This window comes from Actinokineospora sp. NBRC 105648 (assembly GCF_030269645.1).
GTDB lineage: Bacteria > Actinomycetota > Actinomycetes > Mycobacteriales > Pseudonocardiaceae > Actinokineospora.
In genome coordinates this window covers 1-112,464 of record NZ_BSTR01000026.1, presented here as the reverse complement: position 1 = coordinate 112,464, position 112,464 = coordinate 1, and the positions used below count along the sequence as shown (strand labels likewise).

At 72.3% G+C, this 112,464-nt stretch carries 74 protein-coding genes and 3 pseudogenes; 33 read left to right on the top strand and 44 right to left on the bottom strand.

Translation table 11 applies throughout. The annotated features are described in order from the left end of the window. Window positions 1-329: 329 nt before the first annotated feature. From QSK30_RS22175 to QSK30_RS22155, 5 genes are all read right to left on the bottom strand, one after another. Window positions 330-1,244: a LysR family transcriptional regulator gene (locus tag QSK30_RS22175; protein ID WP_285505451.1), complete on the bottom strand. Its 915-nt coding sequence runs from the start codon at window positions 1,242-1,244 to the stop codon at window positions 330-332. A gap of 76 nt (window positions 1,245-1,320) precedes the next feature. Continuing rightward, window positions 1,321-1,686 (bottom strand): RidA family protein, encoded by a 366-nt coding sequence (locus tag QSK30_RS22170; RefSeq protein ID WP_285505450.1) that lies wholly within the window; start codon window positions 1,684-1,686, stop codon window positions 1,321-1,323. After that, window positions 1,683-2,423 (bottom strand): SDR family NAD(P)-dependent oxidoreductase, encoded by a 741-nt coding sequence (locus QSK30_RS22165; protein WP_285505449.1) that lies wholly within the window; start codon window positions 2,421-2,423, stop codon window positions 1,683-1,685. The genes QSK30_RS22170 and QSK30_RS22165 overlap by 4 nt, the downstream gene beginning before the upstream one ends. Continuing rightward, window positions 2,420-3,169, bottom strand: a complete 750-nt coding sequence (locus tag QSK30_RS22160) for an SDR family NAD(P)-dependent oxidoreductase (RefSeq protein ID WP_285505447.1) — start codon at window positions 3,167-3,169, stop codon at window positions 2,420-2,422. The genes QSK30_RS22165 and QSK30_RS22160 overlap by 4 nt, the downstream gene beginning before the upstream one ends. Before the next feature lie 35 nt (window positions 3,170-3,204). Further along, window positions 3,205-4,146: a succinylglutamate desuccinylase/aspartoacylase family protein gene (locus tag QSK30_RS22155; RefSeq protein WP_285505446.1), complete on the bottom strand. Its 942-nt coding sequence runs from the start codon at window positions 4,144-4,146 to the stop codon at window positions 3,205-3,207. Window positions 4,147-4,396: 250 nt separating this feature from the next. Here QSK30_RS22155 and QSK30_RS22150 point away from each other — a divergent pair, with 250 nt between their 5' ends. The 9 genes from QSK30_RS22150 to QSK30_RS22110 all read left to right on the top strand — a co-directional run bounded on the left by QSK30_RS22150 (window position 4,397) and on the right by QSK30_RS22110 (window position 14,765). Then, window positions 4,397-6,118, top strand: coding sequence for an ABC transporter family substrate-binding protein (locus QSK30_RS22150; protein WP_285505444.1), 1,722 nt, complete (start codon window positions 4,397-4,399; stop codon window positions 6,116-6,118). Between the two features lie 81 nt (window positions 6,119-6,199). Beyond that, on the top strand, window positions 6,200-7,177 hold the full coding sequence (locus QSK30_RS22145; protein ID WP_285505442.1) for an ABC transporter permease: 978 nt from the start codon (window positions 6,200-6,202) through the stop codon (window positions 7,175-7,177). A 79-nt stretch (window positions 7,178-7,256) separates the two neighbouring features. After that, window positions 7,257-8,111, top strand: coding sequence for an ABC transporter permease (locus QSK30_RS22140; protein ID WP_285505457.1), 855 nt, complete (start codon window positions 7,257-7,259; stop codon window positions 8,109-8,111). Beyond that, on the top strand, window positions 8,108-10,165 hold the full coding sequence (locus QSK30_RS22135) for a dipeptide ABC transporter ATP-binding protein (RefSeq protein WP_285505440.1): 2,058 nt from the start codon (window positions 8,108-8,110) through the stop codon (window positions 10,163-10,165). The genes QSK30_RS22140 and QSK30_RS22135 overlap by 4 nt, the downstream gene beginning before the upstream one ends. Continuing rightward, window positions 10,162-10,905: an SDR family oxidoreductase gene (locus QSK30_RS22130; RefSeq protein WP_285505439.1), complete on the top strand. Its 744-nt coding sequence runs from the start codon at window positions 10,162-10,164 to the stop codon at window positions 10,903-10,905. Before QSK30_RS22135 ends, QSK30_RS22130 begins: the two co-directional genes overlap by 4 nt. Window positions 10,906-10,952: 47 nt before the next feature. Beyond that, a complete protein-coding gene (locus QSK30_RS22125; RefSeq protein WP_285505438.1) occupies window positions 10,953-12,173 on the top strand; it encodes a pyridoxal phosphate-dependent aminotransferase in 1,221 nt (406 codons plus the stop codon). Then, window positions 12,170-13,201, top strand: coding sequence for a D-2-hydroxyacid dehydrogenase (locus QSK30_RS22120; protein WP_285505437.1), 1,032 nt, complete (start codon window positions 12,170-12,172; stop codon window positions 13,199-13,201). Before QSK30_RS22125 ends, QSK30_RS22120 begins: the two co-directional genes overlap by 4 nt. Window positions 13,202-13,626: 425 nt before the next feature. Further along, entirely contained in the window at window positions 13,627-14,358 is a 732-nt protein-coding gene (locus QSK30_RS22115; RefSeq protein WP_285505435.1) for a DddA-like double-stranded DNA deaminase toxin, read from the top strand. Further along, window positions 14,355-14,765, top strand: a complete 411-nt coding sequence (locus QSK30_RS22110) for an Imm1 family immunity protein (protein WP_285505434.1) — start codon at window positions 14,355-14,357, stop codon at window positions 14,763-14,765. Before QSK30_RS22115 ends, QSK30_RS22110 begins: the two co-directional genes overlap by 4 nt. 229 nt (window positions 14,766-14,994) lie before the next feature. Here QSK30_RS22110 and QSK30_RS22105 read toward each other — a convergent pair whose 3' ends face one another. The 12 genes from QSK30_RS22105 to QSK30_RS22050 form a co-directional block, all read right to left on the bottom strand. Beyond that, on the bottom strand, window positions 14,995-15,630 hold the full coding sequence (locus QSK30_RS22105; protein WP_285505432.1) for a GntR family transcriptional regulator: 636 nt from the start codon (window positions 15,628-15,630) through the stop codon (window positions 14,995-14,997). Then, window positions 15,623-16,441: a DUF4438 family protein gene (locus QSK30_RS22100; protein ID WP_285505431.1), complete on the bottom strand. Its 819-nt coding sequence runs from the start codon at window positions 16,439-16,441 to the stop codon at window positions 15,623-15,625. The genes QSK30_RS22105 and QSK30_RS22100 overlap by 8 nt, the downstream gene beginning before the upstream one ends. A 67-nt stretch (window positions 16,442-16,508) precedes the next feature. After that, window positions 16,509-17,312 (bottom strand): DUF4438 family protein, encoded by an 804-nt coding sequence (locus tag QSK30_RS22095; protein ID WP_285505430.1) that lies wholly within the window; start codon window positions 17,310-17,312, stop codon window positions 16,509-16,511. Then, complete coding sequence (locus QSK30_RS22090; RefSeq protein WP_285505429.1) at window positions 17,309-18,664, bottom strand: TldD/PmbA family protein; 1,356 nt, start codon at window positions 18,662-18,664, stop codon at window positions 17,309-17,311. Before QSK30_RS22090 ends, QSK30_RS22095 begins: the two co-directional genes overlap by 4 nt. Next, entirely contained in the window at window positions 18,664-20,136 is a 1,473-nt protein-coding gene (locus tag QSK30_RS22085; RefSeq protein WP_285505428.1) for a TldD/PmbA family protein, read from the bottom strand. The genes QSK30_RS22090 and QSK30_RS22085 overlap by 1 nt, the downstream gene beginning before the upstream one ends. Next, window positions 20,133-21,260: a Gfo/Idh/MocA family protein gene (locus QSK30_RS22080; RefSeq protein WP_285505426.1), complete on the bottom strand. Its 1,128-nt coding sequence runs from the start codon at window positions 21,258-21,260 to the stop codon at window positions 20,133-20,135. The genes QSK30_RS22085 and QSK30_RS22080 overlap by 4 nt, the downstream gene beginning before the upstream one ends. Before the next feature lie 591 nt (window positions 21,261-21,851). Next, a complete protein-coding gene (locus tag QSK30_RS22075; RefSeq protein ID WP_285505424.1) occupies window positions 21,852-22,475 on the bottom strand; it encodes a cysteine hydrolase family protein in 624 nt (207 codons plus the stop codon). 564 nt (window positions 22,476-23,039) lie between these two features. Continuing rightward, on the bottom strand, window positions 23,040-23,435 hold the full coding sequence (locus tag QSK30_RS22070) for a hypothetical protein (RefSeq protein WP_285505423.1): 396 nt from the start codon (window positions 23,433-23,435) through the stop codon (window positions 23,040-23,042). A 58-nt stretch (window positions 23,436-23,493) separates the two neighbouring features. Further along, entirely contained in the window at window positions 23,494-26,892 is a 3,399-nt protein-coding gene (locus QSK30_RS22065) for a TM0106 family RecB-like putative nuclease (protein WP_285505421.1), read from the bottom strand. Window positions 26,893-26,982: 90 nt separating this feature from the next. Then, window positions 26,983-27,759 (bottom strand): sulfite exporter TauE/SafE family protein, encoded by a 777-nt coding sequence (locus QSK30_RS22060; RefSeq protein ID WP_285505419.1) that lies wholly within the window; start codon window positions 27,757-27,759, stop codon window positions 26,983-26,985. Beyond that, window positions 27,756-29,132, bottom strand: a complete 1,377-nt coding sequence (locus QSK30_RS22055; RefSeq protein ID WP_285505417.1) for an MBL fold metallo-hydrolase — start codon at window positions 29,130-29,132, stop codon at window positions 27,756-27,758. Before QSK30_RS22055 ends, QSK30_RS22060 begins: the two co-directional genes overlap by 4 nt. Before the next feature lie 6 nt (window positions 29,133-29,138). After that, the gene (locus tag QSK30_RS22050) at window positions 29,139-30,335 is read right to left on the bottom strand and encodes an NAD(P)/FAD-dependent oxidoreductase (protein WP_285505416.1); all 1,197 of its coding nucleotides are present in this window, start codon (window positions 30,333-30,335) and stop codon (window positions 29,139-29,141) included. Window positions 30,336-30,432: 97 nt separating this feature from the next. Between QSK30_RS22050 and QSK30_RS22045 the strand changes: the two genes are divergently transcribed. The 8 genes from QSK30_RS22045 to QSK30_RS22000 all read left to right on the top strand — a co-directional run bounded on the left by QSK30_RS22045 (window position 30,433) and on the right by QSK30_RS22000 (window position 37,825). After that, on the top strand, window positions 30,433-31,125 hold the full coding sequence (locus tag QSK30_RS22045; RefSeq protein ID WP_285505414.1) for a GntR family transcriptional regulator: 693 nt from the start codon (window positions 30,433-30,435) through the stop codon (window positions 31,123-31,125). Window positions 31,126-31,163: 38 nt separating this feature from the next. Next, window positions 31,164-32,771, top strand: coding sequence for an IclR family transcriptional regulator domain-containing protein (locus QSK30_RS36960; RefSeq protein ID WP_352231605.1), 1,608 nt, complete (start codon window positions 31,164-31,166; stop codon window positions 32,769-32,771). Between the two features lie 80 nt (window positions 32,772-32,851). Beyond that, window positions 32,852-33,613, top strand: a complete 762-nt coding sequence (locus QSK30_RS22030) for a CoA transferase subunit A (RefSeq protein ID WP_285505413.1) — start codon at window positions 32,852-32,854, stop codon at window positions 33,611-33,613. Continuing rightward, a complete protein-coding gene (locus QSK30_RS22025; protein WP_285505412.1) occupies window positions 33,613-34,257 on the top strand; it encodes a 3-oxoacid CoA-transferase subunit B in 645 nt (214 codons plus the stop codon). Before QSK30_RS22030 ends, QSK30_RS22025 begins: the two co-directional genes overlap by 1 nt. Then, entirely contained in the window at window positions 34,254-34,991 is a 738-nt protein-coding gene (gene pcaH, locus QSK30_RS22020; RefSeq protein WP_285505411.1) for a protocatechuate 3,4-dioxygenase subunit beta, read from the top strand. Before QSK30_RS22025 ends, pcaH begins: the two co-directional genes overlap by 4 nt. Next, window positions 34,988-35,563, top strand: coding sequence for a protocatechuate 3,4-dioxygenase subunit alpha (gene pcaG, locus QSK30_RS22015; protein WP_285505410.1), 576 nt, complete (start codon window positions 34,988-34,990; stop codon window positions 35,561-35,563). The genes pcaH and pcaG overlap by 4 nt, the downstream gene beginning before the upstream one ends. Next, the gene (gene pcaDC / locus QSK30_RS22010; RefSeq protein WP_502871863.1) at window positions 35,451-36,677 is read left to right on the top strand and encodes a bifunctional 3-oxoadipate enol-lactonase/4-carboxymuconolactone decarboxylase PcaDC; all 1,227 of its coding nucleotides are present in this window, start codon (window positions 35,451-35,453) and stop codon (window positions 36,675-36,677) included. The genes pcaG and pcaDC overlap by 113 nt, the downstream gene beginning before the upstream one ends. 5 nt (window positions 36,678-36,682) lie before the next feature. Next, on the top strand, window positions 36,683-37,825 hold the full coding sequence (locus QSK30_RS22000; protein ID WP_285505409.1) for a 4-hydroxybenzoate 3-monooxygenase: 1,143 nt from the start codon (window positions 36,683-36,685) through the stop codon (window positions 37,823-37,825). A gap of 769 nt (window positions 37,826-38,594) precedes the next feature. Here the strand turns inward: QSK30_RS22000 and QSK30_RS21995 are convergent. The 3 genes from QSK30_RS21995 to QSK30_RS21985 are packed head-to-tail and all read right to left on the bottom strand — an operon-like array spanning window position 38,595 to window position 40,571. Continuing rightward, the gene (locus QSK30_RS21995; protein WP_285505453.1) at window positions 38,595-38,804 is read right to left on the bottom strand and encodes a helix-turn-helix transcriptional regulator; all 210 of its coding nucleotides are present in this window, start codon (window positions 38,802-38,804) and stop codon (window positions 38,595-38,597) included. Window positions 38,805-38,826: 22 nt separating this feature from the next. Next, complete coding sequence (locus QSK30_RS21990; protein WP_285505408.1) at window positions 38,827-39,681, bottom strand: ABC transporter permease; 855 nt, start codon at window positions 39,679-39,681, stop codon at window positions 38,827-38,829. Continuing rightward, window positions 39,681-40,571, bottom strand: coding sequence for an ABC transporter ATP-binding protein (locus tag QSK30_RS21985; protein WP_285505452.1), 891 nt, complete (start codon window positions 40,569-40,571; stop codon window positions 39,681-39,683). Before QSK30_RS21985 ends, QSK30_RS21990 begins: the two co-directional genes overlap by 1 nt. Window positions 40,572-40,740: 169 nt before the next feature. Between QSK30_RS21985 and QSK30_RS21980 the strand changes: the two genes are divergently transcribed. Together QSK30_RS21980 and QSK30_RS21975 are read left to right on the top strand one after the other, a co-directional pair. Next, a complete protein-coding gene (locus tag QSK30_RS21980) occupies window positions 40,741-42,402 on the top strand; it encodes a SulP family inorganic anion transporter (RefSeq protein ID WP_285505406.1) in 1,662 nt (553 codons plus the stop codon). A 145-nt stretch (window positions 42,403-42,547) separates the two neighbouring features. Next, entirely contained in the window at window positions 42,548-43,768 is a 1,221-nt protein-coding gene (locus QSK30_RS21975) for a vanadium-dependent haloperoxidase (RefSeq protein WP_285505405.1), read from the top strand. A 52-nt stretch (window positions 43,769-43,820) separates the two neighbouring features. Here the strand turns inward: QSK30_RS21975 and QSK30_RS37175 are convergent, their stop codons facing one another. From QSK30_RS37175 to QSK30_RS21965, 3 genes and pseudogenes are all read right to left on the bottom strand, one after another. Next, window positions 43,821-44,078 (bottom strand): hypothetical protein, encoded by a 258-nt coding sequence (locus QSK30_RS37175; RefSeq protein WP_502871864.1) that lies wholly within the window; start codon window positions 44,076-44,078, stop codon window positions 43,821-43,823. Then, a pseudogene (locus QSK30_RS37170) lies at window positions 44,070-44,271 on the bottom strand (IS5 family transposase); the annotation flags it as partial. The pseudogene QSK30_RS37170 and the gene QSK30_RS37175, both read right to left, overlap by 9 nt. A gap of 128 nt (window positions 44,272-44,399) precedes the next feature. Further along, complete coding sequence (locus QSK30_RS21965) at window positions 44,400-45,011, bottom strand: hypothetical protein (protein ID WP_285505403.1); 612 nt, start codon at window positions 45,009-45,011, stop codon at window positions 44,400-44,402. 300 nt (window positions 45,012-45,311) lie between these two features. On the opposite strand from QSK30_RS21965, the gene QSK30_RS21960 reads away from it, so the two are divergent. From QSK30_RS21960 to QSK30_RS21935, 6 genes are all read left to right on the top strand, one after another. Next, window positions 45,312-46,496 (top strand): S8 family peptidase, encoded by a 1,185-nt coding sequence (locus QSK30_RS21960; RefSeq protein ID WP_285505402.1) that lies wholly within the window; start codon window positions 45,312-45,314, stop codon window positions 46,494-46,496. A 394-nt stretch (window positions 46,497-46,890) separates the two neighbouring features. Further along, window positions 46,891-47,361, top strand: coding sequence for a hypothetical protein (locus QSK30_RS21955; RefSeq protein ID WP_285505400.1), 471 nt, complete (start codon window positions 46,891-46,893; stop codon window positions 47,359-47,361). 50 nt (window positions 47,362-47,411) lie between these two features. After that, complete coding sequence (locus QSK30_RS21950) at window positions 47,412-47,915, top strand: ImmA/IrrE family metallo-endopeptidase (RefSeq protein ID WP_285505399.1); 504 nt, start codon at window positions 47,412-47,414, stop codon at window positions 47,913-47,915. 1 nt (window position 47,916) lies between these two features. Beyond that, on the top strand, window positions 47,917-49,056 hold the full coding sequence (locus QSK30_RS21945; RefSeq protein ID WP_285505397.1) for an MAB_1171c family putative transporter: 1,140 nt from the start codon (window positions 47,917-47,919) through the stop codon (window positions 49,054-49,056). Next, entirely contained in the window at window positions 49,053-49,817 is a 765-nt protein-coding gene (locus QSK30_RS21940; RefSeq protein WP_285505395.1) for a class I SAM-dependent methyltransferase, read from the top strand. Before QSK30_RS21945 ends, QSK30_RS21940 begins: the two co-directional genes overlap by 4 nt. 42 nt (window positions 49,818-49,859) lie before the next feature. Further along, a complete protein-coding gene (locus QSK30_RS21935) occupies window positions 49,860-50,807 on the top strand; it encodes an SDR family NAD(P)-dependent oxidoreductase (RefSeq protein WP_285505393.1) in 948 nt (315 codons plus the stop codon). A 302-nt stretch (window positions 50,808-51,109) separates the two neighbouring features. Here QSK30_RS21935 and QSK30_RS21930 read toward each other — a convergent pair whose 3' ends face one another. Both QSK30_RS21930 and QSK30_RS21925 read right to left on the bottom strand, forming a co-directional pair. After that, window positions 51,110-51,700, bottom strand: a complete 591-nt coding sequence (locus QSK30_RS21930; RefSeq protein WP_285505391.1) for a hypothetical protein — start codon at window positions 51,698-51,700, stop codon at window positions 51,110-51,112. Between the two features lie 66 nt (window positions 51,701-51,766). Continuing rightward, window positions 51,767-52,675: an Lrp/AsnC family transcriptional regulator gene (locus QSK30_RS21925; protein WP_285505389.1), complete on the bottom strand. Its 909-nt coding sequence runs from the start codon at window positions 52,673-52,675 to the stop codon at window positions 51,767-51,769. A 72-nt stretch (window positions 52,676-52,747) separates the two neighbouring features. On the opposite strand from QSK30_RS21925, the gene QSK30_RS21920 reads away from it, so the two are divergent. Continuing rightward, entirely contained in the window at window positions 52,748-53,467 is a 720-nt protein-coding gene (locus QSK30_RS21920; protein WP_285505387.1) for an inositol monophosphatase family protein, read from the top strand. On the opposite strand, the gene QSK30_RS21915 is transcribed toward QSK30_RS21920, so the two are convergent. Next, window positions 53,457-54,089 (bottom strand): class I SAM-dependent methyltransferase, encoded by a 633-nt coding sequence (locus QSK30_RS21915; protein ID WP_285505385.1) that lies wholly within the window; start codon window positions 54,087-54,089, stop codon window positions 53,457-53,459. The genes QSK30_RS21920 and QSK30_RS21915 overlap by 11 nt on opposite strands. A gap of 1,174 nt (window positions 54,090-55,263) precedes the next feature. On the opposite strand from QSK30_RS21915, the gene QSK30_RS21910 reads away from it, so the two are divergent. Further along, window positions 55,264-56,022, top strand: a complete 759-nt coding sequence (locus QSK30_RS21910; protein ID WP_285505383.1) for an AfsR/SARP family transcriptional regulator — start codon at window positions 55,264-55,266, stop codon at window positions 56,020-56,022. A gap of 62 nt (window positions 56,023-56,084) precedes the next feature. On the opposite strand, the gene QSK30_RS21905 is transcribed toward QSK30_RS21910, so the two are convergent. Then, a complete protein-coding gene (locus tag QSK30_RS21905; protein WP_285505381.1) occupies window positions 56,085-57,575 on the bottom strand; it encodes an MFS transporter in 1,491 nt (496 codons plus the stop codon). 124 nt (window positions 57,576-57,699) lie between these two features. Here QSK30_RS21905 and QSK30_RS21900 point away from each other — a divergent pair, with 124 nt between their 5' ends. The 4 genes from QSK30_RS21900 to QSK30_RS21885 all read left to right on the top strand — a co-directional run bounded on the left by QSK30_RS21900 (window position 57,700) and on the right by QSK30_RS21885 (window position 62,768). Then, window positions 57,700-58,299: a TetR/AcrR family transcriptional regulator gene (locus QSK30_RS21900; protein ID WP_285505379.1), complete on the top strand. Its 600-nt coding sequence runs from the start codon at window positions 57,700-57,702 to the stop codon at window positions 58,297-58,299. A gap of 184 nt (window positions 58,300-58,483) precedes the next feature. Beyond that, a complete protein-coding gene (locus QSK30_RS21895) occupies window positions 58,484-61,201 on the top strand; it encodes a LuxR C-terminal-related transcriptional regulator (protein ID WP_285505377.1) in 2,718 nt (905 codons plus the stop codon). Window positions 61,202-61,269: 68 nt separating this feature from the next. Further along, window positions 61,270-61,773, top strand: coding sequence for an allene oxide cyclase barrel-like domain-containing protein (locus tag QSK30_RS21890; protein ID WP_285505375.1), 504 nt, complete (start codon window positions 61,270-61,272; stop codon window positions 61,771-61,773). After that, entirely contained in the window at window positions 61,770-62,768 is a 999-nt protein-coding gene (locus tag QSK30_RS21885; RefSeq protein WP_285505373.1) for an aldo/keto reductase, read from the top strand. Before QSK30_RS21890 ends, QSK30_RS21885 begins: the two co-directional genes overlap by 4 nt. Before the next feature lie 704 nt (window positions 62,769-63,472). On the opposite strand, the gene QSK30_RS21880 is transcribed toward QSK30_RS21885, so the two are convergent. The 16 genes and pseudogenes from QSK30_RS21880 to QSK30_RS21805 all read right to left on the bottom strand — a co-directional run bounded on the left by QSK30_RS21880 (window position 63,473) and on the right by QSK30_RS21805 (window position 107,974). Continuing rightward, the gene (locus QSK30_RS21880; RefSeq protein WP_285505371.1) at window positions 63,473-63,670 is read right to left on the bottom strand and encodes a ferredoxin; all 198 of its coding nucleotides are present in this window, start codon (window positions 63,668-63,670) and stop codon (window positions 63,473-63,475) included. Further along, window positions 63,667-64,854 (bottom strand): cytochrome P450, encoded by a 1,188-nt coding sequence (locus tag QSK30_RS21875; RefSeq protein WP_285505369.1) that lies wholly within the window; start codon window positions 64,852-64,854, stop codon window positions 63,667-63,669. Before QSK30_RS21875 ends, QSK30_RS21880 begins: the two co-directional genes overlap by 4 nt. 113 nt (window positions 64,855-64,967) lie before the next feature. Further along, window positions 64,968-66,560: a dipeptide ABC transporter ATP-binding protein gene (locus tag QSK30_RS21870; protein ID WP_285505367.1), complete on the bottom strand. Its 1,593-nt coding sequence runs from the start codon at window positions 66,558-66,560 to the stop codon at window positions 64,968-64,970. Then, the gene (locus tag QSK30_RS21865; protein ID WP_285505366.1) at window positions 66,557-67,417 is read right to left on the bottom strand and encodes an ABC transporter permease; all 861 of its coding nucleotides are present in this window, start codon (window positions 67,415-67,417) and stop codon (window positions 66,557-66,559) included. Before QSK30_RS21865 ends, QSK30_RS21870 begins: the two co-directional genes overlap by 4 nt. Further along, window positions 67,414-68,325 (bottom strand): ABC transporter permease, encoded by a 912-nt coding sequence (locus QSK30_RS21860; RefSeq protein WP_285505364.1) that lies wholly within the window; start codon window positions 68,323-68,325, stop codon window positions 67,414-67,416. Before QSK30_RS21860 ends, QSK30_RS21865 begins: the two co-directional genes overlap by 4 nt. Before the next feature lie 77 nt (window positions 68,326-68,402). After that, the gene (locus QSK30_RS21855; protein ID WP_285505362.1) at window positions 68,403-70,055 is read right to left on the bottom strand and encodes an ABC transporter substrate-binding protein; all 1,653 of its coding nucleotides are present in this window, start codon (window positions 70,053-70,055) and stop codon (window positions 68,403-68,405) included. A gap of 154 nt (window positions 70,056-70,209) precedes the next feature. Next, the gene (locus QSK30_RS21850; RefSeq protein WP_285505360.1) at window positions 70,210-71,205 is read right to left on the bottom strand and encodes an LLM class flavin-dependent oxidoreductase; all 996 of its coding nucleotides are present in this window, start codon (window positions 71,203-71,205) and stop codon (window positions 70,210-70,212) included. A gap of 79 nt (window positions 71,206-71,284) precedes the next feature. Then, window positions 71,285-73,192: an HAD-IIIC family phosphatase gene (locus QSK30_RS21845; RefSeq protein ID WP_285505358.1), complete on the bottom strand. Its 1,908-nt coding sequence runs from the start codon at window positions 73,190-73,192 to the stop codon at window positions 71,285-71,287. A gap of 82 nt (window positions 73,193-73,274) precedes the next feature. Continuing rightward, window positions 73,275-76,250, bottom strand: a pseudogene (locus QSK30_RS21840) (type I polyketide synthase); the annotation flags it as partial. A 39-nt stretch (window positions 76,251-76,289) separates the two neighbouring features. Further along, a pseudogene (locus tag QSK30_RS21835) lies at window positions 76,290-86,144 on the bottom strand (type I polyketide synthase); the annotation flags it as partial. A 53-nt stretch (window positions 86,145-86,197) separates the two neighbouring features. Next, complete coding sequence (locus QSK30_RS21830; RefSeq protein WP_285505353.1) at window positions 86,198-103,612, bottom strand: type I polyketide synthase; 17,415 nt, start codon at window positions 103,610-103,612, stop codon at window positions 86,198-86,200. Window positions 103,613-103,700: 88 nt separating this feature from the next. Further along, complete coding sequence (locus QSK30_RS21825; RefSeq protein WP_285505352.1) at window positions 103,701-104,771, bottom strand: alpha/beta fold hydrolase; 1,071 nt, start codon at window positions 104,769-104,771, stop codon at window positions 103,701-103,703. Next, the gene (locus QSK30_RS21820; RefSeq protein WP_285505350.1) at window positions 104,768-105,511 is read right to left on the bottom strand and encodes a 2-oxo acid dehydrogenase subunit E2; all 744 of its coding nucleotides are present in this window, start codon (window positions 105,509-105,511) and stop codon (window positions 104,768-104,770) included. Before QSK30_RS21820 ends, QSK30_RS21825 begins: the two co-directional genes overlap by 4 nt. Continuing rightward, window positions 105,508-105,729 (bottom strand): acyl carrier protein, encoded by a 222-nt coding sequence (locus QSK30_RS21815; RefSeq protein ID WP_285505348.1) that lies wholly within the window; start codon window positions 105,727-105,729, stop codon window positions 105,508-105,510. Before QSK30_RS21815 ends, QSK30_RS21820 begins: the two co-directional genes overlap by 4 nt. A 20-nt stretch (window positions 105,730-105,749) precedes the next feature. Then, a complete protein-coding gene (locus tag QSK30_RS21810) occupies window positions 105,750-106,781 on the bottom strand; it encodes a 3-oxoacyl-ACP synthase III family protein (RefSeq protein ID WP_285505344.1) in 1,032 nt (343 codons plus the stop codon). A 53-nt stretch (window positions 106,782-106,834) separates the two neighbouring features. Next, complete coding sequence (locus QSK30_RS21805) at window positions 106,835-107,974, bottom strand: acyltransferase family protein (protein ID WP_285505343.1); 1,140 nt, start codon at window positions 107,972-107,974, stop codon at window positions 106,835-106,837. A 1,170-nt stretch (window positions 107,975-109,144) separates the two neighbouring features. On the opposite strand from QSK30_RS21805, the gene QSK30_RS21800 reads away from it, so the two are divergent. Further along, window positions 109,145-109,894, top strand: a complete 750-nt coding sequence (locus QSK30_RS21800) for a dienelactone hydrolase family protein (RefSeq protein ID WP_285505342.1) — start codon at window positions 109,145-109,147, stop codon at window positions 109,892-109,894. 10 nt (window positions 109,895-109,904) lie between these two features. Here the strand turns inward: QSK30_RS21800 and QSK30_RS21795 are convergent, their stop codons facing one another. Then, on the bottom strand, window positions 109,905-110,849 hold the full coding sequence (locus QSK30_RS21795) for a hypothetical protein (RefSeq protein WP_285505341.1): 945 nt from the start codon (window positions 110,847-110,849) through the stop codon (window positions 109,905-109,907). A 258-nt stretch (window positions 110,850-111,107) separates the two neighbouring features. Between QSK30_RS21795 and QSK30_RS21790 the strand changes: the two genes are divergently transcribed. Next, window positions 111,108-111,929, top strand: a complete 822-nt coding sequence (locus QSK30_RS21790) for an MHYT domain-containing protein (protein ID WP_285505340.1) — start codon at window positions 111,108-111,110, stop codon at window positions 111,927-111,929. Window positions 111,930-112,464 lie beyond the last annotated feature (535 nt).

The following is a 112,464-nucleotide window of genomic DNA, read 5'->3' as shown; positions in this document are numbered from 1 at the left end:
CTTCGTGCGGGGCCCCTAGAGCACCGCGGTGGAGAGAAAAGGGCAGGGTAAGGGCATCCCCACCCACGGCAAGTTTAGCGGCACTCTCCCCCCACACGAAGCGAGTCCACTAGATCGAGCATCCGTAGCGGGACTTGCGTTCCAGCGGAGTCGGCCTCACCGCTGCGGTTAGCTGGGGGACGGGATTCTCTTGGGTGCTGGTGGGGCGGGATCTTGTTGCGTTCCAGCGGGGTCGGCCTATCCGCTGCGGTTGGGTGGGGGCGCGATTCTGTTGCACGCCAGCAGGGTCAGGATTCTTGCTGCGGCTAGTGCCTTCCGTTGTGCCCTGGCTAGCGTTCCTGTTCCAACCGGGCACACGTCGCCTCGAGCACACCGAGCGCAGCAGTCAGGGCCGGGCGGCGGCCGGTCGGGGTGCGCCAAACACCGTAGATTCGGCGCAGTGGTGGGGCCTTGACGGTGAGCGCGCGGACGGAGGCGGGCAGTGTGCCCCGGCCCATCCTCGGTACCAGGGCCAGGCCGAGGCCTGCGCCGACCATCTCTATCTGGCTGGCGTACTCGCTGACGATGTGGGTGAACCGGTCCGGTCTCGGTGAGCGGCGGTAGGTGTTGAGCAGGAAGTCGTGTGCGACTGAGCCGGGCTCGTAGAGCCAGGACTCGTCGCAGAGTTCGTCGAGCTCCACCGAGGCGCGGTCGGCCAGTGGGTGGGTGTGGTGGGCGAGGACGTCGGAGAAGTCGTTGCCCAGGTGTCTGGCCTGCAGGCCGTCGGGCAGGGCCAGTGGGATCGCCAGCCAGTCGTGGGCCACGCCCAGGTCCACGGTGCCGCGGGCGACCAGCTCGACCGCGCGGTGTGAGTCGGCCTCGATCAGTCTGGGCTCCAGGGCGGGCCAGGCCAGGCACAGCTCGCGCATGGCTGCCGGGATGACGCCGCGGGCCGCGGTGGGGAACGCGGCGATGCGCAGGGTGCCGGTGACCGTCTCGGTCTGCGCCTGCAGCTCGGCGCTCATGCTCTCCAGCTCGATCACGATCCGGCTGGCGGACTCGGCCAGGATGCGCCCGGCCACGGTCAGCGTGGTGCGCCCACCCTGCTGCTCTACCAGGGGCTGGTGCACGTCGCGGCCGAGCCGGGCGATCTGCTGGGAGATGGCCGAGGGGGTGTAGCCGAGCGCGCTGGCGGCGGCCGTCATCGACCCGTGGGTGGCCAGCGCCTCGATCGCGCGCAGCCCCGCCAGGCTCACCGTCAGCACGCCCGCATCACCTCGTCTCGCCCCGCCCGGTCCAGCCATGGTGGCACATCCGGCACCGGACATAGTGGACCGACGATCACCCCGGCAGGTACAGCACCGCGTCCACCTCGACCTTGACCGACCGCAGCCCGGCGACCACGGTGGTGCGCGCGGGCCGGGTCGGGCCGAAGTGCCGGGCGTACTCGGCGTCGAAGGCGGCGAAGTCCTCGGTGCGGGTCAGGTACGCGGTCACCTTGACCACGTCGGCCAGGCCACCGCCCGCGGCCTCGGCGACCGCGGCCAGGTTGCGCAGCACCAGGTCGGTCTCGGTGGTGATGTCGCCCGGGGTGTACGAGCCGTCCGGCGCGCGCGGGACCTGGCCCGCGACGTAGACGAACCCGCCCGCCCGGACGGCTTGCGCGTAGTGGCCCGCGGGCGCCGGGGCGCGGTCGGTGGAGATCATCCCCGGGCCGCCCGGATGGCCTCGGAGACCTGGTAGGCGTTGAACCGCTGGCCGGTCGCGAAGTCGGCGTCGATGCCGGCCAGGAACGCGAACGCCGGGGCGAGCCGGTCCGGCGGGACGATGCCGACCCGCATCTCCTCGGTGTAGTGCGAGTCCGACATGGGCGTGTCGATGGGCCGCCCGGTCGACATGGTGTTGACCGCGATGCCGTGCTCCTTGCCCTCGAGCGCGAGCACCTTCATCAGCCCTTCCTGGGCGTGCTTGCCCGGGGTGTAGGCGGTCTCCTTGACGAACCCGAACAGCGCCGAGCCCGAGGACATGAACACGACGCTGCCGCCCTTGGCCTCGACCATGCCCGCCCAGACGGTCTTGGTGAGCACGTACGCGGCCTGCAGGATGATGTCGACCTCGCGCCGCCAGTTGTCGAAGGTGACCTCCAGCATGGACACCTCGCGCAGCACCGCGGCGTTGTGGATCAGCACGCGCGGCGTGCCGTAGTGCGCGAGCGCCTGCTCGGTGGCCGCCCGGGTGGCCTCGGCGTCGGCGAGGTCCACCACGATCGGCAGCACGTCGGCACCGCCGCCGCGCAGCTCCTCGACCAGCTTGTCGAGCTTGTCGGCCTGCACGTCCAGCAGCGCGACGCGCATGCCGCCCGCGACGAGCTCGCGGGCGACCTCCCGGCCCAGCCCCTCGGCGGCGCCGGTCAGGAAGGCGACCTGTCCACGGATGTCGATCATGCGGAGACACCTTCCCTGGCGACTCGGATGGCCTCGGAGACCTGGTAGGCGTTGAACCGCTGCCCGGTGGCGAAGTCGGCGTCGATCCCGGCCAGGAACGCGAACGCCGGGGCGAGCGCGGACGGCGGGACCATGACCGCGCGCATGGCGTCGGTGTAGGTGTAGGCGAGCGGGCCGTCGATCGGCGCGCCGGTGCCGATCGTGTTGACCGCGATGCCGAACTCCTTGCCCTCCAGGGCGAGCACCTTCATCAGGCCCTCCTGGCCGTGCTTGCCCGCCACGTAGGCGGCCTCGTCGGCGAAGCCCAGCGTCGCGGAGCCGGAGGAGACGTAGACGATGCTGCCGTCGCGGGCCTCGACCATCGCGGGCCACACCGCCTTGGAGAGCACGAAGGCGCTCTGCAGGATGCTGTCGCACTCGGCGCGGAAGTCGGCGAAGTCCAGGTCGAGCACGGACACCATGCGGAAGACGGCGGAGTTGTGCACGAGCAGGCGGGGCGCGCCGAAGCGGGCCAGCACCTCCTCGGCGGTGGCGGACAGGGTGGCCGCCGAGGTGAAGTCGGTGACGAAGGCGTGCACCTCGGCGCCGCCCGCGCGCAGCTCCTCGGCCAGCGCGGTCACCTCGTCGGCCTTGTCGTCGAGCACGGCGACGACCATGCCCGCGGCGGCGAGCTCGCGGGTGACCGCGTGGCCGATGTCCTCGGCGTCGCCCGCGACGATCGCGAACCTGCCGGTGGGGTCGATCATGTGGTGGTGCTCCTGTTCGGACTGGGGAGGGTGGCTCAGGCGATCTCGGTGACCAGGGCGACGACCTGCCCGGGTGCCTCGATCCGGGCCAGGGTGGGCCGCAGCAGCGCGAGCGCGGTGCGCGGGAAGGGGGCGCGGAAGGTCTCGACGACCTCGCTGGTGACCGGGTGCAGCAGGTGGCCGATGACGGTGCCCTCGTCGACGACGTCGCCGAGCGCGGACTCGCGCAGCACCGGCTGGTAGATGCCCGGCGCCGAGGTGGCCAGCGGGCGCTTCTCGCCGCCGACCAGGCCGGGCTCGTCGGGCAGGCCGGCGTCGGTGAGCACGCCCGCCTTGCCCAGCGCGCGGCGCAGGCCCCGGGTGACGGTGGCCGCCCGGTCCTCCTCGTGCTCCCCGCGCCCGCCCATCTCGATCCAGACCGCCACCGCCCCCTGCGACCGGGCATGGCCGGTGAGGCTGGTGGTGCGGTCCGGACCGTCCATGATCAGCGGGGTGCCCATCCACTCGGCCACGTGCTCGCCGCCGGGGAACCGGTAGGTGAAGCAGTTGATGTTCCAGCTGCCGCCGCCGTGCACGTCGAGCACGATGTCGGTGCCGTCCACGGCGTGCTCGGCGAGCACCGCCGCCAGCCGCTGGGTGTGCGAGCCGTTCGGGTCGCCGGGGAAGACGCCGTTGAGGTCGAGCAGGTCGAGGTGGGTCTGCCGGGCGTCGGCCTCGGTGGCCAGCGGGTGCGCCACCGGGACCACGCGCAGCGTGCCGACCAGGTCGGCCAGCGGTGTCTCGGCGAGCAGCCGGTTGACCGCGAGCGTGCCCCACGGCCCCTCGTCGCCGTGCACGCTCGCCACCACCAGGCCGACCGGGCCGCCGCTGCCCACGGTGCCGACCCGGACGTCCACGGTGCCGTAGGCGAGCGACGAGGTGACCGGGTGGTCGGTCCAGGAGATCGCCCCGGCCAGGGTCGAGGGGTTGGACTGCATATCTGCTCCTTGCTGCCGAGATATCGGCGAATCGGTGCTTGGGATTCTGCGCGGGTAGCCTCACCGAACACAAGACAGAAGTCGCAAACGCGCGCTGTTAGGTATGCTAAACCCCATCGCCGCTGGTCAGACCCCGGTTAGCAGGTCTTAAAGCGGCTGTGCAGCAACTCTCGCTTGTCTGTCCACCATTCCTGCCTGTTCACTCTGTGGACCGCGGCAAGGGAACCGGACGAGAGATGTGAGAGCGCACATGGATTATCGAAAACATTCCCGGACCCTGGTCGGCGCACTGGCCGTCGTCCTGCTCGCCGCCGGCTGCGGCAGTGGCGCGGCCGGCGGCGGCGGGAACACCACGAACCAGGTCAAGGCCGAGGCGAACACCGCCAACGCGGGTACCGCCAAGCAGGGCGGCACCATCACCTACGTCCTCGAGCGCAACATCCTCGACTGGAACCCGCTGGCGGCCGACATCGGCGTGGCGACCCAGTTGGTGGCCGACGCCTACGACCCGGCGCCGTTCGTCACGCTGCCCGACCTCAAGACGATCGAGCTGAACAAGGACCTGCTGGTCAGTGCCGAGCAGACCAGCACCTCCCCGCAGACCCTCGTCTACAAGATCAACCCCAAGGCCGTCTGGAACGACGGCACGCAGATCACCGCCGCGGACTTCGAGTACGTGTGGAAGGCCTCCGACCCGCGGGTGTGCCCGAAGTGCGAGGTCGCCTCGACGATGGGCTACGACGGCATCAGCTCGCTGGTCGGCTCCGACGACGGCAAGACCGTGACCGTCACGCTGAGCAAGCCCTTCGGTGACTGGAAGTCGCTGTTCGGCCCGATCCTGCCCGCGCACGTGGCCAAGAAGCTCGGCGACGACGGCACCCCCGAGGGCCTGGCGAAGTCGTTCAACGACGGCTTCCGCTACAAGGACTCCTTCCCGGACTGGTCCGGCGGCCCGTTCATGTTCAAGTCCTGGACCACCAACCAGGCCGCGACGCTGGTGCCGAACCCGAAGTGGTACGGCAAGCCAACCACGTTGGACAGCCTGGTCTTCCGGGTCATCACCGACACCACGCAGGAGGTGCCCGCCCTGCAGAACAACGAGGTCCAGATCATCAACCCGGACCCGCAGGTCGACCTGCTGCGCAACGTCCAGGCGCTCAACGGCGTGAAGTACCAGCTGGTCGAGGGCCTGCGCAAGCAGATGATCCTGCCCAACATGAACAACCCGGCGATGCAGGACGTGGCGCTGCGCAAGGCGCTGTTCACCGCGGCCGACGTGCAGCAGACCATCGCCAAGACCGTCGGGCAGTTCTCCGAGGGCGCCAAGCCGCTGCGCAACCGCATCTACGTGCCGCAGCAGCCCGGCTACAAGGACAACCTGGGCACGCTGGGCACCGGTGACATCGCCAAGGCCAAGTCGATCCTGAGCGAGGCGGGCTACAAGGTCGAGGGCGACAAGCTCATCGACCCCAAGGGCACCCCGGTGCCGACGCTGACCATGCGCTACATCCAGAACAACCAGATCCTCAAGACCGTCTGCGAGCTGTTCGCCACCAACGCCAAGCAGCTCGGCGTCACGGTGGACGTGCAGACGACCGACTCGATCGGCGCGACGGTCACCCACCAGGCGGGCAAGGACTTCGACCTGTTCGCGATGGGCTGGATCGGCCAGACCTTCGTCTCGACGCAGTACTCGCAGGCGTTCATGACCAAGGGCGGGCTCAACTTCGGCGGCTACAGCAGCGCCAAGGTCGACGAGCTGCTCACCAAGGCACTCGGCGCGACCGACGAGTCCGATGTGGCCGGTTACCTCAACGGGGTGGACGCGCAGATGACCGAGGACGCCTACATCCTGCCGCTCTACCAGGTGCCCGACCTGCTCGCCTACAAGTCCGACCTGGTCAACGTGCGGGCCAACGGGACCTACTTCGGCCCGCCGTACAACTCCGGCGAGTGGGGCCTCGGCGGATAACACCGACCGCGCGGCGGTGGCGCCCCCTCGCAGGGGGTGGGGCGCCACCGCCGCGCTCGACCTGTGGCTCGAGGAGCACGGATGCTGGCCTACGTACTGCGGCGCCTGCTGCACACCATCCCGATCATCCTGGTCGGGTCGTTCATCACCTTCGTGATGGTGAGCGCCTCCGGTGACCCGCTGGGCGACCTGAAGGCGAAGCAGCCGCCGGTCTCGCCCGCGATCCTGGAGGCGGAGCGGCACCGGCTGCGGCTGGACCTGCCGCTGCTGGAGCAGTACTGGCGGTGGCTGAGCGGGATCTTCCGCGGCGACTGGGGTCCCTCGGTCAACCGGATCGACATCGGGCACGAGATCTGGCCCCGGTTGCTGGTCTCGGTCCGGCTGGTGGTGCTCGCGGTGCTGCTGGCCCTGCTGCTGGCGCTGGTGATCGGCGTGATCAGCGCGGTGAAGCAGTACTCGTTCGTCGACTACCTGTTCACCTTCGTCGGGTTCCTGCTGCTCTCGATGCCCGCGTTCTGGCTGGCGATCCTGCTCAAGCAGCAGGCGATCGACGTCAACGAGGCGGCCGGGACCACGCTGTTCTACACCGTCGGCGACGCCTCGATCCCGCCCCCGGTCGGGTTCTGGCCGAACGTCTCCGACATCGCCGGGCACATCGTGCTGCCGACGATCGTGCTGGCGCTGACCACCTTCGCGCCGTGGAGCCGGTTCGTGCGCTCGTCGATGGTCGAGGTCCAGCAGAGCGACTACGTGCGGCTGGCCCGGGCCAAGGGGCTGCCCCGGCGCAAGGTCCTCATCAGACACGCGCTGCGGACCGCGCTGATCCCGCTGACCACGGTGGTCGCCCTGGACCTGGCCGTGCTGTTCTCCGGCGCGGTGATCACCGAGACGGTGTTCCAGTGGCGCGGGATGGGCTCGTTCCTGCTCTCCGCGGTCCGGGACAAGGACATCTACGCGGTGATGGCCTGGTTGCTGCTCGTGTCGGTGATCGTCGTGCTGTTCAACCTGATCGCGGACCTGCTGTACGCGGTGCTGGATCGGAGGATCCGCCTTGGCTGAGACAACCCACCTGGTGACCGGCGCCGGCGAGCACGGCGACGGCCCGGACCGTGACGACCGCAGCGGCGACCCGGTCTCGGTGAGCCGCGCGCGCCTGGTGGTGCGCCGGTTCCTGCGGCACCGGCTGGCCACCGCGAGCCTGGTCGTGTTCCTGCTGCTGGTGCTGCTCGCCTTCGTCGGCGGCGCGCTGTGGCACTACGGGTACGACACGTTCACCCCGGACAACTCGCAGCCGCCCTCGGCCGCGCACCCGTTCGGCACCGACGCCACCGGCTACGACCTGTTCGCCCAGGTGCTGCGCGGGACCCAGCGCTCGATCGAGATCGCGCTGTTCGTCGCCGCCGCGTCCGGGATCTTCGGCAGCGTCTGGGGCGCCGCCGCCGGGCTCTACGGCGGCCGGGTCGACACGCTGATGATGCGGGTCGCCGACCTGGTGCTGATCTTCCCGGCCATCGCGGTGGCCGCCGTGCTGGCCAACAACGTCGCCACCGGCAGCCAGGGCTGGCTGCTCATCGGCGTCGTGCTCGCGGCCCTGACCTGGCCCTACGTCGCCCGGCTGGTGCGCGGGCTGGTGCTCTCGCTGCGCGAGCGGGAGTTCATCGCCGCCGCCCGCACCTTCGGCGCCGGGTCGTGGCGGATCATCTTCCGGCACATCCTGCCCAACGCGATGGGCACCATCATCGTGGCGGTGACGATCATCGTCGCGGTGGCCATCCTGGCCGAGACGGCGCTGTCGTTCATCGGCTTCGGGGTGCGCGCCCCGGACACCTCGCTGGGGCTGCTGGTCAGCCAGAACCAGACCGCGGTGTCCACCCGGCCCTGGCTGTTCTACTTCCCCGGGCTCTTCATCGTGGTGATCGCGCTGTGCGTCAACTTCATCGGCGACGGCCTGCGCGACGCCTTCGACAACACTCGGTCCCGGAGCCGCACATGAGCCCGACACCGCACCAGACGACCACCACAGCGGAGGTCCTGCGCGTCCGCGACCTCACCGTGGAGTTCCCCGACGAGCGCGGCCGGGTCCAGGCCGTGCGCGGGGTGTCCTGGTCGCTGCGCGAGGGCGAGGTCCTCGGCGTGGTCGGCGAGTCCGGCTGCGGCAAGTCGGCCACCGCGCTCGCGGTCATGGGCCTGCTGCCGCCCGGGGCCCGGATGGGCGGGTCGGTGCGCTACCGCGACCAGGAGCTCGCGGGCCTGGCCGACAAGGGGATGTCGGCGGTGCGCGGCCGGTCGGTCGCGATGGTCTTCCAGGACCCGCTGTCCTCGCTCAACCCGGTGTACTCGGTCGGCTTCCAGGTGGCCGAGGCGGTCCGCGCGCACCACCCCGGGACCAGCAAGGACGACGCGGTCGAGCGGGCCGTCCAGCTGCTGGAGCTGGTGGGGATCCCGAACGCGCGCGACCGGGTGGGCGACTACCCGCACGAGTTCTCCGGCGGCATGCGCCAGCGGGTGGTGATCGCCATCGCGATGGCCAACGACCCGGACGTGATCATCGCCGACGAGCCGACCACCGCGCTGGACGTCACGATCCAGGCCCAGGTGCTCGACGCGCTGCGCACGGCGCGCGCGGCGACCGGGGCGGCGGCGGTGCTGATCACCCACGACCTGGGCGTGGTCGCCGGGCAGGCCGACCGGGTGGTGGTCATGTACGCGGGCAAGGTCGTCGAGACCGGCACCGCCGACGAGGTCTTCTACCGGCCCCGGATGCCGTACACGCTCGGTCTGCTGGGCAGCCTCCCCAGGCTGGACGGGCGGTTCGGCGCCCGGCTCACGCCCATCGCGGGCACTCCCCCGGCGCTCGACCGACCGATCCCCGGCTGCGCGTTCGCTCCCCGGTGCCCGCTGGCCCGTGCGCGGTGCCTGACCGAGGAACCGGAGCTGCGCGAGGTCGACGGGCACCTCACCGCGTGCCACTTCGCCGAGGAGCTGGCCGACAAGCGCCCGGAGGACGTCTTCGTCCCGGTCGTCGCGCCGGTCGCGCTCACGGCGGACCGTCCTGTTCGGACCGAGGGGCCGCTGCTGAGCGCCACCGGGCTGGTGAAGCACTACCCGGTGCGCGGCGGCGGGTTCCTCCGGCGCCAGATCGGGCAGCTGCACGCGGTCTGCGACGTGTCGTTCTCGCTGTCCGCGGGCGAGACGCTGGGGCTGGTCGGCGAGTCCGGCTCGGGCAAGTCCACGATCGCGAAGCTGCTGATGTCGCTGGAGGAGCCGACCGCGGGCCACGTCGAGCTGGACGGGGCGGCGGTGCGCGGCCGCAAGCACGCCCGCGACCTGCAGATCGTGTTCCAGGACCCGATGGGCTCGCTGGACCCGCGGATGACCGCGGCCGACCTGGTGGCCGAGCCGCTGCGGATCAACGGTCTGTCCAAACGGGACGCCCGGGTCCGGGCACTGGAGCTGCTGGCCTCGGTCGGGCTGGGGCGCGGCCGCGCGGAGCGCTACCCGCACGAGTTCTCCGGCGGGCAGCGGCAGCGGATCGGCATCGCCCGGGCGCTGGCGCTGCGGCCCCGGGTGCTGATCCTGGACGAGCCGGTGTCGGCGCTGGACGTCTCGGTGCAGGCCGACGTGATCAACCTGCTGGAGGACCTGCAGGACGCGCTCGGGCTGTCGTACCTGTTCATCGCGCACGACCTGTCGGTGGTGCGGCACATCGCCGACCGGGTCGCGGTGATGTACCTCGGCCGGGTGGTGGAGCTGGGCGAGCGGGACGCGGTGTTCGACCACCCGTCGCACCCCTACACCCAGGCGCTGATCTCCGCGGTGCCGCTGCCGGACCCGCGCAAGGAGCGGTTGCGGGAGCGGATCCTGCTCAGCGGCGACGTGCCGAGCCCGGTGAACCCGCCGTCGGGGTGCCGGTTCCGGACGCGCTGCCCGAAGTTCCTCGGCGCGCTGACCGACACCGAGCGTTCGCTGTGCGTGGACAAGGTGCCCGACCTGGTCGAACGCGGCCAGGGGCACCCGGTGGCCTGCCACTTCGGCGGTCCGCGATGAGCGGCCGGGCCAGTGCCGGCCGGGTGGCCGGGAAGGTCGCCCTGGTGACCGGCGCGGCGCGCGGCGTCGGCCGGGCGTGCGCGCTGCGGCTGGCCGAGGAGGGCGCCGACCTGGTGCTGCTCGACATCGGCGTGGTCAGCCGGGTGGAGACGGTGCCGGAGTCGCTGGCCACCGCGGGCGAACTGGACCGGACGGCCACCGAGGCGCGCGCGCTGGGCCGGGGCGTGGTGTCCCGGCTGGTCGACGTGCGCGACGGCGACGCCCTGGGCGCGGCCGTGCGGGCCGGGGTCGCGGCGCTGGGGTCGTTGGACATCGCGGTGCCCGCGGCCGGGGTGCGCTCGCGCGGCACGGCGTGGGAGATGCCCGAGGCGCAGTGGCGCACGATGATCGACATCAACCTGACCGGGGTGTGGCAGACCGCGAAGGCGGTCGCGCCGGTGATGGTGGCGCAGGGGTCGGGCTCGATCGTGTTCATCGGCTCCGCGCTGGCCCACCGCGCGGTGGCGGGCTACGCGCACATGGCCGCGGCCAAGCACGGCGTGGCCGGGCTGGTGAGCGCGTTCGCCTTGGAACTGCTGGATTTCGGGGTCCGCGCGAACAGCGTCGACCCCGGCCCGCTCGGGCCCCCGGGGCCGTCGGCCGCGGACGTGGCGAACGCGGTGCTGTTCCTGGCCTCGGACGAGTCCCGGCACATCACCGGGACCGCGACCGTGGTCGACCGGGGATCGAGATGGGCGTGACAGACCGGCGCGAGGACCTCGCGCCGCGACCAGAGGGAGCGAATCACATGGCGGGGACCCGCTATTCCGTCGAGGCACGGCGCCTGCTGCGCACCCACCTGCCCGAGCGCTCGGACGCGCTCGGCATGTCGGTGCGCGAGGCGGACCTGAGCCTGCGGCTCGACGGTGCCGGGCACGGGTTGCTGGACACCACGCACTTCGACACCGTGCGGTTCCCCCCGCCCGCCTGGGCCGCGCAGGTGTTCGCGGCCGCGGCGGACGACGGCGAGAGCGCGTACACCGCCTACCGCGGCAGCGCCGAGGTGCTCAAGGTCTGCGCGCGTTCGGTGTCCACCCTGGTCGGTATCGATGTGCACCCGGAGCGCGACATCGCGTTGACCACGGGCACCCAGGGCGGCCTGTTCGCCACGCTGAGCGCGCTGGTCAACGAGGGCGACGTGGTGGCGCTGGCCGACCCGGAGTACCTGTTCGTGGAGCGGATGCTGCGCTTCCTGGGTGCCGAGGTGGTGCGGATCCCGATGGTCGAGGACCCGGCCGGACCTCAGCTGGACCTGGCCGCGCTGGAGGCACTGGCCCGCGGCGGGATCCGGCTGCTGCTGACCTCGAACCCGAACAACCCGACCGGCACCGTCTACACCGAACAGACGATCGCGGGCCTGGGCAGGCTTGCCGTCGCGCACGACTTCCTGGTGGTCGTCGACGAGCTGTACTGCAGGCTGGTCTACGACGAGACCCCGTACTTCCACCTGGCCGCGCAGCCGGGACTGCGCGACCGCACCATCACCCTGCTCGGCGGCTCCAAGACCGAGTCCCTGAGCGGCTACCGGGTGGGCGTCGTGGTCGCCCCACCCGAGGTGATCGACGCGGTCGAGCAGGTCATGGCCATCTCCTGCCTGCGCGCGCCCGCCTACGCCCAGCACGTGCTCACCCGATGGCTCACCGACGACGTCGAGTTCGTCCGCGAGCGCATCGGCGAACTCCGGAACCTCCGGGAGATGACCACCGAACGACTGCGCCAGGTCGACGGGTTGGTCGTGCGGCCGGGGAACGGGACGGCCTACCTGTGGCCGGACGTCTCCGCCCTGGGCCTCAGCGACGTCCAGGTGGCCAAGGCACTGCAGGCCGACGCGGGCGTCGTCGTGAGCCCCGGCTACCAGTTCGGGCCGTCGGGCATCGGTAAGTTCCGCGTCTGCTTCGCCCGCGACGAGACGATCTGGAGCGCCGCCCTCGACCGGATGGTGGCGGCCCTGAACGGAGCGACCTCATGACCGACAAGGTGCGAGTCCTGATCTGCTCACCCCTGGAACGCGAACACGTCGACCGGATCGCGGCGGTGGACCCCAGAGTGGAGGTCCTCTACGAGCCCGCGCTGCTGCCGGTCCCCCGGTACGCGGCCGATCACGTGGGCGAACCGCCCGAGCTGACCCCGGAGCAGGAAGCGCGCTGGTGGGAACTGGCCGCCACCGCCGACATCTGCTTCGACTTCGACCGGCGGGCACCGGACCGGGTGAACTCGAACTTCCCCCGACTGCGGTGGTTGCAGGGGACGAGCGCGGGCCTGGGGCGCTTCACCGACCGGTTCCCCCTGGACCTGTCCCGAGTAACGGTGACCACGGCGGCGGGAGTGCACGCGAAGCCGCTGACCGAGTTCGTGCTGGCGGGGTTGTTGTACTTCGTGAAGGACGTGCCACTGCTGCGGGAGTGGCAGGCGGGACACCAGTGGAAGCGCTACACAGCACCGATGCTGCACGGCAGGCGGGCATTGGTGGTCGGCCTGGGCGCGGTGGGACGGCAGGTGGCCCTGACACTGTCCAGCCTCGGGGTCGAGGTGGTCGGGGCGGTCCGCCCCGGCGGAACCTCGACGGCGCCTGGGGTGTCGTCGGTGGTGGAGTTCAGTGAGGTACTAACCGTGCTACCGACGACGGACGCGGTGGTGCTGGCATGCCCGCTGACCGAGCAGACGGCGAACCTGTTCGGCAAGGCGGAGTTCGACGCCCTGCCCTCATCGGCGGTACTGGTGAACATCGCTCGTGGTGGGGTGGTGGACGAACCGGCGATGATCGATGCGTTGCGGACGGGGGGATTGCGGGGAGCGGCGTTGGACGTCGCGGCAGTGGAACCGTTGCCGCACGACTCGGCCTTATGGGACCTGGAGAACGTGCTGATCTCGCCACACTCGGCGTCTACGGCGGCAACCGAGAACGCACTGATCACCGAGATCTTCTGCGACAACCTCCGCCGGTGGTTGGACAACCAGCCGCTGCGCAACCTCTACAAACCGGAGCTGGGCTACTGACCTGACGAACAACGCACTGACGTGGGGGTGTGGTTGGGGAACTGGCCCAGTTTCCCAACCACAGCCTCGTTCAACCGGCCGGCGGATCCGGCCCACCCCGCACCACCTGCTCGAACGTCGGGGACCAGTCCGCCCGCCCGCACCCGAGGTACCAACTCCTCGAAACCTCAGGTTCACCAGCCCAGCCCCAACCGCACCCGAGGTGCCAACTGCTCGATGCGGTGGATTGGCTTTGTTCGGGGAGAAAAGAGGCGCTAGCCTTGCCTCGGCGATGGGTATCCCTTTCCCACCCGCTCTACCCACGGCGCCTCTTTTCTTAGAGGCCCGAACAAAGCCAATCCACCGCATCGAGCACACCTGCCCGGCCGCTCGCCCGAAGGGGCGACAAGCACGCCACAGGGCCCGGGACTCCCTACGATGGCCGGGTGTCGATCGCCGAGAGCGCGGAAGCGGTCCGCGGCGTCCTCACCCTCGTGGTCAGGACCAAGGCGAGCCTGGCATCCGTGGCAGTGGAACTGAACCTCGTCATCGAGACTGCCGACCACATCCTGGGCGGTTCAGCCACCCACAGCCGCGTCCGGAAGTCACTGGTGGCGACCCTGGAGCGGGCTGAAGCACTGTTCGGAGCATTGGTCGGACTTGAGCAGGCGATCATCGCCGCCTCCGCGCACCACCTGTATCACCCACCCGCCGTGGCGACCCAGATCCCCGACCACACCACTCGTCCGGTCTTGGGTGACGGCGTTGTCGAACGCGTCGACCAACTACGACGCGGACTGCCTCCCGACATACCGCCGTCCGGCCAACGTCCCCCGGGCGAGGCGAACGCCAAGACCCACGGACGATGGATCGACAAAGCGGGCGAGGTACGCGAAGAGATCAGCGGCTGGGATGACAAGTACCGATCAGCCGTGGAATGGTTCACGGATCAGCCCGGAGGTAAAGTCCCATGGACTGCGTCGGACGTGGAAGTCAAGCTCGCGGTACACATGAGGAACACCACCACGCGACAAGTCACGCTGGCGATAAACAACATTCCATGTAAAGGACGATTCGGGTGCGACGCCCTTGTCCCACAGATTTTGCCCGAGGGATACACTCTCACCGTTCACGGCGCCGGAGGATTTCACAAGGTCTACCGAGGGAGAGCGAAGTGACCGCCATCGAGGCGTGGTACCTGGGCAATGGGCCGGACTCGCTTCGATCGGTCGAGGACGTCATCGCGCTCGTCGGCAAGGTCCGTGCGGACTCCCTCGCCTCCGGGGCGCCGCTGCTGATGTCGTGGTACCTCGACGATGACGACGACACTCCCGAGTTCGGTGTAGGGGTCAACGGTGCGGTCGGGATCGTCTCCTACACCGGGCGCCAGTGGCCGGGCCTCTGGGTGAGCCGAGGTGGCGACCAGGCCGACACCGAGGTGATGAGCTACGACTACATGGGGAACGAACGCCCAGTATTCGTGAGCGCTGAGATCCCCTACGCCGATGTGGTGCGCGCTGCTACCGAGTTCTTCCGGAACGGCGGGGACCGGCCTGCGTCGGTGGCGTGGCAGAAGCTCGCCTGACTGCGACCGGTGTCGTGGTGGGCTCGCCGTTCGTTTGCGAACAAAGCCACACCACCCCATCGAGCAGGACTGTTGCCCGGGTGCGGATACGAGGTGCTCGCGCTGAGTGGTCGGAGTTGAAGGCGGCGTGCTGGGGGAAATGGCGAAGCCGCGGGCTGGCCGCCGGGTTGGCTTGGCGGCGAAGGCGAGCAGCACCGGGGCCAGAGCCAGAGCCAGAGCCAGGAGGAAACTACAGCTTGTAGTCGTCGCGGAGGTAGTGGCGGTAGAGCGTCTCGGCTACGGCTTCGGGGTCCTCGGTGCGGAGGGCGTCGAGGAGTTCCTCGTGCATCTTGGGCATCTCCGCCAGGTCCAGGTGCTGTTCCTCCAGCGAGGACCGCATGACCGCGCCCATCTGTCCGTCCAAAGTGGACCACAGGGTGGCCAGCCTCGGCTTGGCCGCCGCCGTGACGATGCGGCCGTGGAACTCGGTGTCCAGGTCGACCACCGTGGCCATGTCGTGGCGGTTGGCCGCTCGGGTCATCCGGTCGATGATGTCGGTCAGCGGCTCTATCAGCTCCGCGGCGCCGCGTGCCAGGACTGCTCGGATGGCGCCTTCCTCCAGCACGTACCGCGCGTAACAAGCGTCTTGGATCTCGTCGTGTGAGAGGCGGGTGACGACGCTGTGCCTGCGTGGGCTGATCTCGACCAGGCCCTCGGTCTGCAATCGGGCCAATGCCGCTCTTACGGTCGCCCGGCTGACGCCCAGTTCTCCCGCTACCGCTGTCTCCACGATGCGGCTGCCCGCGGCCAGGTCGTTGTTCAGGATCCTGGTGCGCAGGATCCGGTGGACGGTGTCCGGCAACGACTGGTGTTCCACCTCAGGCATCCGACAGTCCCAACAGGGCCGCGGTGACGCCCACGTGCGTGTCCGGTTCCACCTCGACCGGCAGCCGGTCGGCCGGGCCGCACAGGATGGGCATCGCGCCGGGGCCGTGGCCCGGGAGCGGGCTGGAGCCGTGCACCACGACCGCCACCGTCACCCACCCCTTCCGCCTGCCCGTTCCGTACCGGACGTCGATGTCGTCGATACATAGTAGATCGCCGATCCGCAGGTCCTCGGCGTGCCACCGGGGCGCGGTGTCCGGGTCGAGCTGGATGTCGAGGTCCCACTGGTGCGCGGGCCTGCCGATGCCGTTGCCGACCAGCTCCGAGGGCACCCGGGCGCGCACCGAGAGCCGGTCGGTCAGCGCCGGGAGCAGGGACGGGTCGACGTTGAGGACGGTCACCTCGGCGGGCGGCGCACCCTGTCCCACCGCGCGGATCAGGACCTGGTCGTCGGGGCGCAGGGTGGCCAGCACGTCCTGGTCGAACAGGGTGATCACCCGGCCCAGTTCGCCGCGTTTGCCGAGCACCCGGCCCTCGGCGCCTGCCGCTGGGCCGGTGCGGACGACGGCCTCGTTGCCGAGGCAGGCGAAGGCGGTGAGCGCGTGCCGGGCAGCCGGGTCGGGGTGGACCAGGGTGGCGCCGGGTGCGGCGTGGTCCGCGTCGTAGGCGAACACGCTGTCGCCGAGGCGGATGCCGAGGACGACGCCGGCGCCGCCGGTGGGCACGTATGCCGCGCCGTCGCGGCCCACCAGGTACGGGTAGGCCGCCATGGTGGGTGTCTCGACGACGCCGGTGAGGTTGGTGGTGATCACGGCAAGGTCCCGTTCGGGTCGTCGACCAGGTCGAAAGCGTCGGCCGGGTCAATGAGGTTGGAGGTGATCACGGCAAGGCCCCGTTCGGGTCGTCGACCAGGTCGAAGGCGTCGGCCGGGCCGGTGAGCAGGGTGCTCGGGCCGGGTCCGTGGCCGAACATCCGGCAGTCCCCGGTGGTGATCGCGCCGATGGCCACGTAGCCCGCGCGGTGGCCGCGGCCGTGGCGGTGGTCCTGGTCCAGCAGCGCGACCAGGTCGCCGATGCGGAGCGGGCCGAGCTCCATCAGGTCGGTGTTGGCGAACTCCGAGACCATCCCGGTGCCCGCGCCGACCGCGGTGGCCGGGACGCGGGCGGCGACCCGGACGCGGAGCCTGCCGTCGGGTCCGGAGCTGATCGGCAGCCCGGCCACCAGGTCCGGGTCGAGGTTCTTCACGGTGACGGCCGGGTGGTCGAGAAACCGCAAACCCTGGCCCCGGGCGTGCACGCTGACCCGATCACCGGGCGCGACCTGGGCCAGGTCGGCCTGCGGCAGGTCCACCAGCACATAGGCGTGCTGCCCGATCACCCGGCCGGTCGCGCCTGCCGCAGGTCCACCGAGGACAGTCACGCGATTGCCCACGCAACTGAGGAACTGTAGGGCGTTGTTCGCCTCGGCGTCGCGGTGGCGGACCGAGAGGCCGGGCTCGAGGTGGTCGGCGAGTTGCCCGGTCGCGGGCGCGCCGACCCCGGCGCCCAGGGTGACCCCGCCCATGCCGGGGAGCAGGAACGCGTGGCCGTCGCCGTCGACCCGGTAGGCGTGGCGGTCGGCCAGTGGTGGCCACACCTCGCCCACCAGGACCTGGGTGAGCAGGCGGTCGGCGTTCGTCCTCACGCGAGGCCGAACCGGAAGCCGTGGCCGCGCACCGCCGGGGCGGTGACCGAGCCGTTCCAGACGTTCATGATCGGCTGGGACTGGAGGCGGTCGCCGACGCCGTCCACCGTGGCCAGGAAGTCGACGATCGACTGGGTGAAGCGGGCACCGGCGACCGGCTGGGCGAGCCGCCCGTCGGTGATCCGGAAGCACGCGTCGCGGCTGACCCCGGTGATCGTGCTCGCCTGCCGGTCGACCAGGCGGGTGTACCAGAAGCGCTCGACGTAGACGCCGTCCGCCACCCCGGCGATCAGCTCCTGCTCGCTCTGGATCCCCGGTGTCATCACGACGTTCGCCGGGACCGGGGCGGGTGCCGCCTCGCGCGCGGTGTGCGCGTGACCGGTCGGGTGCCGGGCCGTGGCCAGGTCGGTCACCGGCTCGCCGACCACGCCCGCGGTGAGGAACGGGACCCGCGTCTTCGGCGTGCCCTCGGCGTCGAACGGGATCGGCAGGCCGAACGGGTGGTGGGCGTCGTCGGCGATGTCGATCATGCCGCTGGCCACCCGGGTGCCCGTCTCGCTCGCGCAGATCCCCACCCCGGCGGCGGCCAGGTCACCCGAGAAGCCCAGCACACCGAGGAAACTGAGCAGTTCGGCGGTGGCCTGCGGGCCGAGCACCACGGTGTACTTCCCGGCCGGGAGCTCGACCCGGCCACGTCCCGCTGACGCTCGCCGGACGGCGGTCTCGATCGCCGCCTCGGTGTGCAGAGCGTCGCTGGAGCGGTGCAGGTCAGTCCACTGTGAACTGCCCGAAGGTGCCGCGGTGGTGACGGTGAGGCTGCCGGTGGCCTCGGTGGCGACCGCGTGCCGCAGGATGCCGGTGCTGGTGGCCACCGCGATCTGGGTGGCGGCGCGGCCGATCATGCCCGCCGCGGAGCCATCGGCCGCTCCGGCCGCCCGCATGGCCTTCCCGGCGAGCGCCACCCGGGCGACCGCGTCGAACGCGGCCGTGTCCGCGTGCCAGTGATCCGGTTCGGTGACGGGCGCGGGCTCCCCGAGCCGCACGGTGCCAGGCGTGCCGGCGATGCGGGCGAGGTCGCGGGCGGTGGCCGTCGCCGCGGTGACGGCGTCGGCGACCCGGTCGAGCCTGCTGGTGGACACCCGGGCGGCGTGGCCGTCGACCACGGCTCGCACGACCACCTGCACCTCGGTGATGTCCTGCGGCTGGTGCACCCGCTCCCCCGCGAACCGGGTGTACTCCCCCGCCCGGGCCAGCAGGGTCGCCTCGACCTGGTCGGCCGAGCCGCCGCGAACGGCCGACCCCACAACCTCCAGGGCGCGATCGGCTGAGAGCGGTGCGCTGAACTCGGTCATCACGCCACCCCGATCCGCAGGTCGCGCACCAGCGCGGGCGCCGCGCCGTGACTCAGGAAACTCCATTGCTTGGGTTCGCCCTTCCCGCAGGGATAGCCGAAGATCCGCGACTCATCCGGGCCCGCGACCGCCTCCACCGAGTTCCAGAACGCCGGCGTGACACCGCCGTAGGAGAAGTTCTTCAGCAGCCGCCCGCGCTTCCCGCCGCGCACCTCGTAGGCGACCTCGGTGCCGAACTGGAAGTTGAGCCGCCGCTCGTCGATGGACCAGGAGCGGTTGTCGTCGATGTAGTAGCCCTCGCCGAGCCGGTCGCACAGCTCGTCGAGCGAGCCGCCGCCCGGTTCCAGGTAGACGTGCGTGGCGAAGCAGGCGGGCAGGTAGGCCCAGCCGTCCGAGCGGGCGGCACCGGTCAAGACCGCGCCGGTGCGGGCGACCGAGTCCAAGTTGGACAGTGCGGCGCGGACCACGCCGCCCTCGACCAGCGGGCTGCGCCGGGCGGGCGTGCCCTCGTCGTCGTAGGCGAAGCTGCCCCGGGTGCCCGCGACCGTCGGGTCGCTGGTGATGTTCACCGCGGGCGAGCCGTAGCGCAGCGAGCCGATGTCCTCGACCCCGATGAACGAGGTGCCCGCGAAGTTGGCCTCGTCGCCGATCATCCGGTCCAGCTCCAGCGCGTGCCCGGCCGACTCGTGGATCTGCAGCGAGAGCTGCTGCGCGCCGATCACCACGTCGGCGACCCCCGAGGGCGCCATCGGCGCGGTCAGCAGCGCCACCGCCTCCTCCCCCACCCGCGCCGCGTTGGTCACCAGGTCGCGGCCGACCACGAACTCCCAGCCCGCCGCCGCGGTGTCGCCGTGGAAGGAGTTCGGGTAGCTGCGCCGCTGCGCGTCGCCGTGCCCGGCGGCGATCACCACCACCAGCAGCCCGGTCTCCACGAAGTGCTGGTGCTGCCGCGATCCGACCGAACACCCGAAGTGCCGGTGCTGGCGCTTGGCGTTCACCCCGACCTGCGCCGAGACGACCTCCGGCGGCAGGCTCGCCGCCGCGAGCGCCTCGGCGAGCAGCGACTGCCGGACGTCCTCGTCGACTGCGAACGGGTCCTGCCCGACCACCGTCTCGTACCGCCCGCTGCGCGCCTCGACCGGTGGCATACGGATCGGCGCCGACGTGCCCACGGAGGCGACCGCGAGAGCGTGTGCCCGGCGGGCCGCGGTCGCCGCGTCCGCGGTCTCACCCAGCGGCCGGGCCGCGAAACCCCACACACCGTCGACCAGCACGCGCACACCGATGCCCAGGTTGTGCTCGAGCCGCTCGTCGATGTCGGCGCCCTGTGCCCGGTAGGCGCGCATCTCCTCGGCCTCGACCAGCCGCACGTCGGCGTACTCGGCGCGCCCGTCGACGGCGTCCAACGCGACCTCGACGATCTCCCTGGCCACCGCGTCGTCGGCCAGCGCTCCCCAGCCGTGCGCGCTCACGCGGCACCGCCCAGCGGGAAGTCGACCCACGCGCGGTTGCGGAAAGAGGTCTCGAAGGCGTTGATCGTCTCCTGCACGAGCGCGCCCTGGGCGAAGTCGCCCTGGTTGGCGGGCGTGCCGTCGAGCAGTTCGGCGACGAAGTCGGCGCACAGGTTGGCGTAGAACAGCGAGTCCCAGTCCTCGCTGGAACTGCCGCCCTCGGGGAAGAACTCCTTCGGGATCTCGCGTTCGACGAACTCCACGGCGTTCTTGGTCGCCGTGCGAATGGTCTGGCAGATGCCGTGCTCGGCCACCAGCCGGATGATCACCGCGCCCTCGGAGCCGTAGAGCCGGGCCTCGATGCCGGGCAGGTTGCCCACCGCCACGTAGGACGACTGGATGGAGGCGAGCAGACCGCCGCCGAACTCGCACAGCCACATGTCGCCGTCGTCGATGTTGAGTCGCTGCGACCGACCGGTGCTCGCCACGACCCGCTCGGGGACGAAGTTGCGCATGGTGCCCACGACCGAGGACAGCTCGGTGCCCGCCCACCAGTGCATGATGTCGATGATCGGCGCGCCATAGCCCTCGATCGAGGACACCGCCAGCACGTCCGGGTCCGCGTTCGGGTCGACCTGGCGCATCGGCGTGCGCGGGTCGATCCACTGGCTGTTCTGCTCGAAGCCGTTGAACAGGTAGGGCTGACCGACGAAGCCCTCGTCGATGAGCCGCTTGGCGAACTGCACGGCGGGCGCGTAGCGGAAGGTGAAACCCAGCTTGGTCTTGAGGCCGTTGGCCTTGGCCAGCTCCGCCAGCGCGCGCGTCTCGCGGTAGTCGCGGTGGACGGGCTTCTCGCACAGCACGTGCTTGCCCGCGTCGAGAGCGGCGGCGGAGATCTCGAAGTGCGCGGTATTCGCGGTGGCCACGTCCACCACGTCGATGGACGGGTCGTCGAGCAGCTCCCGGTAGTCCGTGGTGAGCCGGGTGATGCCGAAGTCCGCTCCCGCCCCCGCCAACGCGTCGGCGTTGGTGTCGACCAGGGCCACCACCTCGGCCCGCGGGTCACGCTGCCACCCGGGGATGTGCGCTCGCCGCGCCCACCGCCCGGCACCGACTACCGCCACCCGCACCTTCTCCTGCGCCATGCCCGCTCCTCTCCTGCCCCGAGGAGGACGACGCTAGGCCGATTGTCGACTGTCGACAATCTGTTGGGATTATGACCCGGGTCACATCGATAGGTTCACTGCCGTCTTCGTTGCCCGGGTCGCGAGGGTGGGCTCGGCCTGGGGGTTTTGCGGCCCTGGGTTGCCCGGCTTACAAGCGTGGGCTCGATCTAGTGAACTCGCTTCGTGTGGGGCCCCTAGAGCACCGCGGTGGGAAAAAAGCGTGGGGTGAAGGGCATCCCCACCACAGGTCAAGTTTAGCGGTGCTCTCCCCCCACACGAAGCGAGTCCACTAGATCGAGCATCCGTAGCGGGGCCGCCGGTACCAGCGGGGTCGGCCTGCCGCTGCGGTACCAGCGGGGTCGGGATCTTGTCGTGCACCAGCGGGGTGGCCTTGCCGCTGCGGTTTAGTGGTTGATGGGTGGCCTGGTGGGTGGGCGCCTGGTGGGTGGAGGCCAGGTGGGTGGAGTTCCGGTGATCTGCTTCGGCCGGAACATCACCCGCTGCTTCTCGTGCACCGGCCGGCTGCCGGACGGTCCCGGCTGGAGGGGTTTCCAGCCGGGACCGCCGGGGCTAGGCGCGGCTCAGGGCGGCGGCCACGTCGGTGGAGGGCAGCGGGAGGGAGAACATCGGGTAGTCGTAGGTGATCGCGTTGTCGTGCTCGGCGGGCGAGGTGGCGGCGAGGCAGTCGGTCAGGGTGATGACCCGGTAGCCGTTCTCGTAGCCGGTGCGCATAGTGGACTCGACGCAGCAGTTGGTGAGGAAGCCGCCGAGGATGATGGTGGTGATGCCCTTGCTGCGCAGGATGAAGTCGAGGTTGGTGCTGGCGAAGGTGTCGAGCCCCCGCTTCCCCTCCACCACGATGTCCCCGTCGCGCGGCGCGAGGTCGTCGACGATGGCCGCCCCCCAGCCGCCCTTGACGAAGGCGTTGCCGTCGACCACGCCCTTGAGGATGCCGTACGGGTGCTTGGAGATCTCGTTGTAGCCCTCGACGAAGGTGATCGGGGCGTGCATGACCGTGGCACCCGCCGCACGGGCGGCGTCGACCAGGGCGACCGTGTTGGCGAGCATGCCGGTCGTGGTCATGACCTCGGAGACGGCCTCGTGCAGGACGCCGCCGGGGGAGGTGAAGTCGTTCTGGTACTCGATGAGCACCACGGCGGTGGTGGTCGGGTCGAGGGTCAGCTCGTCGCTCATGTGGCACCTGTTCGTTCGGCGGAATCGGGCAGGGGCATCACACCGCGTTGACGGGGGTGGTGTCCATCGGAGGCGTGGGTGGCTTCGCTGCCTGCCCCAAAACCGCAGCGGAGAGGCCACCCGGCCGGTACGTGAAGTTCCCGACCCGCTGGAACGTAAGAGAATCCCGACCCGCTGGTACCGGCGGCCCCGCTACGGATGCTCGATCTAGTGGACTCGCTTCGTGTGGGGGGAGAGCACCGCTAAACTTGACCTGTGGTGGGGATGCCCTTCACCCCACGCTTTTTCCCCACCGCGGTGCTCTAGGGGCCCCGCGCGAAGCGAGTTCACTAGATCGAGCCCCGCTTGTAACCCGGGCAACCCAGGGCAGCAAAGCCCACCAGGCCGAGCCCACCCTCGCGACCCGGGCAACGAAGACGGCAACCTCACGACACCCGTCCTAGATCGAGCCCACGCTCGCAACCCGCGCAACGAAGACGGCAACCCAAGACGACCGAGCCCCAGCCAGGCACGTCCCTCGACCAAGTCCCTGCGCTTTCGGTCAGGATCTTGGTGCCGCGATGGTCACCAGTCCCGCCATTCGTCGGTGATCTCGTACCTGGTCAGTCCGCGTCGTTCCGCGAGGGCCGCGACATCGATGCCGTGTTCGGTCAGGACCTCGTCGATGTACAGGCACAGGCGTTCGCGTTCGTCGGTTTCGTAGGCGGATTCGTCGTGGGCCTCGTTGACGCCGTTCAGGGCGAGTACGACGTGCTGGACCGTGGCGAGGACTGCCTCGTCGGTGGGCTGGGTCAGGGCCGCGACCTCGACCTCGAATGCCGCGAGGACGGCGTCGGTGTCGTTCAGGAGTGCCTCGGGGAACAGGTCCGGGAGGATCGCGACGTCGGTTGTGCCCGCTGCCACTTCGGCGGCCTCGGTGGCGATGGTCTCTCGCCAGTGTGTGGTAGGTCTGGTTGCCATGGTGCGGACTTTAACGCCCGCCACCGACAACGGCAGCCGACCATCCACAGGCGATCAGTCAGGCTGGTCGGTCAGGCTGGTCGGTCGGAAACACCGCTGCCTCGCCGAGGAGGCCGATCATGCCGGAGACGAGGCGCATCTGGTCCACGGTGCGGATGTCGGCCTCGACCAAGCGGGGTGAGCAGACCACCACGGCCATGGCCTTGGCCCGGGACAGGGCGACGTTGAGGCGGTTGCGGGAGAGCAGGAACTCCAGGCCGCGCGGTAGGTCGACCGCTGACGACGACGTCATGGTGGCGATCACCACCGGTGCCTCCTGGCCCTGGAACCGGTCCACGGTGCCCACCCGTACCCCCGGGTGGCCCGCGCGTTCAAGCTCACGGCTGACCACGCGTGCCTGGATGTTGTACGGCGCTACCACGAGGATGTCCTCGTCTGTCAGCGGTCGGACCTCTTCGCCATCCGTCCACAGGCGACCGTGCAACGAAGACACCACCGCGCGGACTGCGGCTGCCTCTTCGACTGAGCGTGTTGTGTTGCCGTGGTGGTCTACCGAGGCTACGTAGAGTCCCGAGGCGAAGCCGTCTACCGCGCGGCCGGCGGTCGACGGGTGCGCGTGCAGCTTCCCCGCGTAAGAGAGGCGGGAGACTGGTTCGCACACCGCCGGGTGCATGCGGCGGGTCTGGTCCAGGAAGTAGCCCAGGTGCGCCGGGATCACGTCCGCGTCGCCCACGAGGTGGCCCAGCGCGGATGCCTCGGCCCCTGCCGGATGGGTGCCCTGCACGACCTGCGGCAACTGCTGCGGATCACCCAGCAGCACCAGGTTCTTGGCGCAGGTGGACACCGCGAGCGCGTCGGCCAGCGCGAACTGGCCCGCCTCGTCCACGATCAGGACGTCGAACGGCTCGGCCCGCACGGCCGCGTTGGCGAAGGTCCACGCGGTGCCGCCGACCAGGTGGCCGGTGTCGTGGTCAGCGCGCCAGCGCACCAGGTCGGGGTTGCCCTTGGGCTGGTCCCACGGCGCCTCGGGGTCGGGACGGCCCTTCGGTCGCTTGGCGCACGGCAGGTCCGGCGCGGCGCCCAGGGCCGCTGACAGCACGTTCTCCACTGCCTTATGACTGTTAGACGTAACCGCGACGGTCTTACCGGCGCGCACCAAGTGCGCGATAAGCCTTCCGGCCAGGTACGTCTTACCGGCGCCCGGTGGTCCCTGAACCGCAAGGGTGGACCGGTCAAGCACATCGACAGCATCGATCACGGTGCGCACCAGGTCCTCCCCGGGCGCGGGGAGGGTGCCACGGCGCAGACGGGGCGTGCTTCGACGGAGCAGGTCCACACCGGGGTGCGCGGGGAGGTCCGGGAGGCTGTCGACGACCAGCTGGGCGAGCTCGGCTACCGCCTCGTCCTTGGGTGAGGGGTTGACCGGGTTGCCGGGCAGGACCGCGAGCGGCTTTCCGTCGACTGTGTCCTCCGGTTTGCGGCTCTCCTCCAAGACCAGTCTCTCCGCTGACACCTCGCTCACCTTGGCCTTGGTGTGCCCGGTGCGGTAGCGCAACCGGACGTCCTCGCCGAAGGCGAACGGGTGTGGGCGATCGGGGTCGCAGGCGATCGTGAGCATTCGCTTGGCGTTCTTGACCCGCCCCGCGGGCGCCACCCACTCCCCCGCGTGCACCGACAGCGGTACCGCGCAGGAGTTGTCGACCTCCAGGTCGGCCAACGGCGACTCGAGCTGGCGGAAGAACTCCCACCACGCCGGGTTGGTCTCGCGGCGGTGGTAGCCGACCGAGGCGGCGAGCAGGGCCCGTGCCTGGTCCTCGGGGGTGTAGGCGGCCGGGTCGTCGGGCAGGCCGTCGAGCAGCGGGTCGACCAGCTCCGCCATCCGTGCCGCCCGCTCCGCGCGCCGGTCGGCCGCCTCCTGCTCCGTGGTGGTGCGGATCAGGGTGTCCACTTCGGATTCCTCCGGCGTGGGCAGCGGCTCGATGCCGGCTTTCTCCCGGATCTGGTGCAGGAACTCGAACAGGCGCAGGGTGGAGACGCAGTCGTACTCGTTATAGTCGCCGATGCCGGCGAGTACCTCGGCCGCCTGGTCCAGCTCCTCCAGCTGGGTCAGCGTCAGGTACTCCTCGTAGGCCTCGATGCTCGACACCGCGGTGGTGACGTCGCCGTCGCGCGGCGCGTCCATGTAGAGCGGCTCCAGGTACTTGATGGAGTACGACCGCTGGGAGACCAGGAGTGCCTTGCGCACCACGGCATAGAGGTCGACGAGTGCGCCGCGCCGCAAGAGGTCGTCCACCGCCTCTTCGCGCGTACCGTGCAGCGCGGCGAGCCTCTTGATCGCGGTGACCTCGTACGGCGCGTAGTGGTAGATGTGCGCGTCGGGGTGCGCGGCCAGCCGGGCGACGGCGAAGTCGATGAACTCTTCGAACGCGCGCTTCTCCTGGGCCCGGGTGTGTGCCCAGAACGGGTGGAACTGAGGGCCGTCTTCGTCCACGACCGCACCGAACAGGTACTCGAGCCCGGTGCCACCGAGCGCGTAAGGGTCGCCCTCCATGTCGAAGAAGACGTCACCGGGGCTGGCCAGGGGCAGCGCGGCCAAGGCGTCCGGGTCGACGATCTCGTAGTCGACCTCGCCGGTGGCGTCCTGGCGCACCTGGATGGCCGCCTGCGCGCGCAGCGCGGTGAACGCCCCGGTCGACAGGTCGGCCGGTCGGTCTGTCTGGTCGGCGACCGCCAGCGCGTCGATGGTGGTCAACCCGGCGGTGACGAGCTTGCGCCGTTGGTCGGTGCGGATGCCCGCCACCAACGACAGGTCACGGTCCGCCTCGCGGCCGGACGCGCAGTGCGCGGCGTACCCGCATGACGAGCACGACGGCCGCTGATCAGCCCACAACCGGTCGGGTAGACGCGCGGGGCGCGCACGTAGCCGTGAACGCAACTGCTCTAAGAGGGGGAGGAAGTCGTCTACCCGCAACGTCTTACGCGATCCGTCACCGAGTAGCAGGTGCATGTTCGGGCCCGCGGGCCAGCCCGCGCGGCGGAGCGCGTCGGCGTAAGCGGTCAGTTGCAGGACCGCGCCGGGCCGGGCGTGCCTGGCCAGTTTGGTGTCGTGCACCTCGTAGCGGCCCTGGTCGTCGCGGATGAGGAAGTCCGCGCGGCCGTGGAAGTCGCCGTCGGTGAACACCGCCTGGTAGATGACCGGTGTGCCCGCGCGCAGCGCGTCGACGGTGGCCGCCGCGGCGGTCTCCTGGTCGGGTTCGTCGATCTCGACCAGGGCGTGCTGCTCGTCGCGCAGTCGGGTAAGGGTCGCCACCTCGTGCGCCCGGCCGTGCTTGACGGCGAGCTGGTCGGTGCGCGGGCCCGGTCGTGGCGCACCGGGCAGCCCCGCCGCGAGCGCCTGGTCCAGGATGCTGCGGTGCTCGCAGTCGAGCAGGGCGGCGAGGTCCGACGGGGTATGCATCGCCCGGCAGTCTGACACGCGCGGGCGGTCCCACCGGGCCGGGACACGCCGGTCGGCTCAGGTCGGCACTTGCTCGGACCAGCGCCCGGCTCAGGTCAGCACGTCGAGGACCATCGCCGCCGCGACGCAGAGCAGCAGCCCGGCGAACACCCGGCGCAGGGTCGCCTCGGGCACCTTGGCCGAGAGCCGCTTGCCGTCCCACGCGGCGAGCACGGCGGCGCCGAGGAACGGCCCGGTCGTGGCCCAGTCGAGCACGACCGGCGCGGTCACCAGCCGGGTCGCCAGCGCGGCCACCGAGTTCGCCGCGATGACCAGCAGGCTGGTGCCGATCGCCACCCGCATCCGGATCGAGAGCAGGGTGACCAGGGTCGGCACCACGAGGAAGCCGCCGCCCACGCCGAGCAGCCCGGTCACGGCACCCAGGCCGGCTCCGGCACCGGCCACCCGCGCGCGATCGACTCGCGTACGCGTGGCGACAACGCTCACGGCCGGTTCTTGGCCCTCCGGCTGCCGTTTACGCAGCATCGCCAAACCAGCTAAGACGGCGAGCACGGCGAAGGCGGTAAGGAGGAGCCCACGGGGCAGGTGGCTGGAAAGCACCGCCGCACCAACCGCGAGTGGTAGACCTACCGCAGCAAAGAGAAGGCCCGCAGGCCAGTCGATGTTGCCGGCGAAGGCATGACGGCTGAGCGCGGTCAACGACGACACCGACACGATCACCAGGCTGGTAGTGGCAGCCGCCGCGAGCGGCATCCCCAGTAGGTAGGTCAGAACGGGCACGGTCAACACGCCGCCACCACCGCCGAGGGTGCCCAGGGCAAGACCGACGACGGCGCCGCCCACCAGGGCGAGGACGAGCAGGCTCACGCCGCGTCCGGCCGTGTGACCGGGCGACGGCTCTTCTGCCACGCGGCGAAACCGCCGACCAGGTCAGCCACCTCGGCGAAACCGTGCGCGCGAAGGACAGAGGCGGCGATGGACGACCGGTACCCGCCCGCGCAGTACACGACGGTGGGTCGTGCGGGATCGAGCGTGCCCATGTGCGCGGCGAAAGCGGGCAGCGGTAGCAGTATCGCGCCGGGGATGGCGCCACTCACTCGGACTTCCCCTGGTCCGCGGACATCGACGATCTGCGCGCCCAGCCACACCTCATAGGGCCGCACCCTGCGGGCGGTCTGCTCACCGGTGAACACGCTCGCGTCGACGGCGCCGAGGACACGGTCAAAACCGATGCGTGCCAACCGGTTCCGGGCTTCGACCGCCGTCCCGGGCGCGCTGACGAGAACGATGGCGTTCTCAGCGCGCAGCACCTCACCTGCGAATTCCGCGTACCGGCCGCCCAGCCCGACGTTGATCGCACCGACAAGGTGCCCTGCGGCGAACTCCTCGGGATCGCGCGTGTCGAGCAGCACGGCCCCGTCCGCGCACAGCCGGTCGGCGTCGGCACCGCTCAGGGCGCGCACGGGTGCGTGTTCGTCGAAGATGGGCCTCGACTCGCGGTTGCGCACGGACGCGTAGGCGAAGTACATCGGGGCCAGTGTTTGTCCTTCGCAGACAGCGTTGACGAACTCGTCTTCGCTCATCGGCGCCAACGCGTAGTTCGTGCGCCGCTGCTCGCCGATCGTGCCAGTGGTCTCCGTCGACAGGTTCTTACCGCAGGCAGACCCGGCCCCGTGCGCGGGGAAGACGCGGGTTTCGTCCGGCAGGGTAAGAAGCCGCTCACGTGTCGACCGGTAGAGCGCGCGGGCAAGCTTGTCGGCCGTCCAGCCGTTGGCGCCCAAGAGGTCCGGACGACCCACATCACCGAGGAACAAGGTGTCACCGGTGAGCACGCCATGGGGCACGAGATCGTCGGCATGCTCGCGGACGAGCACGCAGATCGACTCAGGGGTGTGCCCGGGGGTGTGCAGGATCTCCAGGTCGACCGTCCCGAGCGAGATGCGCCTGCGGTCGGCGAGCCGTTCGACCGGGAAGTCGACCTCGGCGGCGGCGCCGTAGCCGATCCGCGCGCCGGTGGCCTCGGCCAGTTCGAGGTGACCGGAGAGGAAGTCGGCGTGCACGTGGGTCTCGATCACCCACTCGACGGTCAGCCCCAACGCGGCGGTGTCGGCGAGGTACACGCCCGTGTCACGGCGTGGATCCACCACCACGGCACGGCCGCTCGCGCGGTCACCGATGAGGTAAGAGGCCTGCGAGAGGCAGTCCAGGTAGTACTGGACGAAGACGAGGTTGTCGGCCATGCCCGCTCACGCCCGTCCGCGCAGCATCAGGTTCCAGTACAGGAACGGCAGCCCATAGCGCTTGAGGTACCACATGTCCCGCCGCTCCCGGATCGTGTTGATCACCGGGATGCTCGGGGTCGGCCGCATCGAGTAGTCGAACTCGGCGAGCAGCATCTTGTTGCGCGCGGTCGTGAGCGGGCAAGAGGCATAGCCGTTGTAAGAGGCTGTGGGTTCCGCACCGGCAAGAGAGGCCAAGAGGTTCTCCACCACTACCGGCGCCTGTTTGCGGATAGCCGCGCCGGTCTTGGAGTTCGGGGATGAGCCGACGTCCCCAAGCGCGAAGACGTTGGGGTAGCGGACGTGGCGCATGGTGTGTTTGTCGATCTGCACGTACCCCGCCGGGTTGTCCGGGTCGGCCAGCGCGCTCTTCTTGACCCAGTCCGGCGCGCTCTGCGGCGGGACGAGGTGCGCCATGTCGTAGGGCAGGACACTAGTCCCGTCCGGACCCCGGACGACCAGCTCGTGGAGGTCGGGGCGCACCTCGGTCACCTCGCTGGTGAAGTGCGTCGTGATGCCGTAGCGCTTGACGACGCCCGCCAGCACCTCGGCGAACTCCGGTACGCCGAACATGCCCGGGGTGGGCAGCACGAGGTGTACATCGATGTCGTCGAGAACGCCCTGCTCGCGCCAGTAGTCCGCCGCCAGGTAGGCGATCTTCTGCGGCGCGCCCGCGCACTTGATCGGACCCGAGGGCATCGCGAACACGGCGGTGCCGGAACGAGTGCCCTTGATCAGGTCCCAGGTCTTGGGCGCGGACTCGTAGGTGTAGTTGCTGGCGACACCGCCGCCATCCATCGCGGCGGCAAGGCCGGGGATCTTGGCCCAGTCGAGCTGGATGCCCGGGCAGACGACGAGGTGGTCGTAACTGACCGCACTACCGTCGTCGAGCACCACCTCTTGCGCGTCCGGGTCGATCTCGACCGCGGAATGCTTCAGCCAGGTGACGCCCTGGGGCATCACCGAGGACTGTGGGCGCGCGCTCTCCCCTTGCGGGGCGCGGCCACCGCCGACCAGGGTCCACAGGGGTTGGTAGTAGTGCGTCTCGGCGGGATCGATCACCGCGACGTCCCGCTCGCCCGCCCGGCGCAGGCGGGCGGCCACCGGGATGCCCGCGCTGCCGCCGCCCACGATCACGATCCGGTGCCGTCGCGTGCTCCCCATCGAAGTCCTTTCGCCCTGAAATGTCCGGACATCGACGGTAAGAGCTGTCCACGGTGGCGGCCAAGCAGCGCGACGCAAAGGTAGGTACCTTTGGCGGGTGATCCCGAAGTGGCGGCGAGTGCAGGACGACCTGGTGCGCAGGCTGCGCGCGGGCGAGTTCGACGTCCGGTTCCCGAGCGAGGTGGACCTGGTCGCCGAGTACGAGGTGAGCAGGAACACCGTGCGTCAGGCGCTGGCCCGGCTGCGCGCGGAGGGCGCGGTCACGGCCGCGCGCGGACGACGACCGGAGGTGCGCGTACCGAGCGCGGTGGAACAACCGCTGGGAACGCTGTACAGCCTGCGCGCCTCCGTGCGGACCGCTGGACTGACCCAGCGCAGCACCGTGCGGAGGCTGGACGTGCGCGCCGACGGCGTGGCCGCGGGCCACCTCGGCCTCGACGGGTCGACCCCGCTGGTCTACCTGGAGCGGCTGCGGCTGGCGGGCGACGAGCCGCTGGCGATCGACCGGGTCTGGATCCCGGCCGAGCACGGCCGCTGCCTGCTGAGCGCGGACATGACCTCCACCGGCGTCTACGAGGTCCTCGGGCAGCACTGCGGACTGCACCTGGACCGCGGCCAGGAGAACATCCGCGCGGTGGCCTTCTCCCCCGCCGAGCGGACCGCGCTGGCGACCGACGTGGGTCTGTCTATCCACCGCCTCAGCCACGCGCAGGGCATCCCGATGGAGTGGCGGCACACGCTGGTGCGCGGCGACCGCTTCACGCTCACCGCCCACTTCGGCGCGCCATGAGCCCGGACGGCGCGCCGGCCCGTGCCATCATTCCGGTCATGCCGGACCCGCCAGCGCCCCCGGAGGCCGTCGCCCCACTGGTGCGCGGCATAGAGGTCCTACGCACACTGACCGACGCGGGCGGGACGCTCAGTCCAGGTGATCTCCAACGGGCCACCGGGCTCGCGCGGTCCACTGTGGACCGCGTGGTCGCGACGCTGTCGGCGATGGGCTACCTGAGGCTGGACCGGCGTGACGCCGTGCTCACCCCGCGCGTAATGGAGTTGGGGAACGCCTACCTGGCCGCGATAGGGCTACCGCGCCTCCTCGGGCCAAGAGTGCATGCCTTGGCGGACGACCTTGACGAGTCGGTGTCGCTCGCCGTCCCGGACGGCGACGGCGTCCGATTCATCCAGCACGCCACCCGCCGCCGAGCGCTCTCGGTGACGTTCGGCGTCGGCGACCTGCTACCCGCCGAACGCACCGCCATCGGCCCACTGACCGCTGTGGACTGGACGGCGGGCGACTGGGAGCGCTGGCGAGCGCGCCGCGCCGCCGATCCCCGCGACGAGGGCTTCCCCGCTGTCTCCGCCCGCGAGCCGAGCGACCTCGACTTCGAGCGGCGAGTCGACCTGGCGCGCGCCAACGGCTGGTCGCTCGACGACCAACTGGTCGAGCCTGGACTCATCGCCGTGGCTGTGCCGATCCCCTCGACGCACGCGATCGCCAGCGTGGTCAGCCACACCAGCAGGCACAGCGAGGACTCCGCGCGCGAGACGCTGCTGCCCCGCCTGCGCGCGGCAGTCGCGGGGATGGCCGATGACCTCCGTGGCGCAGGGCCTGCGGCCGAGAGTGCGCCGGTAGGGCTAGCGGCGTGGACATCGGTGTCCAAGCACGAACTAGGCCGCGACTTCATCGAGTCGTTGGCGCGCGGGCTGACCGTGCTCACCGCGTTCGGCGAGGGCCGCGCGGAACTTCCGTTAAACGCTGTCGCTAGCGCTACCGGCTTGGCACGGGCTACCGCGCGGCGGGCGTTGATCACCTTGGAACACTTGGGCTACATCGAGTCGAGCGAACGCCTCTACCGCCCGACCGCGCGCGTGTTGGCCCTCGGGTTTCCGGCGTTGTCCCGGGCCACCTTGGCGCAGATCGCCCACCCGCACCTGACCGCCCTGTCCGGCCGGGTGCGCGACTCGGCGTCGTTGGCGATCCTGGTGGGTGACGACGTCCAGTACACCGCGCGCGCCGCGACCAGCCGGATCATGAACGTGGAGATCACCATCGGAACCCGGTTCCCGGCGTACGCCACCGCCATGGGTCGGGTCCTGCTCGCCCACCGCGCCGACCGCGCCGAGTGGCTCGACCGGGCTGAGCTCCGCCCGCTCACCCCGCACACGCTCACCGACCGGGCCAGGCTCGCCGAGGCACTCGATCGGGTGCTCGTCGAGGACCACGCGGTGGTGGACGAGGAGCTGGAGCTGGGCCTGCGCTCGATCGCCGTGCCGGTGCGCGACCGGGAGGGGACAGTGGTGGCGGCGGTGAACGTGGCGATGCACAGCGGGCGCGGCCAGGTCGGGGCGGTGCTGCCCGAACTGCGGTCGGCGGCGGCGGAGATCGAGGCGGACCTGCACGTGGCGGGCCGGTTCGGGTCGGTCGCACCGGGCTGAGCGGGTTGACAGGCCCGGACCGGCGTTCAACACTGGACGGGCATGGTGAAGGAAAGTTCACCAGACGAACGGGAGCGTGGATGGGCAAGGTCCAGGCCGGTGCCGCGGCGGCGGTCGCCGACATCCCGGACGGCGCGACCGTGGCCGTGGGCGGGTTCGGCCTCAGCGGCGTGCCGACCGTGCTGATCGACGCCCTGCACGCCACCGGGGTGCGCGGCCTGCACGTGGTGTCGAACAACTGCGGCGCGCTGGAGTCGGGCCTGGCCGTGCTGCTGGCCGCGGGTCGGATCGCCCGGGTGACCGGGTCCTACATCGGGTCCAACGCCGAGTTCGCCCGGCAGTACCTCGCGGGCGAGCTGGAGGTCGAGCTGATCCCGCAGGGCACGCTCGCCGAGCGGCTGCGCGCGGGCGGGTGCGGCATCCCGGCCTTCTACACCCCCGCGGGCGTCGGCACCCAGGTCGCCGAGGGTGGCCTGCCCTGGCGCTACGACGGGACCGGCGGCGTCGCGCTGGCGTCCCCGGCGAAGGAGACCCGGGTGTTCCACGGCGTGGAGTACCTCCTGGAGGAGAGCATCACCACCGACTTCGCCCTGGTCCGCGCGGCCGTCGGCGACCGCGACGGGAACCTGGTCTTCGGCAAGGCGGCGCGGAACTTCAACCCGCTGGCCGCGATGGCGGGCAAGATCGCCATCGCCGAGGTAGAGCGATTGGTCGAGCCGGGCGAGATCGATCCCGACCACGTGCACTTGCCGGGGGTGTTCGTGCAGCGGGTCGTGGAGCTGACGCCGCGGCAGGCGGCGGACAAGAAGATCGAGCGGCGCACCACCCGGCGGGAGCCCTGATGCCCTGGACCCGCGACGAGATCGCCGCCCGCGCGGCCCGCGAGCTGCGCGACGGCGAGCACGTCAACCTCGGCATCGGACTGCCCACGCTCATCCCAGGCTTCTTGCCCGCTGGCGTCAGGGTGGTGCTGCACTCCGAGAACGGCATCTTGGGCACCGGACCGTTCCCCCGCGAAGACGAGGTCGACCCCGACCTGATCAACGCAGGCAAGGAGACCGTGACAGTGCTACCGGGAGCCTCTTACTTCGATTCGTCGTTGTCGTTCGGCATGATCCGCGGTGGCCACATCGACACGGCGGTGCTCGGCGCGATGCAGGTGTCCGGGCGCGGCGACCTGGCCAACTGGGCGGTGCCCGGGGCGATGGTCACCGGGATCGGCGGGGCCATGGACCTGGTGCACGGCGCGCGGCGGGTACTGGTCACCATGGCGCACACCGCCAAGGACGGCCGCCCCAAGATCGTCGCCGAGTGCACGCTGCCGCTCACCGGGAAGTCCTGTGTGGACCGGGTCATCACCGACCTCGGCGTCCTGGACGTCACCCCGGGCGGCCTGCGGCTGGTCGAGCTGGCGCCCGGGGTCGGCGCGGACGAGCTGGTGGCGCGGACCGGTGCGCCGGTCGACGTGGAAGGGGTTCGCGGATGACCACCCAGCACGAGATCGACGCGGCCATCGCCAAGGCGGCCACCGGTGGCGGCGCGCACCACCCCGCGCGCGACTACCCGCCGTACCGCAGCAGCGCGCTGCGCCACCCCAAACAGTCGCTGGTCCCGGTCGTGGACCCCGAGGCCGTGGAGCTGACCGGGCCGGTCTTCGGCGTCACCGACGTGACCGAGCTGGACCGCGACCTCACCCTGGGGCACCACGGCGAGCCGCACGGGCAGCGGATCACCGTCAGCGGGCGGGTGCTCGACCGCGCGGGGCGGCCGGTGCGGGGCCAGCTCGTGGAGATCTGGCAGGCCAACGCCGCCGGGCGCTACGCCCACCACCTCGACCAGCACCCGGCCCCGCTGGACCCGAACTTCACCGGCTTCGGCCGCTGCCGCACCGACGACGACGGGGCGTACGCGTTCACCACGATCCGGCCCGGCGCGTACCCGTGGCGCAACCACGTCAACGCCTGGCGGCCCGCGCACATCCACTTCTCGCTGTTCGGCACCGCGTTCGCGCAGCGAATGGTCACCCAGATGTACTTCCCCGGTGACCCGCTCTTCCCGTACGACCCGGTGCTGCAGTCGGTCACCGACCAGTCCGCGCGCGACCAGCTGGTCGCCGAGTACGTCCACGACCTGTCCACGCCCGAGTGGTCGCTGGGCTACCGCTGGGACGTCGTGCTGGACGGCCCCTCCGCGACCCTGTTCGAGGACGGCGACCGATGACGCTCCCACCCACCCCCGCCCAGACCGTCGGCCCGTTCTACGGCTACGCGCTGCCCTTCTACGGCGGCGACGAGATCGTCCCGGCCACGCACCCCGAGGCGATCACCGTGCACGGGTACGTGTTCGACGGCGCGGGCGCGCCGGTGCCGGACGCACTGGTGGAGACCTGGCAGGCCGACCAGCACGGCTCCCTCGCGGGCGCCCCCGGGTCGCTGCGGCACGACCCGGTGACCAGCACGGTCATCGGGCGCGACGGGGTCCGGTTCACCGGCTTCGGCCGTGTGCCCACCGACGCCGACGGCCACTGGGCGCTGCACACGCTGCCGCCGGGCGCGCACCGGCCGGGAGCCACGCCGTACCTGGCCGTCGCGGTGTTCGCCCGCGGCCTCTTGCATCACTTGCACACCCGGATCTACCTGTCCGAGCACGCCGACGCGCTAGCGGCCGACCTACCGGCTCTTGCCGCGGACCGACGCGCCACGCTGCTGGCCACGCTGGAACGCGACCGGTTGTACCGCTTCGACATCCGCCTGCAGGGCGAGGGGGAGACGGTCTTCTTTGACTTCCAGTGAGCTGCTGCACCACCGGCTCGACGGGCCGCCGTCGGCACCGCCGTTGATCCTGGGGCCGTCGGTCGGGACCTCGACGGCGGTCTGGGAACCACAGGTAGCCGCGCTTGCCCGACAACACAGGGTGCTGCGGTTTGACCTACCGGGACACGGTAAATCGCCTGCGGTACCCGGTGCCGACAGTGTTGAGAGACTGTCGCAGCTTGTCTTGGCGCTAGCGGACCATTACGGCTGGGAGACTTTCCACTACGCGGGCATCTCCATCGGTGGGGCGATCGGCGCTGAACTAGCCGTGCGACACCCCGCGCGGGTGGCGTCGCTGGCCATGGTGTGTTCCTCGGCGCGCTTCGGCGATCCCGAGCAGTGGCGCCAACGAGCCGCTCTCGTGCGGGCGGAAGGTACGCAGCCTCTTGTCGAGTCGACCGCGCGGCGCTGGTTCGCCGACTCGACCACTGCGGACTCGCTTGCCGGTAAGGCGTTGCTCGCCGATCTGGCCGCCGCCGACCGCGACGCCTACGCGGCCTGCTGCGACGCGCTGTCCACCTACGACCTCCGTGCCGAATTGCCACTGATCAAGGCCCGAACCCTGGTCATCGCCGGTAGGGAAGATCCGGCTACGCCGCCGGCACACGCAAGGGAACTCGCCGACAACATCCCTGGCGCCGCTCTTGCCGAGATCCCCGGCGCCGCGCACCTGGCCGGGATAGACCAGCCAGCCGCGGTTACCGCCGCCCTCTTGGCGCACCTTGTCCCCGATCGCCACGACGCGGGTATGACAGTGCGTCGGCAGGTACTCGGCGACGCGCACGTAGACCGGGCAGTCGCGGCGACAACACCGTTCACCTCGGCCTTCCAGGACTTGATCACGCGCTACGCGTGGGGCGAGATCTGGACCCGTCCCGGACTCGACCGGCGCACCCGTAGTTGCATCACCCTGACCGCGCTCATCGCGCACGGCCACCACGACGAGCTCGCGATGCACGTGCGCGCGGCGCTCACCAACGGCCTCACCCCGGACGAGATCGGGGAGGTCATCCTCCAGTCGGCGATCTACTGCGGTGTGCCCGCGGCCAACAGCGCTTTCGCCATCGCCCAGCGCGTCCTGGCCGAGGGGTGACGGCCGTGCACACTCGGGTGGGGATCGTCGGCGCCGGCCCGGCCGGACTGCTGCTCGCCCGGCTGCTGCACCTCGCCGGGATCGACTGCGTCGTGCTGGAAAGCCGCGACCGGGAGTACGTGCAGCAGCGGCAGCGGGCCGGGATCCTCGAGCAGGGCACGGTGGACGTGCTGCGCGAGATCGGCGCGGGTGCCCGGCTCGACCGCGAGGGCATGCCGCACGAGGGGATCGAGCTGCTGTTCGGCGGCCGTGGGCACCGGATCGACCTCACCGACCTCACCGGCGGGCGCCGGGTGTGGATCTACGCGCAGACCGAGGTGGTCAAGGACCTGATCGCGCTGCACCTGGCGGACGGCCCGCCGCTGCTGTTCGAGGCCGAGGTGCACGCGGTCACCGACCTCGACCGACCGGTGATCCACTACACGCACGCGGGGCGCGCGCAGGTCTTGGCGTGCGACTACGTGGTGGGGTGCGACGGCTTCCACGGCGTCGTCCGCCACTCGATACCGGCGGGCGCCGCACGCGTCCACGAACGCGCGTTCCCCTACTCCTGGATGGGCATCCTCGCCGAGGCGCCGCCGCTGCACCACGAGCTGGTGTACGCGCACACCGAACGCGGGTTCGCCTTGGCCAGCATGCGTTCCCCGTCGGTGAGCAGGCTCTACCTGCAAGTCCCCAACGGCACGGAACCGTGGGCCGACGACGAGATCTGGGCCGAGCTGGACCGGCGGCTGGGGACTTCCGAGCACTGGCCGAACCGGGGACCGATCACCGCGAAGTCGGTGCTGCCGATGCGGGCCTCGGTCACCGAGCCGATGCGGTTCGGACAGGTGTTCCTGGCGGGCGACGCCGCGCACATCGTGCCGCCGACGGGGGCCAAGGGGCTGAACCTCGCGGTGGCCGACGTGGTCACGTTGGGTCGGGCGTTCGCGTCGGGGTCGGCCGAGCTGCTCGACGCCTATTCGGACACCTGTCTGCGACGGGTGTGGCGGGCTGAGCACTTCTCGAATCTCATGACGTCGATGCTGCACTTGGCGCCTGGGCAGTCGTCGTTCGAGACGCGGTTGCAGGTGTCGTGGCTGGAGTATGTGGTGGGGTCTCGGGCTGCGGGTGTGTCGTTGGCGGAGAACTACACGGGGCTCGGGTGAGCTGCCGCCTTGGTTCCCTGAATCCCTAAGCCAAGTGTGACTACGGGCGGGAGGTGTCCTTCCCCTTCCACCCACCAAACTGCAGCGGATAGGCCAATTCCGTTGGCACACAACAAGATCCAGCCCCGCTGGTACCGCAGCGGTGAGGCCGACCCCGCTGGTTCCGGCGGCCCCGCTACGGATGCTCGATCTAGTGGACTCGCTTCGTGTGGGGGGAGAGTGCCGCTAAACTTGCCGTGTGGTGGGGATGTCCTTCACCCGCCCTTTTTTCGCCACCGCGGTGCTCTAGGGGCCCCGCACGAAGCGAGTTCACTAGATCGAGCCCCCGTCTTTTCCTCGGGCAGCCCATGTGTATGCGCTGCCCTGGGGCGTACGTGCTGCCTGTGGAGCTTGAGCCGTCCACGGTTCCCCTGAATCCCCTACGCCAATTATCACTACGGCCTGTCTCGGTTTGTCAAGGCGGGAAAGATGCCTTGACAAACCGAGACAGGCCGTGTTTTGGCTGCGTACGGGATGCAGGGGGCGGGGTGGTCAGAGGGGCTGGGTTGGTTGGCCGGTTCGGCTTCGGTGGTGGGGCGGGGTTGGTTGGCCGGTTCGGCTTGGGTGGTGGGGTTCGTGGGCTGGGCTGTTTGGCCGGGTTCAGCTTCAGTGGTGGGGTTCGTGGGGGAAGAGATTGTGTTGAATGTGGACAGTGGTTGGTGGAGGGTGGTTGTGAGGCGTGGGCTTGAGGTGATTGGGCCTGGGCTGGTGCTGGCGGCTGGGGGCGTCTCTACGCAGTGCGTTCGGGGGCGCCCAGGCGGGGAAAGGGAGTGGTGGAGAAGATGACCTCGACGGTCACCTCGAAGTACTCCGCGATCCGCAGGGCCAGGTGGAGGCTGGGACTGTATTCGCCGCGTTCCAGGTAGCCGATGGTTTGGTAGTGGACGCCCAGGGCGTCGGCCAGGTCTCGGCGGGAGATGCCGCGTTCGGCGCGGAGCATGGCGATCCGGTTGTGGATCGTCTCACCCGACACGCTGCATCGCCTTCTCGCGGCGTTCGGCGACGCTGGAGCCGGACTCGCGGCGGGCCATCCGGCGCAGCACGGCCGGGGCCAGGAGCAGGCCGAGGACGGCCCAGGCGCCCAGGACGCCGAAGGTCTCCAGGTGGCGCCAGGACTGGCCCAGTTCGACCACGACCGCGCCGTCGGGCAGCAGGGCCGAGCGCATGCCCAGGCCCAGCCAGTAGATCGGGAAGACCTGGCCGACCCACTGCAGCCAGTCGGGCATGCCGGTGATCGGGTAGAAGATGCCGGAGATCGCGACCAGGCCCACGATCGGCAGGGTGATGAGGCCGAGGCTGCGCGGGCTGGCCACCACGGCACCCAGGATGGCGCCGATCGGGAGGGTGGCCACCAGGCCCAGGACCACCACCGCGAGCAGGATCGCCCAGGAGGCCGGGCTGCCGGCGTCCAGGCCGTCGACGATCAGCGAGCCGGGGAGCAGCACGATGAGCAGGCCCGCGATCAGGCCGCCGGAGACGGTCACGATCTTGCCGATAAGGTAGCCGAGCATCCCGTTCGGGGTGGCCTTGGCGCGCAGCAGGGTGCCGTCCTCGCGTTCCACGGCCAGCAGCTGGCTCATGCCCAGCAGTCCGTTGAACGCGACGTTCATGCCCAGGATGCTGGGCAGCACGACGGTGCCGAGCATCAGGCCGCTGGACCCGAGCTCGGCGTCGCGCATGAAGTACATGGTCACCAGCATCGCGGCGGGCCAGAACAGCTGGCCGAAGAGGTCCTGCCCGTTGGTGAAGGTCTGCCGCAGCTCGATCACGCCCCGGGTCCAGCCCGCGCGGGCTGCCACCATCGTCGGGTTGGCCATCACGCCACCGCCTCCAGCTTGCGCGCGGCGGCCTGGGCCGCCTCGTCCTGGCCGGACTCGGCCTGGCGCACCAGGGTCATGTAGGTGTCCTCCAGCGACGCCCGGCGGACCTCCAGGTCCGCGATGGCCGCGCCGTGCTCGGTGAACAGCTCGTGCACGAAGCGGGTGGACTCGGCGGTCAGGTGCACGAAGTGCTGCCCGGCCACGCTCCAGCGCACCTCGGACTCGCCCGCGATCCGCCGGGACAGCTCGTCGGCCGAGCCGTCGGCGATGATCCGGCCGCCCGCCAGGATGATGATCCGGTCGGCCAGCTTCTCGGCCTCGTCGAGGTCGTGGGTGGTCAGCAGGATCGTGGTGGCGTGGTCGTCGGCGAGCCGGTGCAGCAGGTCGTGGAACTCGCGCCGGGCCTGCGGGTCGAACCCGGCGGTCGGCTCGTCCAGGACGAGCAGCTCGGGCCGCCCGACGATGCCGATGGCCACGTCCAGCCTGCGCCGCTGGCCGCCGGACAGCGTCTTGATCTTCTTGTCCGCGTGCGGGGTGAGCCCGACCAGGCCGACCAGCTCGTCGGCGTCCCACGGCCGCTGGATGCCCTCGGTCGAGTAGCAGCTGTAGTACGAGCCGAGGTGGGCCAGCAGCTCCCGCACGCGCCACTTGCCGTGGTCACGCCAGGACTGCAGCACCACCCCCAGCCGCGCCCGCCACCGCTCGTCGCCGGTGGCCGGGTCGGCGCCGAGCACCTCGACCCGGCCCGCCGAGCGCATCCGGAAGCCCTCCAGGATCTCGATGGTGGTGGTCTTGCCCGCGCCGTTGGGCCCGAGCAGGACCAGCACCTCCCCCTGTCTGGCCTGGAAGTTCACCTCGTGCAGGACGTCGTGGGTGCCGTACCGCATCCGCAGACCGTCGACGTCCACCACGACCGTGTCGTTGCTGACCACCGTCCACCTCCCCCTCAGGTCTCACCACCAGATATAGCATGTGTACTACATCTTGGAGCGGGGGTGCGGCATACCGTGGGCGGTCTGCGGTGGGCTGTCCGAGAACCGCTTACGCTCACGCCCCATGAGCGGTCGATGGGTGCCCACGGGGCTGCGCGGGCCGGTGCGCGCGGACGTGCTCGCCGGTGTCACGGTGGCGGCGTACCTGATCCCGCAGGTCATGGCCTACGCCGAGGTCGCCGGCCTGCCCGCGGTGGCCGGGCTGTGGACGATCGTGGTGGCGCTGCTGGTGTACGCCCTGGTCGGGTCCTCGCCGCAGCTGTCGGTGGGGCCGGAGTCGACCACGGCGCTGATGACCATGATCGTGGTCGCCCCGCTGGCCGCCGGGAACGCGGGCCGCTACGCCGCGCTGGCCGCCGCCCTCGCCCTGCTGGTCGGGCTGCTGTGCCTGCTGGGCCGCCTGGCGCGCCTCGGGTTCCTGGCCGAGCTGCTGTCCAAACCGGTGCTGACCGGCTACCTCGCGGGCGTCGCGCTGATCATGATCGTGAGCCAGCTGGGCAAGGTCACCGGCGTGCGCGTGCGCGGCGACTCCACCCTCGCGGACCTCCGGTCGTTCGTCAGCGGCATCGGCTCGGTCCACGCGCCAACCCTGCTGCTGGCGACGGGCACGCTGGCGTTCCTACTGGTGCTGAGCAGGCTGCTCCCCAAGGCTCCGGTGCCGCTGCTCGCCGTCCTGCTCGCCACGACGGTCACCGCGGTGTTCTCGTTGCGGCAGCACGGGATCGTGGTGGTCGGGGAGATCCCGGCGGGCCTGCCCTCGGTCGGCGTGCCGGACGTGCGACTCGCCGACCTCGTCGACCTGGTGCTGCCCGCGGTCGGAGTGGCGATCGTGGGCTACTCGGACAACATGCTCACGGCCCGCTCGTTCGGCGCCCGCAACGGCTACCGGGTGAACGCGAACCGCGAGCTGCTGGCCCTCGGCGCGGTGAACACCGCGACCGGCCTGACCGGCGGTTTCCCGGTGAGCAGCAGCGGGAGCCGGACCGTGATCGGCGACGCGATGGGCAGCCGGTCGCAGGCGTACTCACTGGTGGCGCTGGCCACGGTACTGGTGGCGCTGCTGTTCGGCAGGCCGGTGCTCGCGGTGTTCCCGACGGCGGCGCTGGGGGCGCTGGTCGTCTACGCGGCACTGCGCTTGGTGGACCTGGCGCAGTTCCGGCGGTTGGCCGGTTTCCGGCGCAGCGAGCTGGTGCTGGCGCTGAGCACGACCGCGGCGGTGGTCGTGCTGGACGTGCTCTACGGCGTGCTGGTCGCGATCGGACTGTCCATCCTGGACTTGCTGCGGCGGGTGGCGCACCCGCACGACGGCGTGCTGGGGACCGTGCCCGGCATCGCCGGGATGCACGATGTCGACGACCACCCCGGCGCGGTCCTGGAACCCGGGCTGCTGGTGTACCGCTACGACGCGCCGCTGTTCTTCGCCAACGCCGAGGACTTCCGCACGCGGGCGTTGCGCGCGGTCGACGAGGCGCCGTGGCCGGTCGAGTGGTTCGTGCTGAACGCCGAGGCCAACACGGAGATCGACATCACCGCGGTGGACGCGTTGGAGGACCTGCGCGCGGAGCTGACCGGACGGGGGATCGTGGTGGCGATGGCGCGGGTGAAGCAGGAACTGCGGGATGTGTTGGTGGCGGCCGGGTTCGCGGAGCGGCTGGGCGCCGAACGGATCTACGCGACGTTGCCCACCGCCGTGGGTGCCTACCGGTCGCGCGCTGAGCAGATCTGATAGCAACAGCGCGAACTGGGCCATCCCCTGCGATACCAGTGCCGCGCGCCGGAGCGCAGCGGCACCCAGTCCGTGGACCCGGTGGACAGGGTGGGCGGTGCCGTGAGTCCCTATCGGTGATCTTTCACCGAGCATCGGAGTTCCCATGCGACATCGGACAGTCAGCCGGATCGCGGCGGTCGTGACCGTCGCCGCGGCGGCCGTGGCCGTGCAGGAGGTTCCCGCGAGCGCGCGTCAGGTCGACGTCGCGCTGGAGTGGTACGACGTCACCGCGCGGACGTTGGCCGCGGCGGGCGCGCCGACCCAGATCACCAACAACCGCACCTGGGCCATCAGCTGGCTCGCGGCGACCCGTGCGGTGCGGCACGCGCCGAGGGGCGCGTTCAGCGACGCGGCGGTGGCCGCGGCCGTGCACGACGCGCTGGTGCGCCTGGTCCCCGCGCAGACCGCCGAACTGGACTCGGCGCTGGCGACCACGTTGGCGCGCGTGCCCGACGGCCAGGCCAAGTCCCGCGGTCTGGCCGAGGGCCGGGCCCGAGCCGAGGCCGCGGTCGCCGAGCGGGCGAACGACGGGCTCGACCCGGCATCGGTCAACGCGCCGTTCCCCACCCCCGCGCCCGCGCCCGGGGTGTGGCAGCCGACCCCGCCCGCCTACTCCCCCGGGATCCAGGCGGGCAACCGGGCGGCGCGGCCGTTCCTGCTGCGCCGGGCCGACCAGTTCCGCCCCGGACCGCCGCCCGCGGTGGGCTCCGCGGTCGCGCTGCGCGATCTGGCCGAGGTCCGCGCGTACGGCTCGGCCACCAGCACCGTGCGCACCCAGTCCCAGACCGACGTGGCTTCCTTCTGGTACCAGGGATCGCAGCCCGCGTACGTGACACCGGTCCGCGCCGCCCTCGCCGAGTCGCGGGCGCCGTTGGCCGAGCGCGTGCGGTTCGTCGCGGTGTTCAACGTGGTCGCGGTGGACACCCAGATAGCCACCTCGGACGCCAAGTACGCCTACGTTGCCTGGCGCCCGGTCACCGCTATCCGCACCGGCGCGGTCGATCCCGACCCGTCGTGGACGCCGCTGCACGTCACCCCCGCGCACCCGGACTACCCCAGCGGTCACGCCACCTACGCGGGCTTCGCCGAGCAGGTGCTGACCGACGCGGCGGGCCCGCGCCCGCGCGCGGCGTTCGCCCTCACCAGCCCGACGGCCCCGGGCCTGACCTTCCAGTACGGTGCGTGGGGCGAGCTCACCCGGGACAACGTCAACGCCCGCGTGTGGTCGGGTATCCACACCCGCACCGCCGACGAGGTGGGCGTGCGCGTCGGCCGCGCGGTGGCCCGGCACGACATCGCCGCGTTCGACCACTTGCTGCGCTGAGCCCGCGGGCGGCGGTGGTCGACGGGCCATCGCCGCCCGCTAGGTCGTGTCTTCAAAGCCGGAGAAGCAGGGTGGCCAGGTCGATCAGTCCTCGGTAGGAGGTGGGGGTCTTGGCGAAGCGGGTGGCGATGGCGCGGAACTGCTTGAGGCGGTTGAAGCAGCGTTCGACGATATCGCGGCGCCGGTGGGCGACACGGTCGAAGGCCGGTGGGCGGCCACCGGCCCGGCCGCGGCGCAGCCGGTTGGCTTGCCGGTCCCGGCGTTCGGGAATCGTCGCCGGGATGTGCCCTCGGCGCAGGTAGGTCAGCACGATCGACAGCGGCCGTCCGTGGCCGTCGCAGGCGAGGTGGATCTTGGTAGTGACTCCGCCACGGGACCGGCCGATGGCATGATCAGATGGCTCGCTCTGCCCGCCGCGGGATTCGCTCGCCCCCTGTGTGGGGCGCCGGGGCACGGCGAGCGCCGGCGGCGTGCCGATGCGCCCGCACGATGCTGGAATCGACCGCGGCGCAGCCGGTTGGCTTGTTGGTCCCGGCGTTCGGGAATAGTCGCCGGGATGTGCCGTAGGCGCAGTTAGGAACAGATGGCGCGGAACACAGCAGATCACCCACACCAGCTTTGAGGACAGGCCCTAGGTCGTGCTCCGCAACAACTCCAGCTCGTCCACGGCCGCCGACAGCACGGCGGCCGTTTCGGCGTCCGCGCGGAAGAAGCCGTCCTCCAGGGCCGCCGCCGTGCGCGGGTCGAGCAGCCAGGCCACCACGCCCGGGTCGCGTTGCCGGGCGGACAGCACCCGCGTGACCACCTCGGCGATCCGCCGCAGCGCCTGGTCCGTGGGATCGGCCCGCAGGTGGTCCAGCAGCGAGGCCGCCTCGAGGCCGAACCGGGCCAGGTCGTCCAGGTCCGACACGGGACCCGATCGCCCACGGGCCAACAGGAAGTCCCGCACCGCGTCGCGTTCCACCGCGGCCCACCGGGTCCACCGCGCGTAGGAGAGCTTGGCCAGCAGTGAGTCCAGGTCCGCCGCCACCGCCAACTCGGGCAGGTAGGCGCGGAAGTCGTCCACGCCACCCCAGGTCGTCATCGCCTTGTGCGCGAAGCGGTCCAGCGCGGCCGGGCTCCCGGCCGCCAACCCCGCGCGGTCTTCCGCGCTGACGCAGCACGGGCAGCCGTCCACTTCGGCGGGCAATGGGCCGGGGAACACCTCCAGCAGTCGCGCGGTGGCCCGGTCGAGTTCACTCACGGGCCCAGTATCGCGCGACTGAAAGGAACATCCACCAATGCCTTGCGTGCGCGGGAATCCTACCCACCAGTGTCCACTCGGAGAAGGGGATTCCGTACCGCGGTCCGGTATTCGGTGTCCCGGGAACCACTTTCCCGCAACGAAACGGACATCTTGCCTGGACAAGGCAGCTGTGCGGAACACCGGGTGGCAATCGGGAAAATCACCCGGGTGTCGACATGATCTTCAGCCCCTAACGTCGATACGCAGGGCGACGGGCATCCAGGCACCGCCCCCGCCCACACCAGAGAAAGGGCACGCATGTCGAAGAACGCGCCGCGCACCGGCCGTACCCTGCTCGGGGCCACCGCAGTCGTCGCCTCGTTGGCCACCGCGCTCGGGCTCGGCACCACCGCCCAGGCCGCCGAGGGCACCGTCCTCGCCGCGACCGGGCAGGCCGTGTCGGGCTCCTACCTGGTGGTGTTCAAGGACGGGGCCGTGCACGCGGCCGCCGCCGAGCACGCCGCCCGGTTCGAGGGGACCGTCACCTACACCTACTCCGCCGCGCTCAACGGGTACGCCGCGAGGCTGACCGAGCGGCAGGCCCGCCGGGTCGCCGCGGACCCGTCGGTCGCCTACGTCCAGCAGGACCAGGTCGTGCGGGTGGAGGGCACCCAGCCGAACCCGCCGTCGTGGGGGCTCGACCGGATCGACCAGCGCAACCTGCCGCTGGACAACTCCTACACCTACCCCAACGAGGGCGCCGGGGTCACCGCGTACGTGATCGACACCGGGGTGCGGATCTCGCACTCGGAGTTCGGCGGCCGGGCGCGCAACGGCTACGACTTCATCGACAACGACAGCGTCGCCCAGGACGGCAACGGCCACGGCACGCACGTCTCGGGCACCATCGGCGGCACCAAGTACGGCGTGGCCAAGAAGGTCAGCATCGTCGCGGTCCGGGTGCTGGACAACAACGGCAGCGGCACGCTGGCCGGTGTGGTCAAGGGCGTCGACTGGGTGACCAACGACGCCCGCGGCAAGAAGGCCGTGGCGAACCTGAGCCTCGGCGGCGGCGCGAACACCTCGGTGGACACCGCGGTGCGCAACTCGATCGCCGCCGGTGTCACCTACGGTGTCGCGGCGGGCAACTCCAACACCGACGCGGGTAGCACCTCCCCCGCCCGGGTGAAGGAGGCCATCACGGTCGGCGCCACCACCAAGACCGACGCGCGGGCCAGCTTCTCCAACTACGGCGCCGTCCTGGACATCTGGGCACCGGGCCAGGACATCACCTCGGCGTGGAAGGACAGCGACACCGCGATCAAGACCATCAGCGGCACGTCGATGGCCACCCCGCACGTGGTCGGCGGCGCGGCGCTGTACCTGTCCAGCGCCTCGGGCACCCCGGCCCAGGTGCGCGACGCGCTGGTGGCCAAGGCGACCAAGAACAAGGTGACCGACCCGAAGGGCAGCGCGAACAACCTGCTCTACGTCGGCAACTGACACCGGTACCGGTAGCGGGCCCGCACGGGCAACCACAGCACGGACAACCGCACAGCCGCACAGCACCGCCCCCCGATCAGGTGATCGGGGGGCGGTGTGCGCACTGGAGAGAAAAGGCGGCGCCCTCGACAGCCTGGGGGTCGCTGGAGGGCGCGCGCCAAGCAGACGATAGCGGGCTTGGACCCGATCCGCACGACGCGGGGGCATGCCGGCTGCTGAGAACCCCCCGGGGCCGCAGCAACCGTCCGCTTGAGCGGATGGGTCTTCCCCGACAATAGGCCACCGGTGCCGAGGTTTGTCAACGGCCCGGTGCGTGATCCACAATGGGTCGCGACGCGAGGCGTCCGCCGCAGTGGACGAGCCACCGCCCGAGCCTGAGGTGAGGAACACCGCGATGGACCCGGAGCAGCGCAAGCACGAGGTCGCCGACGGTGTGCTGGCCGAGAAGATCAACCACCTGCGGGACCGGCTCTACCCCGACCCCGCGGACCGGCCCGGCTACGCGAAGCTCGCCGCGCGGATCCGGGAGCAGACCGGCAAGCCGATGTCGGCGACCTACCTGTGGGAGCTGGCCAGCGGCCGCAAGCGCAACATCACCCAGGACACGCTGGCCACGCTGGCCGAGTTCTTCGGCGTCCCGCCGGAGTACTTCCTCGACGACGTGGTCACCTCGCGCGTCGACGCCCAGCTGGAGCTGGTGACCGCGCTGCGCAACCAGAAGGTCCGATCGATCGCGCTGCGGGCCGAGGGGCTCTCGGACGATACGCTCGACGCCCTGCTGGTGATGGTCACCGAGGCCCGGCGGATCGAACGACTGGGTCCCAGCGCGGACACGGCCCGGCGCGAGCCGGACGAGAGCGGGTGATCGGCCGTCCGCGGTTCCGCAGATGCCCGAACGGAGGTGTCGGCTACGACATGATCACACGACGCGGCTACCGCCGGTGCCGCGCACTGGTCGCCGAGCTGGCACTGCCCCGCCCGTTCTCGGTGACCGCGCTGGTGCGCGGGCTCGCCGAGCGGCGCGGCAGGCCGATCGACATCGGCACCCTGCCCGCCGGGCTGACCGTCAACGCCTGCGGGGCCTGGCTGCAGCTCGACACCCGCGACGTGATCTTCGTCGAGGCGAACACCACCCCGTTCCACCGCGACCACATCGTGCTGCACGAGATCGGGCACATGCTCTGCGACCACCGCGGCGGCCCGCTCGACATCGCCGCCGAGCTCGGCCGCTTCCTGCCCGACCTCTCCCCCGCGCTGGTGCGCAGGCTGCTGGCCCGCACCAGCTACTCCACCGACGAGGAACAGGAGGCCGAACTGGTGGCCAGCTTGATCCGCACCGCCGCGCAGACCCAGGCGCCCGGCGGCTCCACCGGGGCGCTGAGCGAGCTGGAGGCCGCACTCGGGCTCTGGAGCAGGTGAGATGACCACGAAGTCCCTGCACGATCTCGGTTCCACCGTCGTGCTCGCGGGCGCGATCGCGCTGTGGGCGGCGCTGCTGCTGCGCACCCCCGGCGCGCTGCGCTCGCGACCGCAGCGGCGGCTGCTGATCGCGGTGGCGGGCCTGGCGGCCTCGATCACCGTCTACCTCGACCCGATCACCCAGGTGCTCAACCGCACGTACGTGCTGGGGCAGAGCTGCGGGATCGCGATGAACATCTGGGGCGTGATCAGCTCCGCGTTCATCCTCGACTTCGTGCTGGCGGCCATCTCCCGGCGCCGACCGCTGCCGGTGTACGGGACCGCCGCGCTGGTCTGCGTCGGGCTGGTCGCGCTGAACACCGGCTCGCCCGCGGCGGGCTGCGTCACCTCGATCGCGGTCCCCTGGTACAGCCCGTTCTGGTGGCTGCTGTGCACCGCGCACGTGGTTGCGGTGCTGCCCTGCGCGATCCTGTGCGCCCGCTACGCGCGGCAGGCGAGCACGGTGTCGCTGCGGGTCGGCCTGCGGCTGCTGGCGGCCGGGTTCACCTCCTCGACGATCTTCTGGTCGGTCGTGGTCCTGGGCTACCTGCTGACGCACTCGCCGTGGCTGGGCGCGGCCTTCCCGCTGTGCATCGGGATCACCGCGTGGCTGATGGTGGCGGCGATGATGGCCTCGGTGCTCGCCCAGGGCGCGCGGCAGGCGAAGGCGCTGCGGGCGCTGCGCGGCCTCGGGCCGTTGTGGACGAGCCTGGTCGGGGTCGTGCCGCACGTGCGGCTGGCCACGCCGGGCACCCGGTTCGCCTCGGTGGACCTGCGGCTCTACCGGCGGGTGATCGAGATCCGCGACGCGCTGCTGATCCTGCGCGACTACGTCGACGACGAGACCGTGGCACGGGCCAGGGCGCAGGTCCTGGCGGCCGAGCCGGACCCGGCGTGGGTGGAGGCGTACACGACGGCCTGCTGGCTGCCGATCGCCGAGGCGGCCAAGGCGCGCGGGGTCGAACCGGTGGCCGCGACGGCGGCGCCGCCCTCCGACGGCGCCGAGGACCAGTGGTCCGGTGAGCTGGCGTTCCTGGAGAAGCTGGCCGCGGCCCGGCAGTCACCGCTGGTGGCGGCGGTCACGGCGGGGGCGGACGCGTGAGCGCCTACGCCGAGAGCCTGCTCGGCGGCGGCACCCCGGGCGAGCGCGCCCGGCTCGACTCCATCCAGTCCTCTGTGGACGACTTCAGCACGGGGATCCTCCAGGGGTTGGGGCCGCGGGCGGACTGGTCGTGCCTCGAGCTGGGGGCCGGGGCGGGATCGATCGCGTACTGGCTGGCCGAGCGGTGCCCGGCCGGTCGGGTGGTGGCCGTCGACCTCGACCCGCGGCACCTGGACGCCGACCGGGTCGAGGTGGTCGAGGCCGACATCACCGACCCCGGGTTCGAACCGGGCTCGTTCGACCTGGTGCACGCGCGGTTCGTGCTGTGCCACCTGCCGTCCCGGGACGCGCTGGTCGCCCGCGCGGCGCGGTGGCTCAAGCCGGGTGGGTGGCTGGTGGTGACCGATCCCTTCCAGTTGGCGGAAGAGACCTCGCCGTTCCCGGTCGTGGCGAAGATCTTGGCTGTGTACAAGCAGGTCTACGCCGGCCACGGCGCGGACCTGACCTGGTCGCGAAGCGTGCCGTCGCTGCTGTCCGGGGCCGGGCTGACGTCGGTCGGGTTCGCCGGGAAGCTCGCCTGCATGGGCAACCTGGGCGCCGACCGGTGGCGACCGCTGATCGACCAGGTCGCGCCGGGCCTGCTGGCCACGGGCGCGGTGACGCGGGCGGACCTCGAGGAGTTCCACCGGCTGCTGGCCGATCCGGGGTTCGTCGACATCCCACAGGTGACCATCTCGGCGTGGGGCAGGCGTCCGGGCTGACGGGCTTGCCCTGGAGCGCGCTCCAGGGCATAGCGTCGGGGTGTGACCACAGCACAGCGGAAGATCGGCTCCGGGTTCGGGGCGACGAGCACGGCGACCGAGGTCCTCGACGGGATCGACCTGAGCGGGAAGCTCGCGATCGTGACCGGGGGCTACTCGGGGATCGGGCTCGAGACGACGAGGGCGCTGACGGCGGCCGGGGCCCGGGTCGTCGTGCCCGCGCGCAGGCGCGCGGAGGCCGAGGAGGCGTTGGCGGGCATCGACGGCGTCGAGGTCGACGAGTTGGACCTGGCCGACCTGGAGAGCGTTCGGGGGTTCGCCGAGCGGTTCCTGGCAAGCGGGCGCGGCATCGACCTGGTGATCGCCAGCGCGGGGGTGATGGCGTGCCCGGAGACGCGGGTGGGGCCGGGGTGGGAGTTGCAGTTCGCCACCAACCACCTGGGCCACTTCGCCCTGGTGAACCGGTTGTGGCCCGCGGTCGCGCCGGGGGCGCGGATCGTGGCGGTCTCCTCGCGGGGGCACCACGCGTCGGCGATCCGGTGGGACGACCCGCACTTCGCGACCGGGTATGAGAAGTGGGAGGCCTACGGGCAGTCCAAGACGGCGAACATCTTGTTCGCACTGTGGCTGGACCGGCTGGCGGACCGCGGGGTGCGGGCGTTCTCGGTGCACCCCGGGGTGATCTGGACGAACCTCGCCCGGCACATCCCGCGGCAGGAGCAGTTGGACGCCGGGTGGTTCGACGCCGACGGGACGCCGTTGATGACGTTCAAGACGCCGGAGCAGGGGGCCGCGACCCAGGTTTGGGCGGCCACTTCCGGGCTGTTGGACGGGGTGGGTGGGGTTTATTGCGAGGATTGTGAGGTCGCGGAGCTGGCGCCTGAGGGGGAACGGGTGGGGGTCAAGGAGTACGCGGTGGATGTGGAGGAGGCTCGGCGGTTGTGGGCGCTGTCGGGTGAGCTGACTGGGGTGGATGCGTTCTCCGTTTAGCCCGGCGTGCTCGCCCGGCGTGCTCGCCCGTCCGTATGAGCTGCCCGAGTAAGAGCGGGGCTCGATTGGCCGGACTGCCTTCGCGTGGGGCCCCTAGAGCACCGCGGTGGTGAAAAAAGGGCGGGTGAAGGGCATCCCCACCACCGGTCAAGTTTAGCGGTGCTCTCCCCCCACACGAAGGCAGTCCACCCAATCGAGCACTGGCGTAACGGGCGTTGCGTACCAGCGGGCGCGGCTTTAGAAATCTAAGAGATTCTAGAGAATTGAAAGAGATTAGGGACTAAAGGCGTGGCTGTCGGTGGTCAGCCGTCGATGGCCCAGGTGGAGCGGACGGCGCCGACGGCCTCGGCCATTTCTGGGGAGCGGGTGGCCTGGCGGACGGTGGAGAGTGCGTCGGTGAGGGCTGGGCGCAGGCGGGCGCAGCGGATGAGTTGCCAGCGGTAGACCTCGTCGTCGAGGTCGGAGCCGAGGAAGTCCTCCCACAGTTCCTCCTGTTCGGCCTCGTCTGCCGAGCCGAAGCTGTTCAGCCAGGCTTGGGCCTCGGTGGACAGGTCGGGGACCGGTTCGGTGTCGTCGACCTCGCCCGCCTGTTCGCCCGCCTCGGCCAGGGCGTGCAGGCAGCCGACCATGGTCTGTTCGGGGAGGGGGACCAGGGTCAGGACCCTGATCAGGAAACCGAAGGCGTCGGCGCTGGAGGGCCAGATGGTGGACTGGTGCACGATCGCGGAGCCGAAGTGGTCCACCGCGGCGGCCTGGGCGGCGAGGTCGTCGCCGAGCAGGGCCAGCAGGTGTGCCGGGGTGTCCACCGCGGTGCCGTAGGCGTGCGGGAGCCTCGTCCACGCGGCATCGGGCGCGGTCAGGTCCGCGCGGAGGGACTCAAGGCTGTCCTGCATGGCGGTTACTCATTCTGCTGATTGGCATGGCGGACGACGGATCGTACGTGATTGGCGTCGCGCGGCTCACGGGGAGTGCCGCTTTCCCGCTCGTTTGACGGCGCTGCCGACCACGGTGACCTCCGCGGCGGGCACGTCGGTGAGGCCGGTGACGAACCGGTAGAGGTCGGGCAGGTCGCGGCAGAAGACGGCGGCCATCAGGTTCGTCGCGCCGGTCGTGGCGAGGACGCCGTGCACGGATGTGTTGCGCGCCAGCGCTTTGCCCAGTTCGTCGAGGCGTCCGGGTGGGACTGTCAGCCAGACGTTGGCGTCCACGTGGAACCCGAACGCGCGCGGGTCGGCCACGACGCACGTGCGCACCAGGCCCGCGGCGGCGAGGCGGTCGACGCGGCGGCGGGTGGTGGACTCGGGTGCCCCGACCGCCGCGGCGAGCTCGGCTGGGCCAGTGCGGGCGTCGTCGGTGAGGGCGTCGAGGATCAGCAGGTCCAACCGGTCCGGGGTGTGCTCGGCGGTGGCCGGTGGCGGGGTGAGGGCGCCGACCTCGTCGGCGGTGAGCAGGCCGGTGCGCCAGTCGGCGGCGTCGGAGAACACGTGCATGACCGCGAGGGCCTGGACAGCGGTGACGGCCTGGCCGGTGGGCAGTGGCGGGGTGCCGCCCAGGGCGACCGCGCTGATCTCCTCGCCACCGGCGAGCACGTCGACGAAGAGGACCTCCGGCCGCTTGGCGAGGGCGTCGGCCAGCACCTCGACCCGGCCGCGCAAGACCCGCACACGCAGCAGCGTGGCGCCGCGCAGGCCGTGTCGGGCGTCCGGGACGCGGACGACGCGCACCGTCCCGGCGAGACGGGTCAGGCTGCGGGCCACGGTCCGGGCGGACACCCCGAGCGCGTCGGCGATCCGGCCCGGGCCCGCACGGCCGTCGACCTGGAGCGCCGATGCGACGCGCTGGTCCAGTTCCGACAACATCGCGGTCATGGGTGTCCTGTTCCGCTCATCCTGGCGTGATGGTGAGCATAGGACGCCGGTGGGCTCGGCAGGCTTATCGGCATGCTGAACTCAGTGATCGAGATCGTGGAACGGGTCGCCGCCGACATCCCGCGTCGCGGACCCGAGACGCCGCCGGTGACCCTGGAGGGGCTGTGGGCGGCGTTCACCGAACTGGACGAACCGCTCTCGGCGCGCCTGCGGGACGAACTGACCGCGCTGGGACCGTCGGCGGACGAGTGGACGGTCGACCCGATGGACGGCGCCGTGCAATACCTGCACGGCCTTCCACAGTGGTGCGTGACGGTCGCGCTCGTGCGCGACGGGGAACCTGAACTGGCGGTCCTGCACTCCCCCTTGCTCGGCGAGACCTACTCGGCCGCGCGCGGGCAGGGCGCTCGGCGGGACGGGCGGGTGATCACACCGTCGGCGAAGACGTCCCTGGCAGCGGCGTTGGCGACGACGGCGTTCCCGCCGGACCAGCAACCAGAGGCGTTCGCGGCGGCCGGGCACGCGCTGCCCGGGATGCTCGCGGCGGCGGGCGCCGTGCGCGGCCTGGCCCCGACCTCGTGGCAGGTGGCGGAGGTCGCGGCCGGGCGGGTCGACGTGTTCTGGGAGTTCGGCCGGGACGCGGAGAACCTGGCGGGCGCCGCGCTGGTGGCCCGGGAGGCGGGCGCGCGGGTGTCGACGGTGTCCGGTGGACCGTGGAGCGCGACCGAGGACAGCTTCCTGGCGGCGGCGCCTGGGGTGCACGCGGAGGTGGTGCGGGTGCTCAGCCGTTGATGGCGTAGTGCGCGGCCACGGCCTCCTGGCCGGTGTAGTTCCGGCCGGCGTCCGGGTCCGCGCCGAGGTAGGTGAACGGGAACTCGACCTCGGCGTACCCGCGCCGGGAGATCCGCTTCGTGCCCGCGTCGTAGGTGAAGCCCGCCGCGAGCAGGGCGGAGGTGAGGTGCCTGCCCAGCGACCGGCCGTCCGGCCCCCGGACACCGGCGGCGTCGAAGTCGGCGACGAACACGCCGTCCGGGGTGAGCCACTGGGCGATCCGGGCCAGGACACCGAGCTTGTCGCCGATGTAGTGCAACCCGTGCACGCAGGTGATCAGGTCGAACGGCGCCTCCGGAGCCCAGTCGGCGAGCCCCGCGACGTGGAACTCCACCTCCGGCGGACGCGGCGCGAAGAAGTCGACCAGGTCCACACCGACCAACCTGCGACCGGGCCGGGCGGCCTCGACGAGCGCGCGCCCGCTGCCGCAACACAGGTCCAACCAACCCGCCGGACCGAGCTCGGCCACGGGGTCGATCCGCAGCGCACGGCGGTAGGCGGCCAGGTCGCGGGTCCGGTTCATGGCGTTGTTGGCCACCACGGACAGCGTGCCCAGCGTGATGTCGTCGACGAGTTCGGACATGGAACCAGTGTCCCAGGCCGACAACGGCACGCGGACCGGGCAACTGATCTTTCACCGACAGGCAACGAGATCGCCGCGAAGCCATCACCTGCGCGCTGGCTGGGATGGGGGTGGTGCGGGAGGACTGGGTGGCGCCGGGGCGGGTGGGCGGGCGGCGCGGAGCGTTCGGCTGGGGCGGGCCAGGTTTGGCTGAGATGGGAGCGGGCTGAACTGGGCCGAGTGGGCTGGGATGGGGCCGGCCCCGGCTGGGCTGGGTTGTGGTGAGTGCCATCCAACTGGGGGCGAGGTGCCAACTGCTCGATGCGGTGGATTGGCTTTGTTCGGGGAGAAAAGAGGCGCTAGCCTGGTTCCGGCGTGGGTGATCCCTTTCCCACCCGCTCTACCCACGGCGCCTCTTTTCTTAGGGGCCCCGAACAAAGCCAATCCACCGCATCGAGCACACCTGCCCAGCCGCTCGCCCCGCCCGGGGTTGCCGCGACGCCCGGGGTTCCCGCGACCCGAGGGGTTTCCGCGACCGCGGGGTTTCCCGCGGCCCGCGGGCGCGGGGGCTTGTGCGGTGGGCTCGATGGGGTGGTGTGGCTTTGTTTGGGGCCCCTAAGAAAAGAGGCGCAGTGGGTAGAGCGGGTGGGAAAGGGATACCCACCGCCTGGGCCAGGCTAGCGCCTCTTTTCTCCCCAAACAAAGCCACACCACCCCATCGAGCAGGACGGTTGCCCGCGTGCGGTTGTGGGGGTGGTGCGGTTGGGGGGCCTGGGTTGGGGGGCTGACTGGCTGGGTGGGTGGGTGGGCGGGTGGGCGGGTGGCTGGGGTGGGGGGCGGGGGTGGGTGGCTGGGTTCAACCGGGAAGAGACTGCGTGGGGGCGGAGCCGGGGGCTGTTGTGTGGTGGGGGCAGGAAACCGAGGAGCAGGAAGCAGGGGCCAAAGGCCGGGGCGGGGAGTGGGCGGTGGTCAACCGGGGGCGGTGGGTGTTCCACTGGGTGGTCAGGGGGGTGTCAGTCGGTTAGGGGATGGTTTAGCGGGGCTCGGGAACCTAGCGTCATCGTGGGCGCACGGGGAGTACGTACCCACATCGTGGACGTAGGTGTTTCCGCTGATGTGCCGCCCGGGGCGGGCCGGCCAGAATCGTCGCGGATCAAGTTCCGCTAGGCGCACATCGGACTGCCGGAGGCTACCCGTGAGGTATCAGTTGCTGGGCCCGTTGCAGGTGGTGGGTGACACCACGATGACGATCACGGCACCGAAGATCGAGGCGCTGCTGGCCACGCTGCTGATTCGGGCCAACCAGGTGGTGCCCGCCGACGAGCTGATCACCGAGCTCTGGGGTGAGCACCCGCCACGTCGGGTGCGGGCGGCGTTGCACGTCTATGTTTCCCGGCTGCGCAAGCGGTTCGACGGGATCGGGGTGGACCCGGCCGTGCTGCGCACGCACGGGCAGGGGTACGTGATGGCGGTTGAACCGTCGCAAGTGGACGTTGCCGCGCTGCAGGCCGCGCACGCCGAGGGGCGGGTGCTGCTCGACGCCGACCCGTTGGCGGCGTTGGGGGCGCTGAGCCGGGCGGCCGGGCTCTTCCGGGGCCCGGTGCTGGCCGGGATCCGCAACGGGCTCATCGTCGGTGGGTTCGCGCGGTGGGCCGAGGAGGTTCGGTTGCGCTGCCTGGAGTCGATCGCCTGGTGCTCGCTGGAGACCGGCAGGCACCGCGAGGTGATCGAGGACCTGGCGCAGTGGGTCGACGAGTACCCGCTGCACGAGGCGTTCCGCGAGCAGCTCATGTTGGCGCTGCACCGCAGTGGCAGGCGGGCCGAGGCGCTCGCGGTGTTCCACACCGCGCGGCGGGTGTTGCGGGAGGAGCTCGGGCTCGAGCCCCGGGAGACCATGCGGCGGTTGCAGTCGGCGATCCTCAACGCCGACCGGGGGTACTCGCTCGCGGGCTGAGCGAGCCCAGACACGCAGAAGGGCCCGGTAGCCGCCGCTACCGGGCCCTTCGCGGTGGGTGATCAGGCCTGTTCGGCGCGCTTAGGCGCGAACCAGCCCGCGACGACCACCAGCAGGGCCGCCGCGGTGATCACCACGGTCCACCCGAACAGGCCGCCGATGGTGTCGGCGGGCACGCCGGTGCCACTGGTGAACGGGATCAGCAGCACCGCGACGCCGAGAACGCCGCCGATGGTGAGGCTGGTCTGCAGCAGGCCCGCGGTGATACCGGTGTCCTCGGGCGCGCTGGTGGTCAGGATGATCATGTTGATCGGCACGATGGCCAGGCCGACGCCGAAGCCGAGCAGGACGATCTGCGGCAGCACGCCGGTCGCGTAGGTGCTCGAGGCGTCCAGCGCGCTGAGCCAGGCGACCCCGGCGAGCACCAGCACCAGGCCCGCGACGCCGCGCACCTTCAGGTCGACCTTGGCCAGCCGGGGCGTGACGAACTGGATGATCGCCAGCAGGGCCAGGCCGAACGGCAGGATCGCCAGACCGGCCTTGAGCGGGGACAGGTGCAGCGAGTTCTGCAGGTACTGCACCAGGTACAGCAGGAAACCGGTGAGCACGGCGGCCAGCAGCACCAGGCTCACGAACGACGCGGCACGGGCGCGGTCGGCGAAGATCCGGCCGGGCAGCAGCGGGTCGGCGGCGCGTCGGTCGACGAGGACCAGCACCACGGCCAACACCACGCCCGCGGCCAGCGGGAGCAGCGCCGAGGTCGAGGTCCAGCCGGTCTTGGCCGCGCCGACCAGGCCGAACACCAGCAGCACCAGCGATCCGGTGGCCAGCGCCGCGCTGGGCAGGCCGAGCGAGCGGGAGTTGGTGCTGTCGCCGCGCAGGCCGAGCGTGCGGGCGGCGACCGCCAGGATGACCAGTCCGATCGGGACGTTGACCAGCAGGCTCCAGCGCCAGTCGCCCACCGAGGTGAGGACGCCGCCGAGCACCATGCCCGCGGCGGCGCCCAGGCCGGTGACCGTGGAGTACAGGCCGAAGGCCCGCTGCTGGCGCTCACCGGAGAACGCGGTGGCCAGCAGCGCCAGGCCCGCCGGTCCGGCCAGGGCCGCGCCCGCGCCCTGCAGCACCCGGCCGACCAGCAGGGTCGGCACGTTCTGCGCCAGGCCCGCGACCAGCGAGGCCAGCGTCACCAGCGCGATGCCGCCGGCGAACACCCGGCGGTGCCCGATCGAGTCGCCGAGCCTGCCGCTGAACAGCAGCAGCGCGCCGAAGGCGAGCAGGAACCCGTTGGGCACCCAGGAGGCGGTCGGCACGTCCAGGCCGAGGTCGGTCTGCAGCGTCGGCAGCGCCACGTTCACCACGGTGCCGTCGAGCTGCAGCATGAACTCCGCGCCGACGATCGCGGCCAGCGCGAGCCCCCACCTGCCGCCCGCGTCGGCGGCGGGCTCGGTGCCCGGCTCGGCCGCCTCGGTGACCTCGGTGACCTCGGCGGCTGCCGTGGTCTCCACCGCCGGATCCGCCTGGTCAGGCGCTCCCGGGTTGGTCTCGGTGCTCATTCGTCTCCTCCATCGCCAGAAGATCGGCCAGACCGGTCGACCACGCCGCCCTGCTAGGGTGAGACCACCTCAGGTTGGCGCGGCCAGTTAACCTGAGGCTGCCTCGATTAGTCAAGGAGGTCCCATGGCTGAGACACCGGTGCCGCAGATCGCCCAGCGGCCCAAGCGCGCGGACGGGCGGCGCAACTACGACGCGCTGCTGGTCGCGGCGCGCACGGCGTTCGCCGAGCACGGGTCCGACGCCTCGCTGGAGGACATCGCGCACGAGGCGGGCGTGGCCATCGGCACCCTTTACCGGCACTTCCCCACCCGGGCCACGCTGGTCGAGGCGGCCACCCGCGACGGGCTCGAGGTGCTGGTGAGCCACGCCCGCGACGTCGCCGACCGGCTGGCGCCGCTGACCGCGCTGACCGACTGGATGCGGCACGCCGTAGTGCACTTCAGCACGTTCCGCGGCCTGGTCGGCATCCTGGCCCAGAGCATGTACGACGAGGGGACGCCGTCGCACGCCATGTGCGCGGCCATGCACACCAGCGGCGCCGACCTGCTGCGCGCCGCCCAGCGCGCGGGCGAGGTGCGCGCCGACCTGACCGCCGACGAGCTGTTCGGGCTGCTCAGCGGCGCCGCGTGGGTCCGCGAGACGACCCGCGCGGGCAAGGACGAGACCGAGCGGTTCATCGAGCTGGTGATCGAGGGCATCGCGGTCCGCACGGCGGGGCCCTGAGGCGCAACCACCGGTCAGGGCACGTATCGGCATGCGGACGCCGATTGACAACCCCGGGGCCGCCAAGTGGAGTTGGGGTGTCCAGTCGAGACGTCCGATCCGAACACGGCCGGGCGCTCGACCCTGCGGTACCGGCATGGCAGCGCCGCCTTGTCCGCACGCTCCAAGGGGGATCGGGCACGGCATGAACCAGCACGAGGACGACACCGACGTGGCGCGCGCGGCCGAGCTGCGGCTGCTGCTGGACGCGGTCCACGACCCGCTCGCGCCGGGCCGGGTGATCGCCGTGGTCGGCGACCCCGGCGCGGGCAAGACGCACCTGCTCTCCGCGGTGGCCAAGGACCGGCGGTGGAGCGCGAACCCGGCCACGGTCTACCAGTGCTCGCGGCGCAGGCAGGAGTGCGCGATCGACGCCGTGCGCACGATGGTGCGCCGGGCCCGGCACCGGGCGGGCGAGCAGGGCAACCAGGTGTCCCGGCTGCGGGCCCGCCGCCCCCCGCGCGAGCTGGTCGTGCTCGACGACGTGCACCTGGCCGACGAGCGCACCCTGGCCGAGCTGCGCGAGATGGCGCTGGGGCACACTCCCCCGCTGGCCGACGTGGTGATCTCGTTGCGCGGCAGGCAGACCCCGGTCGAGCTGGCCGAGGCGATCGCGGTGGGGTCGGCGTACGGGCACTGCGTCCGGGTCGAGCTGGGCCCGATGACCGACGAGCAGCTGTTGGCCGTGTCGGCGTCCTCGGCCACGCGCGCCGTGCGCGGGCGCAGCCGGGGGAACCCGTTCCACCTCCAGGCGTTGCAGGCGTTGCACGAGTGCGCCCGATTAGGCACCGACGCGCCCGCCGCGCCGTTCGAGCTCGCCGTGCTGCGCGAGACCCGAGACCTGACGATCAACGAGCGGTACGTCCTGCACGCCGCCGCCGTGCTGCGCGCCCGGTTCGACGCCGAGCTGCTCGCCGAGGTCGCCGAGGTGGACCTGCGGGTCGCCACCGCGGCCGTGGGCTCGCTGGGGCGGCGCGACCTGGTGCGCAGCGACCCCGGCGGGGACCAGCTGTGCATCCGCGACGAGGTGTTCGGCACGCTGCTGCACCGCAGCATCGACCCGTGCTGGGCGGTGAAGGCGCACCAGCGCGCGATCAACCGGCTCACCTCGCGCGGCGCCGGCGAGCGGGAGCTGGGCTTCCACCTCGTGCACTCCCTCTCCCGGGCCAGGGAGAGCGAGCTGGAGCGGATCCTGGCGGCCGCGGCGGAGATCATCGCCAGTGACGTGGCGGTGGCGATCTCGTGGCTGACCACGGTGATCGCCGAGGCGCCCGCCACCACCGACGTCGGGTTGCGCGCGCGCACGGCGCTGAGCGGGGCGCTCGGGCAGGTGGGCAGGCTGGCGGAGAGCCGCGAGCTGCTGTTCGTGGTGCACGAGTCCGGCCGCGCCGACCCGCGCGAGCTGGCCGAGCAGATCGCGTTCGTCTCGGTGGTGGAGACCATGCTGGGGCACGACGTGCAGACCGTCGACCTGCTCACCGAGCAGCTGCGCGCCGGGCGCCCGCGCGACCCGGCGATCTGGCCGCGGCTCGTGCTGGCCCAGCACATCCGCACGAGCATGCTGGGCCGGGTCGGCGACCGCGAGCGCACCGACACCGCGCTGCGCCTGGCCTACGAGCACGGCGACCTGGTGACCGCGGCCGGGCTGCTGGGCGCGCGGTCGCTCGACACGGTAGCGGGGGGCGACGTGCTGGGCGCGGTCGCGGACGCGACCGCCGCGGGCAGGCTGCTGGACCGCTCCCCCGAGCACACCGTGGCGGCGAGCCCGGCGGCGCTGATGATCGTGGGCCTGGCGGATGTGTACCTCGGCCGCTACGTCGACGCCCGCAGGCACCTGGCGCGCGGGGTCAACGTCGTGCACCAGCGCGGTCAGACCTTCCTGCTGCCCACGCTGCTAGTGCTGCTCAGCGAGTCCGAGCGGCACCTGGGGTTGCTCCAGCAGGCCTGCCACTCGGCCGACTCGGCGATCGTCGAGTCGGGCACCGGCAACTCCCACCGGCACGCGCAGGCGACCGCGCTCAAGTCGCTCGCCGAGGTGTGGTTGCAGCCGCCCGGCAGCGGTCGGGCGAAGGTGCTGGCCCAGCAGGCGATGGCGCAGCAGCCGGTGGCCGAGTCCAGCGTCAACGGCAGCGCGGCGATCGCGGCACTGGCGCTGGCCCGGTGCACCTGGCTCGACGGCGACGCCGCGCACTGCGTCACCCTGGTGCTCAACGAGGGCAAGGGCGCCGACCTGCTGGGGATACCGGCCAACCACCGCGGCTCCTTCTGGGAGCTGCTGTGCGCGGCGGGCGCCGACGCCGAGGACCCCCGGGTGCCCGAGTGGGCCGCCCGCAGCCGGGCGCAGGCGTTGGCGAACCCGTTGCCCTACAACCTCGCCTGCGCCGAACTGGCGGATGGGCACGCGGCGCGCGCGCAGGGGCGGACCAGCGAGGCGGCGGAGTGCTACGAGCGAGCCGCGGGCGCGTACGCGGGGGCGAGCATGGCGATCGAGCAGGCGTACGCGCTCGGCCACGCGGCCGCCGTGCTGGAGCCGTTGGGCAGGCACGCGCACGCCCGCGACCACGCGGCGCTCGCGCACGAGATCGCCCGCAGGCACGGCGCGCTGACCCTGGCCGACTGGTTCGAGAGCCGGGTGCAGCCGGAGGGCGCGGCGGAGCCGGAGGTGGCCGTGCTGGTCGACCTCACGCGTCGGGAGCGGGAGATCGCGCTGCTGATCCGGGCGGGCATGAAGCGCAAGGAGATCGCCGACCGGCTCGACATCAGCACGCGCACGGTCGACGTGCACCTCACCCGGATCTACCGCAAGACCGGGGTGCGCTCGCAGGTGGAGCTCGCGCTCGCGCTGACGCAGAGCGGCGGGTAGGTGGTCGCTGTTTAGAAGCGCGTGAGCGGCGCGCCCTAGCTTCGGGCCACCGAGTCCCTGGAGGCGACATGACAGTGCTGCTCGACGGCTTCGCCGTACCACCGCGCACCGAGTCCGACCACGCGGGCGGCCTCGCCGACCCGGCGACCGCGCTCATCCTGCGGGACCTGACCGAGAAGGTCGTCGACTACGAGTCCACCAACCCGGACCCGACCGGCACCACCCCGACCGAGCAGGACTTCGCCAAGGTCCGCCTGGAGATCTCCGGCCCGGACGGCGTCCGGCTGGGCGTCACCAACGGCGCCGGACGGATGCTCTACAAGCAGGACAACGGGAGTTTCCTCGCCTACTTCGGCGAAGAGATCACCCTGGACGACGGCAACGTCATCCGCGCGGGCGGCCTGGTGGACGACAGCAGGCTCACCGCGGGCGAGTGGGCGTCGTTCCCGGCCGTCGTGGTCGACGGACCGCTGCGCGGCGCCATCGGCTACCGGACCTTCCGACCGCTGCAGAAGGAGACGCACGACACCTACGAGTCCGCCATCGTCCTGTACCGGCCCTCGCTGCCATGACCCTGACGAAGCTGCCCAGCAGGCAGATCGGCTCGCTCACCGTCGGCGCCCAGGGCCTGGGCTGCCTCGGCATGACCGAGTTCTACGGCCCGACCGACGAGGCCGAGTCACTGCGGACCATCCACCGCGCCCTCGAACTGGGCGTGACCCTGCTCGACACGGCCGACGTCTACGCCTTCGGGGCCAACGAGGAACTGATCGGCAAGGCGATCGCCGACCGGCGCGACACGGCCGTGGTGGCCACCAAGTTCGGCGTGCAGCGACCGGGACCCGGTGTGGGCGTGGGGATCCGGGGCGACGCCGAGTACGTGCGATCCTCCTGCGAGGCATCGCTGCGCCGACTCGGGGTCGACCACATCGATCTCTTCTACTTGACCCGGGTCGACACCTCGGTGGAGATCGAGGAGACGGTGGGCGCACTGGCCGACCTCGTGCACGCGGGCAAGATCCGCGAGTACGGCCTGTCGGAGGCGGGCGTCACCACGATCCGACGGGCACACGCGGTCCACCCGGTGGCGGCGCTGCAGACCGAGTGGTCCCTGTGGTCACGCGACATCGAGCAGTCCATCGCCCCGGTGTGCCGGGAACTGGGGATCGCGATCGTGCCGTACGCGCCGTTGGGGCGCGGCTTTCTGAGCGGGTCCATCCGAACGGTGGACGTGCTGGGGGAAAACGACTTCCGACGAATCGCACAGCCTCGATTCCTCCCGGACAACCTGGCGACGAACCTCGCGCTGGTCGACCGGGTCGCGGCCCTGGCCGGGGCACGCGGGTTGACGGCGGCACAGTGGGCGTTGGCTTGGCTGCACCACCGGGGGCCGGACGTCGTGCCCATCCCGGGGACCAGGCGAAGGGGGAACCTGGAGGAGAACGTCGACGCCGCTTTCCTGGGGTTGTCGGCACCGGAGCTGGCGGCGATCGAGGCGGCGGTGCCTGCGGGGGACGTGGCCGGGGAACGGTGGAACGAGCACAGCATGAGCTTCATCGGGCTGTAGGGAACCGGACCTCTGACTCCTGGCTCCTGGCTCTCAGTTCTTCATCTCTCTCAGTTCTCGGTTCTTCAGTCTTTAGAAGCCGAGCCCGCTGGTACGCAAGACCCGTTACGTTTGTGCTCGATTGGGTGGACTGCCTTCGTGTGGGGGGAGGCGACCGCTAAACTTGACCTGTGGTGGGGATGCCCTTCTCCCCACGCTTTTCCCCACGCGGTCGCCTAGGGGCCCCACGCGAAGGCAGTCCAGCCAATCGAGCCTGCTCTTACTTGGGCTCGTCGTTTCGGGTGGCGTCGTGGGGTCGACGCCACGGGCCGCTCATCGTTGGGGCTGCCCGAGGAAAAGATGGGGGCTCGATCTAGTGAACTCGCTTCGTGTGGGGCCCCTAGAGCACCGCGGTGGAGAGAAAAGGGCAGGGTAAGGGCATCCCCACCCACGGCAAGTTTAGCGGCACTCTCCCCCCACACGAAGCAAGTCCACCAGATCGAGCATCCGTAACGGGACTTGCGTACCAGCGGGGTCGGCCTAACCGCTACGGTTTGATGGGCGGCGGGGGCGCCCTTCCGCTGCGGTGCCAGCTCGGGGACGGGATCTTGTTGTGTGCCAGCGGGGTTGACTTGTCCGCTGCGGTTGGGTGGTGGTGGCGTGAGGAGGGGCGGACCGGGTGGTCCGCCCCTCCTCTTGCGTGCGTGCTCTAGCTTCTTACTGTCCTAGTTGGACAGATGGATTGCTGCTGCCGGGCACAGGTATTCGGCCTTGCGGACCAGCTTTTCCTCGTCACCGGTCGGCTGGCGGACCACCAGGGCCAGGCCTTCCTCGTCGTCCTGGTCGAAGACGTCCGGGGCTGTGGCCAGGCATCTGCCCGCGCTGATGCACACGTCCCGGTCCACTGCCACGTGCAACGTCACCACTCCACCGGCAGCTCTAGGACTCGCTGGACGGTGCCGGAGCCGAGGATGGGGAGTTCGGAGACCGGCTTGGCCAAGCGGAGTTTGGGGAGGCGGGTGAAGAGGGCCTTCATGGCCACCTCCAGTTCCAGTCTGGCCAGGTTCTGGCCGAGGCACTGGTGGATGCCGAAGCCGAACGTCACGTGGTGGGGGTCTTCGCGGAGGATGTCGAAAGTGTCGGCCTCGTTGTGGACGGCGGTGTCGCGGTTGGCGAGGGTTCCCGACACCAGTACAGCGTCGCCCTCGCGGATGTGGTGTCCTGCGATCTCTATGTCGCCTTTGGCGACCCGCGTGGCTACCAGGTCCGTGGTGGCGACGAAGCGGAGGATCTCCTCGATGGCCGCCGGGAGCCGGTCGATGTCGTCGAGGAGCAGGGCGAGCTGGTCCGGGTGTTCGAGGAGCGTGATGATGCCCAGGGCCAGGGACGACGAGGTCGTCTCGTGCGCGGCGATCAGGAGCACCAGGGCGATCGACACCAGCTCGTCGTGGCCCATGTCGCCGGTCTGGACGCGTTCGCGGACGAGGGTGCCGAGGAGGCCGTCGGTGGGGTTGGCGATCTGGTCGGCGGTCAGGGCCTCCAGGTAGTCCACAAGGGACTGCGCGGCGGTGGCCGACTCCTCGCCGGTGCCGAGCATGACCTTGCCGCTGGCGTCCTGGAAGAACTCGTGGTCGGAGAACGGGACGCCGAGGTGCCTGCAGATCACCAGGGAGGGCAGCGGGATCGCCAGGAGGCTGATCAGGTCGGCCGGGGGGCCGGTCTCGACGATCTTGTCGACGAAGCCGTCGACGACCTGTTCGATCTCCGGGCGCATCTTGCGGACCTGGCGGAGGCTGAAGTGCGGGTTGAGGTACCGGCGATAGGTGTCGTGCACCGGGGGGTCCATCGCGATCAGCGCCAGGCTGCGCGCGATGCCGGACTTGAAGCGGGGTGCGACGATGGGGAAACCCGGGTGGGTGCGCTGGGACGAGAGGTTCGGGTGGGTGAGGATCTCCCGGGACTCCTTGTACCCGGTCACGATCCACGACTCCCGACCGTCGTACAGGGTCACCTTGAGCACCGGGCCCTGCTCGCCGATGGCGCGGTAGCCCTCCGGCGGCTCGTACGGGCAGGTGCGCTTCTGCGGATACGGCGGGGCTGCGCTCATGGGCTGGGTTCCTTCGGCGAGACGACGACGTGCTCTGCTGGCAGGTCGCTCGCGACGCTAGCGGCGCTGAACCCGTTGCGGCAACGGTGGTTCAGCGCCGCTTCAGCGGCGGGTTAGCCCGCTGCCCCGGCCACCGCGCGGCCGGGGGCGGCGGCGATCAGCTCCCTGGTGTACCAGTGCCGGGGACGGGCGAAGACCTCCGTCACGTCCCCGGACTCGACCACCTCGCCGTCGCGCATGACCAGGACGCGGTCTGCCACGTGGTGGACGACGCCCAGGTCGTGTGAGATGAACACGTACGCCACCCCGAGCCTGCGCTGCACGTCCACCAGCACGTCGAGCACCTGCGCCTGGATGGAGACGTCGAGCGCCGAGACGGGCTCGTCGCAGACGATCACCTCCGGCTCCGCCGCCAGCGCCCGGGCGATGGCGAGCCGCTGGCGCTGGCCGCCGGAGAGCTCGCGGGCCGGTCTGTCCACAGTGGCCTCGTCCAGGCCGACCAGGCCGAGCAGCTCCGGCACCCGGGCGTGGCCCGCCGGTTCGGCGACCACCTGGCGGGCGGTGTAGCGAGGGTCGAACGAGGACAGCGGGTCCTGGTAGATCATCTGGACCCGCCGTCTCGCCGCGCGGCGCTCCTTGCCGCGCAGCGCGGCCCAGTCTTGCCCGTCGAAGGCCACCGTGCCCGTGTCCGGTGCGACCAAGCCGAGGAGCATTCGGCCGACCGTGGTCTTGCCCGAGCCCGACTCGCCGACGATGCCGAGGGTCTCCCCGGCCCGCACCGTGAACGAGACGTCGCGGGCCGCGGTGATCGGCGCGCGGCCGCGGATCCGGAAGGCCTTCGCCACGCCGCGAACCGCGACCACCTCGCGGCCCGGTTCGGGGCGTCCACCCGGCTCGTCCAGCGACGGGATGGTGCCGGACAGGCTCCGGCCGCGGGTGGCCGCCGTCGGGATGGCGGCCAGCAGGGCCCGGGTGTACGGGTGGCGCGGGGCCGCCAGCACCTGGCTGGGTGGGCCCTCCTCCACGAACACGCCGTCGCGCATGACGTGCACGTGGTCGGCCAGTTCGGCGACGGCAGCCAGGTCGTGGCTGATCAGCAGCACGGCGGTGCCCGCCGCCGCGCGTTCGCGCAGCAGGGCCAGCACCTGCCGCTGGACAGTGGCGTCCAGCGCGGTGGTGGGCTCGTCGGCGATGAGCAGGTCCGGCCCGGCGGCCAGCGCGGCCGCGATGAGCGCCCGCTGTCGGAGCCCACCGGAGAGCTGGTGCGGGTACTGCCGCGCCCGCACCGCCGGTTCCGGGATCCCCGCCTGCGCCAACAGGTCCAGCACGGTCTCCCCGACCGCCGCGCGCGGCACGATCCGGTGCTCGCGCAGCGCCTCGGCCACCTCGGCGCCGACTCGTCGCAGTGGGTCCAGCGAGCCCAGGGCGTCCTGGACCACCAGCCCGATCCGCCGACCGCGCAGCTCGCGCCAGCGGCGGCCGAGGCCGGTCAGGTCGATGCCGTCGAAGGTCAGCTCGTCGGCCCGGATCCGCGCGGTCTCCCCCGCCAACCCGACGAGCGTCCGCGCGGTGACGCTCTTGCCCGAACCGGACTCCCCCACGATCGCGACCACCTGGCCGCGCTCGACGTCGAAGGACACCCCGCGCACCGCGGGAGCGCCGAAGTCGACCGCGAGCCCGCGCACCCGCACCAGCGGCCCGCTCATCGGCCCCTCCGTTCGATTCCACTTTGGACCCGGCCGCCGACCACCGTGATGGCCAGCACCGCGGCGGTGATCGCCAGCCCGGGGAACACCGCGGGCCACCAGGCGATCGAGAGGAAGTCCCGGCCCGCGGCGAGCATCGCGCCCCACTCCGCGGTCGGTGGCTTCGGGCCCAGGCCGACGAAGCTCAGCGACGAGCTGGCCACCACCATGGCGCCCAGGCTGACCGTGCCGAGCGCGAACACCGGTGGCAGCGCGTTGGGCACGATGTGCCCGAAGACCACCCGGGCGCGGCTCCAGCCCAGCCCGTGCGCGGCCTCGACGAACGCCGAACCGCGCAGCCGCAGCACTTCCGCGCGCGCGACGCGGGCGAACCCGGGCAGCGCGCCGACCGCGAGGCCGATCACGGCGGTGAAGCCGCTCGCGCCCATGACCGCGGCGACCAGGAACACCAGCAGCAGGCCGGGGACCGCGAGCAGCACGTCGAGCAGCCTGCTCACCAGCTGGTCGACGACCTTGCCGGACTGCGCGGCGAGGGTGCCGAGCAGGATCCCGCCCACCAGGGCGAGCGCGGTGGCGCCCAGGCCGATCAGCAGGGACGGCCGGACACCGTGGACCACCCGGGCGTACAGGTCGCGGCCGTTCTGGTCGGTGCCGAACCAGTGGTCGGCACCCGGTGGCGCCAGCGTGGCGCCCAGGTCGGCGGCGTCCGGGTCGGTGCCGGTGAACAGCTGCGGGAAGGCGGCGGCCAGCGCGAGCAAGACCAGCACCCCCAGGGCGATGGCGAAACCGAGCCTGCGCGGCCGGGCGGGGGCGACGACGGCCTCGGGCAGTGGCAGGGCCACGTTCGGCGGGGTCATGCCTGCCCCCTCGTCCGCGGGTCGGCGAGCCAGGCGAGGGCGTCCACCGCGATGTTGACCACCACGAACACCGCCGCGGCCAGCAGCACGACGCCGATCACCAGCGGCATGTCCTTGTTCTGCACCGCCGAGAGCACCAGCCTGCCGATGCCCGGGCGGGAGAAGACGATCTCGATGATCACCGCGCCGCCGATGAGCGAGCCGGTGATCCAGCCCAGCAGCGCGGTCACCGGGAGCACGGCGTGCCGCAGCACGTGCCGGGCCCGCAGGTCGGTCTCGCCGACCCCGCGCGCCCGGGCGCTGAGCACGAACGGCTCGTCGAGCACGCGGAGCAACCCGTCCCGCAGGACGCGGGTGACCACCGCGATCGGGTGCGCGGCCAACGCGATCGCGGGCAGCACCAACCCGTCGAGGCTCGAGGTGCCGATCGCCGGGAACCAGTGCAGGGAGAAGGAGAACACCGAGAGCAGCAGCAGGCCCAGCCAGAACGGCGGCACCGCGACGACCAGCGCCTCCACCGAGGAGAACAGCGAGCGCACCCACGGCCGCCGCTGCGCGCCGATCACCGCCAGCACCACCGAGGCGACCACGGTGAGCACGAGGGTGGCCGCCACCAGCGCCAGCGTCGCGGGCAGCTGCCCGCCGATGGCGTCCCACACCGGCCTGCGCAGCACGAAGCTGTCGCCGAGGTCGCCGGTGAGCAGCCTGCCCAGGTAGGTCAGGTACTGGTCGAGCAGGGAACCGTCGAGGCCGTACTCGGCGATGATCCGGTCCCGCACGGCCGGGGTGGCCTGCGAACGGGCCAGCAGTACGTCGACGGTCTTGCCCGGCATGGCGTGCACGAGGAAGAAGGTCGCGGTGACCGCCCCCCAGAGCACGCCCACCGAGCCGGCCAGCCGGACGGCCACCACCCTGGCGAAAGCACCGCCCCGCCGCGGCCGGGGGGCCGCAGCGGGGACGGTTTCGGGCTGTTGTAGTCCTATCGTCACGCGGTCAACCAGATCTCGTAGAAGTTGGGGCTGCCATCGGCGTCGAACTGGACCTGCTTGACGCCGCTGCGGGCGCCGAAGGTGACCCGGTCGGAGTAGACCGGGAACACCGCGGCGTCCTCGGTGATCTGCTTCTGCACCTCGCCGTAGAGCTTGAACTGCTCGGACTGCTCCACAGTGGACAGCGCGCGCTTGAGCAGGTCCTGGCTCTGCGCGCCGGTGTAGCGGGAGATGTTGTTGGCGATGCCGCGCTCGGCGGTGGGGATGTTCTCCGCGGCGAAGAGCACCCGCAGCACGTCCGGGCCCGACGCCGAGAAGCTGGTGTCGAGCAGGTCGTAGTCACCGGAGAGCAGCCGCTCGACGTAGGTGCCGCCGTCGAGGTTCTCCTCCACGGTCTCGATGCCCAGCTCCTTGGCGCCCGCCTGGATCTGGGTGGCGAGGTCGGTGATCGAGGCGTCGGACCACATGTGCCGCAGCTTGAGCCGCTTGCCGTCCTTGGTGCGGTAGCCCTCGCCGTCGCGGGCGGTCCAGCCCGCCTGGTCGAGCAGCTTGTTCGCCTTGTCCTTGTCCGTGGCGTACTCGCCCTGCAGGGCGGTGTTGAACGCCGGGGTGGTCGGCGAGATCACGCCCTTGGCGACCTCGAAGACGCCGAAGTAGACGTTCTTGACGATCCGGTCCCAGTCGATGCCCGCCCGAAGCGCCTTGCGCACCCGGACGTCGGCCAGCGGGCCGCTCGCGGTGTTGGGCCAGTAGCTGAAGTTGATCCCGGGGAACGGCTTGGCGTGCAGGGTGAACCCGGGCAGCGCGCCGAACTCCTTGGCGTTGGTCGGCGAGACGGAGGTGATCGCGTCGACCTGGCCGCTGGTGAGCGCGCCGAAGCGGGCGGTCTTGTCCGGGGCGACCTGGACCTTGATCGCCTCGAGCCAGGCGGGCCCGGTGTGCCCGGCGCCCTCCGGCGACCACTTGTAGTCGGGGTTGCGGACGTAGTCGATGCCCTGCTGGGCCACGAACCCGCCCGGGCTGCTGAACGGCCCGCTGCCGACGATCTTCGCGCACAGCGCCGCCGGGTCCTGCTTGAGCGTGGCGGGCGACTCGATGCCCAGGTTGGGCGTCGCCAGCGAGATCAGCAGCGTCGAGTCCGGCCGCTTGAGCCGGATCTCGACGGTGCTCGGGTCGACCGCCTTGGCCGACTCGAACGCCGAGAGCAGGCTCGAGGCCAGCAGCGACTTGGTCTCCGGGGCCACGACGTGCTCCAGGTTGGCCACCACGGCGGCGGCGTCCAGCGGCGCGCCGTCGGTGAACTTGACGCCCTCCCTGAGCTTGAAGTCGTAGACGAGCTGGTCCGTCGAGATGGTCCAGCTGGTGGCCAGCCAGGGCCGGATCCGGCCGCCGTCGTCCTGGCGCACCAGCGAGTCCACCAGCGGCCGGGTGAGCGCCCTGGCCGCCTCGGTGGGGCTCTGGTGCGGGTCCAGGCACTCCGGCTCGTTCTCGATGCTCAGCCGGAGCGTGCCGCCCGAGACGGGCAGCCCCGCCGGGTCGGCCTGGGCCCCGGAGTCGGGCCCACAGCCCGACAGGGTGATCGACAGGACCGCCACCGCGGCCGTCGAGACCGCGGTGGTCGCCGCGTTCCTGGTGTTGCGGAACCTCATAACCGACAAACCCGTCCTCACGAAGTGCTGACCCCGGAAGTGACCGGGGGCCCACACCCTCCCCGAACGGTCTAAAGCGACCCTGAACCCCTGGAGCGGCTCGGGACCCCACGAGCGGCGGGGCGCGTTGCGCTCACGAGGGCCGCTGTGGCACTCAGAGGGACGCGGTGACCTTGGCGAGCAGCTCGTAGGAGCGCACCCGGGCGTCGTGGTCGGGCACCTGGGTGAGCGCGAACAGCTCATCGGCGCGGGTGTCGCGCAGCAGGTCGCGCAGCCGCGGGCCGATGGTGGCCGGGCTGCCGACGAACTGCGGGTCGATCCGGCCGCGGCGGAACTGGTCCTCCTGCGGGGTGAACCGGTGCGCGGCGGCCTCCTCCTCGGTGGGCAGCAGGGTCGCCGGGTCCACGGTGCGCATCCGGATCTGACCGAGTACGAAGGCGTCGGCGAGCCGCTGGGCGCGCGCGTCGGAGTCGGCGGCCACGATGATCGCCGCCACCCCGGCGTACGGCTCGGCGAGCCACCGCGACGGGCGGAACGCGCCCCGGTAGGCGGCCAGCGCCTGGGCGGCCGGGCCGGGCACGATGGCGTGCGCGTACACGTACGGCAGCCCCAGGCTGCCCGCGAACGCGGCGCTGCCGACACTGGAGCCGACCATCCAGAACTCCGGCGGGGTCACCGGTTCCGGCACCGCGCGCACGCCCCGGTGGCCGGTGCCCGGCGCGGTCAGGTAGTCGACCAGCTCGGTGTACTGGTCGGCGAAGTCGCGCCCGCGCGGGTCGCCGAGCCGTGCCGCCGCCTCGGCCGAACCGCCCGCGCCGCGGCCCAGGCCCAGGTCGACCCGTCCCGGGTAGAGCGAGGCGAGCACGCCGAACTGCTCGGCGACCGCGAGCGGGCTGTGGTTGGGCAGCAGGACCGCGCCGGAGCCGACCCGGATCGTGGTGGTGGCGGCCAGGAGCTGGCCGGCGAGCACGGCGGGCGCGGAGGTGGCCAGGGCCGGGGTGCTGTGGTGCTCGGCGACCCAGTAGCGCCGGTAGCCCAGCTCGTCGACGGCCTTGGCCAGGTCGATGGTCCGGCGCAGGGCGTCGCCCGCGGTGTCGCCGCGCCAGACGGGGACGGTGTCGTGCACCGACACCGCAACTGCCTCGGTCATCTACTACTCCTGTCGTGGGACCGGGGCCCGCCGGGCATCCCGAGGCGGGCTCACCTTCTGTCCCGCAGTTAAGCTGAGGTCACCTCCGGTTGTCAACCGACTGCCGCAGCACCGCCGGTACCAGCCCGTCGGCGGCGTCGAGCCGCAGGTGGGAGGGGATCTCGATCACTGTTTCGAGTTCGTGCCGGTGGTCTTGACCGCCGTCGGTCGGCGTGGTGGCGGCGAAACCGTAGTGCGGGTAGAGGTCGGCGACCTTGGCGTTCTTGGCGGTAGGACGGAACTCGCCGAGCACGGAGCGGAAACCCGCCAGTCTCGCCGCGGTGAGCACGGCCGAGAGGGCGGCCTGCTCGATGCCGCGGGCGAAGACCCGGCAGCTGAGCAGGAAGTTGTCCACGCGCAGGTCCTCGTCGTCGGTGCTCAGCAGCAGCGCGCCGACGATGCCGTTGGCGCCGAACCGGTCGGCGGAGGTGATGGTGAGGACCCGTTTCGCGGGGTCCTCGGCGTAGGCGGCGATCTCGTTCGGCTGGAGCCTGCGAGTGGTGAGGTTGAACTGGTTGGTGCGCAAGGTGAGCTGGGCGACCCGGGCCAGTTCGGCGTCGGTGGCCGGGGCCAGCCGGACGGTGATCCCCAGCCCGGCGAGGAAGTCGCCGACGCCGTCGGCGGCGGAGAGGAACTCCGCGCGGGCGGACTCCTCGTGGTAGCGGGTGGTCCGGACCCGGTCCTCGGCGGTGACCTCGGTGCTGGCGAACCAGTCGTCGGCGAGCAGCCTGCCGACGTGCTCGGCCGGGTCGCCCGCGAGGTGGATCACGGTGACCTCGGGCAGTTCCGCGCGGACGGCGGCGCACTCGTGCGCGCTGTCATCGGCGAACACGACACTGTCCAAGCCGAGGTTCAGCCCCGTGGCCAGTTCGCGCAGGCTTTGCGCCTTGGGCCCCCAGTTCGCACTCACCCGGACGAGGTCCTCGGCGCGTACCAGCAGGTCCGGGTGTTCCTTGAACGCCGCCAACACGGTGTCCGCGTCGTTCTTGCTGACCACCGCGAGCAAGATGCGTTGCGCCTTCAGTTGCACCGCGAGGCGTTGCACCGCTTGGAAAGCCTCCCCTCGCGGGGTGTGCGCCACCTCGATCCCTGTCACCCCGTCGTCACCGAGCACTCCACCCCACAGGGTGTTGTCGAGATCAAGGGCGAGCACCTTCTTCGCCCGGCCGGTCCGTGCGCGCGCGAGATGCGCGAGATCGCGCGCGTAAGCGGACTGGAGGGCGTCGGAGAGGTGCGCGTGCACGTAGGTGGCGAAGCGCGGGTCGGACAGCGGGCGGGCCTCGGCCAGCAGCGGGTCGAGGTCGAGCACGGCGACCGGACCGGGTTCGGCGCCCAGGGCGAGCAGCTCGGCGTTGGCGGCGCGCCAGGCTATGCCGAGCCGGGCGCGGGCGGGGTGGTCGAGCAGGCGGGCGGACCACTCGCGCGGGAGTGGGATGGTGTTGAACACCAGCGTTCCGGTGCCGTGCGCGCGGAAGCGGTCGGCCAGCCGCCGCCACAGGGCGAGCTTCTCGGCGAGGACGCGCTCGACGTCGGCGACGGTGAACGAGGTGCCGACCTCGTCGAACACCGCGCGGTGGTCGAGCACGGCAACGGTGAGGTCGGCCCGATCGGCGTAGAGACCGCTGCCGGGGTCGTCGAGGTCTTGGGCGTACGCGCCGAAGTCGGCCACGCGCACCCGGGGCGCGTAGCCGTGCCGGGTGAGCTCGGCGGTGAGGGCGGCGCCCAGCGTGTTGACCAGGCCGTGACCGGTGATGGTCACGTCGATCCTGGGCAGTCGCGGGTGGCGCTCGCGGACGGCCTCCGGGTCGACGCCGGCCAGCAGGCGGGCGGCGACCGCGGTGTCCTGTTCGGACAGTCCGGCGAGCAGGGCGGGCAGCCGGTCGTGGTGCTCGGCCAACGCGCCCGCGCGGTGCAGGGCGCGCACCTCGTCGAGTGGGGTCTGCGTCATGGCTGGTCCTCGGCTCGGACGGCAACCGGGTTCGGTTGCGGGCTGGGCGGCTCGGGGGTGCGGCGGCTGGGGGTGCGGCGGCTCAGGCGGTCGCGGGTTCGGCGGCGAGGTCGCACAGCGAGCCCACCAGCGCGGTGATGGTGCGGTGGTCGAACAGCGCGCTGGGCGGGATGGCCAGGCCGGTGGCGTGGTTGAGCCGGTTGGTGATCTCCAGCGCGCCGAACGAGGTGATCCCCAGGTCGGTGAACTGGGCGTCCGGGCCGAGCGCGGCCGGGTCGTGGCCGAGCACGTGGGCGACCGAGTCGCGCACGATCGGCAACAGCACCTCGTGCTGCTCCCACGCGGGCAGGTCGCGCACCGACACCACCGGCTCGTCCGGCTCCGGGTCACTCCCCCGCGCCGCCACCGGCTCCTGCTTGAGCCAGTACGCCCGGTGCTGGAACGGGTACGTGGGCACCGCGGCGGGTTCGGCCCCCGGGCCCTCTCCGAGCACGGCGGCCCAGTCGACGACCAGACCGCGCTCGTGTGCCGCGCCCAAGGCGGACAGCACCGAGGTGGCCTCGGCGGCCGGGTGCCGGATGGCCGGGATGACGGCGATGTCGCGGGAGTCGGCCACGCAGTCGGCGACCACGCCGGTCATGGTGGCGTCCGGCCCGATCTCGACGAAGGTGTCCACGCCCAGCTCGCGCAGCGCGCCGACGCCGTCGTGGAAGCGCACCGGCCTGCGCACGTGCTCGGTCCAGTAGTCGCCGCCCGCCAGGTCGGCCAGGTCGACCACCCGACCGGACACATTGGACACCAGTGGGACGCGCGGCGCCGTCGGGGTGAGCTCCGCCGCCACCTCGGCCAGCCCGGGCAGGGCGGCGTCCATGTGCGCGGAGTGGAACGCGTGGCTGACGGTCAGGGCCTTGACCCGGAATCCCTTGCCGCGCCACCAGGACGCGAGCACCCGGATCTGGTCGGCCTCGCCGGAGATCACCGTGGCCCGGGGGCCGTTGACCGCGGCGATCTCCGCTTGACCCTCCACAATGGAGCGCACTTCGGCCTCGGCGGCGCGGATCGCCAGCATGGCACCGCCCTCGGGCGCGCCCTGCATGGCCGCGGCGCGCACGGCCACGAGCTTGGCGGCGGCGGTCAGCGGCAGCACGCCCGCGACGTGCGCGGCGGTGAGCTCGCCCAGCGAGTGCCCGATCACCGCGTCCGGCTCGACGCCCCAGGCGCCGAGCAACCGGGTCAGGGCCACCTGGAAGGCGAACAGCGCGGGCTGGGTGAACTCGGTGCGGTCGAGCAGGGCGGCGGCCTCGGTGCCGTCCTCGGCGTAGACGACCTCGCGCAGTGACGGGCCGTCGGCGAAGACCTTGCGGGCCTGGTCGACCGCCGCGCACGCGGCGTCGAACGCCTCGTCGAACACCGGGTAGGCGTCGGCCAGCTGCTTGCCCATCCGGGCCCGCTGGGTGCCCTGGCCGCTGAACACGAACGCCACCCTGGGCGCCGCGGCGACCTGGCCGGGGCGCAGGGCGCCCAGTGCCTTGTCCAGTTCGGCCGCGGTCGCGCCCACGGCGACCGCGCGGTGCGCGAAACCGGTCCGGTGGGTCACCAGGGCACGGGCCAGTGCGGCGGGATCGTTGTGGGGTAAGGACTCCCGCAGTCGGACGGCGAGGTCTTGGACGGCCTCAGGCGTCTTGCCGGATAGCACCAGCGGCACGACCGGGAGCGGTTCGGGGGTGGCGGCGGCGACCGGTTCGGCCTCCTCGATGACCAGGTGCGCGTTCGTGCCGCTGATGCCGAACGAGGACACCCCGGCCCGCCGGGGCCGGTCGCCGCGGGGCCACGGCCGGGCCTCGGTGAGCAGCCGCACCTGGCCCGCGGACCAGTCGACGATGTCGCTGGGCCGCTCGGCGTGCAGGGTGGGCGGGAGCACGCCGTGCCGCAGCGCCTCCACGACCTTGATCACCCCGGCGACACCGGCGGCGGCCTGGGTGTGGCCGATGTTGGACTTCACCGAGCCCAGCCACAGCGGCGCGCGCCGATCGGGGTGCGCGCCGTAGGTGGCCAGCAGCGCGCCCGCCTCGATCGGGTCACCCAGGGCGGTGCCGGTGCCGTGCGCCTCCACCGCGTCGACCTCGGCGGCGGTGAGGCCCGCGGCGGCCAGCGCGGCGGTGATGACGCGCTGCTGGGCCGGGCCGCTGGGCGCGGTCAGGCCGTTGCTGGCGCCGTCCTGGTTGATCGCGCTGCCCTTGAGCACCGCGAGCACCGGGTGGCCGTTGCGCCGGGCATCGGAGAGCCGTTCGAGGACCACGAGCCCGCCGCCCTCGCCGAAACCGGTGCCGTCGGCGTTGTCGGAGAACGGTTTGCAGCGGCCGTCGGCGGCCAGACCGCCCTGCCGGGCGAAGTCCCCGAACACCCGCGGCGTGGCCATGACCGTCACACCGCCCGCGATGGCCAGGTCGCACTCGGAGCGGCGCAGCGACTCGGCCGCCAGGTGCAGCGCGACCAGCGACGACGAGCAAGCGGTGTCGACGGTGATCGCCGGGCCGTGCAGCCCGAGGGAGAACGCGAGCCGACCGGAGGCGATGCTCGCCGCGTTGCCGGTCATCAGGTAGCCGTCGAGGTCCTCGGGCGCGGCACCCGGCGGCGGCGCGTACTCCTGGTAGATCACCCCGGTGAACACCCCGGTCCGGCTGCCGTGCAGGGTCCCGGGGACGATCCCGGCACGTTCCAGCACCGCCCAGGACAGCTCCAGCAGCAGCCGGTGCTGCGGGTCCATCGCCAGCGCCTCGCGCGGGGCGATGCCGAAGAACCCGGCGTCGAACCCGGCGGCGTCGCCGAGGAACCCGCCCCTGGGCACCGGGACGTCCGGCCAGCCGCGGTCGGCGGGGAACTCGCCGAGCGCGTCCACGCCGTCGGCCACCAGCCGCCACAGCCCCTCGGGCGAGTCGGCGCCCGGGTAGCGGCACGCGGTGGACACGATGGCCACCGGCTCGCGCAGCGCGGCCAGCTCGGCCCGGGCCTTGGTCAGCTCGCTGGTGGTCCACTGCAGGTACTCGACCAGCTTGTCCTCGTCAGCCATGCGGCGTCTCCCCCACGGTCGGCGATCTCAGGTGCGGAGTTGGGAATCGATGAAGGCCAGCAGCGCGTCGGCGTCGGCGGGCGGGCCCGGGACGTCGGGCGCGACCGGTTCCGGCGCGGTGGGCACCAGCTGGTGGGCCAGGTGCTCGGCCAGCGCCGACGGGGTCGGGTGGTCGAACACCAGGGTGGCGGGCAGCCGCAGGCCGGTGGCCCGGCCGAGCCGGTTGCGCAGCTCCACGGCGGTGAGCGAGTCGAAGCCCAGCTCCTTGAAGCTGCGCTCCCGCTCGCCCGCGCCGGTGGTGGCGGTGTGCCCGAGCACGGCGCGCACGGTGCCGTGCACGACGTCGAGCACGACCTGCTTGCCCGCGCCCGGCTCGGCGCCCGCGAGCCTGCTCGGCAGGTCGTCGACCGGGACGTCCACTTCGGACTCCTCGACCAGGCCGCGCAGCACGGCGGGCAGGTCCGCGGCTCGGGCCAGCCGCGCCAGGTCCAGCCGCACGGCGACCACGGCCGGGTCGGGCGCGGTCAGCGCGGTGTCGAAGGTCGCCAGGCCGCGCTCGGGGCTGAACGGGAGCAGACCCGAGCGGGCCATCCGGGCCTGGTCGGCGGCCGAGAGGGCACCGACCATCGCGCTGTCGGCCTGCCAGAGGCCCCACGCGACGGAGGTAGCGGGCAGGCCGGTTCGGGCGCGGTGGGTGGCTAGCCCGTCGAGGGCGAGGTTGGCCGCCGCGTAGGCGCCTTGACCGGGGGTACCGACGAGCGCGGCGGCCGAGGAGAACAGGACGAACGCGGCGAGGTCGGCGTCCCGGGTGAGGCGGTGCAGGTGGCGCGCGCCGTCGACCTTGGGGCGCAGCACCGACTCCAGGCTCGCCGGGGTCAGCCGGGCCAGGGTGGCGTCGTCGAGCACACCGGCGGCGTGGATCACCGCGGTGAGCGGGCGCTCGACCGCCTCGATGACGGCCGCGACGGCGTCGCCGTCGGCCACGTCCACGGCCGCGAAGGTCGCTGTAGCACCGAGTTCAGCGAGTTCGGCGCGCAGGGTGGCGGCGGCCTCGGAGCGCTCGCCGCGCCTGCTGAGCAGCAGCAGGTGGCGCGCGCCGTGCTCGGTCACCAGGTGCTTGGCCACCAGGCTGCCCACACCGCCGGGCGCGCCGGTGATCAGGACGGTGCCATCCGGGTCCAGGGCGCGCGGCACGGTCAGCACGACCTTGCCGACGTGCCTGGCCTGGCTGAGGTGGCGGAGGGCGTCGTCGGCCCGCGTGATGTCCCACGCGGTGACCGGCGGTGGGACGAGGGTCCCGGCGGCGAAGAGCGCGGCCAGGTCGGCGAGCATGGCGCCGATCCGGTCCGGGCCCGCCTCCACCAGGTCGAAGGCCCGGTAGCGCACACCACGGTCGGCCAGCACGACGTCGGCATCGCGGACGTCGGTCTTGCCCATCTCGACGAACCGGCCACCCGGGCGCAGCAAGCCCAGCGAGGCGTCCACGAACTCACCGGCCAACGCGTTGAGGACGACGTCCACCGGACGCCCGGCGAAATGGTCTACAAAGGACAGGTCGCGGGAGTTCGCGATGTGCTCGTCGGACAGGCCCGCGGCCCGCAGCGCGGGCCACTTGCCCTTGCTCGCGGTGCCCAGGACGCTGATCCCCCAGTGCCGGGCCAACTGCACGGCCGCGCCACCGACGCCACCCGCGGCCGAGTGCACCAGCAGGGTCTCCCCCGGTTGCGTGTCGGCGAGGTCGCGCAGGCTGTAGTAGGCGGTGAGGAACGCGGCCGGGATACCCGCGGCCTGGGCGAAGGTGAGGCCCGCTGGGATCGGGGTGAGCAACCGGGCGTCGGTGACCGCGATCGGGCCGATGCCGCCGACCAGGCCCATGACCCGGTCGCCGGGGGCGAGACCGGTGACGTCCGAGCCGACCGCGAGCACGACACCGGAACTCTCGGTGCCCAGGTCGGCGCGGCCGGGGTACATGCCCAGCGCGAGCATGGCGTCCCGGAAGTTGAGGCCTGCGGCGCGCACGGCCAGCCGGACCTCGCCGGGGGCCAAGTCGCCCTCCGGCTTGGGGCTCAACGCGAGTTCGGCGAGGGAGCCGCCCTCGGCGGTCAACCGCCACGACGGTGCGTCGGGCACGCGCAGGGCCTGCGGCAGCGGGCGCGCCCTGGGCGCCAGGACCCGACCGTCGCGCACCGCCACCTGCGGCTCGCCCTCGACCAGGACCGGGCCGACGCTGATGGTGCCAAGGTCGCCTGTGCTGCCGTCGACCAGGACGACCCGGCCAGGCTCCTCGGACTGGACGCTGCGCACCAGTCCCCAGACCGCCGCGCTGGTGACGTCGACGTCCTCGCCCGGGATGGCGGCCACCGCCCCGGTGGTGCGGACGGCGAGCACGCTGTCGCGCAACCGGTCGTCGGCCAGCGCGTCCCGCAGGGCGGTGACCAGGGCGGTCAGCACCGGGGCGGGCTCGTCGGCGGCCGGGACGTCGAAGACCACGACGCGGGGTGCCGGGTCCGGCACGGCACCGGAGGTCCACGTCCAATCCGGCCCGTCGACCGGGGTGGGAGTCACGGGCTCCCAGTCGACGCGCAGGAGCGGGATGGCGTCGGGGCGGTCAAGCTCGGTGGTGTCGACGGCGCGGAAGTCGACGGTCACCTCGGCGACCGGCGTGCCGTGGGCGTCCGCGAGCCTGACGCGCACCGCGTCGCCGGCACGGGTGAGCCGGACGCGCAGACGTCCGCGCGCCGAGCCGTGCCGGGTGAAGTCGCGCCAGGTGAAGGGGAGCCGGACGGTCCCGGGAGCGCTGTCGTCGAACCAGTCGGTGGCGCCGACGGCGTGCAGGGCGGCGTCGAGCAGGGTCGGGGCGAGCGCGAAGCCGGTGGGGCCGTCGAGCAGCTCGACCTCGCCGAAGACCTCACCACCCGCGCGCCAAGCCGCCTGGAGGCCGCGGAAGGCGGGGCCGTAGTGGTAGCCGGCGGCGGCGAGTTCGCTGTAGAGACCATCGACCGCGAGGGGCTCACCGGGCGGCCACTCGGGGAACGCCTCGACGGTGACCGTGCGGGCCGAGGCCGTGCCTGCGGCGTTGACCACCCACTCCGCGCCGAGTGGGTCCGTCGAGGACTGTCGTGAGTGGACAGTCACGGACCGGGTTCCGCCGTCGTCCGCGCCCACGACGACGTGGATCTCCGTCTCGCCGTCGAGGGTCAGCGGGCGGTGCAGGACCAGTTCGTCGAGGGTCGGGAACCCCAGCAGACCGGCGGAGTGCGCGGCCAGCTCGGCGAGGACCGCGCCCGGGACGATGACCGTGCCCGCGACGGCGTGGTCTGCCAGCCAGGGTTGCGCGGCAAGGGAGAGCGTGCCGAAGAGCAGGAGCCCGTCGACCGAGCGGACGACCGAGGTGAGCAGTGGGTGACCCGCCGTGCGGCGCTGGGGCGCGGCGGGGGCGAGCCAGTGCCGCTGCCGGTCGAAGGCGTAGCCGGGCAGGTCGAGCACCCGTACGCGCGGTGCGCCCAGGTGTGCCGACCAGGACACCGCGACACCGCGGACCCACGCCTCGGCGACCGAGGCCAGCACCCGGTCCAGGCCGCCGTCCTCGCGGCGGAGGGTGCCGAGAACGGTGGCCGAGTCATCGAGCTCATCGAGAATGCCCTGCACTCCCACCGACACCACGGGATGCGGGCTGATCTCGATGAACACCTGATGCCCGTCGGCGAGCGCGGCGCGGACGGCGGGCTCGAGCTGGACGGTGCCGCGCAGGTTCCGGTACCAGTAGCCGGGCTGGAACAGCTCGGCGTCGGCCTCGGCGCGGGCGCCGGTGACAGTGGAGTAGCAGTCCGCGGTGAGCTCGCCCAGCTCGACGGCGGGCAGTACGCGGTGCAGCTCATCGGCGAGCGCCTCGACGTGCGGGGAGTGCGAGGCGTAGTCGACGTCGACCAGCCGGGTCCGCACACCGCGAGCGTCGAAGGCAGCCTGAACTCGGGCGACGGCGGCCGGGTCACCGGCGACGATCGTCGAGTTGGGCCCGTTCAGGGCAGCGACGGCGACAGTGTCGCCCTCGGCGAGCAGCGCGATCCGGACGTCGGCCGCGGGCGCCGCCACCGACAGCATGGCCCCTTGGCCCGCGATCGCCCGGAGCGAGCGGCTGCGCAGGGCGGCGACGGCGGCGGAGTCGGCCAGGGTGAGCCCGTTCGCGGCGAGCGCGGCGGCGATCTCGCCCTGCGAGTGGCCGATCACGGCCGCGGGCTCGACACCGAACGAGCGCCACACCGCGGTGAGCGCGGTCATCGTCGCCCACAGCGCGGGTTGCACCACGTCGACCGTGCCCGCGGCACCCGAGCGCAGGTGGTCGAGCAGCGACCAGCCGGTGTGCGGTTCGAGGGCGGCGGCGCACTCGGCGAGGCGCTCGGCGAAGGCGGGCGAGTCGGCGAGCAGCGCCGTGGCCATGCCCGCCCACTGCGCGCCCTGGCCCGGGTAGAGGAACACCGGGGCGTGCGTGCCGGTCGCGTGGCCGGTGACGACAGCCGGGTCGGGTTCACCCCGCTCCAGCGCGGACAACGCGGCAACAGCCTGGTCGCGGTCGGTGGCGACGATGACGGCGCGGTGGTCGAACGACGGTCGCGACCAGGCCAGTTCGGCCGCCACGGTCGCCAGATCGTGTTCGCTGTCGGCGAGGAACTCCCGCAGGCCACGGGCGGCAGAGCGCAGCGAGCGCTCGGTGCGCGCGGACAGCACGAGGGGCACCGGACCGGACGCGACCGCAGGCGCGGCGGGCTCGGGCGCGGGCTCCTCGATGATCACGTGCGCGTTCGTGCCGCTCATCCCGAACGCCGACACCCCGAACCGGCGCGGCCGGTCGGCGCGGGGCCACGGGGTGTTCTCGGCCAGCAGCTCGATGCCGCCGGTCCACTGCACCCGGCTGCTGGGCGCGTCCACGTGCAGGGTCTTGGGCAGCACACCGTGCCGCAGCGCCTGCACCATCTTGATCACGCCACCGACCCCGGCCGCCGCCTGGGTGTGGCCGATGTTCGACTTCAGCGAGCCCAGCCGCAGCGGCCGCTCGCGGTCGCGGCCGTAGGTGTTGAGCAGGGCGTTCGCCTCGACCGGGTCGCCGAGCGTGGTGCCGGTGCCGTGCGCCTCCACCGCGTCCACATCGGAGGTGGTCAGCCCGGCGGTGCGCAGCGCGTCGGTGATCACCCGCTCCTGGGCGGGCCCGTTCGGCGCGGTGAGGCCGTTGCTGGCGCCGTCCTGGTTGACCGCGCTGCCCTTGAGCACCGCCAGTACCGGATGGCCGTTGCGCCGGGCGTCGGAGAGCCGTTCCAGCAGCAGCAGGCCGACACCCTCGCTGAAGCCGGTGCCGTCGGCGGCGTCGGCGAACGCCCGGCAGCGCCCGTCCGGGGAGAGCCCGCGCTGGCGGCTGAACTCGACGAAGGTCGCCGGGGTGGCCATCACGGTCGCGCCGCCCGCCAGGGCGAGGTCGCACTCGCCGTCGCGCAGGGCCTTGGCGGCCAGGTGCATCGCGACCAGCGAGGACGAGCAGGCGGTGTCGACGGTGAGCGCCGGGCCGCGCAGGCCCAGGGTGTAGGAGATCCGGCCGGAGGCCACGCTGCCCGCGCTGCCGGTGCCCAGGTAGCCGCCGTGCTCGCCGGGGTCGGCTTGGGCCCGGCCGCCGTACTCGGTGTAGATCAGTCCGATGTAGACACCGGTGTCGCTGCCGCGCAGACCGGTCGGGTCCAGGCCCGCGCGCTGGAAGGTCTCCCACGCGGTCTCCAGCAGCAGCCGCTGCTGCGGGTCGGTCGCCCGGGCCTCGCGCGGGTTCATCTCGAAGAAGTCGGCGTCGAAGCCCGCGACGTCGGCGAGGAACCCGCCGCGCCGGGCGTAGGACGTGCCGGGGTTGTCCGGGTCGTCGTCGAAGAGCGCGTCGAGGTCCCAGCCGCGGTCGCCGGGGAACTCCCCGATGGCGTCCACACCGGACTCGACCAGCCGCCAGAGCCGCTCCGGGGAGTCGACTCCGCCGGGGTAGCGGCAGCCCATGGACACGATGGCGATCGGCTCGTCGGTGCTCGCGCGAACGGGTTCCTGAGCGGCGGGCGCGGCGACCGAGGCCAGGTGGCGGGCCAGGTCGATCGGGGTCGGGTGGTCGAACACCAGGGTCGCGGGCAGCCGCTCGCCGACCAGCTTGCCGAGGTGGTCGCGCAGCTGCACGGCGGTCATCGAGTCCAGGCCGAGGTCGCGGAACGGCCGGTCGGGGCGGATGGCCGCGGGCGAGTCGTGGCCGAGCAGGCCCGCGACCGCCTTGCGGACCGTGTCGAGCAGGGCGGCGACACGGTCCGCATCGGACAGCCCGGCCACGCTCCCGGCGGCCGCGGCCCGGCGTTTGACCGCCGAACGGGGACGCGGGACGGGTGCCGCGGTCTCGGTTACTACAGCGTCGGGTGCGGCTCGGAAGGCGAGCCGGTCGACGGTAAGCACCGGGAGCCCGGCCGCGTCCACGGCGATAATCGTGACCGCGTCTTCGCCCGCGGGCGTGATGCGCACGCGCAGTTCGCGGGCGCCGTCGGCGTGCAGGTGGACACCGGCCCAGTCAAACGGCGTGACGACCGAGACCGAGTCACCGTCGGCCCGGGCGAGCCGGTCGAAGTACACGGCCTGGATTGCCGCGTCGAGCAGGGGCGGCGCGAGGGTGAAACCGGGCTCGACACCCTCCGGCAGCTCGATCTCGACGAACAGGTCTTCGTCGTGACGGGACACCGTGCGCACGGCCTTGGACTCGGGGCCGTAGGTGACGCCGAGCGCGGCCAGATCGGTGTATCCGGTCTCGATCGCCTCCGCGTGCTGAGGCCACGCGAATCCATCCACAGTGGATTCTTGTTGCGCCGTGAGCGTTCCGGTGGCGTGCGCACGCCAGGGGCTTTGGTCGTCGGGGCGGGTGTGGATGGTCAAGCGGGCGCTGTCGGCGTCCAAGTCGACGGTGGCCTGCACGGCCAAGCCGCGCTCGGGCACCTCGACCGGCGCGAGCAGCGTCAGGCCGTCGAGGCTGGGCAGGCCGAGTCGGTCGCCGATCGTGAGGGCGAGGTCGACGAGTGCGCCCGCGGTGAGCGGGGTGCGGTCACCCAATCCGTGCGACCGGGTCCACGTGGTGCCGCCCGGGATGCGGCCGGTGGCCAGGGCGGTGCGGCCGTCGGCGGCCTCGACGACGGTGTCGAGCAGCGGGTGGGCGTCGGCGGCCAGGTCGTTCGCGCCCACGGTGTCGAGCCAGTACCGGCGCTCCTGGAACGCGTAGGTCGGCAGGTCGACGCGGTTGCCGCCGGTCCAGGCGGACAGGTCGACGGAGACGCCGACGGTGTGGGCGTGGCCCGCGGCGACCAGGAACCGGTCCAGTCCGCCGTCGTCGCGGCGCAGGGTGGCCACCGCCTCGGCGTCGGGCGCGGTGTCGCGCACGGCGGAGGTGAGGACCGGGTGCGGGCTGATCTCCAGGAACACCCGGTGACCGTCCTCGACCAGGCCCGCGATGGTGTCGCGCAGCCGCACGGTCTCGCGGAGGTTGTCGTACCAGTAGCGGCCGTCGAGCAGTGCTGTGTCCAGCGGACCCGCGATGACAGTGGAGTGGAAGGCGATGGCGGCGGCGCGGGGGCGGACGCCCGCGAAGTCCGCGAGCAGGCGGTCGCGCAGCACCTCGACCTCGGGCGAGTGGGAGGCGTAGTCGACCGGGATCAGTCGGGCGCGCACCCCTTCGGCCTCGTACTGGGCGACCAGGGCGGTCAGGGATTCGAACGGACCTGCGACGACGGTCGAGCGCGGTCCGTTGACCGCGGCGACCACGGCGTCGGTGAGCCTGGCGCGCACCTCGTCCACTGTGGACTCGATGGACGCCATCGTCCCGGTGCCCGCGATACCCGCGATGGCCTTGGCGCGCAGCGCGACGATCCGCGCCGCGTCGGCGAGGTCCAGCGCGCCCGCCACGTACGCGGCGGCGATCTCGCCCTGGGAGTGCCCGACCACCGCGGCCGGTTCCACCCCGACCGAGCGCCACAGCGCGGCCAGACCCGCCATGACCGCGAACAGCGCGGGCTGCACGACGTCGACCCGCGTCGGCACCTCGTCACTCGCCAGCACCTCAAGGAGGTCCCAGTCGACGTGCGGTGCTAGCGCCTCGGCGCAGCGGTGCACTTCGGCGCGGAACGGCTCGGAGTCGACCAGCAGCCGCGCGGCCATACCGGCCCACTGCGCGCCCTGGCCGGGGAAGACGAACACCGGCCGCTCGGTCCGACCGGCCACCCCGGTCGCAACGCGCGGGGACGGGAGATCCGCGGCGACCGCGGCGAGCGCCTGGTCCAACTCCTCGGCCGTGTTGCCCACCACGACGGCGCGGTGGGTGAGTCGGGCGCGAGCGGTGGCGAGGGTGTGCGCCACATCGGCTGGCGCGAGACCGCCGAGCCGCTCGCGCAGGCGGTTCGCCTGAGCGCTCAACGCTTCCGAGGTGTGGCCCGCGAGCAGGAACGGGACCGGGCCGGAGGTCGCCGTCGGCTCGGGGGCGAGGTGCGCGGGGGCCTGTTCGAGGATCACATGGGCGTTGGTGCCGCTGATGCCGAAGGAGGACACCGCCGCGCGCGACGGGCGGTCACGGTCGGGCCAGGGGGTCGGCTCGGTCAGCAACGACAGTCCGGAGTGCGTCCACGACACGTGCGGCGAGGGCTCGTCCACGTGCAGGGTCTTGGGCAGCACACCGTGCCGCAGCGCCTGCACCATCTTGATCACGCCACCGACCCCGGCCGCCGCCTGGGTGTGACCGATGTTGGACTTCAGGGACCCGAGCCGGACCGGGTCACCTACCGGGCGGTCGGCGCCGTAGGTGGCCGCGAGCGCGCCCGCCTCCACGGGGTCGCCGAGCGCGGTACCGGTGCCGTGCCCCTCGACAGCGTCCACATCGGACGGTGTGAGCCCGGCGTCGGCGAGCGCGGCCCGGATGACCCGCTGCTGCGCCGGGCCGTTGGGCGCGGAGAGCTGGGTGCTGGCACCGTCCTGGTTGACCGCGCTGCCGCGCAGGACCGCCAGCACGGGGTGGCCGTGCTTCTTGGCGTCGCTGAGCCGTTCGATGAGCAGCAGCCCGACGCCCTCGGCCCACCCGGTGCCGTCGGCGGCGGCCGCGTAGGCCTTGCAGCGGCCGTCCGGCGACAGGCCGCGCTGGCGGCTGAACTCGATGAAGGTGTTCGGGGTGGCCATCACGGTCGCGCCGCCGACGAGGGCCTGCGCGCAGTCGCCCCGACGCACCGCCTGAGCGGCGTAGTGCAGGGCCACCAGCGACGACGAGCACGCGGTGTCCACGGTGATCGCCGGACCCGCGAGGCCGAAGGTGTACGCGATGCGCCCGGAGGCGATGCTGCCCGCGCTGCCCAGGCCGATGTAGCCCTCGAAGCCGTCTGGCGCGTGCGCGTGCCGGGAGCCGTAGTCGGAGTACATCAGGCCGACGAACACACCGATCCGCTGCCCGGCGAGCGAACGCGGGTCGAGCCCGGCCCGCTCGAAGGTCTCCCAGGCGGTCTGCAGCAGGAGGCGCTGCTGCGGGTCGACGGTGAGCGCCTCGCGCGGGCCGATGCCGAACAGCTCGGCGTCGAAGTCGGCCGCGTCGTGCAGGAAGCCGCCCTCGGCGGCGTAGCTGGTGCCCACCCGGTCGGGGTCCGGGTCGACGAGGTCGGCCAGCGGCCAGCCCCGGTCGGTCGGGAACGGGGTCACCGCGTCCCGCTCGGCGCGCAGCAGCTCCCACAGGTCCTCGGGCGAGCGCACCCCGCCGGGGTAGCGGCAGGCCATCGACACGATCGCCAACGGCTCCCGCGCGGCGCCCTCCACGGCCGCGAGCCGCTCCTGGGTGCGCACCAGCTCCGTGGTGGCCCGCTTGAGGTAGTCGCGAAGCTTGTCCTCGCCCGACATCGCCGCCGCCGCTCCCGTCACTCGCCCAGCCGTTGGTCCAGCACTCCGAAGAGTTCATCATCGGAGACTGAACCCATTCCAAACACCGGACTCCCGGCCTCGCCCAGCGCGGAAAGCGCCGCCCGCAAGGCATCCGCGAGCTGGTCGGGGCGCTCACCGGCCGCCTTGACCCAGGTGTCCAAAAGGGACTGGTCGAACGCCGGTTCGGGTTTCACCAGGTGGGACACCAGGTGTTCGGTGAGAGCGGTCACATTCGGGTGGTCGAACAGCAGCGTCGCGGGCAAGGCGGCACCCACGTCCGCGCCGAGCCGGTTGCGCAGCTCCAGCGCGGTCAGCGAGTCCAGGCCGATGTCGAAGAGCCCGGCGTCCTCCGGGACCGCGGCGCCCCGGCGGAAGCCCAGCACCTGGGCGACCCGGTCGGTCACGGTGGCGCGGATGACCTGCCTCGCGGCGATGTTGTCCAGTGTGGACACCCGCTCGACCAGGGACACGGCGGCGGGCTCGGCTCGGCGGGGCGCCAAGTCGGCGAACACCTCCGGGGTGTGGCCGGTCCAGGCCCTCGGGTCGAGGACCACCGGCGCCACCGCGGGCGGTCCGGCGGCCAGCGCGGCGTCGAACTGGGCGAGGCCGTCGGCCACCGAGACCGCCCGGATGCCCAGCGCGGCCACCCTGGCCCGTTCGGCGGCGCCGAGCGCGGCGCCCATGCCCTCGTCCCACAGGCCCCAGGCCAGCGACGTGCCCGCCAGGCCCGCCGCCCGGCGGTGCGCGGCCAGGGAGTCGAGGAACGCGTTGGCGGCGGCGTAGTTGGCCTGGCCCGCGTTGCCGACCACGCCGGCGACCGAGGAGAACAGCACGAACGCGGCGAGTGGCCGGTCAGCGGTGAGGCGGTGCAGGGTGAGTGCGGCGTCGACCTTGGCGCGGAACACGCGGTCGACCTGGTCCTCGGTCAGCGACGCGAGCACCGAGTCGGCGACCACACCCGCGGAGTGCACGACCGCGGTGACGCTGTCGTCCAGCAGACGGGCGGTGGCCTCCGGGTCGGCGACGTCGCACGCCGCGGTGCGCACCGTGGCCAGCGCGCCGAGCTCGGTGGCGAGGTCGCGCAGGGCCGGGTCTGCGTCACCGCGCCGCGAGACCAGCAGGAGGTCGCGGACGCCGTGCCGGTCCACCAGGTGGCGTGCGATGGCGGCGCCGAGGGCTCCGCCCGCGCCAGTCAGGAGGACAGTGCCGTCACCGAAACCGGGGACCTCGCCCGTGGCGGACAGTTGCCGCAGGCGTGGGACCAGGACTTCGCCCGCGCGCAGTGCGATCTGTCCTGGGCGGGTCGAGGTGAGTCGGGTGAGGGCGGTTCGGGAGTCGGGGTGGTCATCGACGTCGATGATCCCGATGCGTCCTGGGTACTCCGTGCGCGCGGTGCGCACCAAGCCCCACAGGACGGCCGCTTCGGGGTTGGGCACCGTGTCGCCCGGGGCCGCCGCGACCGCGCCGCGGGTGACGATCACCAGGTAGGTGGACTCAGGTGTGGTCAGGATCAGGTCCCGCACGGTGTGGAACGCCGTTCGTGGGTCGCCCTCGGGTTCGACGACCAGCACCTCGGCGGACTCGTCCACCTTGGCGCTGTCGGCGGGCACCCATGCCAGCTCATAGGGGGCGGGCACCCGGCGGGCGACGCCCTCGGCGGGGCGGAGCCGGACCTCGGCAGCGGTGACGACCGGCCTGCCGGTGGCGTCGAGCGCGGCCAAGGCGAAGGTGGACTCACCGGTAGCGGTGATCCGCACCCGCAGCGGGCCGGTCACCTCGCCGTGGACCCGCACGTCACGCCAGGCGTAGGGCACCTCGACGGCGCCATCGGTGTCGACCAACCAGCCGTGCAACGCGGCGTCGAGGCGGGCCGCCGCCGGACCGGGCGGGGTGTCGACCTCGGCGTAGCGCGTGGTGCCATCGACGCTGAGGGCAGTGAGCCCCTGGAAAGCGGGACCGTAGTGGTAACCCCGGTCTTCCAGGGTCGCGTAGAAGTCGGTCACGGCGAGCGGGTCAACAGCGGGAACGCCCCCGTCCCACTCGTCCGACACACCGTCGGCAGCGAGAACGCCCTCCGCGTGCAGGGTCCACTCGGCTGTGCCCGAAGCGCGGGCGTGCACGCGGACCGAGTCGTGGTCGGCGGTGACCCGGAGGTCGACCTCCTCCCCCGGCCCGACCACCAACGGCGCGGGCAGCACCAGCTCGGCCAGGTGCGGACTGCCGTGGCGCGCCCCCACCCAGGCGGCCAGCTCGACGATCGCGGCGGCGGGCAGCAGGACGGTCCCGTGCACCGCGTGGTCGGCCAACCACGGCTGGCGGACGTGCGACAGCACGGACGTGTAGATCGTCTGGTCACCGCCCGGGGCGGCCACCGCGGCGGACAGCAGCGGGTGGTCCGGCCGGTCGACACCCAGTCCGGCGGCCGTCGCCTCGGCGGGTGGGGCGTCGAGCCAGTAGCGGTCGCGGGCGAACGGGTAGGTGGGCAGCGGCACCGGTTCGGCGTCGGCGCCGAACAGCGCGCGCCAGTCCCACGCGACCCCGGCGACGAAGCCGCGGGCCACGGCCGTCCACAGCGCGTCGACCTCGTCGTGGCGGCGGTTGAGCGTGGGGATACCCACGGCGCCCGCCTCCTCGGCCAAGGGCGCGAGCACGGTGTCCGGCCCGACCTCGACGAACGTGGTGACACCGCGCTCGCGCAGGGCGGCCACGGCGTCGGCGAACCGGACGGTCCCCCGCACCTGGGCGACCCAGTGGTCTGCGTCAACGTCCACGTCCGCTGCGGTCAGCGTGGAGACGACCGGGAAAGTAGGCGCAGCGTGGTTATCGGTGTAACTGCCAATGGCCGTGCGGAAAGCGGGCAGCATCGGGTCCATCAGCGCGGAGTGGAACGCGTGGCTGACGGTGAGCCGCTTGGTCCGGTGACCGCGTTCGGCCAGCGTCGCGGCGGCGGCCAGGACGGCGTCCTCGGCACCGGAGATCACCACGGCGTTCGGCCCGTTGACCGCCGCGATGTCCACTGTGGACCCGACCAGCGCCGCGACCTCGGCCTCGCTCGCCCGCACGGACACCATCGCGCCACCCTCGGGTAGCTCCTGCATCAAACGCCCACGTGCGGCGACGATGGCCACCGCGTCCGGCAGCGTCAACGCCCCGGCGACGTGCGCCGCGGCCAGCTCGCCGATCGAGTGGCCCGCGGCAGCGGACACCGGCAGACCCCACGACAGCAGCAGTCGGGCCAGCGCGACCTCGACGGCGAACAACGCCGCCTGGGTGAACCGGGTGCGGTCCAGGTCCGTGCCCGCGATGGCGGCCGACACGTCGATGCCATCGGCCCGGAGGAACTCTTCCCGCACCGCATCGAAGGCGGCAGCGTAGACCGGGAACTGTTGGTGCAGAAGAGTTCCCATGCCGACGCGCTGACTTCCCTGCCCGGTGAACAGAAGAGCGACATCACCGTTGGCAGGGGTCCCGGTGATCGCCTCGGATGCTCCGTCGGCGATCTGCTGGAGCCCGTCGACCAGGTTCTCGTGCGTCCGGCCGACGACCGCCGCGCGGACGGTGAACGGTGTTCGAGTCGTGGCCAGGGACAGCGCCAGGTCGGTGTGCCGCAGGTGCGGCGTGTTCTCGACGTGGTGGCGCAACCGGGCGGCCTGCTCGCGGAGGGCGACGTCGGTCCGGGCACTCAGCACCCACACCAACGGCCGGTCCTCGACCGGGGCGCGCGGCGGGGTGACCGGCCCTTGCTCCAAGACCACGTGCGCGTTGGTGCCACCGATGCCGAACGAGGACACCGCCGCGCGGCGCGGGTGGTCGCTAGCCGGCCACGGCGTGGTCTCGGCCGGGACGACCACCGCGCCGCTGGACCAGTCGACGTGCTCGGACGGGGTGCCGACGTGCAGGCTCGCGGGCAGCTCGCCGTGCCGCATGGCCTGCACGAGCTTGATCACCCCGGCGACGCCCGCGGCGGCCTGGGTGTGCCCCAGGTTGGACTTGACCGAGCCCATCAGCAGCGGCGCGCGCCGGTCCCGGCCGTAGGTCGCCAGCACCGCGCCCGCCTCGATCGGGTCGCCGAGCCGGGTGCCGGTGCCGTGCGCCTCCAGCACGTCCACCTCGCCCGGCTCGAGCCCGGCGACACTCAGCGCGCGGCGGATCACCCGCTCCTGGGCGGGGCCGTTCGGCGCGGTCAGGCCGTTGGACGCGCCGTCCTGGTTGACCGCCGAGCCGCGAACGATCGCGAGTACCCGGTGGCCGTTGCGCTCGGCGTCGGCGAGCCGCTCCAGCACCAGCAGGCCGACCCCCTCCGCCCAGGCGGTGCCGTCGGCGTCGGTGGAGAACGGCTTGCAACGGCCGTCGGGGGCGAGGCCGCGCTGGCGGCTGAACTCGACGAAGGTGGCCGGGCTGGCCATGACCGTGGCACCACCGGCGAGGGCGAGCGCGCACTCCCCCTGCCGCAGCGCGTTCGCCGCGCTGTGCAGGGCGACCAGCGACGACGAGCACGCCGTGTCGATGGTGACCGCGGGGCCCTCGAGGCCGAGGCTGTAGGAGACCCGGCCGGAGGCGACGCTGCCCGCGCTGCCGCTGACCAGGTAGCCCTCCAGCTCGTGGCCGCCGCCGGGGCGCTGGTGCACCCGGGCGCCGTAGTCGGAGTACATCAGTCCGATGTAGACACCGGTGGCCGAGCCGCGCAGGGTGGCCGGGTCGATGCCCGCGTCCTCCACCGCGGCCCACGCCGACTGGAGCAGCAGGCGCTGCTGCGGGTCGATGGCCAGCGCCTCGCGCGGGCTGATGCCGAAGAACTCCGCGTCGAACTCGGCCGCGTCGTGCAGGAAGCCACCGTGGCGGGTGTAGGAGGTGCCCGCGGCGGCCGGGTCGGGGTCGAACAGGCCCGTGTCCCAGCCGCGGTCGGCGGGGAACTCGGTGATGGCGTCAGTGCCCGCGCGCAGGGCCGCCCACAGCTCGTCCGGGTTCCCGACGCCGCCGGGCAGCTTGCAGGCCATGCCGACGATGGCGATCGCGTCCTCGGCCACGACCGGCGCCCGCACGTCCCGGGCGGGCTCCTCGGCACCGACAAGGGTGGCACCGACGAAGGTGATCAGGGCGTTCGGCGTGGGGTGGTCGAAGACGATGGTCGTGGCCAGCCGGACCCCCAGCCGGGCGGTGAGCCGGTTGCGCAGGTCGACGGCCATCAGCGAGTCGAACCCGAGCTCGGCGAACGGGCGGTCGGGGTCGATGTCGGCGGGCGAGTCGTGGCCGAGGACGGCGGCGACGGCCGCCAGCACGCGGCGGGCGAGGTCGTCGTGGCGGGCCTCGACCCGGGCGGGGTGGGCGCGCCAGGCGCGGGCGGCGGGCAGGTCGAGCGTCGCGGCGACCACCGAGGTGGCGCCACTGGCCAGCGCCCGGTCGAACAACGCCAGACCGTCGTCAGTGGACATAGGGCGGATGCCGGCGCGGGCCAGCCGGTCGCGGTCGCGGTCGGTGAGATGCGCGGTCATCCCGTCGCCGGTGTCCCACAGGCCCCAGTGCACGACGAGCGCGTGCTTCCCGGCCCGGCGACGCTCGTGCGCGACGGCGTCGAGCGCGGCGTTCGCCGCCGCGTAGGCGGACTGGCCCGCAGTGCCGAGCACACCGGCGACGGACCCGAACAGCACGAACGGCAGGTCGGCGGTGAGCGCGTCGAGGGTGGCGGCGGCCCCGGCCTTGACGGCGAGGGTGTGGGCCAGCGCGTCGGCGTCCAGCGATTCGACCAGGGCGTCGTCCACCACACCCGCCGCGTGCACGACCCCGCCGAGGGGGCCGAGGTCGGCGAGCAGGGCCGTGAGGGCGATCGGGTCGGCGACGTCGCAGGCCCGGACGGTCACCCGGGCGTCAGCCAGGTCCAGGTCGACAGCGGCGCCGGATCGGTTGACCAGCACCAGGTTCCGCACGCCGTGCCGGGTGACCAGGTGTCGGGCCACGCGACGGCCGAGCGCACCCGTACCGCCGGTGACCAGCACCGGCAGGTCGTCCGCGAACGCGAGGTCGACCCGTTGGGCGTTCGCGTGGTCGGGGATCAGGGTCGGGCGGAGCACCGTCGCGCCCCTGATGGCCGTCTCGGGCCAGGCCGTGGCGACGGCGGCGAGCAGCCCCGGGTCCGGGTCCACGGCGTCCACCAGGGCGAACCGGCCCGGGTGCTCGGCCTGGGCAGAGCGCACCAGACCCCACACGGCGGCGGTGCCCGCGTCGGCGCGCTCGGTGTCGTCCACCGGGACACCGTTGGTCACGAACACCAGACGGGTCTCACCCGCAGTGGAGATGGCGGCGCGTGCGTCCTCGGCGGTGGCGACCCGCACCACGGTGATCTCGTCGACGACCGTCGGGACGGTGGCCGACTCCCACCGGAGCTGGTGCAGGTCGGCCTCGGCCCCGATGGCGCGCAACCGGAGGCGGTCGGCGACGAGGATCGGCACGCCATCGGTGTCCGTGACGCGAACGCGATAGGCGTCGGTATCCACTGTGGACAGTTGGACCCGGGCGCGGCGGGAAGTGCTCGGCCGCACGCGGACACCGTCGAGGGCGAAGGGCACGCGGCGGGCGCCGTCGAGCACCAGCGCGTGCAACGCGGCGTCGAGCAGCGCGGGCGAGGCGATCACGCCGTCCGGGGCCTCAGCGGGCACCTCGACGTCGGCCACGAGGTCACCACCGTCGCGCCACACCGCACGCAAGCCCTGGAACAGCGGGCCGTAGCCGTACCCGCGCTCCGCAAGCCCGGGGTAGGGGTCGCCGAGGTCGACGCGCTCGCCCTTCGGCCGGATCTGGCCGGTGGGCTCAGCGGGGTGGTCGACGAGCCGGGCGGTGGCGTGGACGGTCCACTCCTCGGCGTCGGCGGCCCGGCCGCGAACAGTCACCTCGCCTGCGATGGCCAGGGCTTGGACACGGACGTCGGAGTCCACCACCAGCGGGGCGTGCACCACGAAGTCGTCGATCCCCGATCCGAACGCGGCCACCACGTCCAGCAGCGCGACGGCGGGCACGACCGCGCGACCGTCGACCTGGTGCTCGGCGAGCCAGGGGTGCGTGCGCACGGACAGCGTGCCGCTGGCGACCACGCCGTCGGGGAGATCGGTCTGCGCGGACAGCAGCGGGTGGCGGGCGTCGGTGAGGCCCAGGTCGGTGGCGCTGCCCCGGTCGAGCGGGACGTCGAGCCAGTAGCGCCGGGTCTCGAACGGGTAGGTCGGCACCTCGACGGCCACCGCGTCGGGGAACAGCGGCGTCAGGTCGACGTCGACCCCGGCGACCAGCAGCGCGCCCAGCGCGGGCACCGCGTCGGGGAGCAACGGGACGGCCACGGCCGCCTCGACGGTCTGCTGGACCATCGACACCAGGCCGCCGTCCGGCCCCAGCTCCAGGAACCGGGTGGCCCCGGCGGCGCGGACGGCGTCGGCGAAGCGGACCCGGCCGCGCAGCTGGGCGACCCAGTAGTCGGCGGTGGCGAGGTCGGCGCCCAGGTCACCGGTGGCGGTCGAGGCGATGGGCAGCCGGGGCTCGGCGAAGCGGACGCCGTCGAGCACGGTGCGGAACTCGGCCAGCACGTCGTCCAGGTGGGCGGAGTGGAACGCGTGGCCCACCTTCAGCCGGGTCGCCCGTCGTCCGCTTTCCTTCCACCGCGCGACAAGCGCGTCGATGGGTGCGGCGTCGCCGGAGATCACCAGCGAGCGCGGGCCGTTGACGGCGGCGATCTCGACACCGTCGGTGAGCGGCACCTCGTCCTCGGCAGCCTCGAGCGCGGCCATCGCCCCGGGCCGGGCGGACTGCATGAGCCTGCCCCGGGCCACCACCGCCGCGGCCGCGTCGGCCAGGTCGAAGACCCCGGCGACGTGGGCAGCGGCGTACTCGCCGATCGAGTGTCCGATAAGGACATCGGGCCTCACGCCGAACCGCTCGACCTCGCGGTAGGCGGCCACCTGGAGGGCGAACAGCGCGGGCTGCGCGTAGCGGGTCTCGGCGAGGCGGTCGGCGTCGGTGAGCAGGTCGCGCAGCGGCACGTCGAGGAGCGGGTCGACGTGCTCGGCCACCACGTCGAACGCGGCGGCGAACACCGGTGAGGCTGCGATCAGGGCGGTGCCCATGCCCGCGCGCTGGCTGCCCTGACCCGAGAAGACGAACGCCAACCGCCCGTCGGCGGCCGAGCCGGTGACGACTCCGGGATGGTCTACGCCATCGCGCAGTGCTTCCAGGGCAGGCTTGCCGCCGAGCACAACGGCGCGGTGGGCGAACCTGGTGCGCCCGGCCAGGGTGTGCGCGGCGTCGTGGTCGAGATCCACGTCGAGAAGGCGCCCGGCTTGGGCGCGCACGGCTGCCGCGGACTTGGCCGAGATCACCAGCGGCGGCACCCCGGTCTCCTTGGTTACCGGCGTCTCAGCGGCGGGCGCCTGCTCGATGATCACGTGGGCGTTGGTGCCGGAGATGCCGAAGGAGGACACCCCCGCGCGGCGCGGCCGACCGGCGTCCGGCCAGGCCACCGGCTCACCGACCAGGTGCACGCCGGAGCCGTCCCAGGGCACGTGGGCGCTGGGCTCCTCGGCCCACAGCGTCTTGGGCACCAGACCGTGGCGCAGCGCCTCGACGACCTTGATCACGCCGCCGACGCCCGCCGCCGCCTGGGCGTGGCCGATGTTGGACTTCAGCGAGCCGAGCAGCAGCGGGCGCTCACGCTCGCCGCCGTAGACCGAGATCAGGGCACGGGCCTCGATGGGGTCGCCCAGTCTGGTGCCGGTGCCGTGGCCCTCGACCACGTCGACCTCGGTCGGGGTCAACCCGGCGTCGGCCAACGCGCGGTGGATCACCCGCTCCTGGGCACCGCCCGAGGGGGCGGTGAGCCCGTTGGAGGCACCGTCCTGGTTGGTGGCCGAGCCCGCGACGACGGCGAGCACGCGGTGCCCGGCCCGGCGCGCGGCCGACAGCCGTTCGACCACGACCACGCCCGCTCCCTCGGCCCAGCCGGTGCCGTCGGCGCCGTCGCCGTACGAGCGGCAGCGGCCGTCGGCGGAGAGGCCGCGCTGGCGGGAGAACTCGACGAAGATCCCCGGCGTCGCCATGACCGCGACGCCACCCGCGACCGCCAGGGAGCACTCCCCCGACCGCACCGCGCGCACGGCCAGGTCGAGGGCCACCAGCGACGACGAGCACGCGGTGTCCACGGTCAGCGCGGGCCCGGAAAGGCCCAGCAGATAAGCGATCCGGCCCGACGCGACGCTCGACTGGTTGCCCGCCAGCAGCAGGCCCTCCAGCTCCGGTGGCGCGGTGCGGAGCCTGCCCGCGTAGTCGTCGTACATGGCGCCGATGTAGACGCCGGTGTCGGTGCCCTTCAATGTGGTCGGGTCGATTCCCGCGCGCTCGAACGCCTCCCAGGTGACCTGGAGCAGCAGGCGGTGCTGCGGGTCGGTGGCGAGCGCCTCGCGGGGGCTCATGCCGAAGAAGTCGGCGTCGAACTCGCCCGCGTCGTGCAGGAACCCGCCGCGCCGGGTGTAGGTGGTGCCGTGGTGGTCGGGGTCCTGGTGGAACAGGGCGTCGAGGTCCCAGCCGCGGTCGGTCGGGAAGTCGCCGGTGGCGTCGACGCCCTCGGCGACCACGCGCCACAGGTCGTCGGGGGTGTCGATCCCGCCGGGGTAGCGGCACCCCATGCCGACGATCACGACCGGGTCATTGTCCACATCGGACTTGACAACTGTCGTGACGGACTTCTTCTTGGTGGCGAACAGGGACTCCACCAGGTGCTCGGCCAGCGCGGCCACGCTCGGGTGCTCGAACACGACGGTGGCGGGCAGGGCGACACCGGTCAGCGCGGCGAGCCGGTTGCGCAGTTCAACGGCGGTGAGCGAGTCGAAGCCGAGGTCCTTGAACGCACGCTCGGCGTCGACCCGGGTCGCGTCGTCGTGGCCCAGCACTGCGGCGGCCTGCTCGCGCAGCAACCCGGCCAGCACCCGGCGGCGGTCTTCCGGCCGCTCACCGGCCAGCCGCCGCGCCCACGCGCCGCCCGCCGTCGGTCGACTGACCACGGTGGACACCAGGCCGGACAGGACGGGCAGCAGTGTCCCGGCCTCGGCCTCCCGGCGGAGCACCGCGAGGTCGAGGGGCGACTTGACCACGTGCGAGGCGGTCGCCCGGTCGAGCACCGCCAACCCCGCCTCGGGCTCCAGCAGTCCCACGCCCCGGCGGGCGAGTCGGGCGTGATCGCCATGGTCGAGGTGGTCGGTCATGGCACCCGCGGCGGTCCACAGACCCCAGGCGATCGAGGTCGCGGGCAACCCCTCGGCGGCGCGGTGCTCGGCAAGGGCGTCCAAGAACGCGTTGGCGGCGGCGTAGTTCGCCTGGCCCGGCGCACCGACAACGGCCACGGCGGAGGAGAACAGCACGAACCGGTCCAGCGGGAGATCACGGGTCAACTCGTGCAGGTACCAGGCGGCATCGGCCTTGGGTGCCAGCACCCGGGCCACTTGTTCGGGAGTCAAGGCGCCGATGGTGGCGTCGTCGAGCACGCCCGCCGCGTGCACGACCGCGCGCAGCGGCCGGTCGGCGGGGATCGAGTCGATCAACGCCGCCAGCGAGGCCCGGTCGGCCACATCGCACGCGGCGACGGTGACGTTGGCGCCCCGCAGGTCGTCGAGCAGATCAGCTCGCCCGCTGCGGTTGACCAGCAGCAGGTGCGCGGGCGACGAAGCCGCGATGTGTTGGGCGACCAGCACACCGAGCGCGCCGGTGCCGCCGGTGATCAGGACGGTGCCGTCGGGCCAGCCGCGTGAGTCGTCGTCCAGGTCGCGTACGACGAGCCGGGGCACGAACACCGCGCCTGCCCGGATCCTCGCCTCCGGTTCGTCGACGGCGGCGAGCACCTCGGGTGTGGCCGGGGCGTCGACGGTGACCAGCCCGACCCGCCCGGGGTGCTCGGCGGCGGCCGAGCGGACCAGCCCGCGCAGGCCGGCGGCGGCGAGGTCGTCCGACCGGTGGACCACGACGAAGCGTGCGCCGTCCAGCCGTGGATCACCCAGGAGTTGTTGCAGGGAAACGAGTACATCCCCGGTGAGCGCGTGTAGATCGTCCACAACAGACTCACCGCTGGCACGCGCGGGAACCAGCACGGTGTCAGGCAGTGAATCCCCGAGGTCAGGGACGTCTCCGTCGACCACGTCCGTCGGGTCGCCCAGGACCGCGATCGAACCAGGAGCGCGGGTGGCGGTCGCCGGAACCCAGTCGAGCTCGTGCACACGTTCGCGGACCGCGCCGGACATCGGGCGGAAGCCGACCGAGGCGATGGTGCCGATCACTGTGCCGTCGGCGTCACCCAGGACATAGCCCACCCGGGTGCCGCTGAGCGGTGTGATCCGCACCCGCAGGCGGCTCCCGGCCTGGCCGACGATCCGCAGGCCCTCGATGGCGAAGGGCAGCAACGGCTTGCCCGGATCACCCGTGGGCACGCCCGCCAGTCCCGCGACCACCGGGTGCAGCGCGGCGTCGAGCAGCGCGGGGTGCACGGGGAAGTCCCCGTCGAGGCCGTCCGGGCCGTCGATCTCGGCGAGCACGTCGGCACCGTGCCGCCACGCGGCGGTCAACCCTTGGAAGCGGGGCCCGTAGTCGTAGCCGAGCCCGGCCAGGTAGTCGTAGACCCCGCTCAGGTCAAGGGATTCCGCGTCGGCGGGCGGCCAATTCGACGGCAGTTCCGCGTCGACGTCGCCCCCCGGCTCGACCGTTCCGACGGCGTTGCGCGTCCACGGCTCGTCGGGTCCGGGTCGCGAGTGGACGGTCACCGTTGTGCCCTCGAGCCGGGCTTGGACCTCGACCGGCCGGTCGAGCGGCAGCGGCGCCTCCAGGGTGATGTCCGCCAGGGTGTCGAGCCCGCGAGCGCGGCCCACTGCGGCGGCGAGGTCGGCGATGGCGGTGCCCGGCACCAGCACGGAGCCGAAGACCTGGTGGTCGGTGAGCCAGGCGTGGGTCGCGGTGTCGACCGTGCCGGTGGCCACCGTGCCACCGTCGGCGAGCGTGACCGGGTGGCCCAGCAGCGGGTGGCCGCCGCGCTTGCCCGCCTGGCGGGTCGGCGCGAGCCAGAACCGGCGGCGCTCGAACGCGTAGGTCGGCAGGTCGGGCAGGTGCGCGCCCGCTCGCGGCCAGTCGACCCGGATCCCGGCGAGGTCGGCGGCGGCGAGCGCGCGGCGGAACTCGGCCAGGTCGCCGCGCTCGCGCCGCAGGGTGCCCAGCACCGAGCCCGTGACCCCGGCGGCGGCGAGCGTCCCCTCGACCCCGACGGTGAGCACCGGGTGCGGGCTGACCTCGATGAACCTGGTGTGCCCCGCCTTCGCCAGCCCCTCGACGGCGGCGGCGAAGCGGACCGGTTCGCGCAGGTTGCGGTACCAGTAGCCGGCGTCCAGCTCGGTCCCGTCGGCGGGTCCGGCGGTGAGCGAGGAGTGGAACAGGATCTCGGTCGGCTGTGGCGTGATCCCGGCCAGCACGGTGTGCAACTCGTCGCGCAGCGGCTCGACAAAGCGGGTGTGCGAGGCGTAGTCGACCGCCACCCGCCGGGCCCGGATGCCCTGTTCCTCAAGCCATTCGGCCAGCTCGTCGAGGGCGGTGGCGGCCCCGGCGACCACTGTCGACTGTGGACCGTTGACGGCGGCGACCGAGACGTCCGGCCACCGTTCGAGCGCCTGCCGCAGTGTGTCCGCCGAGGTGGCGACGGACATCATCCCGCCACCGGTGATCTTCGTCAGCGCCTTGGCGCGGGTGGTCACCAGCCGCGCCGCGTCGGACAGGGTCAGCGCGCCCGCGACGTGCGCGGCGGCGATCTCACCCTGCGAGTGGCCCACCACCGCGTCCGGCTCGACACCCTCGGACCGCCAGAGCGCGGCCAGGGACACCAGCACAGCGAACAACACCGGCTGCACGACGTCCACCCGGTCCAGCGCCGACGGGTCCGCGCGCAGGACGTCGAGCAGCGACCAGTCCACGTGCTCGGCGAACGCCTCCGCGCAGGCCTCGATCGAGGCGCGGAAGACCGGCGAGGTGTCCAGCAGCGCCCGGCCCATCTCCGGCCACTGCGCGCCCTGACCTGGGAAGACGAACACCGTCCGGCCGGGCGTGCGCCGCCCGGCGAGCGCCTGGTCGTCGACCCCGCCCTCGGCCAGCGTGCGCAGAGCCGCCAGCGCACCTGCCTGGTCGTCGGCCAGCACGGCGGCGCCGTGCGACAGGCGGGTGCGGGAAACCAGCACGTCCGCGACCTGCGCGAGGTCACGCGGCGCGGCGAGGTAGTCGGCGAGGCCGGCGGCCTGCCTGCGCAGCGCGTCGGGGTCGGTGGCGGAGATCAGGATCGGAATGGCCTGCTCGACGACCGCCGGCTCAGCCTCGGGCGCCTGCTCGATGATCACGTGCGAGTTGGTGCCCGAGATCCCGAACGAGGACACCCCGGCGCGGCGCACCCGGTCCACCGCGGGCCACGGCACCGCCTCGCGCACCAGGTCGACGCCGGAGTCCGACCAGGTCACGTGCGGGCTTGGCTGGTCGGCCCAGAGCGTGCGCGGCACCACGCCGTGCGCGATCGCCTGCACGACCTTGATCACGCCGCCGATGCCGGCGGCCGCCTGGGCGTGGCCGATGTTGGACTTGAACGAGCCCAGCAGCAGCGGGGTCGAGCGCTCGCCGCCGTAGGTCGCGATCAACGCCTGGGCCTCGATCGGGTCGCCCAGCCGGGTGCCCGTGCCGTGCGCCTCCACCAAATCGACGTCGTCCGACCGCAGCCCCGCCTCGGCCAGCGCGCGCAGCACGACGCGTTCCTGCGCGGCGCCCGATGGCGCGGAGAGCCCGTTGGAGGCACCGTCCTGGTTGACGGCCGAGCCCGCCACGACCGCCAACACCGGGTGGCCGTCGCGGCGCGCGGCGGAGAGCCGCTGGACGACGACCACGCCGACGCCCTCGGCCCACGCGGTACCGTCGGCCTCGGCGCCGAACGCGCGGCACCGACCGTCGGCGGAGAGCCCGCGCTGCCGGGAGAACTCGACGAACATGCCTGGCGAGGCCAGCACCGCCGCCCCGCCCGCGATGGCGGTGTCACACTCCCCCGACCGCACAGCCCGCACGGCCAGGTCGAGTGCGACGAGCGAGGACGAGCAGGCGGTGTCGATGGTGAGCGCGGGCCCGGAAAGCCCTAGCAGGTAAGCGATCCGGCCGGAAGCCACACTGGGTGTGCTGCCGGTGAGCAGGTAGCCGTCGGTGTTGCCGCCACCCTCGTGCAGGCGTGGCGCGTAGTCGGAGGTGGTCGCTCCGATGTAGACACCGGTGTCGGTGCCCTTCAACGTGGTCGGGTCGATCCCCGCGCGTTCCAACGCCTCCCAGGTGACCTGGAGCAGGAGGCGCTGCTGCGGGTCCATCGCGAGCGCCTCACGCGGGGACACACCGAAGAACTCGGCGTCGAACTCGCCCACGCCGTCGAGGAAGCCGCCGCGCCGGGCGTAGCTGGTACCGGTGCGCGCGGGGTCGTCGTCGAACAGGGTGGACAGGTCCCAGCCGCGATCGACGGGGAAGTCGCCGGTGGCGTCGATGCCGTTGGCGACCACGCGCCACAGGTCCTCGGGCGAGGCGATCCCGCCGGGGTAACGGCACCCCATGCCGACGATCACGACCGGGTCATCGTCCACAACGGACTTCCGCACGACGGCCCGCGTCGTCCCACCGCCCAGGTGCGCGGCCAGGGCCTCGGCGGTGGGGTGGCTGTAGAGGGAGCCCACCGGCACCTCGCGGCCGAGCGCGGCGCTGAGCCGGTCGCGCAGCTCGACCACGCCGAGCGAGTCCACGCCCAGGTCGCCGAAGCTCGCCGACCGGTTCAGCCTGCCGAGGTCGGCGTGCCCGAGGACGGCGGCCAGCTCGGCGGCCACCAGCTCGCCGAGATCGCGCTGGGCCACCGGGGCGCGCACGGGTTCGGCCCGGTCGAGCCAGTACGGCTCGCGCTGGAAGGGGTAGGTCGGCAGCGGCACGCGCGGGCCGGGCGGGAAGCCCCAGCGCGGCTCGATCCCGGCGACGAACAGCCCGCCCAGTCCCGCGGCCGGGTCGTCCTGCTTGCCCAGCACGGGGACGAACGCCGCGGCCGATCCCAGCTCGGTCCGCGCGAGCGCGGTCAGCGTGGTGCCCGGACCGGCCTCGACGAACACGCCCGCGCCTAAGGCCCGCAGCGCGCGCAGGCCGTCGCGGAAGCGGACGGGCTGACGGGCGTGCCGCACCCAGTAGTCAGCGTCGAACCGGTCCACCAGCTCGCCGGTGACCGTGGAGACAAATGGCACCCGGGGCGCGGCGAACTCGATTCCGTCGAGCACAGCGCGGAACTCGTCGAGCATCGGCTCCATCAGCGGCGAGTGGAACCCGTGGCCGACGGTCAGCCACCTGGTCCGCAACCCGGACGCGGCGATCTCCTCCAGCGCCGCGCGCGCTCCCGAGACCACGACCGACTCGGCGCCGTTGACCGCCGCGATCCCGGCGACAGCCGCGTGCGGCAGCAGCAGGGGCGAGACGTCCTCCTCGCTCGCAGCCACCGCGAGCATCGCCCCGCCAGGCGGCAATTCGTCCATCAACGCGCCGCGAGCCGCGATGAGCCGGACCGCGGCGGGAAGGTCGAGCACGCCCGCGACGTGCGCGGCGGCGACCTCGCCGATGGAGTGGCCCGCGACCAGCGCGGGCGTGACACCCCAGGACTCCAGCAGCCGGTGGGTGGCGACCTCGACGGCGAACAGCGCGGGCTGGGTGTAGCGGGTGCGGTCGAGCAGTCCGTCGGTCTCGGTCCACAGGACGTCGGCGAGCGGGGTGGGCAGGTGCTCGCGCAGCAGGTCGGCGATCTCGTCGAACGCGGCGCGCCACACCGGGAAGTCCCGGTGCGCCCGCGCGCCCATGCCGAGCCGCTGGCTGCCCTGACCGGGGAAGATCACCGCGACCGAGCCGGGCACCGGCGTCCCGGTGATCACGTTCGGCGCGGACACACCCGCCGCGAGCGCGGCCAAGCCCGCGGCGACGTCTCCGGTGACCGCGGCCCGCTCGGTGTACGCGGTGCGGGTGGTAGCCAATGTCCTTGCCACACCAGGGAGTTCGGCGTGCGGCGCGATCCGCTCCGCGTACGCGCGCAGGGCGGCCGGGGTACGGGCGCTCAACACGAGCGGAGCGTTCGAGGCGTCCTCCGCCTCCACCGGCCGGTCAGGGGCCTCGGCCACCACCAGGTGGCAGTTGGTGCCGCCCATGCCGAACGAGCTGACCCCGGCGACCAGCCGACCGTCCGGGCGCGGCCAGTCGCCGCCCGCCACCCGCACGCGCAGTCCGAGCCCGGCCAGGTCGATGTCCGGGTTGGGCTCGGTGTGGTTCAGCGTGGCCGGGATATGTCTGTTGTGGACACTCAGCAGCACCTTGAGCAGCCCGGCGATGCCCGCCGCGCCCTCCAGGTGCCCGATGTTCGTCTTCACCGAGCCGACCTCGACCACCGTCCCGGCGACCAGCGCGCCTGCGGTCGCCTGACCGAGCCCGCGCGCCTCGATCGGGTCGCCGACCGGGGTGCCGGTGCCGTGCAGCTCGACGTACTGCACCTCCTCGGCGACCACCCCGGCCGCCGCGCGCGCCTTGGCGACCACCTCAGCCTGGGCGTCCGCGCTGGGCACGGTCAGGCCCTCGGTGGCGCCGTCGTTGTTGACCGCGCCACCGAGGATGACGCCGTAGATCCGGTCGCCGTCGGCAAGGGCTGTCTCGAGGCGCTTGAGCAGCACCAACCCGGCGCCCTCGCCACGCACGTACCCGTTGGCGCGCCGGTCGAAGGTGTGGCAGCGGCCGTCCGGGGACAGGCCGCCGAACTCGGCCACCGCTCGCGTACCCGCCGGGTCGACGATCAGGTTGACCCCGCCCGCGAGCGCCGCCGTGGTCTCGCCCCGGCGCAGGCTCTCGCACGCCAGGTGCACGGCCACCAACGACGACGACTGGGCGGTGTCCACCGCGATGCTCGGCCCGCGCAGCCCCAGGGCGTAGGACACCCGGTTGGCGATGATGCCCCGGGTCGTGCCGGTCAGCGTGTGCCGCCCGAGATGACCCTGCCGGGCCAGGCCCGCGTACTCGTCGGCGATCGACCCGACGAACACGCCGGTGTCGCCGCCGTGCAGGTCGGCCGGGCGGATACCCGCGTCCTCCAGCGCCTCCCAGGCCAGTTCCAGGACCAACCGCTGTTGCGGGTCCATCGCCGCGGCCTCGCGCGGGGAGATGCCGAAGAACTCCGGGTCGAACTCGTCGATCCGATCGAGGTAGCCGCCGCGCCCGGTGCCGGGCCTGCCCTCGGGCACCTCCCGGACCGCGTCGCCACCCGCGCGCAGCAGCGCCCAGAACGCGGCCGGATCGGGTCCGCCGGGCACCCGGCAGGCCAGTCCGACCACTGCGATGGGGTCCGAAACGCGCGCGCCACTCACAGTGGTTGCCTCACTAACGGTCGACCGGCGGTTCTGCCGGGAGGGGTGCGGGTGCTCAGCCGCGCGCCGCGGCGACGGCGGCTTCCAGTTGGCCGATCACGGCGTCGGGGGCGTCCGGCCACATCCGCAGCACCGCGAGCAGGCTCCACACCCGGGTCTCGGCCAGGTGGGTGGGGGCGCCGTGCACGTCGTCGTGCTCGACCAGGGTCAGGTCCGCCACCGAGCGGCGCAGCCGGTCGACGTCGGCGGGCGGGATGATCTCGTCCTGCCGGGCCACCACGGCGGCCAGCGGGATCGAGAGCCCGGCGAGCTCGTCGTCGGTGATGGCCCAGTCCCGGATGTGGTCGTAGACCTCGGCCGGGGTGACCCGGGCGAGCTGGGCCAGGGTGTCGCGGGTGATGGCCGGGACCTTGTCCTGCCAGACGCGGTCGGTGTAGAAGTCGTGCACCGGCGGCCCGTTGCCGACGATCCCCCGGATCCGCGGGTCGTGCAGCGCGGCCCGGATCGCCAGGTGCCCGCTGAAGCTCAGCGCCAGCAGGTAGGTCTGGTCCACGTCGGCCTCGAACCCGAGACCGTCCACGATGGCCGGGAACAGCCGCCAGCTCTCGGCGGTCAGCCGCAGCGGGCTCTCCCCCACGCCGGGGAAGTCGACCACCACCCCGGCGAACCCGAAGGCGGCCAGCTGCGGCAGCACAGCGGCCCACTGCTCCTTCGGGCTCACGATGCCACCGCTCATGATCAGCAGCGGCCGGGGCGCGGCGGCGGACAGCCCGATCGTCCACAGCCGCACCGGCTGCCCGTCGACCCGCACGGTGCGCGGCTCGATCGCCGGGACACCCGCGCGCCACTGGTCGAAGGTCTCGATCGCGCGGGTCAGCGCGTGCGCGCGGCCTGGGCCGTCGACGAACGGGAACCGGCCCAGGGTGAAGTACTGGCTCGCCGCCAGCAGCTCACCGGCGGTCACCAGCGCCTCCCCGGCGTCCACCCACTCCCGCGCCCACGAGCCGGGCCCGTCGCCGCGGTCGGTGACGATCCGGTCGAGCAGCGCGGTGTAGTGGTCGGCGGGCAGGTTCTGCGAGACCGCGTGCGCCACCACGAACCGCTTGAGCTCCAGCAGGTCGTTCATCCCTCGGTCCCCTCCAGCGCGTCCTTGATCTCGGTGAGCACGTCGGCGGCCTCGGCGCCGTCGATCACCCGGTGGTCGAAGGTCAGCGACAGCCGCAGCACCGGGGCCACGACCACCGCGCCGTCGCGGACCACCGGCCGGTCGACGACCCGGCCGACGCCCAGGGTGACGGTCGTGCCGCCGACGGAGTGGAACCCGTCGACCGCGCGGTGCCCGAGCGAGGTGACGCTGAACGTGCCGGTGATCCTGGGCCGCAGCGCCAGGTCGGCGGCGGACTCGGCGAAGCGGGCGCGCGCCTCGTCGGCGGGCAGCGCAGCGAGCGCGCGGATGCCCGCGAACCGCGGGTCGGTGTCCGGGTCCGCGGCGATCGCGTCGTCGATCTGGGCCTGGATGTCGGCGAGGGAGGCCGCCGCCAGGTCGGGCAGCACGGTGGCCAGCACGACGCGCTGACCGCCGAGCCGCTTGTCCAGCGTCACCTTCGCGCTCACCGTGTCGAAGGTGGCCAGCTCGCCGCTCTGGATCGCGGAGTTCGCCTCCGGGTGCTTGGCCAGCACGCCCGCGGCGGCGTGCACCACGAACGAGACGACGGACCGGCGCTCGCCCGCCGCCGCGGCCCGCGCCCTGGCGGCGACGATGGCGGTGGCGTCGACCTCGGTGTCGAGGAAGACCGGGGCGAAGTCGCGGACCTGGTCGAGGAAGAGCAGCGTGTGCCTGCGCTGCACGGGGACGGGGTGGCTCACGCGGCCACCAGCCCGTGGATCGCGCCGAGGGTGCGCGCGGTCAGCAGGTCCGGCAGCGACACCTGGGTGCCCGCGTGCCGCTCCAGCGACACCGCGATCGCCAGCAGGTGCACCGAGTCCCAGCCGCCGAGCTCGTCGAGGTCGCGGTCGAGGTCGCCCTCGGCCACCTCCAGGCCCAGCTCGTCGCGCACCAGCCGGACGAAGTCGGCCGTGGTCATGGGTGTGTCCTCCCGAGTGCTCACAGGGTTTCCAGGGCCAGCCCGGACTTGATCCACTTGCTGGACTCGATGGCGACCGCGATCGCCCGCGCCGGGCCGCGCATCTCGGCGAGCAGCCGCCGCAGCTGGAAGAACAGCAGGGCGTTGCCGTTGTTGCCGATGTCGGCGACGCAGGAGACCTCGCGCGCGCCGGGGAAGTCGAGCCCGGCGGTGATCTTGGCGGTCATCGCGACGGAGAGCTGCGGGGGCAGCAGGTAGTCGACCTCCTCGCGCTTCCAGCCCAGGTCGTCGAGCAGCTCGTCGGCGACCTCCCTGGCCATCACCGGCACCGACTCCTCGATCGCCTTGTAGTCCTCCCGGGCGGGCGCCTGCGCGCTGGCCCGGTCCACCAGGCCGAACCAGCGCAGCACCTGCCCGGGCTCGCGATCGAGGCCGGTGAGCCGGGTCAGCACCCGGCGCACGACCGGCGCGTCGGCGTCCTCCTCGGTGGTGAGCACGGCCGCGCCCGCGCCGTCGCCGAAGAGCACGTAGTTGACCAGCTCCTCCGGCGGCACGGCGTGCAGGTCGGCGGAGACGTCGTAGTGCCGGGCGATGACGTCCCCGCCGATCACCAGGGCGGTGCGGTAGGCGCCGGTGCCCAGCAGCGCGCTCGCCACGTCGAAGGTCTGCACCGCCCCGGAGCAGCCGGACTGCAGCTGGAAGGTGGGCACCCCGTCGATCCGCAGCCGGTCGGCGACCACATTGACCGTGGTCGGCATCAGCTCGTCGGGGGTCGCGGTGCCCAGCACCACCACGTCGATGTCCTCAGTGGACAGGCGGGCGTCCGCGATCGCCTCGCGGGCGGCGGTCTCGCCGAGGTCGGCGAGGGTGTGCCGCTGCCGCCCGGTCTCCAGGTCGACCGCCAGGTGCCTGCTGCGGGTGCCGATGAAGGTGTCCACCCACTGCTCCCACAGCCGGTTCATGCCGAACCGGGCGGCGAGCGCCGCGGTGTCCACCGGGGGCCCCGGCAGAGCCGTGCCGACGGACAGGACGCGTACCGGTTTGGCCCCCACAGTCCACCCTTCCCAAGTCGCTCAGTCGATGCGAGGAACGCTAAAGACGCGCGCTAAACCGTCTCTAGCCCCGGTTTCGACTCGACGACGGGCGTCCGCGCGCGCGGTGCGGCGAGCAGCCGCATGCCCGGTTTCTCCACCGCGACGTGCAGCAGCCAGGCCACCCCGATCGACACCGCCAGCAAGCCGCCGAGGGTGACCACGGCCGCGACGGTGGTGTTGTTGCCCTCCGGGAACAGCACCCCGCGGCTGAACTCCAGGATCGGGTAGTGCACCAGGTACAGCGCGAAGGAGATGTCCCCCAGCCACACCAGCGGCCGGGTCCGCAGCGGCGAGGCGGCACCGCGCACGTCCGCCGCCGCGCTCGCCGCGATCAGCAGCGCCAGCGGCACCACCAGCGGGGCGGTGAGCCCCCACACCGTGGGGAACAGCAGCACCTCGGCCGCGAAGCCCGCCGCGACCAGCCCGAGGATGGGCAGCACGCCCAGCCGGATCCACCGGCCGGAGAGCACGATCCGGGCCAGCACGATGCCTAGCACGAAGTCGAGCAGCCGCACCGGTGGGAGCGAGACCAGGAACCAGTTCTGGGCCAGCGACATCTCCAGCCCCGGGATCTTGGGCTCGCCGGGCACCAGGCCCAGGGCGATCGCGGGCAGCGCCACGGTCACCGCGGCCAGCCCGGTCGCCACCGCCCACAGCCGCCGCGCCGGGATCCGGTCGACCAGCGGCTTGATCCACGGGAACGCCAGGTAGAACAGCAGCTCCACGCCCAGCGACCAGCTCGGCACGTTCACCGCGCGGATGGTCTCCAGGTCGGGCTGCCAGGTGTGCACCAGGAACAGGCTGGGCACCAACTGCTTGGCGGTCAGCGCCTGCCCCGCCCACAGCGCCAGCCCGGCCGCGGCGGCCCAGGTGACCACGTGCAGCGGGAAGACCTTGGCCAGCCTGCGCCGGACGAACCGAGCCTTGGTGTCCTCGGCCCGGGCGGACCAGGTGAGCACGAAACCGCTGAGGATGAAGAAGAACTCGACCCCGGCCCAGCCCGCCGAGAAGGCGAACGGGAGCAGGTCGGCGACCGCCTCGGGTCCGAGGTAGCCGGTGACGACGGCGTGGCTGAAGAAGACGGCGAACGCGGCGAGGAACCGCGCGCCGGTGAGCGTCGGTAATCGCGCGGGGACAGGACTGGTGACCATGGCTGACTCCTCATCGGACGAAATCGGCCGAACCCTAGGAGCAGGCACTTTCCGTGCTCTAAACCACACTCTCCGGTGGACGCGCGGGCCCGCGGAGTGGTGGACGGGCGGCTCAGGAGAGCCGGTGCCACGCGGTGATCATCCGGACACAGAGCGCCGCACGGGACGCGGTGGACCCGGCCGCTGTGGACTCGACCGCCGCGCGGGCGCAGCTGACTGAGTGCGGCGGATCGAGCGCGGCGGACTGGGCGCAATGGACAGCGCCGCCGCCCACACCCGTGGCCGGCGGCGCCGCGGACCCGAAGGTCCATTGTGGATTATCCGGACCGGTCCCCCGGCGCTCCCCCGTGGCGCGCCCGCGGACCGGGTGGCCCGGGTGGGCGGGTCGCGCGACCCGCCCACCGGGCTACCTGACGGCTATCGCGCGACCGCTCCCCCGAACGCGACGGCGATGAGACCACCGTCGGGACTCGAGACACCGGTGTCGAAGAGCCACTCCCTATCCCTGTTCATCTTCTATCCCCCCAAAGCCCGCACCCCCATGGCGCGGTCGTCATGCCCCGGCGGAACTCCACGCCGGATCGTCACGCGGTTGCCTTCGCGTTCACGCGGTGACTGTTGACACGAGACTATCCATGCGCTCGAAGCCGCGCACCTAGTTAAGCCAGCCCGAAAAGCCGCAGCAGGCGGCCCCGGGGACGGACGGTCCAGGCGCGCCGCCCGCCCCGGTGCCGCGGGTGCCGCCGGTCACCACGGTGCGCCGGACACCGTTCCCCAGCAGGTTCCGCGCCGGCCGCTCGAGCGGCACCGGATTCCCAGTCGTGGCCACCTCGCGCGCCAGTCCACCCGGGCGGGTACCGGACGACCACGTGCTCGACGGTGTCGACCAGGTCCACATAGGACCACCCGGCCGGTTCGCGCTCGGAGTCGCGAGCAGCAGCTACTCGTTCGCCGCTGCCTGCGCCGGGTGGGGCGGGTGGGATAGGTTGGTGGTGATGACTACCGGGACGGCATCGCGCCACACACAGATTGGCGACCCGGTGCTCTCCTGAGCGCCGCACGGGCCGCCGCGGACCCGCTCCTCGACCGAGGACTCGGCCCGCACGCGCGGGCACCTCCTCCGTCGTGCTTGACCACAGGCTCGACACGTCAACCACGACAAGAGGACACATGCCCACCAAGAAGCTGCAGATCCCCACCGCGGACGGCCAGGCCGACGCCTTCGCCGCCTTCCCCGACGGTGCCCGGCGGAACCCCGGCGTGCTGCTGTACACCGACGTCTTCGGCATCCGGCCCGTGCTGGAGGACCGGGCCCGTGAACTGGCCGAGCACGGGTACTACGTTCTCGTCCCCAACGTGTACTACCGGCACGGCCCGGCACCGCTGGTCGCGCTCCCCGAGCACATCGACGAGGAGACCCGGCCCAAGCTCGTCGCCCAGCTGATGCCGTTGGTCAGGGCGCACACCACCGACCACGTGCTGCGCGACGCCGAGGCCTACCTCGGGTTCCTGGCCGACCAGCCCGAGGTCAGCCCCGGACCCGTCGCCGTGATCGGCTACTGCATGGGCGCCGTCCTGGCCATGCGCACCGCGGCGGCGCACCCCGACCGGGTGGCCGCCGTCGCCGGGTTCCACCCCGGCAACCTGGTCACCGACGCACCCGACAGCCCGCACCTCCTCGTCCCCCGGATCACCGCCCAGGTCCACCTCGGCCACGCCGAGAAGGACATGACGCCGCAGGCCCGCGGGACGCTCGACGAGGCCTTGACCGCCACTGGTGTCGGCCACACCTCCGAGGTCTACCCCGGAACCCTGCACGGCTTCACCATGTCCGACACGCAAGCCTTCGACCCGGCCGCGCTCCAGCGCCACTGGGACCGACTGCTCCCCCTGCTGGATCGCACCCTCAGCACGACCTGACCCGCCCCGGCTAGGTTCGCTTGCGCGGGCGGGACCCCGCCGTGCGGCGCTGCGGGCGCGACGTGCTCGACGAGCCGCGCGTGGCCTGTTCCTTGGACCGGTCCTGCGCCCCCGACCGCCGCGACCGCGGTTGGTCGGGGGCGGACCCGCTCGGGCTGAGCGCCTGGGCCCGGCGCCAGGTCCCGGTCGGGCACTGGCACACGAAGTCGCGGAAGTCCTGGTTCGGCACCTTGTGCAGGACCCCGACCTGCAGCCAGGACTCCTCGTCCCGCCAGGGGTGCCAGCCGTGCGGCATCGGCAGGTAGCCGTGCTGACCGGTCTTGTCCTTGGAGGTGATCTTGAGGACGTAGGCGTGCCGGGCGGAGGCGCTGACCACCAGGCAGGTCCGGTCCTTGCCGGACGGCTCGCCCGGTCCGTAGCTGCCCTCCTCGAACGGGACCCACGCCATCCACACCTGGCCGGGCTGCGGACCACCGCGCCGGGAGTCCGCCGGACCGCGCTTCCCGGCGACCCCGGTCCGACGCCCATCGGCGCCCCGGGACGGGCCGGTGCGCCGGTCGACGAACCGGGAGACCACGATCCAGGTCCAGACCAGCACCAGCATCGCCGTGATCCGCCGGGGATCGACGATGGTCAGGTCCACCTTGGCGAGCGGACCGATGACGACCGACACCCCGGTCGCCACCGCGAGCAGCGCGACGGTGCGCAGCAGGGTGGCGAGGACCCCCATCGGCCGCACCCGGTGCCTGCGCACGACCCACAGCGCCGCCGGCGGCGCGCACGCGGCGGTGACCCAGACGACCTGCTCGCGGGCGAGGGCGGCCGGGTCCTGGTTCCGCACCAGGTAGAGCACACCGAGGCAGCCGAGGAACCCCGCCGCCACCCACTGGGCGAGAACCTTGCCCAGCAGCGACGCGCCACCCCGGTCGTCCCCGCCCCGCCGCGCGCCACTCACCAAGGTCTCCCTCACCACCGATGCCGTCGACACGGTGAGTCGCGTCCCCGGGGCACACGTTACCGATCAAGTACCGGACCGCAGACCTCTACCCCGACCGGACTACCATGATCCACTTCGGACGTCCTTTTGAGAGTCGCCATACGCCCAGGTCAACGCCCTGCGCAAGGGTAGTTGAGTATGAAACATGTCTCAGGTTCAGGAATTGGTCCACGTGCGCCGGTCGTGATCTGCTGCCAGTGATAGGACCTTTCGGTCATGGCCGCGCACCCCTTCCGGATGGCGATGAACCACGTGCACCACTTCTCGGTCGGAGCCATCACGCCCGTCCTGGCCTACCTGCTGTCGACCCTGGGCTGCGCCCTGGGCCTGCTGAGCATGCAGCGCGCCCGCGCGCAGCACGGCTGGTCCAAGCGGCTGTGGCTGGCCCTGGGCGCGGTGTCCATCGGCGGCACCGGGATCTGGGTCATGCACTTCGTCGGCATGCTCGGCTTCGCCGTCGACGGCACCGAGATCCGCTACGACCTCTTCCGCACACTCCTCAGCCTCGTCGTCGCCATCGGCATCGTCGGCCTGGGCCTCTCCGCGGTCGGCTACGGCAAGGCCACCTGGCCCCGCCTGATCGGCGCCGGAACGATCACCGGCATCGGCGTCGCCGCCATGCACTACCTCGGCATCTCCGCGATGCACATGAACGCCCAGGTCGGCTACGACACCCTGCTGGTCGTCGCCTCCATCGTGATCGCCGTCGTCGCCGCCACCGCGGCCCTCTGGGCCACCCTCAACGTCCGAGGCATCGCCGCCACCATCGGCGCGGCCCTCATCATGGGCATCGCGGTCAGCGGCATGCACTACACCGGCATGGCGGCCATGGCGGTAGAGGTCTTCGGCGGCGGATCAGGGCAACTGACCGGCATCGAGGCATACTCGTTCTTCGGACCGCTCGCGATGGTACTCGGAGTGCTGACAGCGGTATCCCTGCTCACGGTCGGCATCTCCTCCAGCGAGAAGGAAATCGAAGAGGACCTCTGGGCAGAACAACAGCTCGAGAAGCTGCTGGGCGACCGAGCAAAGCCGTAAGCAGCCGGAGCACCTCCAGCACCAGCACCGGCCCCAACTCGGCCCAGCCCATATCTTCCATCTGCCCTTTGAGCACTTTCCCTAAGTCTTTCAATCTCTAAATGCCGTGCCCGCTGGTACGCAATGCCCGTTACGTTTGTGCTCGATTGGGTGGACTGCCTTCGTGTGGGGGGAGGCGACCGCTAAACTTGCCTCAGTGGTGGGGATGCCCTTCTCCCCACGCTTTGTCCCCACGCGGTCGCCTAGGGGCCCCGCGCGAAGGCAGTCCAGCCAATCGAGCCTCCGTCTTTACTTGGGCAGGTCATGGGATGTGCCGCCCTGGGGTCGACGCCACGGGTGGCTCGTAGACATGGGCTGCCCGAGGAAAGATTGGGGGCTCGATCTAGTGAACTCACTTCGCGCGGGGCCCCTAGTACGGCAGCCGCCATTTGTTAGCTGACCTGGGTGTTCTCGATGTCGCGGGCGAGTCTGGTGCGTTTGTGGAACCAGCGTGAGCGTGCTTGGTGGGTGCGTCGCCAGTTCACCCAGTGGGTTG

Excerpts from the sequence above, each read along its gene's own strand:
- QSK30_RS21985 (WP_285505452.1), bottom strand. The coding sequence starts at position 40,571 with ATGCGGTACGGCACCCACGACGTCCTGCACGAGGTGAACTTCCAGGCC.
- QSK30_RS21855 (WP_285505362.1), bottom strand. The coding sequence starts at position 70,055 with ATGAGGTTCCGCAACACCAGGAACGCGGCGACCACCGCGGTCTCGACG.
- QSK30_RS21995 (WP_285505453.1), bottom strand. The coding sequence starts at position 38,804 with ATGCTCCGCGCCGAACGCGGCATCTCCCGCCGAGACCTGGCCGACGCC.
- QSK30_RS21805 (WP_285505343.1), bottom strand. The coding sequence starts at position 107,974 with ATGGTCACCAGTCCTGTCCCCGCGCGATTACCGACGCTCACCGGCGCG.
- QSK30_RS21955 (WP_285505400.1), top strand. The coding sequence starts at position 46,891 with ATGGACCCGGAGCAGCGCAAGCACGAGGTCGCCGACGGTGTGCTGGCC.
- QSK30_RS21890 (WP_285505375.1), top strand. The coding sequence starts at position 61,270 with ATGACAGTGCTGCTCGACGGCTTCGCCGTACCACCGCGCACCGAGTCC.
- QSK30_RS22165 (WP_285505449.1), bottom strand. The coding sequence starts at position 2,423 with ATGATCGACATCCGTGGACAGGTCGCCTTCCTGACCGGCGCCGCCGAG.
- pcaG (WP_285505410.1), top strand. The coding sequence starts at position 34,988 with ATGACGCTCCCACCCACCCCCGCCCAGACCGTCGGCCCGTTCTACGGC.
- QSK30_RS22070 (WP_285505423.1), bottom strand. The coding sequence starts at position 23,435 with ATGGCAACCAGACCTACCACACACTGGCGAGAGACCATCGCCACCGAG.
- QSK30_RS21925 (WP_285505389.1), bottom strand. The coding sequence starts at position 52,675 with ATGACCGCGATGTTGTCGGAACTGGACCAGCGCGTCGCATCGGCGCTC.
- QSK30_RS22130 (WP_285505439.1), top strand. The coding sequence starts at position 10,162 with ATGAGCGGCCGGGCCAGTGCCGGCCGGGTGGCCGGGAAGGTCGCCCTG.
- QSK30_RS22080 (WP_285505426.1), bottom strand. The coding sequence starts at position 21,260 with ATGGCGCAGGAGAAGGTGCGGGTGGCGGTAGTCGGTGCCGGGCGGTGG.
- QSK30_RS36960 (WP_352231605.1), top strand. The coding sequence starts at position 31,164 with ATGCCGGACCCGCCAGCGCCCCCGGAGGCCGTCGCCCCACTGGTGCGC.
- QSK30_RS22135 (WP_285505440.1), top strand. The coding sequence starts at position 8,108 with ATGAGCCCGACACCGCACCAGACGACCACCACAGCGGAGGTCCTGCGC.
- QSK30_RS21905 (WP_285505381.1), bottom strand. The coding sequence starts at position 57,575 with ATGAGCACCGAGACCAACCCGGGAGCGCCTGACCAGGCGGATCCGGCG.
- QSK30_RS21870 (WP_285505367.1), bottom strand. The coding sequence starts at position 66,560 with ATGAGCGGGCCGCTGGTGCGGGTGCGCGGGCTCGCGGTCGACTTCGGC.
- QSK30_RS22105 (WP_285505432.1), bottom strand. The coding sequence starts at position 15,630 with ATGCCTGAGGTGGAACACCAGTCGTTGCCGGACACCGTCCACCGGATC.
- QSK30_RS21800 (WP_285505342.1), top strand. The coding sequence starts at position 109,145 with ATGCCCACCAAGAAGCTGCAGATCCCCACCGCGGACGGCCAGGCCGAC.
- QSK30_RS21945 (WP_285505397.1), top strand. The coding sequence starts at position 47,917 with ATGACCACGAAGTCCCTGCACGATCTCGGTTCCACCGTCGTGCTCGCG.
- QSK30_RS21865 (WP_285505366.1), bottom strand. The coding sequence starts at position 67,417 with ATGACCCCGCCGAACGTGGCCCTGCCACTGCCCGAGGCCGTCGTCGCC.
- QSK30_RS22120 (WP_285505437.1), top strand. The coding sequence starts at position 12,170 with ATGACCGACAAGGTGCGAGTCCTGATCTGCTCACCCCTGGAACGCGAA.
- QSK30_RS22055 (WP_285505417.1), bottom strand. The coding sequence starts at position 29,132 with ATGGCCGACAACCTCGTCTTCGTCCAGTACTACCTGGACTGCCTCTCG.
- QSK30_RS22160 (WP_285505447.1), bottom strand. The coding sequence starts at position 3,169 with ATGATCGACCCCACCGGCAGGTTCGCGATCGTCGCGGGCGACGCCGAG.
- QSK30_RS21980 (WP_285505406.1), top strand. The coding sequence starts at position 40,741 with ATGAGCGGTCGATGGGTGCCCACGGGGCTGCGCGGGCCGGTGCGCGCG.
- QSK30_RS21960 (WP_285505402.1), top strand. The coding sequence starts at position 45,312 with ATGTCGAAGAACGCGCCGCGCACCGGCCGTACCCTGCTCGGGGCCACC.
- QSK30_RS21900 (WP_285505379.1), top strand. The coding sequence starts at position 57,700 with ATGGCTGAGACACCGGTGCCGCAGATCGCCCAGCGGCCCAAGCGCGCG.
- QSK30_RS21915 (WP_285505385.1), bottom strand. The coding sequence starts at position 54,089 with ATGTCCGAACTCGTCGACGACATCACGCTGGGCACGCTGTCCGTGGTG.
- QSK30_RS22025 (WP_285505412.1), top strand. The coding sequence starts at position 33,613 with ATGCCCTGGACCCGCGACGAGATCGCCGCCCGCGCGGCCCGCGAGCTG.
- pcaH (WP_285505411.1), top strand. The coding sequence starts at position 34,254 with ATGACCACCCAGCACGAGATCGACGCGGCCATCGCCAAGGCGGCCACC.
- QSK30_RS22170 (WP_285505450.1), bottom strand. The coding sequence starts at position 1,686 with ATGATCTCCACCGACCGCGCCCCGGCGCCCGCGGGCCACTACGCGCAA.
- QSK30_RS22075 (WP_285505424.1), bottom strand. The coding sequence starts at position 22,475 with ATGAGCGACGAGCTGACCCTCGACCCGACCACCACCGCCGTGGTGCTC.
- QSK30_RS21825 (WP_285505352.1), bottom strand. The coding sequence starts at position 104,771 with ATGAACGACCTGCTGGAGCTCAAGCGGTTCGTGGTGGCGCACGCGGTC.
- QSK30_RS21845 (WP_285505358.1), bottom strand. The coding sequence starts at position 73,192 with ATGACGCAGACCCCACTCGACGAGGTGCGCGCCCTGCACCGCGCGGGC.
- QSK30_RS21895 (WP_285505377.1), top strand. The coding sequence starts at position 58,484 with ATGAACCAGCACGAGGACGACACCGACGTGGCGCGCGCGGCCGAGCTG.
- QSK30_RS21920 (WP_285505387.1), top strand. The coding sequence starts at position 52,748 with ATGCTGAACTCAGTGATCGAGATCGTGGAACGGGTCGCCGCCGACATC.
- QSK30_RS22090 (WP_285505429.1), bottom strand. The coding sequence starts at position 18,664 with ATGACCGAGTTCAGCGCACCGCTCTCAGCCGATCGCGCCCTGGAGGTT.
- QSK30_RS21875 (WP_285505369.1), bottom strand. The coding sequence starts at position 64,854 with ATGAGCGCAGCCCCGCCGTATCCGCAGAAGCGCACCTGCCCGTACGAG.
- QSK30_RS22050 (WP_285505416.1), bottom strand. The coding sequence starts at position 30,335 with ATGGGGAGCACGCGACGGCACCGGATCGTGATCGTGGGCGGCGGCAGC.
- QSK30_RS22145 (WP_285505442.1), top strand. The coding sequence starts at position 6,200 with ATGCTGGCCTACGTACTGCGGCGCCTGCTGCACACCATCCCGATCATC.
- QSK30_RS22065 (WP_285505421.1), bottom strand. The coding sequence starts at position 26,892 with ATGCATACCCCGTCGGACCTCGCCGCCCTGCTCGACTGCGAGCACCGC.
- QSK30_RS21975 (WP_285505405.1), top strand. The coding sequence starts at position 42,548 with ATGCGACATCGGACAGTCAGCCGGATCGCGGCGGTCGTGACCGTCGCC.
- QSK30_RS22155 (WP_285505446.1), bottom strand. The coding sequence starts at position 4,146 with ATGCAGTCCAACCCCTCGACCCTGGCCGGGGCGATCTCCTGGACCGAC.
- QSK30_RS21950 (WP_285505399.1), top strand. The coding sequence starts at position 47,412 with ATGATCACACGACGCGGCTACCGCCGGTGCCGCGCACTGGTCGCCGAG.
- QSK30_RS21885 (WP_285505373.1), top strand. The coding sequence starts at position 61,770 with ATGACCCTGACGAAGCTGCCCAGCAGGCAGATCGGCTCGCTCACCGTC.
- QSK30_RS22030 (WP_285505413.1), top strand. The coding sequence starts at position 32,852 with ATGGGCAAGGTCCAGGCCGGTGCCGCGGCGGCGGTCGCCGACATCCCG.
- QSK30_RS21850 (WP_285505360.1), bottom strand. The coding sequence starts at position 71,205 with ATGACCGAGGCAGTTGCGGTGTCGGTGCACGACACCGTCCCCGTCTGG.
- QSK30_RS21930 (WP_285505391.1), bottom strand. The coding sequence starts at position 51,700 with ATGCAGGACAGCCTTGAGTCCCTCCGCGCGGACCTGACCGCGCCCGAT.
- QSK30_RS22150 (WP_285505444.1), top strand. The coding sequence starts at position 4,397 with ATGGATTATCGAAAACATTCCCGGACCCTGGTCGGCGCACTGGCCGTC.
- QSK30_RS22125 (WP_285505438.1), top strand. The coding sequence starts at position 10,953 with ATGGCGGGGACCCGCTATTCCGTCGAGGCACGGCGCCTGCTGCGCACC.
- QSK30_RS21790 (WP_285505340.1), top strand. The coding sequence starts at position 111,108 with ATGGCCGCGCACCCCTTCCGGATGGCGATGAACCACGTGCACCACTTC.
- QSK30_RS21815 (WP_285505348.1), bottom strand. The coding sequence starts at position 105,729 with ATGACCACGGCCGACTTCGTCCGGCTGGTGCGCGACGAGCTGGGCCTG.
- QSK30_RS21990 (WP_285505408.1), bottom strand. The coding sequence starts at position 39,681 with ATGGCCAACCCGACGATGGTGGCAGCCCGCGCGGGCTGGACCCGGGGC.